102 protein-coding genes, 1 tRNA gene and 1 other annotated feature (1 of these 104 cut by a window edge) are annotated in these 112936 nt (G+C 67.2%); of the genes, 61 read left to right on the top strand and 42 right to left on the bottom strand.

Annotated features, from left to right (window positions below):
- Positions 1 to 49 carry the 5' portion of a zinc-dependent alcohol dehydrogenase family protein gene (locus AC2FAN_RS26405; RefSeq protein WP_485176971.1) on the bottom strand. The gene continues 941 nt to the left of window position 1, outside the view, so only the first 49 of its 990 coding nucleotides appear in the window; its start codon is at positions 47 to 49; the stop codon falls past the left edge of the window.
- A 101-nt stretch (positions 50 to 150) separates the two neighbouring features.
- Between AC2FAN_RS26405 and AC2FAN_RS26400 the strand changes: the two genes are divergently transcribed.
- On the top strand, positions 151 to 1050 hold the full coding sequence (locus tag AC2FAN_RS26400) for a LysR family transcriptional regulator (RefSeq protein ID WP_485176970.1): 900 nt from the start codon (positions 151 to 153) through the stop codon (positions 1048 to 1050).
- Between the two features lie 85 nt (positions 1051 to 1135).
- The gene (gene bla / locus AC2FAN_RS26395) at positions 1136 to 2137 is read left to right on the top strand and encodes a class A beta-lactamase (protein WP_265050040.1); all 1002 of its coding nucleotides are present in this window, start codon (positions 1136 to 1138) and stop codon (positions 2135 to 2137) included.
- Positions 2138 to 2276: 139 nt separating this feature from the next.
- Here bla and AC2FAN_RS26390 read toward each other — a convergent pair whose 3' ends face one another.
- Complete coding sequence (locus AC2FAN_RS26390) at positions 2277 to 3185, bottom strand: DMT family transporter (protein ID WP_265050041.1); 909 nt, start codon at positions 3183 to 3185, stop codon at positions 2277 to 2279.
- A 115-nt stretch (positions 3186 to 3300) separates the two neighbouring features.
- Between AC2FAN_RS26390 and AC2FAN_RS26385 the strand changes: the two genes are divergently transcribed.
- The 4 genes from AC2FAN_RS26385 (at position 3301) to AC2FAN_RS26370 (ending at position 7574) form a co-directional block, all read left to right on the top strand.
- On the top strand, positions 3301 to 4182 hold the full coding sequence (locus tag AC2FAN_RS26385; protein ID WP_476806054.1) for a type 1 glutamine amidotransferase: 882 nt from the start codon (positions 3301 to 3303) through the stop codon (positions 4180 to 4182).
- Between the two features lie 305 nt (positions 4183 to 4487).
- Positions 4488 to 4805 carry a DMT family transporter gene (locus tag AC2FAN_RS26380; RefSeq protein WP_485176969.1) on the top strand — a complete coding sequence of 106 codons (318 nt, stop codon included), beginning with the start codon at positions 4488 to 4490 and terminating at the stop codon, positions 4803 to 4805.
- Positions 4806 to 4945: 140 nt separating this feature from the next.
- Entirely contained in the window at positions 4946 to 5692 is a 747-nt protein-coding gene (locus tag AC2FAN_RS26375) for a F0F1 ATP synthase subunit A (RefSeq protein ID WP_485176968.1), read from the top strand.
- Between the two features lie 157 nt (positions 5693 to 5849).
- Positions 5850 to 7574, top strand: coding sequence for a mucoidy inhibitor MuiA family protein (locus tag AC2FAN_RS26370; protein WP_485176967.1), 1725 nt, complete (start codon positions 5850 to 5852; stop codon positions 7572 to 7574).
- A gap of 184 nt (positions 7575 to 7758) precedes the next feature.
- On the opposite strand, the gene AC2FAN_RS26365 is transcribed toward AC2FAN_RS26370, so the two are convergent.
- Both AC2FAN_RS26365 and AC2FAN_RS26360 read right to left on the bottom strand, forming a co-directional pair.
- Entirely contained in the window at positions 7759 to 8337 is a 579-nt protein-coding gene (locus AC2FAN_RS26365) for a tyrosine phosphatase family protein (protein ID WP_485176966.1), read from the bottom strand.
- 124 nt (positions 8338 to 8461) lie between these two features.
- On the bottom strand, positions 8462 to 9673 hold the full coding sequence (locus AC2FAN_RS26360) for a M20 aminoacylase family protein (protein ID WP_485176965.1): 1212 nt from the start codon (positions 9671 to 9673) through the stop codon (positions 8462 to 8464).
- A 516-nt stretch (positions 9674 to 10189) separates the two neighbouring features.
- Here AC2FAN_RS26360 and AC2FAN_RS26355 point away from each other — a divergent pair.
- Positions 10190 to 11482, top strand: coding sequence for an adenylosuccinate synthase (locus AC2FAN_RS26355; RefSeq protein WP_485176964.1), 1293 nt, complete (start codon positions 10190 to 10192; stop codon positions 11480 to 11482).
- A 51-nt stretch (positions 11483 to 11533) separates the two neighbouring features.
- Entirely contained in the window at positions 11534 to 12778 is a 1245-nt protein-coding gene (locus AC2FAN_RS26350; RefSeq protein ID WP_485176963.1) for a histidine kinase, read from the top strand.
- 188 nt (positions 12779 to 12966) lie between these two features.
- Here the strand turns inward: AC2FAN_RS26350 and AC2FAN_RS26345 are convergent, their stop codons facing one another.
- A complete protein-coding gene (locus AC2FAN_RS26345) occupies positions 12967 to 13914 on the bottom strand; it encodes a polyprenyl synthetase family protein (protein WP_485176962.1) in 948 nt (315 codons plus the stop codon).
- Positions 13915 to 14093: 179 nt separating this feature from the next.
- On the opposite strand from AC2FAN_RS26345, the gene mtgA reads away from it, so the two are divergent.
- From mtgA to AC2FAN_RS26330, 3 genes are all read left to right on the top strand, one after another.
- Positions 14094 to 14759 (top strand): monofunctional biosynthetic peptidoglycan transglycosylase, encoded by a 666-nt coding sequence (mtgA, locus tag AC2FAN_RS26340; RefSeq protein ID WP_485176976.1) that lies wholly within the window; start codon positions 14094 to 14096, stop codon positions 14757 to 14759.
- A gap of 153 nt (positions 14760 to 14912) precedes the next feature.
- On the top strand, positions 14913 to 15098 hold the full coding sequence (gene rpmF, locus AC2FAN_RS26335; RefSeq protein ID WP_265050052.1) for a 50S ribosomal protein L32: 186 nt from the start codon (positions 14913 to 14915) through the stop codon (positions 15096 to 15098).
- A 472-nt stretch (positions 15099 to 15570) separates the two neighbouring features.
- Positions 15571 to 17262: an EAL domain-containing protein gene (locus AC2FAN_RS26330; RefSeq protein WP_485176961.1), complete on the top strand. Its 1692-nt coding sequence runs from the start codon at positions 15571 to 15573 to the stop codon at positions 17260 to 17262.
- A gap of 128 nt (positions 17263 to 17390) precedes the next feature.
- Here the strand turns inward: AC2FAN_RS26330 and AC2FAN_RS26325 are convergent, their stop codons facing one another.
- Entirely contained in the window at positions 17391 to 18056 is a 666-nt protein-coding gene (locus AC2FAN_RS26325; protein WP_265050054.1) for a hypothetical protein, read from the bottom strand.
- Between the two features lie 237 nt (positions 18057 to 18293).
- Positions 18294 to 18349, top strand: a sequence feature (sul1 is cis-regulatory element that is thought to sense ions involved in sulfur or methionine metabolism; They are found in Alphaproteobacteria).
- A gap of 102 nt (positions 18350 to 18451) precedes the next feature.
- Here AC2FAN_RS26325 and AC2FAN_RS26320 point away from each other — a divergent pair.
- Positions 18452 to 19927 (top strand): SulP family inorganic anion transporter, encoded by a 1476-nt coding sequence (locus tag AC2FAN_RS26320; RefSeq protein ID WP_485176960.1) that lies wholly within the window; start codon positions 18452 to 18454, stop codon positions 19925 to 19927.
- A 130-nt stretch (positions 19928 to 20057) separates the two neighbouring features.
- Here AC2FAN_RS26320 and phaR read toward each other — a convergent pair whose 3' ends face one another.
- Positions 20058 to 20660, bottom strand: coding sequence for a polyhydroxyalkanoate synthesis repressor PhaR (gene phaR / locus AC2FAN_RS26315; protein WP_485176959.1), 603 nt, complete (start codon positions 20658 to 20660; stop codon positions 20058 to 20060).
- A 311-nt stretch (positions 20661 to 20971) separates the two neighbouring features.
- On the opposite strand from phaR, the gene AC2FAN_RS26310 reads away from it, so the two are divergent.
- The 3 genes from AC2FAN_RS26310 to phbB are packed head-to-tail and all read left to right on the top strand — an operon-like array spanning position 20972 to position 23149.
- The gene (locus tag AC2FAN_RS26310) at positions 20972 to 22150 is read left to right on the top strand and encodes an acetyl-CoA C-acetyltransferase (protein ID WP_476806064.1); all 1179 of its coding nucleotides are present in this window, start codon (positions 20972 to 20974) and stop codon (positions 22148 to 22150) included.
- A 16-nt stretch (positions 22151 to 22166) separates the two neighbouring features.
- Complete coding sequence (locus AC2FAN_RS26305) at positions 22167 to 22382, top strand: DUF1737 domain-containing protein (RefSeq protein ID WP_265050057.1); 216 nt, start codon at positions 22167 to 22169, stop codon at positions 22380 to 22382.
- A 41-nt stretch (positions 22383 to 22423) separates the two neighbouring features.
- On the top strand, positions 22424 to 23149 hold the full coding sequence (phbB, locus tag AC2FAN_RS26300) for an acetoacetyl-CoA reductase (RefSeq protein ID WP_265050058.1): 726 nt from the start codon (positions 22424 to 22426) through the stop codon (positions 23147 to 23149).
- 45 nt (positions 23150 to 23194) lie between these two features.
- Here phbB and AC2FAN_RS26295 read toward each other — a convergent pair whose 3' ends face one another.
- Together AC2FAN_RS26295 and AC2FAN_RS26290 are read right to left on the bottom strand one after the other, a co-directional pair.
- Positions 23195 to 24433 (bottom strand): MFS transporter, encoded by a 1239-nt coding sequence (locus AC2FAN_RS26295; protein ID WP_476806067.1) that lies wholly within the window; start codon positions 24431 to 24433, stop codon positions 23195 to 23197.
- A gap of 342 nt (positions 24434 to 24775) precedes the next feature.
- On the bottom strand, positions 24776 to 25978 hold the full coding sequence (locus AC2FAN_RS26290) for an MFS transporter (RefSeq protein ID WP_265054913.1): 1203 nt from the start codon (positions 25976 to 25978) through the stop codon (positions 24776 to 24778).
- Positions 25979 to 26264: 286 nt separating this feature from the next.
- On the opposite strand from AC2FAN_RS26290, the gene yddG reads away from it, so the two are divergent.
- A complete protein-coding gene (gene yddG / locus AC2FAN_RS26285; protein ID WP_485176958.1) occupies positions 26265 to 27122 on the top strand; it encodes an aromatic amino acid exporter YddG in 858 nt (285 codons plus the stop codon).
- A gap of 143 nt (positions 27123 to 27265) precedes the next feature.
- Here yddG and AC2FAN_RS26280 read toward each other — a convergent pair whose 3' ends face one another.
- The 4 genes from AC2FAN_RS26280 to argH all read right to left on the bottom strand — a co-directional run bounded on the left by AC2FAN_RS26280 (position 27266) and on the right by argH (position 33479).
- On the bottom strand, positions 27266 to 30022 hold the full coding sequence (locus AC2FAN_RS26280; RefSeq protein ID WP_485176957.1) for a TIGR02302 family protein: 2757 nt from the start codon (positions 30020 to 30022) through the stop codon (positions 27266 to 27268).
- A gap of 222 nt (positions 30023 to 30244) precedes the next feature.
- Positions 30245 to 31534 (bottom strand): diaminopimelate decarboxylase, encoded by a 1290-nt coding sequence (gene lysA, locus AC2FAN_RS26275; protein ID WP_485176956.1) that lies wholly within the window; start codon positions 31532 to 31534, stop codon positions 30245 to 30247.
- Positions 31535 to 31681: 147 nt separating this feature from the next.
- Positions 31682 to 31945 (bottom strand): LPS translocon maturation chaperone LptM, encoded by a 264-nt coding sequence (gene lptM / locus AC2FAN_RS26270; RefSeq protein WP_265050063.1) that lies wholly within the window; start codon positions 31943 to 31945, stop codon positions 31682 to 31684.
- Positions 31946 to 32096: 151 nt separating this feature from the next.
- Positions 32097 to 33479, bottom strand: coding sequence for an argininosuccinate lyase (gene argH / locus AC2FAN_RS26265; protein ID WP_485176955.1), 1383 nt, complete (start codon positions 33477 to 33479; stop codon positions 32097 to 32099).
- A 27-nt stretch (positions 33480 to 33506) separates the two neighbouring features.
- Here argH and tlpA point away from each other — a divergent pair, with 27 nt between their 5' ends.
- The 5 genes from tlpA (at position 33507) to AC2FAN_RS26240 (ending at position 38184) form a co-directional block, all read left to right on the top strand.
- The gene (gene tlpA / locus AC2FAN_RS26260; protein ID WP_485176954.1) at positions 33507 to 34136 is read left to right on the top strand and encodes a thiol:disulfide interchange protein TlpA; all 630 of its coding nucleotides are present in this window, start codon (positions 33507 to 33509) and stop codon (positions 34134 to 34136) included.
- A 97-nt stretch (positions 34137 to 34233) separates the two neighbouring features.
- Complete coding sequence (locus tag AC2FAN_RS26255; protein WP_485176953.1) at positions 34234 to 35223, top strand: hypothetical protein; 990 nt, start codon at positions 34234 to 34236, stop codon at positions 35221 to 35223.
- A gap of 70 nt (positions 35224 to 35293) precedes the next feature.
- Positions 35294 to 37024, top strand: coding sequence for a carbamoyltransferase family protein (locus tag AC2FAN_RS26250; RefSeq protein WP_485176952.1), 1731 nt, complete (start codon positions 35294 to 35296; stop codon positions 37022 to 37024).
- Positions 37025 to 37283: 259 nt separating this feature from the next.
- Positions 37284 to 37532: a DUF1272 domain-containing protein gene (locus tag AC2FAN_RS26245; RefSeq protein ID WP_485176951.1), complete on the top strand. Its 249-nt coding sequence runs from the start codon at positions 37284 to 37286 to the stop codon at positions 37530 to 37532.
- Positions 37533 to 37575: 43 nt separating this feature from the next.
- A complete protein-coding gene (locus AC2FAN_RS26240) occupies positions 37576 to 38184 on the top strand; it encodes an ATPase (protein WP_485176950.1) in 609 nt (202 codons plus the stop codon).
- Between the two features lie 6 nt (positions 38185 to 38190).
- On the opposite strand, the gene grxD is transcribed toward AC2FAN_RS26240, so the two are convergent.
- Genes grxD through purL form a run of 3 tightly spaced genes read right to left on the bottom strand, consistent with a single transcriptional unit; the run spans position 38191 to position 41032 of the window.
- The gene (gene grxD / locus AC2FAN_RS26235; RefSeq protein ID WP_265050070.1) at positions 38191 to 38526 is read right to left on the bottom strand and encodes a Grx4 family monothiol glutaredoxin; all 336 of its coding nucleotides are present in this window, start codon (positions 38524 to 38526) and stop codon (positions 38191 to 38193) included.
- A 46-nt stretch (positions 38527 to 38572) separates the two neighbouring features.
- Positions 38573 to 38809, bottom strand: a complete 237-nt coding sequence (locus tag AC2FAN_RS26230; protein WP_485176949.1) for a BolA/IbaG family iron-sulfur metabolism protein — start codon at positions 38807 to 38809, stop codon at positions 38573 to 38575.
- A gap of 12 nt (positions 38810 to 38821) precedes the next feature.
- Positions 38822 to 41032 (bottom strand): phosphoribosylformylglycinamidine synthase subunit PurL, encoded by a 2211-nt coding sequence (gene purL / locus AC2FAN_RS26225; RefSeq protein ID WP_485176948.1) that lies wholly within the window; start codon positions 41030 to 41032, stop codon positions 38822 to 38824.
- A gap of 160 nt (positions 41033 to 41192) precedes the next feature.
- On the opposite strand from purL, the gene AC2FAN_RS26220 reads away from it, so the two are divergent.
- Both AC2FAN_RS26220 and vapC read left to right on the top strand, forming a co-directional pair.
- The gene (locus tag AC2FAN_RS26220; RefSeq protein WP_485176947.1) at positions 41193 to 41405 is read left to right on the top strand and encodes a type II toxin-antitoxin system VapB family antitoxin; all 213 of its coding nucleotides are present in this window, start codon (positions 41193 to 41195) and stop codon (positions 41403 to 41405) included.
- Complete coding sequence (vapC, locus tag AC2FAN_RS26215) at positions 41402 to 41791, top strand: type II toxin-antitoxin system VapC family toxin (protein WP_485176946.1); 390 nt, start codon at positions 41402 to 41404, stop codon at positions 41789 to 41791. The genes AC2FAN_RS26220 and vapC overlap by 4 nt, the downstream gene beginning before the upstream one ends.
- Before the next feature lie 4 nt (positions 41792 to 41795).
- On the opposite strand, the gene AC2FAN_RS26210 is transcribed toward vapC, so the two are convergent.
- Genes AC2FAN_RS26210 through AC2FAN_RS26200 form a run of 3 tightly spaced genes read right to left on the bottom strand, consistent with a single transcriptional unit; the run spans position 41796 to position 44019 of the window.
- Positions 41796 to 42227, bottom strand: coding sequence for an acyl-CoA thioesterase (locus AC2FAN_RS26210; RefSeq protein ID WP_485176945.1), 432 nt, complete (start codon positions 42225 to 42227; stop codon positions 41796 to 41798).
- Positions 42220 to 43110: a methyltransferase domain-containing protein gene (locus tag AC2FAN_RS26205; RefSeq protein ID WP_485176944.1), complete on the bottom strand. Its 891-nt coding sequence runs from the start codon at positions 43108 to 43110 to the stop codon at positions 42220 to 42222. The genes AC2FAN_RS26210 and AC2FAN_RS26205 overlap by 8 nt, the downstream gene beginning before the upstream one ends.
- A gap of 30 nt (positions 43111 to 43140) precedes the next feature.
- Positions 43141 to 44019 carry a UTP--glucose-1-phosphate uridylyltransferase gene (locus tag AC2FAN_RS26200; protein WP_265050077.1) on the bottom strand — a complete coding sequence of 293 codons (879 nt, stop codon included), beginning with the start codon at positions 44017 to 44019 and terminating at the stop codon, positions 43141 to 43143.
- Between the two features lie 168 nt (positions 44020 to 44187).
- Here AC2FAN_RS26200 and galE point away from each other — a divergent pair, with 168 nt between their 5' ends.
- Complete coding sequence (gene galE / locus AC2FAN_RS26195; RefSeq protein ID WP_485176943.1) at positions 44188 to 45180, top strand: UDP-glucose 4-epimerase GalE; 993 nt, start codon at positions 44188 to 44190, stop codon at positions 45178 to 45180.
- Between the two features lie 32 nt (positions 45181 to 45212).
- On the opposite strand, the gene rnk is transcribed toward galE, so the two are convergent.
- The gene (gene rnk, locus AC2FAN_RS26190) at positions 45213 to 45623 is read right to left on the bottom strand and encodes a nucleoside diphosphate kinase regulator (protein ID WP_485176942.1); all 411 of its coding nucleotides are present in this window, start codon (positions 45621 to 45623) and stop codon (positions 45213 to 45215) included.
- Positions 45624 to 45961: 338 nt separating this feature from the next.
- Here rnk and AC2FAN_RS26185 point away from each other — a divergent pair, with 338 nt between their 5' ends.
- Positions 45962 to 47194 carry a lytic murein transglycosylase gene (locus AC2FAN_RS26185; protein ID WP_485176941.1) on the top strand — a complete coding sequence of 411 codons (1233 nt, stop codon included), beginning with the start codon at positions 45962 to 45964 and terminating at the stop codon, positions 47192 to 47194.
- A 59-nt stretch (positions 47195 to 47253) separates the two neighbouring features.
- The gene (locus tag AC2FAN_RS26180; protein ID WP_476806083.1) at positions 47254 to 48450 is read left to right on the top strand and encodes an SGNH/GDSL hydrolase family protein; all 1197 of its coding nucleotides are present in this window, start codon (positions 47254 to 47256) and stop codon (positions 48448 to 48450) included.
- Positions 48451 to 48462: 12 nt separating this feature from the next.
- On the opposite strand, the gene AC2FAN_RS26175 is transcribed toward AC2FAN_RS26180, so the two are convergent.
- The gene (locus tag AC2FAN_RS26175) at positions 48463 to 49977 is read right to left on the bottom strand and encodes an ATP-binding cassette domain-containing protein (protein ID WP_485176940.1); all 1515 of its coding nucleotides are present in this window, start codon (positions 49975 to 49977) and stop codon (positions 48463 to 48465) included.
- Positions 49978 to 50054: 77 nt separating this feature from the next.
- The gene (locus tag AC2FAN_RS26170; protein ID WP_485176939.1) at positions 50055 to 50267 is read right to left on the bottom strand and encodes a hypothetical protein; all 213 of its coding nucleotides are present in this window, start codon (positions 50265 to 50267) and stop codon (positions 50055 to 50057) included.
- A 31-nt stretch (positions 50268 to 50298) separates the two neighbouring features.
- On the opposite strand from AC2FAN_RS26170, the gene AC2FAN_RS26165 reads away from it, so the two are divergent.
- Positions 50299 to 50631: a YciI family protein gene (locus AC2FAN_RS26165; protein WP_485176938.1), complete on the top strand. Its 333-nt coding sequence runs from the start codon at positions 50299 to 50301 to the stop codon at positions 50629 to 50631.
- A gap of 163 nt (positions 50632 to 50794) precedes the next feature.
- Complete coding sequence (locus tag AC2FAN_RS26160) at positions 50795 to 51274, top strand: VOC family protein (protein ID WP_485176937.1); 480 nt, start codon at positions 50795 to 50797, stop codon at positions 51272 to 51274.
- A 20-nt stretch (positions 51275 to 51294) separates the two neighbouring features.
- Here the strand turns inward: AC2FAN_RS26160 and AC2FAN_RS26155 are convergent, their stop codons facing one another.
- The 3 genes from AC2FAN_RS26155 to gltB all read right to left on the bottom strand — a co-directional run bounded on the left by AC2FAN_RS26155 (position 51295) and on the right by gltB (position 58856).
- A complete protein-coding gene (locus AC2FAN_RS26155; protein WP_485176936.1) occupies positions 51295 to 52317 on the bottom strand; it encodes a helix-turn-helix domain-containing protein in 1023 nt (340 codons plus the stop codon).
- Between the two features lie 328 nt (positions 52318 to 52645).
- Positions 52646 to 54070 carry a glutamate synthase subunit beta gene (locus tag AC2FAN_RS26150; protein ID WP_265050087.1) on the bottom strand — a complete coding sequence of 475 codons (1425 nt, stop codon included), beginning with the start codon at positions 54068 to 54070 and terminating at the stop codon, positions 52646 to 52648.
- Between the two features lie 97 nt (positions 54071 to 54167).
- A complete protein-coding gene (gene gltB, locus AC2FAN_RS26145; RefSeq protein WP_485176935.1) occupies positions 54168 to 58856 on the bottom strand; it encodes a glutamate synthase large subunit in 4689 nt (1562 codons plus the stop codon).
- A gap of 614 nt (positions 58857 to 59470) precedes the next feature.
- Here gltB and AC2FAN_RS26140 point away from each other — a divergent pair.
- Both AC2FAN_RS26140 and AC2FAN_RS26135 read left to right on the top strand, forming a co-directional pair.
- The gene (locus AC2FAN_RS26140) at positions 59471 to 60526 is read left to right on the top strand and encodes a threonine aldolase family protein (protein WP_485176934.1); all 1056 of its coding nucleotides are present in this window, start codon (positions 59471 to 59473) and stop codon (positions 60524 to 60526) included.
- A 93-nt stretch (positions 60527 to 60619) separates the two neighbouring features.
- Positions 60620 to 61576, top strand: coding sequence for a hypothetical protein (locus AC2FAN_RS26135; protein ID WP_485176933.1), 957 nt, complete (start codon positions 60620 to 60622; stop codon positions 61574 to 61576).
- Between the two features lie 90 nt (positions 61577 to 61666).
- Here AC2FAN_RS26135 and AC2FAN_RS26130 read toward each other — a convergent pair whose 3' ends face one another.
- Positions 61667 to 62134, bottom strand: coding sequence for an Hsp20 family protein (locus AC2FAN_RS26130; protein ID WP_265050091.1), 468 nt, complete (start codon positions 62132 to 62134; stop codon positions 61667 to 61669).
- A 209-nt stretch (positions 62135 to 62343) separates the two neighbouring features.
- Here AC2FAN_RS26130 and AC2FAN_RS26125 point away from each other — a divergent pair, with 209 nt between their 5' ends.
- Positions 62344 to 63399, top strand: coding sequence for an alpha/beta hydrolase (locus tag AC2FAN_RS26125; protein WP_485176932.1), 1056 nt, complete (start codon positions 62344 to 62346; stop codon positions 63397 to 63399).
- Here AC2FAN_RS26125 and hisN read toward each other — a convergent pair.
- Together hisN and AC2FAN_RS26115 are read right to left on the bottom strand one after the other, a co-directional pair.
- Positions 63304 to 64086: a histidinol-phosphatase gene (gene hisN / locus AC2FAN_RS26120; RefSeq protein WP_265050093.1), complete on the bottom strand. Its 783-nt coding sequence runs from the start codon at positions 64084 to 64086 to the stop codon at positions 63304 to 63306. The genes AC2FAN_RS26125 and hisN overlap by 96 nt on opposite strands.
- 320 nt (positions 64087 to 64406) lie before the next feature.
- Positions 64407 to 65327, bottom strand: a complete 921-nt coding sequence (locus AC2FAN_RS26115; protein WP_442865034.1) for an N-formylglutamate amidohydrolase — start codon at positions 65325 to 65327, stop codon at positions 64407 to 64409.
- A gap of 221 nt (positions 65328 to 65548) precedes the next feature.
- Between AC2FAN_RS26115 and cpdR the strand changes: the two genes are divergently transcribed.
- Together cpdR and AC2FAN_RS26105 are read left to right on the top strand one after the other, a co-directional pair.
- On the top strand, positions 65549 to 65908 hold the full coding sequence (gene cpdR, locus AC2FAN_RS26110) for a cell cycle two-component system response regulator CpdR (protein WP_038363805.1): 360 nt from the start codon (positions 65549 to 65551) through the stop codon (positions 65906 to 65908).
- Between the two features lie 266 nt (positions 65909 to 66174).
- A tRNA-Val gene (locus tag AC2FAN_RS26105) sits at positions 66175 to 66249 on the top strand.
- Positions 66250 to 66329: 80 nt separating this feature from the next.
- Here the strand turns inward: AC2FAN_RS26105 and AC2FAN_RS26100 are convergent.
- Positions 66330 to 67238, bottom strand: coding sequence for a LysR family transcriptional regulator (locus tag AC2FAN_RS26100; RefSeq protein WP_476806092.1), 909 nt, complete (start codon positions 67236 to 67238; stop codon positions 66330 to 66332).
- Positions 67239 to 67464: 226 nt separating this feature from the next.
- Between AC2FAN_RS26100 and AC2FAN_RS26095 the strand changes: the two genes are divergently transcribed.
- From AC2FAN_RS26095 to AC2FAN_RS26025, 15 genes are all read left to right on the top strand, one after another.
- On the top strand, positions 67465 to 68445 hold the full coding sequence (locus AC2FAN_RS26095; RefSeq protein ID WP_485176931.1) for a dihydrodipicolinate synthase family protein: 981 nt from the start codon (positions 67465 to 67467) through the stop codon (positions 68443 to 68445).
- 35 nt (positions 68446 to 68480) lie between these two features.
- Complete coding sequence (locus AC2FAN_RS26090; protein ID WP_265050097.1) at positions 68481 to 69032, top strand: 3-hydroxyanthranilate 3,4-dioxygenase; 552 nt, start codon at positions 68481 to 68483, stop codon at positions 69030 to 69032.
- A 113-nt stretch (positions 69033 to 69145) separates the two neighbouring features.
- Positions 69146 to 70327, top strand: a complete 1182-nt coding sequence (locus AC2FAN_RS26085; RefSeq protein WP_485176930.1) for an ABC transporter substrate-binding protein — start codon at positions 69146 to 69148, stop codon at positions 70325 to 70327.
- A gap of 1 nt (position 70328) precedes the next feature.
- A complete protein-coding gene (locus tag AC2FAN_RS26080) occupies positions 70329 to 71303 on the top strand; it encodes an MBL fold metallo-hydrolase (protein WP_485176929.1) in 975 nt (324 codons plus the stop codon).
- Between the two features lie 35 nt (positions 71304 to 71338).
- Positions 71339 to 72517, top strand: a complete 1179-nt coding sequence (locus tag AC2FAN_RS26075) for an ABC transporter substrate-binding protein (RefSeq protein WP_485176928.1) — start codon at positions 71339 to 71341, stop codon at positions 72515 to 72517.
- 213 nt (positions 72518 to 72730) lie between these two features.
- Positions 72731 to 73645, top strand: coding sequence for a branched-chain amino acid ABC transporter permease (locus tag AC2FAN_RS26070; protein WP_485176927.1), 915 nt, complete (start codon positions 72731 to 72733; stop codon positions 73643 to 73645).
- On the top strand, positions 73638 to 74663 hold the full coding sequence (locus AC2FAN_RS26065) for a branched-chain amino acid ABC transporter permease (protein ID WP_485176926.1): 1026 nt from the start codon (positions 73638 to 73640) through the stop codon (positions 74661 to 74663). The genes AC2FAN_RS26070 and AC2FAN_RS26065 overlap by 8 nt, the downstream gene beginning before the upstream one ends.
- Before the next feature lie 11 nt (positions 74664 to 74674).
- Positions 74675 to 75427 (top strand): ABC transporter ATP-binding protein, encoded by a 753-nt coding sequence (locus tag AC2FAN_RS26060; protein ID WP_485176975.1) that lies wholly within the window; start codon positions 74675 to 74677, stop codon positions 75425 to 75427.
- Positions 75427 to 76128, top strand: coding sequence for an ABC transporter ATP-binding protein (locus AC2FAN_RS26055; protein WP_485176925.1), 702 nt, complete (start codon positions 75427 to 75429; stop codon positions 76126 to 76128). Before AC2FAN_RS26060 ends, AC2FAN_RS26055 begins: the two co-directional genes overlap by 1 nt.
- A gap of 4 nt (positions 76129 to 76132) precedes the next feature.
- Positions 76133 to 77227, top strand: a complete 1095-nt coding sequence (locus AC2FAN_RS26050) for an alpha/beta hydrolase (RefSeq protein WP_485176924.1) — start codon at positions 76133 to 76135, stop codon at positions 77225 to 77227.
- Positions 77224 to 78045, top strand: a complete 822-nt coding sequence (locus AC2FAN_RS26045; RefSeq protein ID WP_485176923.1) for an aspartate dehydrogenase — start codon at positions 77224 to 77226, stop codon at positions 78043 to 78045. The genes AC2FAN_RS26050 and AC2FAN_RS26045 overlap by 4 nt, the downstream gene beginning before the upstream one ends.
- A gap of 259 nt (positions 78046 to 78304) precedes the next feature.
- On the top strand, positions 78305 to 79738 hold the full coding sequence (locus AC2FAN_RS26040) for an NAD-dependent succinate-semialdehyde dehydrogenase (RefSeq protein ID WP_476806102.1): 1434 nt from the start codon (positions 78305 to 78307) through the stop codon (positions 79736 to 79738).
- Between the two features lie 107 nt (positions 79739 to 79845).
- Positions 79846 to 81294 carry an efflux transporter outer membrane subunit gene (locus AC2FAN_RS26035; RefSeq protein WP_485176922.1) on the top strand — a complete coding sequence of 483 codons (1449 nt, stop codon included), beginning with the start codon at positions 79846 to 79848 and terminating at the stop codon, positions 81292 to 81294.
- A complete protein-coding gene (locus tag AC2FAN_RS26030) occupies positions 81291 to 82493 on the top strand; it encodes an efflux RND transporter periplasmic adaptor subunit (protein WP_485176921.1) in 1203 nt (400 codons plus the stop codon). The genes AC2FAN_RS26035 and AC2FAN_RS26030 overlap by 4 nt, the downstream gene beginning before the upstream one ends.
- A 1-nt stretch (position 82494) precedes the next feature.
- A complete protein-coding gene (locus tag AC2FAN_RS26025; RefSeq protein ID WP_485176920.1) occupies positions 82495 to 84447 on the top strand; it encodes a MacB family efflux pump subunit in 1953 nt (650 codons plus the stop codon).
- A 43-nt stretch (positions 84448 to 84490) separates the two neighbouring features.
- Here the strand turns inward: AC2FAN_RS26025 and AC2FAN_RS26020 are convergent, their stop codons facing one another.
- On the bottom strand, positions 84491 to 85549 hold the full coding sequence (locus AC2FAN_RS26020) for a phosphatase PAP2 family protein (protein ID WP_485176919.1): 1059 nt from the start codon (positions 85547 to 85549) through the stop codon (positions 84491 to 84493).
- Between the two features lie 152 nt (positions 85550 to 85701).
- The gene (locus AC2FAN_RS26015; protein ID WP_485176974.1) at positions 85702 to 86589 is read right to left on the bottom strand and encodes a LysR family transcriptional regulator; all 888 of its coding nucleotides are present in this window, start codon (positions 86587 to 86589) and stop codon (positions 85702 to 85704) included.
- A gap of 96 nt (positions 86590 to 86685) precedes the next feature.
- On the opposite strand from AC2FAN_RS26015, the gene AC2FAN_RS26010 reads away from it, so the two are divergent.
- The gene (locus tag AC2FAN_RS26010; protein ID WP_485176917.1) at positions 86686 to 87708 is read left to right on the top strand and encodes a bile acid:sodium symporter family protein; all 1023 of its coding nucleotides are present in this window, start codon (positions 86686 to 86688) and stop codon (positions 87706 to 87708) included.
- A gap of 149 nt (positions 87709 to 87857) precedes the next feature.
- Complete coding sequence (locus AC2FAN_RS26005; protein ID WP_476806108.1) at positions 87858 to 88085, top strand: DUF2934 domain-containing protein; 228 nt, start codon at positions 87858 to 87860, stop codon at positions 88083 to 88085.
- An 88-nt stretch (positions 88086 to 88173) separates the two neighbouring features.
- Here the strand turns inward: AC2FAN_RS26005 and AC2FAN_RS26000 are convergent, their stop codons facing one another.
- On the bottom strand, positions 88174 to 88458 hold the full coding sequence (locus tag AC2FAN_RS26000) for a hypothetical protein (protein ID WP_265050114.1): 285 nt from the start codon (positions 88456 to 88458) through the stop codon (positions 88174 to 88176).
- A 567-nt stretch (positions 88459 to 89025) separates the two neighbouring features.
- Between AC2FAN_RS26000 and bcsN the strand changes: the two genes are divergently transcribed.
- The 5 genes from bcsN to AC2FAN_RS25975 are packed head-to-tail and all read left to right on the top strand — an operon-like array spanning position 89026 to position 97719.
- On the top strand, positions 89026 to 89880 hold the full coding sequence (gene bcsN / locus AC2FAN_RS25995; protein ID WP_485176916.1) for a cellulose biosynthesis protein BcsN: 855 nt from the start codon (positions 89026 to 89028) through the stop codon (positions 89878 to 89880).
- Between the two features lie 27 nt (positions 89881 to 89907).
- Entirely contained in the window at positions 89908 to 92091 is a 2184-nt protein-coding gene (gene bcsA, locus AC2FAN_RS25990; protein ID WP_265050116.1) for a UDP-forming cellulose synthase catalytic subunit, read from the top strand.
- Complete coding sequence (locus AC2FAN_RS25985) at positions 92088 to 94544, top strand: cellulose biosynthesis cyclic di-GMP-binding regulatory protein BcsB (RefSeq protein ID WP_485176915.1); 2457 nt, start codon at positions 92088 to 92090, stop codon at positions 94542 to 94544. Before bcsA ends, AC2FAN_RS25985 begins: the two co-directional genes overlap by 4 nt.
- A complete protein-coding gene (locus AC2FAN_RS25980; protein ID WP_485176913.1) occupies positions 94541 to 95560 on the top strand; it encodes a family 8 glycosyl hydrolase in 1020 nt (339 codons plus the stop codon). Before AC2FAN_RS25985 ends, AC2FAN_RS25980 begins: the two co-directional genes overlap by 4 nt.
- A complete protein-coding gene (locus AC2FAN_RS25975; protein ID WP_485176912.1) occupies positions 95551 to 97719 on the top strand; it encodes a tetratricopeptide repeat protein in 2169 nt (722 codons plus the stop codon). The genes AC2FAN_RS25980 and AC2FAN_RS25975 overlap by 10 nt, the downstream gene beginning before the upstream one ends.
- A 49-nt stretch (positions 97720 to 97768) precedes the next feature.
- Here AC2FAN_RS25975 and AC2FAN_RS25970 read toward each other — a convergent pair whose 3' ends face one another.
- Positions 97769 to 99109, bottom strand: a complete 1341-nt coding sequence (locus AC2FAN_RS25970) for a dicarboxylate/amino acid:cation symporter (RefSeq protein WP_485176910.1) — start codon at positions 99107 to 99109, stop codon at positions 97769 to 97771.
- Between the two features lie 205 nt (positions 99110 to 99314).
- On the opposite strand from AC2FAN_RS25970, the gene AC2FAN_RS25965 reads away from it, so the two are divergent.
- Together AC2FAN_RS25965 and AC2FAN_RS25960 are read left to right on the top strand one after the other, a co-directional pair.
- Complete coding sequence (locus AC2FAN_RS25965; RefSeq protein WP_485176909.1) at positions 99315 to 101135, top strand: sensor histidine kinase; 1821 nt, start codon at positions 99315 to 99317, stop codon at positions 101133 to 101135.
- Positions 101132 to 102508, top strand: a complete 1377-nt coding sequence (locus tag AC2FAN_RS25960) for a sigma-54-dependent transcriptional regulator (protein WP_485176907.1) — start codon at positions 101132 to 101134, stop codon at positions 102506 to 102508. Before AC2FAN_RS25965 ends, AC2FAN_RS25960 begins: the two co-directional genes overlap by 4 nt.
- 51 nt (positions 102509 to 102559) lie before the next feature.
- Here the strand turns inward: AC2FAN_RS25960 and AC2FAN_RS25955 are convergent, their stop codons facing one another.
- The 3 genes from AC2FAN_RS25955 to AC2FAN_RS25945 form a co-directional block, all read right to left on the bottom strand.
- Positions 102560 to 102823: a DksA/TraR family C4-type zinc finger protein gene (locus AC2FAN_RS25955; protein ID WP_485176906.1), complete on the bottom strand. Its 264-nt coding sequence runs from the start codon at positions 102821 to 102823 to the stop codon at positions 102560 to 102562.
- An 85-nt stretch (positions 102824 to 102908) separates the two neighbouring features.
- Positions 102909 to 103115, bottom strand: coding sequence for a hypothetical protein (locus tag AC2FAN_RS25950; RefSeq protein ID WP_265050124.1), 207 nt, complete (start codon positions 103113 to 103115; stop codon positions 102909 to 102911).
- 152 nt (positions 103116 to 103267) lie between these two features.
- A complete protein-coding gene (locus AC2FAN_RS25945) occupies positions 103268 to 104113 on the bottom strand; it encodes an alpha/beta hydrolase (protein WP_485176904.1) in 846 nt (281 codons plus the stop codon).
- A gap of 143 nt (positions 104114 to 104256) precedes the next feature.
- Here AC2FAN_RS25945 and AC2FAN_RS25940 point away from each other — a divergent pair, with 143 nt between their 5' ends.
- Positions 104257 to 104670, top strand: a complete 414-nt coding sequence (locus tag AC2FAN_RS25940; protein WP_485176902.1) for a DUF2177 family protein — start codon at positions 104257 to 104259, stop codon at positions 104668 to 104670.
- Positions 104671 to 104680: 10 nt separating this feature from the next.
- Here the strand turns inward: AC2FAN_RS25940 and AC2FAN_RS25935 are convergent, their stop codons facing one another.
- From AC2FAN_RS25935 to AC2FAN_RS25910, 6 genes are all read right to left on the bottom strand, one after another.
- Positions 104681 to 105703 (bottom strand): SAM-dependent methyltransferase, encoded by a 1023-nt coding sequence (locus AC2FAN_RS25935; protein WP_485176901.1) that lies wholly within the window; start codon positions 105701 to 105703, stop codon positions 104681 to 104683.
- Complete coding sequence (locus AC2FAN_RS25930) at positions 105700 to 106389, bottom strand: DUF1295 domain-containing protein (RefSeq protein ID WP_485176900.1); 690 nt, start codon at positions 106387 to 106389, stop codon at positions 105700 to 105702. The genes AC2FAN_RS25935 and AC2FAN_RS25930 overlap by 4 nt, the downstream gene beginning before the upstream one ends.
- Before the next feature lie 109 nt (positions 106390 to 106498).
- On the bottom strand, positions 106499 to 107125 hold the full coding sequence (locus tag AC2FAN_RS25925; protein WP_485176899.1) for a ChrR family anti-sigma-E factor: 627 nt from the start codon (positions 107123 to 107125) through the stop codon (positions 106499 to 106501).
- Positions 107122 to 107706 (bottom strand): sigma-70 family RNA polymerase sigma factor, encoded by a 585-nt coding sequence (locus AC2FAN_RS25920; RefSeq protein ID WP_485176898.1) that lies wholly within the window; start codon positions 107704 to 107706, stop codon positions 107122 to 107124. The genes AC2FAN_RS25925 and AC2FAN_RS25920 overlap by 4 nt, the downstream gene beginning before the upstream one ends.
- A 100-nt stretch (positions 107707 to 107806) precedes the next feature.
- Positions 107807 to 108175, bottom strand: coding sequence for a DUF2147 domain-containing protein (locus AC2FAN_RS25915; protein WP_485176897.1), 369 nt, complete (start codon positions 108173 to 108175; stop codon positions 107807 to 107809).
- Positions 108176 to 108205: 30 nt separating this feature from the next.
- Entirely contained in the window at positions 108206 to 108805 is a 600-nt protein-coding gene (locus AC2FAN_RS25910) for a hypothetical protein (RefSeq protein WP_485176896.1), read from the bottom strand.
- A 148-nt stretch (positions 108806 to 108953) separates the two neighbouring features.
- On the opposite strand from AC2FAN_RS25910, the gene AC2FAN_RS25905 reads away from it, so the two are divergent.
- From AC2FAN_RS25905 to AC2FAN_RS25895, 3 genes are read left to right on the top strand one after another with little or no spacing between them, the layout of a single operon-like run.
- The gene (locus AC2FAN_RS25905; protein WP_265050133.1) at positions 108954 to 110291 is read left to right on the top strand and encodes an NAD(P)/FAD-dependent oxidoreductase; all 1338 of its coding nucleotides are present in this window, start codon (positions 108954 to 108956) and stop codon (positions 110289 to 110291) included.
- Positions 110288 to 111091: a DUF1365 domain-containing protein gene (locus tag AC2FAN_RS25900; RefSeq protein WP_485176894.1), complete on the top strand. Its 804-nt coding sequence runs from the start codon at positions 110288 to 110290 to the stop codon at positions 111089 to 111091. The genes AC2FAN_RS25905 and AC2FAN_RS25900 overlap by 4 nt, the downstream gene beginning before the upstream one ends.
- A complete protein-coding gene (locus tag AC2FAN_RS25895; protein WP_265050135.1) occupies positions 111088 to 112323 on the top strand; it encodes an SAM-dependent methyltransferase in 1236 nt (411 codons plus the stop codon). Before AC2FAN_RS25900 ends, AC2FAN_RS25895 begins: the two co-directional genes overlap by 4 nt.
- Positions 112324 to 112936 lie beyond the last annotated feature (613 nt).

Below are 112936 nucleotides of genomic sequence, written 5' to 3'. Positions count from 1 at the left end.
GCAGCACCTCCGGCCCGCCCAGCTCCGAGAAACGAACAATTCTTGCCATGACTTCATTCCAAACGATTTCGAATGAAGCGATTGTCTGCGCCACCAGCCCAACGATAAAGTCGCGTGTGCTTTGCAGATCAGAAACCATTGGTTCCGAAAATGGATCGCCTCACCAGTATGGAAGTCTTCGTCCGGGCGGTCGATCTCGGCTCGTTTGCGGCGGCGGCCGAAACGCTCGATCTCTCCGCGCCGATGGTCGGCAAGCATGTCCGCTTCCTGGAGGAGCGGCTGGGTGCGCGGCTTCTGAACCGGACGACGCGCCGTCAGAGCCTGACGGATGTCGGCCGCGCCTATTACGATCGCTGCCGCACCATCCTGACCGAGACGGCAGCAGCCGAAGCCCTCGCCGGCGACCATCTCGGCGAGCCGAGCGGACGATTGCGCGTGACGATGCCGGCGCATTTCGGCCGGCGTTGCGTCGCGCCGGTGCTGTTCGGGCTGGCTCAGCGCTATCCGCGCCTCGAACTGGAACTCTCCTTCGGCGACCCGATCGCCGATCTGGTGCAGCAGGGCTATGATCTCGCCATCCGCACCGGCACGCTGGAGGATCGCTCCGGTATCGTCGCCAGGCGCATCGCCCGCCAGCCGATGCTGCTCTGCGCCGCCCCGGCCTATCTCGAACGTCACGGCACGCCTACGGGACTGGACGATCTCGCGCAGCATCAGGCCATTCTCTATGGCCGTGCCGGCTGGGTCCGGCCCTGGCAGTTTCCGCAGGCCGGCCTGCTGCCGCTGGAGATCGCGCCATCCGGGCGGCTGCGCTTCGACGATCTCGACGCGATGGCCGATGCCGCCGTCGCCGGGCTGGGGCTGTCATGGCTGCCGGCCTGGCTGATCCGCGACCGCTTGCGCTCGGGCGAATTGGCCGTCGTCCTGCCCGACCAGCCGCCCTTCCTCTATGACGGCTATGCGCTCTGGCCGCAAAGCCCGCTGCTGCCGCTCAAGGTCCGCGTCGCCGTCGACGAGCTGGCGAAGGCCCTGCCGCCGCTGATGGCGTGAGCCTGCCCGGTGTCGCCGGGCTGCTGCCGCAACCATGCCTCAATGTCCCCTCCCTTGTGTTGGGCGCCATCACAGAGGATCGCCCATGCCTGCCCGCCTTCGCCTTGCCGCCACGGCCCTCGCCTGCCTCGTCGCCCTGCCTGCCCTCGCCGATTGGGACCGGGCCAGGCTCGACAAGGAGATCGTCACGATCGAACAGCAGTCGAAGGGCCGGCTCGGCGTCGCCCTCATCGACCTCAAGGACCGCAAGCAGTGGTCGCATCGCGGCGCCGAGACCTTCCCGATGCAGAGCGTGTTCAAGCTGCCGCTCGCCGTCGCCGTGCTGCAGCAAGTGGAGGCCGGCAAGTTCAAGTTCGACCAGCCGATCACCGTCACGCGCAAGGATTTCTCGCTGTTCCGCAGCCCGCTGGTCAAAGCCTTCAAGGGCGAGCGCAACGACTACCCGCTCAGCGAGCTGATCCGCCTCGCCGCCGGCGAGAGCGACAACACTGCCGCCGACCTGCTGATGCGGGAGATCGGCGGGCCGCAGGTGGTGACGAAGATGCTGCGCGACGGCGGCATCACCGGCATCTCGGTCGACCGCTACGAGCGCCAGTTCCAGCCGGAGATCTATGGGCTGCGCGGCTTCGCCTGGGGCGAGACGGTCGATGAGCAGCGCTTCCGCGCCGAGCTGAAGGCAATGAACCCCCAGCCGCGCACCGCCGCGCTCTCGGCCGCCTTGAAGGACAAGCGCGACGCCGCGACGCCCGAGGCGAGCGCCCTCTTCCTCGAGGCCTTTGCCAAGGGCAACTGGCTGCGCCAGCCGGCCCATGCCGCCTTCCTCGAGAAGGTGATCTCCGAGAGCAAGATCGGCGCCGACCGGATCAAGGCCGGCCTGCCTGCGGGCTCGCGCCTCGCCCATCGCACGGGTCTCGGCCTGACGGTCGACGGCATCAACCACGCCACCAACGACATCGGCATCGCGACGCTGCCGGACGGCCGGCGCTTCGCCATCGTGGTCTACCTCGCCGGCTCGCGCGCTGATGCCAAGGAGCGGGAAGCGGCTCTGGCGGACGTGGCGCGGCTCGCGGTTTCGGCGCTGCGCTGACAAGGGCAGCGCATACCCTGACGTCATGCTCGGGCTTGACCCGAGCATCTCGGAAACCAGTGCCTTCTCGTCCTGAGATTCTCGGGTCTTCGCTCCGCTTCGCCCGAGAATGTCGGCAGTTGTCGACGAAAGAACTTCCCTACCGCCCCAGCCGCTCGGCGATGAAGATGCCACCGAGCACCAAAGCGAGCGCGAGCGCGTGGTAGAGGCCGAAGGGCTCGCCGATGATCAGCACGGCCAGGATCGGCGCGAAGACCGGCACGAGATTGACGAAGACGCCGGCCCGGCCGGGCCCGATGATCTCGATGGCGCGCATGAAGAACAGCTGCGACAGCAGCGAAGGCCCGATCACCGTGAAGGCCAGGATGCCCCAGCCCGTCGCGGTCGGGGCGTGGAATTTGCCGAGCGCGATCTCGCCGACGAGCAGCGGCAGCGAAACAAGGCAGGCAAAGCAGGCGACCGCCGCGAAGAAGACCAGCCCCGGCATCGCCGGCCGGTTGCGGATGGCGACGGTGTAGCCGGCATAAAGCACGCAGGCGAGGATCATCAGCAGGTCGCCGGCAGCGAAGCGAAAACCGGTCAGGACATGGATGTCGCCGCGGCTCGCCGTGACGGCGACGCCGAGCAGCGTGACCGCGACGCCGAGCGCCTGCATGGTGCCGATCGGCGTGCGATAGGCCAGGAAGGCCCCGACCAGCACGAAGACCGGGATCGAGCCCTGCAGGATGCCGATATTGATCGCCGAGGTCGAATAGGCGGCGAGATACATCAGCGTGTTGAAGGCGGTGAAACCGAGGATGCCGAGCAGGGCGACGAAGCGCCAGCGCGCCAGCAGCACCGGCCAATAGGCCCGGATCTGATGGCGCAGCAGGAACGGCATGATCGCGCAGACCGCGATCCAGCGGAACGAGGTCAGCGCCATCGGCGAGATGTTGCCGACGGCGAGCCGGCTCGCCACGGCATTGCCGGCCCACATCAGCGTCGTCAGGATCATCAACAGATAGGCATTGGCCCAGGCGCGTTGCAGCCAGGTCGGGGAAGGGTGCACGATTCCGCCCTGTTCCGGGAAAGGGCTCTTGCAATACCCTTGCGCGAGCCCGGTCTCATATGAGATGCGGCGCAAGCCTGACCGTCGCCCTGCGCATCCCTGCGGACATTTCTCGATGATCAAAACCAATTCCCGCCCGCTCCGCCTGCTTTTCGTCGACGGCAACACGCGCGAGCATCGAGAAGGGCTGCGGGAGGCTTACGGCATGGCCTATGGCGAAGCCTATGCCGCCGAGATCGCGGCGATCGCACCCGGCATCGTCTCCGACATCTGCCTGCCGGCCGACGAGGGCGCCAACCTGCCTGACGGCGCGGGGCTCGAATCCTATGACGGCGTCTTCCTGACCGGCTCGGCCCTCCACATCTACGAGACCGAGCCGGCGGTGACGCGGCAAGTCGAACTGATGCGGTCGATCTATGCCAGCGGCACGCCCTGCTTCGGCTCCTGCTGGGGCATCCAGATCGGCTCGGTCGCGGCGGGCGGCACCGTCACCGCCAACCCGAAGGGCCGCGAGGTCGGCTTCGCCCGGCGGATCACGCCCACAGAAGCGGGCCGGAACCACAAGCTGCTCGAAAGCAGGCCTGCCGCCTTCGACGCCCCGGCGATTCATCTCGACACCATCGCCCTGCCCGCGCATGGCACGACGATCCTCGCTTCCAACGCCTACAGCCAGGTCCAGGCCGCCGAGATCAGGCATGGCGGCGGCACCTTCTGGGGCGTGCAGTACCACCCCGAATTCCCGCTGAAGCAGGTCGCCTCGATCCTCGGGCGCATGGTGCCGCTCCTGATCGAGGAAGGCTTCCGGCGCGACGAGGCCTCGACGCAGAGCTGGCTCGGCGATTTGCGCACGCTCGACGCCGAGCCGCAGCGGCAGGACCTCGCCTGGGCGCATGGCCTCGACCGCGAGGTGCTCGACACCGAGCGCCGCGTCACCGAGCTGCGCAACTTCGTCGAGCATCGCATCAAGCCGCATGCGAGCGAGCGCGGTAGGGCCTGAACGCTGGGTGCCAACATCCCGCGGGCATCGTCCCGGGGATCTCTTCCGGAAGGATGCCACATGACCGCGCCGTCATCCCGGGCTTGACCCGGGATCCATGCCGGAGCGCTTCCGGTCGAGGTTCAGGCATGGATCCCGGCTCTCCGCTTCGCTCCGGCCGGGATGACCCGCGCTCCTGGCAGGGCGCAGCCTGCTCCAGCCTTGCCATCCCCATCCGCGCTGGCTAGATCAGCGCCAGCGAGGCCACGACCTCCCCCAACCTGGGCGATGTGCCGGGACGACCCGGCAACTCATGGGGGACCGCTATGGCGTGGCTCTATCTTTTGTCTGCCGGCATTCTCGAAATCGTCTGGGCCTACACGATGAAGCAGTCGGACGGCTTCTCCCGTCCGGGGCCGGCGGCGATCACCATCGTCACCATGATCGGCAGCTTCGCCCTGCTCTCGCTGGCGATGCGCTCCTTGCCGCTCGGCACCGCCTACACGATCTGGACCGGCATCGGCGCGGTCGGCGCCTTCCTCGTCGGCGTCACCGTGCTCGGCGAGGCGCTGACGCCGATGCGCATCGCCGCGGCCGCGCTCATCGTCTCCGGCCTCGTCATGATGAAGCTCTCGGCGAGCTGATGGCGCTTGCCAAACCAGGGTCCGCTTTCTAAGCAGGCCCGGCCTCGGGACGACCCCTGGCCTTCGCTCACATCGGGGACGGCCCCACGGCACGGATTTGTCCGCGCCGTCGCGCAACCTCGTGCAGCGGAGGCCCAGCCTTGGCCAATCCCAGCGACCAGTTCATCGTCAAGACCCTCATCCCCCTACGCCTCGGCGGGACCGACCTCGGCTTCACCAACGCGGCGCTGATGATGGCGCTCGCGACAGTCACGATCGGCGGCGGGCTGATCCTTGCCACTCGCTCGCGCGCGCTGATCCCCGGCCGGGCCCAGGCGCTCGCCGAGATGCTCTACGAATTCGTCGCGCGGACGCTAACCGACGCGACCGGCCGCGAGGGCATGCGCTTCCTGCCGCTGATCTTCTCGCTCTTCATGTTCGTGCTGGTGCTCAACCTGTTCGGCATGGTCCCCGGCGCCTTCACCGTCACCAGCCACATCGTCGTGACCTTCGCGCTCGCCATGCTGGTGATGGCGACTGTTGTCGGGTACGGCGCCTGCCGCCATGGCCTGCGCTTCCTGCGGCTGTTCGTGCCCTCCGACGTGCCGGGCTGGCTTCTGCCCTTCATCACCGTGATCGAGATCGTCTCCTTCCTGTCGCGGCCGATCAGCCTGAGCCTGCGCCTCTTCGCCAACCTGCTCGGCGGCCATATCGCGCTCAAGGTCTTCGGCAGCTTCGTCGCGGCCTTGCTCGCAGCCGGCTTCGGTTACGGGCTGCTGGCGCCGCTGCCGCTGCTGATGACCGTGGCGCTGACGGCCTTCGAGTTCCTGGTCGCGGTGCTGCAGGCCTATGTCTTCACCGTGCTCGCCTGCATCTACCTGAACGACGCGCTGCATCCCGGCCACTAGCCGGCGCCACGCCAAGACCGGGCCCCTCCTGCAAACACAGGACGCTCTCCCCGCCCGCTCGTCCTATCCGCATTCCGGCCCAATTCCGCCTTGGGCGTGCCGAATTCGACCACGCCTATCACGGCCTCGTGATTGCGATCCGGAGGGGACGATTTTGATGAGAAGCCATATTGCCGCTGCCCTGATTCTCGCGCCCGGCCTCGCCAGCGCCGCCGAGACCGAGCTGTCGAGCCGGATCGACCGCGTCACGGTGTATCCCGACGGCGCCGTGGTGACGCGGCTCGGCAAGGCCGAGCTGCTGCAGGGCGTCTCGCAGGTCGTGCTGCGCGGCCTGCCGGCGACCATCGATCCCGCTTCCATCCGCGTCGAGGGCAAGGGCGACGCCGCCTTCTCGGTCGGTGCCGTCGATGTCCGCGTCACGCCGGGCGACGCCAGGCCTGTGCTCGACACGGTGCTGGAGGACAAGCTGAAGGCGCTGCGCGACGACAAGGACAGGCTCACCGGCCAGATCGCCGCGAACGAGGCCAAGCGCGCCACCATCGAGCGCTTCGCCCAGACCGGCCCCGACAAGCTCGGCCCCGACGGCAAGGCCCTGCCCGTAACCGACTGGCCGGCCGTGTTCGAGGCGATCGGCACCGCGCTGGTCAAGGTCCAGGACGAGCTGCGCGGCGTGCGCAACCGCCTGTCCGACGTCGAGGCCGAGATCGCCTCCCTCGAACGCGCCCGTCCGCAAGGCGGCAAGCCGGGTGCGCCCAAGCGCGACGTCGCCATCGCGGTCGAGGCGCCGCAGCCCGTCGCGGCCGAATTCACCGTGAGCTACCGCGTCACTGGCGCGAACTGGACGCCGACCTACGAGGCAAGGCTGACGACGACGGGCGAGAAGCCGGAGATCGCCCTGACGCGGCGCGCCGAGATCCGCCAGCGCAGCGGCGAGGCCTGGGACGATGTGGCGCTGACGCTCTCGACCACGCGCGCGGCCGGCGGCACCCGCGCTCCCGATCTCGCGCCCGTGCAGGTCGCCTTCTTCGAGCCGCAGATCATTGCCGAGGCACGGGCGCGCGCCATGGCGCAAGCCCGCAAGCAGGAAACGGAGCGGGCAGCTCCTGCTGCCGCCCCCGCGCCCCCATCAAATTTCCGTTTCAGCGGTGGAGTTTCGCGCGATGAGTTGAGGGTCGCCGCCGATGCTCAGGTCGCGACGATCGAGGCCGGCGCCTATCAGGCGAATTTCCAGGTGCCGGGCCGCGCCAGCGTCCCGCAGGACGGCGCCGCGAAGACGGTAGTTCTGACGCAGCGCAGGGCGGACGCGACGCTCGCCGCCCGCACCGTCCCGGAGCTGGAGCTGAAGGCCTATCTGGAAGCCGGCTTCACCCATGAGGAGGAGGTACCGCTCCTGCCCGGCCGCGTCGCGCTGCATCGCGACGGCACCTATGTCGGCATGGGACAGTTCGGGCTCGTCGCCCCGGGCGACAAGGTCGAGCTCGGCTTCGGCGCCGACGACCGGATCAAGGTCAGCTACGCCCCGGTGAAGCGGCGCGAGAACGAGCCGAGCTGGCTCGGCCAGACCCGCACGGACCAGCGCGAATTCCGCACCGTGGTGAAGAGCCTGCACAGCAAGCCGGTGAAGATCACGGTGCTCGAGCGCATCCCCTTCTCGGAGAGCAGCGCGATCACGGTCGAGACCATCGCCGCCCTCACGACCCCGCCGACCGAAAAGCAGGTCGGCGATCGCCGCGGCGTCTCGTCCTGGACCTTCGATCTGCAGCCCGCCTCCGAGAAGGAGATCAAGCTGACCTATCGCATCAAATGGCCGGGCGACCGCGAGCTGTCCTACGAGCAGCAGCCCATGCCGGGACCGGAGCCCGTGGCGCGCCCGATGAATTGAAAGGGCGCCGGGCCTCCATCGTCATTCTCGGGCGAAGCCCTCGGGTCCGATCTTCGATCGGCCCAAGGATAAACTCCGCGCAGACCCGAGAATCTCTTGCAGGAAGAGGCTCTGGAGCCCTCACGTCATGAGATGCTCGGGTCAAGCCCGGGCATGACGGCGCCTCCCTTACCCGCGGGCGACCTCAGACCGCCATCTCGACCTCGCGCCTGCGGCCGAGATCGTTCATCCAGGTGCGGAATTTGGGCTGCGCCTCGATCTGGTGGGCGTAGTGCCGCCCGAGCGCCGCGGTCAGCTGTCCCTGCCGGCCGAGTTGCGCGTCGGCGAAGCCGATCATCACCGAATTCGGCCAGGACTGCGGGCGGATTTCGCGCAGCCTTGCGAACAGCGCATCCTCGCCTTCGGTCGGATCGGCCTGTGCCATCAGCGTCAGCATCGCCGCTGTCGAGCGCGAAATGCCCATATGGCAGTGGACCAGCAGATGCCCCTTCACGCGGGCGGCGGCCGTCTCCTGCAGCCCCTCGCCGAAGCGCAGGATCTCCCCGACATGCTCGGGTGCGGGCATGATCTGGCCGGGCCGGGGATCGATGATGTCGTGGAAGCGCAGCGTGACGCGGTGGTGCTCGCCATAGGCGCCGAAAGCATCGAGCTCGGCCCGGTCGGGATCGAGCACCGAGAGCACATGCGTCACCTCGCGCGCGCTGTTGCCGGGCAGCTCGTCGATGCCGCAGATCGTCAGGGTCGAGATGGCGAGGGTCTTCATGGCATGGCTCCGCGGCTGAGCATGCCGCCTAGGTCCGTTCCGCCGATGGCGCAACCGCTGGAAACGACGGGCACCCCTGCAAGCTTGCGGCCGGCATCGTACGACACCGGCCGCCAGGCAATTCTCACTCGGCGGCGATCGCCTGCCAGCCCTGGCCGAGCTCCTGCTCGACGAGGCCGACCCAGTAGCGCGCGCCGGCCGGGATGATCTCGTCGTTGAAATCGTAGAGCGGCGTGTGCAGGCCGACGAAGGAGCCGTCTGGATTGACGCCGTTGCCGATCCGCATGAAAGCGCCTGGGCGCACCAGCATCATCTCGGCGAAGTCCTCGCCGCCCGTACCCGGCCGGAGCTGGCCGTTGACATGCTCGGGCCCGACCGCCGCGCTGGCCGCCGCGACCGCGACCTTGACCTGCTCGGCCTCGTTCACGAGCGGGCTGGTGCCACGATGATAATAGGCTTCCGCCTGGCAGCCCCAGGCCAGTGCCGTCGCCGCCGCAAGCTCGGCGATGCGCCGTTCGACCGTGTCGCGCACCTCCTGCGAGTAGGTCCGCGCCGTGCCGCCGATGACGAGCTCGGAGGGAATGACGTTCGAGGCGTCGACGTCGCCGCCATGGATGTAGCCGACGCTGATCACCGCCGTGTCGAGCGGGGCGACGTTGCGGCCGATGATGCCCTGCAGGCCGAGCACGAAATGCGCCTGCGCATAGGTGATGTCGGTGGAGCGATGCGGCTGCGAGCCGCCATGCCCGCCGACGCCGTGGAAGGTGACCTTCCAGGAATCCGCCGCGGCGAGGAACGGGCCGACCGTGGTGCCGAAGCTGGAGGTCGGCATGCCCGGCGTGTTGTGAAGCCCGTAGATCGCGTCGCAGGGGAAGCGCTCGAACAGCCCGTCCGCCAGCATGGCGTTGGCGCCGCCGCGGCCTTCCTCGGCCGGCTGGAAGATCAGGTTGACCGTGCCGGCGAAATCCCGGTTCTCGGCGAGGTAGCGCGCCGCGGCGAGCAGCATGGTGGTGTGCCCGTCATGGCCGCAGGCATGCATCCGGCCGGGGGTACGCGAGGAATAGGGCAGGTTGGTCGTCTCTTCCAGTGCGAGACAGTCCATGTCGGCGCGCAGGCCGATAGCGCGCGGGCCGGGCCGGCTGCCGCGGATGACGCCGACAACGCCGGTCTGGCCGACATTCTCGGTGACCTCGACACCCCATTCGCGCAAGCTATCGGCGACGAGCTTGGCGGTGCGGTGCTCCTCCAGGCCGAGTTCGGGATGGGCGTGGATGTCGCGGCGGATCGCCGTGAACGCGGCATGGTGCCGGTCGAGCCAGTCGTCGAGCTTGGTCATGATCGATGGTTTCCCCTCTCCTGCGGCGCCGGCATGCATGGTCCCTGCCATCCGCCGCCAACCGCCATTCTAGCCCTTACGCCCGATTGCGGCAGCATTACTGCGCAGATGCTGCAGAGCGGCCATGCTCAGATGGTTTACGAAGCAGCTTCGAGGTCGACGAGAGAGGATTCGCCGCGCCGTCATCCCGGGGCATCGCGGAGCGATGAGCCCGGAATCCAGAACCGACGCTGCGTCTTGATGAGGCACATGTGACCGGCTCGTTTAGCGATATGACGTGTCGGTTCTGGGTTCCGGGCTCGACCCTGCGGGTCGCCCCGGAATGACGGGGAGGTCTGATGGTCTGAGCCATTCACCCTGGCAATGAGACTGTCGGAAAACTTGACCTTCGGACCACATTGGCCCATGAGGGCTTGCAAGGACCTGCCCCGAAACCCCGGCCTTGCGCCGGGGTTTTGCATTTGCGCGGGCCGCTTGCACGGGCAACGCGGAACGTAAAGCAGGGACACCTCGCTCATGGCGAATGTTGTGGTGGTCGGCGCCCAGTGGGGCGACGAGGGCAAGGGCAAGATCGTCGACTGGCTGTCGAGCCAGGCCGATGTCGTCGTCAGGTTCCAGGGCGGGCATAATGCCGGCCATACGCTGGTCATCGACGGCAACGTCTACAAGCTCTCGCTGCTGCCTTCGGGCATCGTGCGTCCAGGCAAGCTCTCGGTCATCGGCAACGGCGTCGTCGTCGATCCCTGGCACCTCGTCGAGGAGATCGCCAAGCTGCGCACCCAGGGCGTCGCGATCACGCCGGACAACCTCCGCATCGCCGACAACGCCACGCTCATCCTGCCGCTGCATCGCGAGCTCGACCATTTCCGCGAGACCTCCAATGCCGGCATGAAGATCGGCACGACCAAGCGCGGCATCGGCCCGGCCTATGAGGACAAGGTCGGCCGCCGCGCCATCCGCGTCATCGACCTCAAGGACGAAGCCCTGCTCGAGGCCAAGATCGAGCGCCTGCTGGCCCATCACAACGCGCTGCGCCGCGGGCTGGGTATCGGCGAGGTCGACGCCGGGGAACTGCTCGGCCAGCTCAAGACCATCGCGCCCGAGATCCTGCCCTATGCCGACACGGTCTGGGCGCTGCTCGACGCCGAGCGCCGCGCCGGCAAGCGCATCCTGTTCGAAGGCGCGCAGGGCGCGCTGCTCGATGTCGACCACGGCACCTATCCCTTCGTCACCTCCTCGAACATCGTCGCCGGCCAGGCCGCGACCGGCTCCGGCCTCGGCCCCTCCGCCGTCGGCTATGTGCTCGGCATCGCCAAGGCCTACACGACCCGCGTCGGCGAAGGCCCCTTCCCGACCGAGCTCTTCGACGAGATCGGCGAGCTGATCGGCACCAAGGGCAAGGAATTCGGCGTCGTCACCGGCCGCAAGCGCCGCTGCGGCTGGTTCGACGCCTGCCTCGTGCGCCAGACGGTGAAGACCTCCGGCATCGATGGCATCGCGCTGACCAAGCTCGACATCCTCGACGGCTTCAAGGAGATCAAGGTCTGCGTCGGCTACAAGCTCGACGGCCAGGTGCTGGAGCATCTGCCGGCCGGGCAGAGCGACCAGGCCCGCGTCGAGCCGATCTACGAGACGATCGAGGGCTGGGAAGGCTCGACGGCGAACGCCCGCTCCTGGGCCGACCTGCCGGCCCAGGCGATCAAGTACGTCCGCCGCATCGAGGAGCTGATCGGCGCCACCGTCGCCGTGCTCTCGACCAGCCCGGAGCGCGACGACACGATCCTGGTCCACAATCCTTTCGAGGGATAAGCCTGCCCTCCGAGGGTTGACGCAGGGCACCATCAGCGACAAGTGAGGCCAATGGCCGACTTCTATCCTATCCTGGCGCGAGCCGTCGCCGGGTTGCCCGACAACTCTCCCGAGGCGCGCCGCGCCATCTTCGATCGGGCGCGGGCGGCTCTCGTTGCGCAATTGCGCGGTCTCGACCCGCCCCTAAGCGAGGCCGAGATCATGCGCGAGCGCCTGGCGCTCGACGAGGCCGTGGCCCGGATCGAAGCCGATCACGACGAGGCGCCCGCCGCGCCGCCTGCTGCCGAAGGCCCGGTGATTCGCCCGGTGGAGGCGGTTCCGCAGCCGCCGCGGCCGCCCGAGCCGAAGAAGCAGCCGGAGTTCGCGCCGCTGCCCGCGGCTACCGGCCAGGACGAGGGCGAACCGCTTCCGGAGCCCGCCCAGCCGCAGATCGCCCGCCCGCGCGTGCTGCCGCCGCGCGAATCGCGGGTGAAACCCGGCCATATCCGCTCGGCCGTCGTGGGAGGCGTCGTCGCGATCGCCGTCGCCGCGATCGCGGCCACCGCGATCTATGTCCACAAGCTGAAGCCGCAGGACGCGCCCCGCACCAACGGCGAAACCGCCGCGCAGCAGGCGCGGCCGTCCCAGCCGGACAACGCCGGCAAGATCTCCGACCGCGTCGGCGAGGCTGGCGCCCCGGCACAGAACCGGCCCGGCAACAATGCCCCGAGCGCCGCGCAGGGTATCCCCGTGCCGCAGCCCGGCGGCGAGATCGCCGTCGCCCAGCGCGCCATCCTCTACACCGAGGTGCCCGAGAACCCGCAGCAGCCGAGGGCGGTCAACGGCCGCGTCTTCTGGCGCCTCGACAGCGAGAGCGCCGGCCAGGGCCGCCCCGTCGAGACGATCGTGCGCGCGACCGTCGAGATCCCGGATGCCGGGCTGAACCTCGATTTCACCATCCGCCGCAACACCGATTCCGCCTTCCCCGCCTCGCACATCATCGGCCTGCGCTTCACCAGCAGCGGCGACCCGGCGACGCAGGCGATCAAGGAGGTCGGCGTGCCGCAGCTCAAGACCGAGGAAGGCGAGCGCGGCGCGCCGCTCTCGGCGATCAACTCCGCGCTCGGCGACAATCTCTTCGTCGCGGCGCTGTCGAACGTGCCGGTCGAGGTCGATCGCAACGTCGATCTCATCCTCAACCGGAGCTGGATCGACGTGCCCGTGCTGTTCACCTCCGGGCGCCGCGGCATCATCACCTTCGAGAAGGGCGTCTCCGGCAGCCAGACGCTGGCCGACGCCTTCGGCCGCTGGCGGTAAAGGCCTCCGCGCCCCGGTTGTCATAACACCCCAGGGCGTTCTGACTACTCTCGGAACCGTCTCGTCATCCCGGGCTTGCCCCGGGATCCATCGGAGGGCGCCGGGGCTCTACGATGGATCCCGGATCGGCGCCGCTTCGCGGCTTGTCCGGGACGACACCGTGTTTCCGCAAGAAATCGATAAGGGGCTCAGCTCTTCCGCTCGGCCGCGAACCGCGCCGCGGCCCTGAGCACATCCGCCTCCGGCCCGAAGCCAACGAGCGCCGCAACCGCCGCGTCGCTCAACCGGTCGCGCTCGCGCTTGGCACCGTCCAGGCCGAGCGCGCCGATCAGCGTGCCCTTGCCCTTGTCCTCGTCCTTCGCGGTCGCCTTGCCCATCCGGGCCGCGTCGGATTCCACGTCGAGGATGTCGTCGGCGACCTGGAACGTCGCGCCGAGCGCCCGGCCGTAGCGGCCGAGCGCCGCCAGCGCACCGGCATCGGCGCCGCCGAGCCGCGCGCCGATCTCGACGCTCGCCGCCAGCAGAGCCCCGGTCTTCATCGCCTGGAGCTGGCGGATGGCGGCCTCCGGCAGCGAAGTCTTCTCCGCCTCGAAACGCCCCTCGGCCGCGAGGTCGAGCATCTGCCCCCCGACCATGCCGCCGAGCCCGGATGCGCGCGCCAGCGTGCTCACCAGCGCGGCACGGATCGCGCCGGAACGATGCGTCGCCTCATCCGCCAGAACCGCGAAAGCCAGCGTCAGCAGCGCGTCGCCGGCAAGGATCGCCGTCGCCTCGTCGAAGGCCTTGTGCACCGTCGGACGGCCGCGCCGCAGGTCGTCGTCATCCATCGCCGGCAGATCGTCGTGAACGAGCGAATAGCAGTGCAACAGCTCGACGGCCGCACCCGCCCGGAGCGCCTGCTCCGTGGCGACGCCGAACAGCCGCGCCGTCTCGATCGTCAGGAAGGGTCGCAGGCGCTTGCCGCCGCCCAGCGCACCGTGCCGCATCGCCGCGACGAGGCGCGGCGGGCGCAGGGTCTCGCCTTCAGCCGGCTCGGCCGAGAGCAGCGTCTCCAGCAGGGTCTCGACAGCCGCCGCATTATCCGCGAGGCGCAGGTCGAGATCGCCATGGCTGGCCGGTGATGTGACGGAACTCATGCGCGGGTCTCGCGTTCGCTGCCGGGACGGGGGCCTTGCCGGACGCTGGCGGCATCGTCAAGCTGCGCCACCATGGCGCAGGGCATGCCGCAGGACTTGGCGCGGGCTTGGCGGCAGGGCTTTGCCGCAGGACATCGAGCCTTGCGCCGATCGATCGACGAGGGGGACGAAGCAAAGTGCTGGGCAGGATTCTCGGCCTCTGCTTCAAGTTCGCCTTCTGGCTGCTGCTGATCCTCATCGCTGCGATCGTGCTCTATCGCTTCGTGCCCGCGCCTTCGACGCTGATGCTCGGCCGCTGGCTAACGCTGCGCTCCGTCGAGCGCGAATGGGTGCCGCTGGCCCAGATCTCGCCGAATCTGATCCGCGCCGTCATCGCCGCGGAAGACCAGCGCTTCTGCAGCCATCGCGGCGTCGACTGGATCGAACTCAACGCTGTTATGGAGGACGAGGACGGGCCCAGCCGCGGCGCCTCGACGCTGACCATGCAGACGGCCAAGAACGTATTCCTCTGGCCCGGCCGCTCCTATATCCGCAAGGGGCTGGAAATCCCGCTGGCGATGGCGATCGATTTCGCCTGGGGCAAGCCACGCGTCATCGAGGTCTATCTCAACGTCGCCGAATGGGGCGAAGGACTGTTCGGGGCGGAAGCCGCCGCGCAGCGCTATTTCGGCAAGCCGGCCGCGCGCCTGACCACGGCCGAGGCCGCGCGCCTCGCCGCCGCGCTGCCGAACCCGCTTCTGCGTGACCCGGCGAAGCCGAATCGCGCCCTGCAGTCCGCCGCTGCCCGCACGCAGCGCCGGGTCGGCCAGCTCGGCACGCTGGGAGACTGCGCCGTACCCGGCTGATCGGGCCGTAATCGCGAGAAATCCGGATTCGGCACTAGCCATCGGCGCCCCGAGCGTGTATGGGCAACGCCTCACGAGATTGATCCGTCGCCGTGGCGGAGGCGAGGCTTTGGCAAGCCTGCGCGTTCGGACGGCGGCACGATGGAGAGTACAATGGCCGTTCCGAAGAGAAAGACGTCGCCGTCGAAGCGTGGCATGCGCCGCTCGGCCGACGCGCTGAAGCAGCCCACCTATATCGAAGACAAGAACTCCGGCGAACTGCGCCGTCCGCACCATGTCGACCTGAAGAGCGGCATGTATCGCGGCCGCCAGGTGCTGAAGGTCAAGGCCGACGCCTGAGGCGTTCCGGCCGGGTGCGGCAGCGATGCCGCTCCCCCGACAGAAGACGTGAACCGGCCGAGAGGCCGGTTTTTCTTTGCCTTGTCGAGTCTGAGTCAGGCGCGTAGGCGCGGCATCCGGCGTGCGGGCACGAGCTGCGCCGCCGCCCGATAACATCCCGCTGCCGATTGGGGCGTCGCCTTCCCCCGGCGCGCGAAGGGGCCGATTTCGGCCCGTGCCGCTGCGGCCTGCAAAAGCACAAGCGCAGATGCGTTGGTGCTGACCACACCCTGCTCCGGCCAAACGCGGGCCTCTGCCATGTATCACTCCGGCACACACAACTTGTGACGGAGCTCAGGCTGCAAATCATTGGCCAGACTTAACGCCCCATTAATCGGAATGACCGCATCGTTTCGAAGCACTTCCCATCATCCGGACAGGGCGACGAAGCACCAGAACGGCGCGGCGTGGGCTGTCTTTCCGAGGCCGAGCGATGCCCACCCCCTCGATCTTCAGCTTCCGGAATGGCGGCCCGGTTGATCCTCGCAGCATCCTCTCCTCGATCGGTGAAGTTGTTTACGGCTGGGACGTCCAGAGCGACTCCCTGAGCTGGGGCCCGAATGTCGCGGATGTGCTGGGTCCGATTCCGGCCACGGTGCTGGCGCGCGGCCTCGCCTTCGCCGGGCTGGTCGAGCCGGGCAGCGGCCCGAGCCGCTATGACGCGATCTTCGGCTCCAGCGAGCACGACCATGGCGACGGCGTGATCTACCGGACCCGCTACGCCATCGACCTCGCCGGCCGCAAGATGTGGGCCGAGGACACCGGCCGCTGGTTCACCGGCAGCGACGGCCGCCCGGCCAGCGCGCGCGGCGTCGTGAGGCTGGAGCGCGCCGCCAGGGCCGACGAGCTGGAGCAGCTCGGCAACGAGCTCTGCGACCGCCCCGCCTTGCTGGAGCACATCGATGCGGCGCTGAAGGAGCACCTCCCGGCCGAGCGGCCGGTCGTCGTGCTCGTCGCGGCGATCGACGAGCTCGCGCGCCTCAACGACGATTTCGGCCATGAGGCCACCGACGAGATCATCAGCACCGTGCATGAGCGGCTGCGCTCGGTCACGCGCCGACGCGACCATCTCGTCCGCTATGCCGGCAACAGCTTCGCCATCCTGCTCGTCGGCTGCCCGCAGGACCAGATCGAATCGGCGGCCCGCCGCTTCATCAAGATCGTCGCCCAATCGGCGATCGAGACCGCGCGCGGCATCGCGCTCGTCCGGCTGCGCGTCGGCGCCGCCAGCGCCCCCGAGCTGGGCAACCATGGCGGCTCGCTGCTGGCCGCGGCCGAGGGAGCGCTCGCGACGGCGCGCGCCGGCGCGATCGATACCGCCGTGACGGCCAAGCCGCGCCCGCGTCGCGACACGGCCGGCGATCAGGTCGGTTTCGACGTGCAGGCCATCGCGGCGCTGAACGAGAGGCGGGTGCGCCTCGCCCTCCAGCCCGTCGTCAGGACCTGCTCACGCGAGCCCGCCTTCCACGAGGCGCTGATGCGGGTCGGCCAGGGCGATACCGGGCTTTATTTCGCCTCGGCCGAGCTGGTTCCGATGCTGGAGCGTCGCGGCCTCGTGCGGCTGTTCGACCATCGCGTGCTCGAGCTCGCCATGGACATGTTGCAGGACGACCCGGACCTCGTGCTGTCCGTCAACGTCTCGCCGCGCTCGCTCACCGACCCCGAATGGCTCGATGCCTTCGTCGCCTGCACCACTGCGGCCACAGACGCGGCATCGCGCCTGATCGTCGAGGTCACCGAGACAGCGACGATCGAGAACCCGGCCCGGATGGGCAAGCTGCTCGGACGCATCAAGGAACAGGGCGCGCGCATCGCGATAGACGATTTCGGTGCCGGCCACACCTCGCTGCGCCATCTGCGCGCCTTCCCGATCGACATCCTCAAGATCGACGGCGCCTTCACCCAGAATCTGCGGCGTTCGACCGACGACCGCTTCTATGTCCGCACGCTCATCGACCTCGCCGGCCATCTCGGCGTCGAGACGGTGGCGGAATGGGTCGATGACGAGATGCAGGCCGCCATGCTGCGCGACTGGGGCGTCACCTATCTGCAGGGGCACCTCGTCGGCCGGGCCGAGCTGCATGCGCCTTCGCAGCATGTGCGCCGGAGACTGGCCACCGGCTGATACGGCGCCGGCGCGACCACACGGAGGAAGAAGTCTCGCCAAGCCGTGCTCAGCGGAGCTCTTCAACACCCCTTCAGCCATGCTCCGGGTGGCCGGAGGCGCCTTTCGAGCGCCTCCGGATGATCGCGTCAATTGGCGGCAAAGCAGTAAAACAGCCCGGCGCTGCCCGTGCTTTTCAGCGCATCCGGGCTGCAGCCGCCGCGCGAAAGATGGGACATGTTCCAGGATTTCGAGGGCGGCGTTTCGTCGAGGCCCGAGCGGTCATGGTGGCCGAGCATCACCGCGCCCTCGGCGCCGCTTCTGGTATAGTTGCCGCAGGTACGGTCCTCGCCTGGGCCGAAAGCGGTGCCGTCGGCTTGCGAGCCCGTCAGCATATCGTGCTCATTGGGCGTGTCGCCGCGGCCTTTGACGGTTTCGCCCTTCTCGTTCAGCGCGGTCTGCTTCGTGAGATTGGTTGCGGCGCCATGCAGATCGGCGACACTGCTGGCGATCACGGCGCCCTTGGCATTTCGCCACGGACCGGCGCCGATACGGTCACGCGCATTGACGGCGGCCACCCCGCCGGCCGCTTGCGTCGACATATAGGCCCGCCAGGTCTTGCTGCCGGCACCGACGGCCTGGGCGAGGCGCTGGCAGATCGCATCCGCACCTGCGAGGCCGCCCAGATCGGCCCCCTTCCCCGAGCCGCTGCTCGTGACGAAAAAAGTCATCTCGCTTGTCTGGGCTTGCGCTGCGCCGGCAGCGAGCGCCAGAAACCCTGCGGCGGCGACCAGCTCGATACACGCTATGCGCATCACTTCGTCCTCCCGTTCATGACCTTGTTCTTGGATACGCCTCGTCCGGTTTCCCCTCGATACCCGGTGGCTGGCCGGAATTGTCTAACACATCCACGGTTCGGGAGCGGAATCGCTACGTCACCCAAGGCCTGTTACAGACCTCGGATGAGTGCGCAGAGGCGCTTTTGGCGGGCGTATTGCCTGCAATGTCTGTTGCGCCGCAATATCGAGACGGTTTAAAGGATGGGCCATAAACTCGGACCCGGTGAAATCCCGGGTGGCTCTTCCGGCCGCCGATCCGCCGGACAACGCAATCACGGACAGTTTCGGTCTCGGCCTCCGCCGGACTTCCGAGTTTGCGCGCCTCGTCCGCCACACCTGCCGGCGGGGCCTCGAAGGCTTCATTCTTCACTATGGCAATCTCTCATCTTCGCAACGAATGGGCGCCCAACGTCACGCGTGAGCTGCTGGCCGGTACGGTCGTCGCGCTCGCTTTGATTCCCGAGGCGATCGCGTTTTCGATCATCGCCGGGGTCGATCCGAAGATCGGTCTTTACGCCTCCTTCTGCATCGCCGTCGTCTCGGCGTTCGCGGGTGGGCGGCCGGCGATGATCTCGGCCGCGACCGGCGCCATGGCGCTGGTCATGGTCACATTGGTCAAGCAGCACGGCGTGCAGTACCTCTTCGCCGCAACAATCCTGACGGGCTTCTTTCAGATTGTTGCCAGCGTCCTGAAGCTCGGAAACCTCATGCGCTTCGTTTCGCGCTCGGTCGTGACCGGCTTCGTCAATGCGCTTGCGATCCTGATCTTCCTCGCGCAGATGCCGGAACTGATCGGCCGAGGACCGACTGTCTATGCGATGACGGGTATCGGCCTCGCGATGATCTATCTTCTGCCGCGGATCACGAAAGCCGTTCCATCCGCGCTGGTGACCATCGTTCTGCTCACCGCCGTGTCGATATATTTCGGCTTCGATATCCGCACGGTCGGCGACATGGGCGCGTTGCCCAGCGAACTGCCATTCTTCGCAATCCCACAGGTGCCGCTCACCGTCGAGACGCTTCAGATCATCACGCCTTATGCGCTGACCCTGGCTATGGTCGGTCTCCTGGAGAGCCTGATGACGGCTGCGATCGTTGACGAGATGACCGACACGACCTCCGACAAGAACCGAGAATGCGCCGGACAGGGCGCCGCGAACATCGTCGCCGGTCTGTTCGGAGGCATGGCGGGGTGCGCCATGATCGGCCAGTCGGTCATCAACGTCTCGTCCGGCGGGCGTGGCCGGCTCTCGACCCTGTGGGCCGGCGCCTTCCTGCTCTTCCTGATCGTCGTGCTCGGTCGCTATGTCGCGCAGATTCCAATGGCGGCGCTCGTCGCGGTGATGGTCATGGTTTCGATCAACACGTTCCAGTGGCGATCCCTACGGTCTCTTCTGGTGCATCCGAAGAGCTCCAGCTTCGTCATGCTCGGCACGGTCGCCGTCGTCGTCTGGACACATGATCTGGCGAAGGGCGTTCTGTTCGGCGTGATCCTCAGCGGACTGTTCTTTGCCCATAAGGTGACGCGCTTCTTCGCCGTCGAAGCCGATCGGCAAGGGGACACCACGGTCTATCGCGTGACGGGGCAGATCTTCTTCGCGACGGCGGAGGCTTTCCACTCGGCGTTCGATTTTCGGCAGGAGGAGGTCCGACGCGTCGTGATCGATCTCAGCGCCGCGCATTTCTGGGACATCAGCGCGATCCACGCTCTCGATCGGGTTGTGCTGAAGTTCCGTCACCACGACGTCGCGGTCGATACCGTCGGAATGAACAACGCTACGGCAACCATGGTCGAGCGTCTCGCTGTGCATGACAAGGAAGGGACCAAGCTCGCTCCCGGCCATTGATCCGCCCCCGGACCAGTCCCGGCGGCTTGCAGTTCGGCCCCGCTGCAACGGAGCGCCTCGATCCCCGGTAGCCAATGAAAAAGCCGCGCCCTCTCCTGCGAGGGCGCGGCTCGGAATCGCCGGGATCGGCTCAGCGCGAGCGGGAGAGCTTGTCCAGGCGCTCGCGCATCTCGTTGAGCTCGCGCTTGAGGTCGCCGAGGTCGCCGGTCGCCGCCTGGGCCGCAGGCTTGGTGCCTTCGGCCGCATCCTGCCGGGCCTGGGCCACCGCCGTGAAGGGGTTGAACAGCCGGAAGGCCTCGGTGAACATCTGCATGTTCGCCCGCGTCTGCGCCTGGATGGCGTCGAGCGCGTTGCCTCCGAACGGCGTGCCGCCGAAGGCCTTGGCCATCTGGTCGCGGAACTTGTTCTGGTCCTTGGTCAAATTCTCCATAGAGAATTCGAGGTATCGCGGCACCAGCGCCTGCATGCTGTCGCCGTAGAACCGGATGAGCTGGCGCAGGAAAGCGATCGGCAGCAGATTCTGGCCGTCCTTTGCTTCCTCGTCGAAGATGATCTGTGCCAGCACCGAGCGCGTGATGTCCTCTCCGGACTTCGCGTCGTAGACCACGAAATCTTCGCCGCCACGTACCAGGCCGGCGAGATCCTCGAGAGTGACGTAGGAACTGGTGCCCGTGTGGTAGAGACGCCGGTTGGCGTATTTCTTGATGACGGTCGGTTCTTTATCGGTGGCCATCAGATCCTTCTTGACGTTGATCCGCGGCCACTGGTGATCCCGGCGTGCTCGGCGGAGCGGTCTCCCTGTCATGACGATAGCCTCTCGGTGCTGCACCGCAAGCTCTTTGAGCGCGCAGTGCAAAAATCTGTCGAAATTGAGATGCGGCCCCTGCCTTCCGGCGTTGCCCACAGCTCCGTGTCCCGCTTCAATCCCGGAAATCGCTGCCCGCCCGTCTTGACGGCGTCGCGGCGGACTTCGAAGGTGGCGATGAGCGGCTGAACCGGCGGGAGCGGTGCGGCGGCAGTAACAACAAAGCGAGGACCTCTCTCATGGCAGACTCGGATATCGTGATCGTCAGCGCAGCGCGCACGGCGGTTGGCGCCTTCAACGGCGCCTTCGCCAACACTCCCGCCCACGAGCTTGGCGCCATCGCCATCAAGGAAGCGCTGCGGCGCGCCAAGGTCGACGGTGCCGAGGTCGACGAGCTGGTCATGGGCCAGGTGCTCGCCGCAGGCCAGGGCCAGAACCCGGCCCGCCAGGCCGCCATGGCTGCCGGCATCCCGCAGGAGAAGACCGCCTGGGGCCTCAACCAGCTCTGCGGCTCGGGCCTGCGCACCGTCGCCATCGGCCTGCAGCAGATCGCCAATGGCGATGCCGACATCATCGTCGCCGGCGGCATGGAATCGATGTCGCTCGCCCCGCATGCCTCGCATCTGCGCAACGGCACCAAGATGGGCGACACCAAGTTCGTCGACACCATGATCAAGGACGGGCTCTGGGACGCCTTCCACGGCTACCACATGGGCACGACGGCCGAGAACGTCGCGACCAAGTACCAGATCAGCCGCGAGGAGCAGGACCGCTTCGCCGTCGGCTCGCAGAACAAGGCCGAGGCCGCGCAGAAGGCCGGCCGCTTCAAGGACGAGATCGTCCCGGTGACGATCGCCTCGCGCAAGGGCGACATCATCGTCGACAGCGACGAGTATCCGCGCCACGGCGCGACGATCGAGGCCATGGCCAAGCTCCGCCCCGCCTTCTCCAAGGATGGCACGGTGACCGCCGGCAATGCCTCGGGCCTGAATGACGGCGCCGCCGCGCTCGTCGTCATGACCGCCAAGGAAGCCGCCCGCCGCGGCCTGACCCCGCTCGCCCGCATCGCCTCCTGGGCGACGGCCGGCGTCGACCCGGCGATCATGGGCACCGGCCCGATCCCCTCGACCCGCAAGGCGCTTGAGAAGGCCGGCTGGAAGGTCGGCGATCTCGATCTCGTCGAGGCCAACGAGGCCTTTGCCGCGCAGGCGCTGGCGGTCAACAAGGACCTCGGCTGGAACCCCGACATCGTCAACGTCAACGGCGGCGCCATCGCGATCGGCCACCCGATCGGCGCCTCGGGCGCCCGGGTGCTGGTCACGCTGCTGCACGAGATGGCCAAGCGCGACGCCAAGAAGGGTCTCGCCACCCTCTGCATCGGCGGCGGCATGGGCGTCGCCATGGCGGTGGAGCGCTGAGGGAAGCGCCTCTCCGATGGCGAAGCGCACCACGCTCTATCGCTACCTGACCGGACCCGATGACGCCTCGTTCTGTCATCGGGTCAGCGAGGCGCTGAGCCGCGGCTGGTCGCTCTACGGCCCGCCGTCGCTCACCTTCGACGCGGCGCAAGGCCGCGTCATCTGCGGCCAGGCCATCATCAAGGACGTGGACGAAGCCTATTCGCCCACACTGAAACTATCTGAACAATAACGGCGACAAGCCGCAGGGATTATCCAGAGGGAGATAGGTCTATGGCGAAGGTGGCATTGGTTACGGGCGGCTCGCGGGGCATCGGCGAGGCGATCTCGAAGGGCCTCAAGGCGGCCGGCTACAACGTCGCGGCGAGCTATGCCGGCAATGACGAGGCCGCGGCCAAGTTCACCGCCGAGACCGGCATCAAGACCTATAAATGGGACGTCTCGGACTACGAATCCTGCGTCGCCGGCATCGCCAAGGTCGAGGCCGATCTTGGGCCGGTCGACGTGCTCGTCAACAACGCCGGCATCACGCGCGACGGCATGTTCCACAAGATGACCAAGGAGCAGTGGGACGCGGTCATCAACACCAACCTCAACTCGCTCTTCAACATGACCCGCCCGGTCTGGGAAGGCATGCGCGCGCGCAAGTTCGGCCGCGTCATCTGCATCTCGTCGATCAACGGCCAGAAGGGCCAGATGGGCCAGGTAAACTACTCCGCCGCCAAGGCCGGCGACATCGGCTTCGTCAAGGCGCTGGCACAGGAGGGCGCGCGGGCCGGCATCACGGTGAACGCGATCTGCCCCGGCTACATCGCGACCGAGATGGTCAAGGCGATCGATCCGGCCGTGATCGAGAAGTCGATCCTGCCGCATATCCCGGTCGGGCGCCTCGGCGAGCCCGCGGAAATCGCGCGGGCCGTGGTGTTTCTGGCCAGCGACGATGCGGGCTTCATCACCGGCTCGACCATCTCGGCCAATGGCGGCCAGTACCTGGCCTGATCGCCTGGATCCGCCGCCCCGCTGCGGGGCGGCGGCCTTCCCCGCTCAGGCCATGACGGGGCGCGGCGTGCCGTCGCTCCCGGTCGCCTCCGGCTCCTGCGAGATCGACGGATTCATCGGATCGATGACCTCGAAGGGCCGCTCGACCTTGTCCGGCGGCGCGCGCATGCGCATGCGCAGACCGGCGACCGCCGCCAATGCGATCGCGATCGCGGCCATGAAATACAGCAGCCCGTCGATGTCGAAGCGCGCCATAATGCCGGCGCCGACAAGGGGCCCGAGCGCCGAGCCGAAGCCGCTGACCAGGATCAGGCGCCCGCTCACCGCCACCACGCGGTCCGCCGGCATCCGGTCGAGCGCATGGGCGACGCAGACCGGATAGAGCGTCGACATGAAGCCGCCGAGCAGCGCCGCGACCGGCAGCACCGCCATCAGCGAGCGCGGCATCGCCACCAGCAGGATCACGGCCGCGGCATAGCCGACCGCGAGGCCCGCGAGCACGAGCCGGCGGTCGTTGCGATCCGACAGGCGCCCGACCGGCACCTGGAAGGCGAGCCCGCCCAGCACCGCGACCAGCATGAACAGAGCGATCGTCTGCTGCGGAATGCCGTTGCTGAGCATCCAGGCCGGCACCAGCGCGTAGAAGGCGCTGGTGATGACGCCGCTGACCACGCAGCCGACGACCGAGAGCGGCGCCTGGCGCGATAATTCGCCGTAGCGCAAAGTCGCCTCCGGCGCGAGGCCCGGCGCCTCCGCCCGCGTCGTGCTGACCATGATCAGCGCCAGCGCGAACAGCGCGATGATGATCTGGAACGCGCCGGCGGACTGGATCGAGAGCCGGGCGACGGCGAGCTGGCCGATCGCGAGCGCCAGGAACGTCCCGACCATATAGGTGGAGAAGACGCGGCCGCGCTGGTCCGGCACGGCCTTGGCATTGAGCCAGCTCTCCGTCGTCACGAACAGCCCCACGCAGCCGATGCCGATCACCGCCCGGCATGCAGCCCAGACCAGCGCCGAGGTCCAGAGCGGCATCAGCGCGGTCGCGACGACGACGAGCCCGGCGAAGGCCGTGTAGGCGCGGATATGCCCGACGCGCTGGATCACCCCGCCGCTCGACACGGCGCCGATGGTGAAGCCGACGAAATAGGCGCTGAGCACGATGCCCGTCGCGGCCGGGCCGAAATCCTCGAGCGTCAGGCGCAAGGACAGGAAGGTGTTGAAGAAGCCGTTAGCGAGCTGCACCAGACTCGTCGCGGCAATCAGCGTTCCGATCTGAACCAGCATCGGCCAACCTCTCAGCAGCAGCCGAAAGCGTTCGGCCGGAGAGCGGAGAGGGCTAGCGCCCGAATGTGGGCTCAATGCGTCGAGGCCGCCGGTGATCGCCGGCGGCCTCGAAGAATGCGAGGTGAAGGGCCTGGGACGCGCTGCTTATAGACGGAACCTCGCCGTCATTCCGGGACAGGCCGCAGGCCTGAACCCGGAACCCAGAACCGATGTCCTCGATCGTTAGAGGCGCCAGGAAGAACCGCTTCATGATGGACGGCATCGGTTCTGGGTTCCGGGCTCGGCCTTTCAGGCGGCCCCGGAATGACGGAGAGGTTCCGTCTCAAGACAACAGGGTCCGGCTCAACTCTGTCGCGCGCCCTTCGGCAGCAGGAAGGTCAGCAGGCCTACAGCCGGCAGCCAGGCGCAGATCTTGAAGACCTGGATAATGCCGATCTGATCGGCGAGCGCGCCGATACCTGCCGCCGCGATGCCGCCGAGCCCGAAGGACAGCCCGTAGAACAGGCCGCCGACCAGTCCGACGCGATGCGGCACGAGGTCGATCGCGTAGATCAGGATCGCCGAAAAGGCGCTCGCCATGACGAAGCTGATGATGACGCTGAGCACGCCGGTCCAGAACAGGTCGGCATAGGGCAGCATCAGGGCGAAGGGCAGCGAGCCCAGGATCGAGAGCCAGATCACCCGGTCGCGGCCGATGCGGTCGCCGATCATGCCGCCGAGGATGACGCCGAGCGCGCCGACGACGAGATAGAGGAACAGCATGATCTGCGAGAGCTGCAATTCGACGCCGAAGCGCTCGATCAGGTAGAAGGTGTAGTAGGAGGTGAAGGCGGCGGTATAGCCGTTCTTCGAGATCAGCAGGACGACCAGAACCGCCATCGCCAGCAGCACGCGCCCATGCGGCAAGCCATGGCTCGCGACCTCCTCGGCATGCACCGGGGACGCTTTCTGCTCGCGGCGCATCGCCGAATAGCGCGAGCCGAGCCAGCCCATCACCAGCATCGCCACCAGCACCACGCCGGAGAACCAGGACAGGCTTTCCTGTCCGCGCGGCACGACGATCAGCGCCGCCAGCAGCGGGCCGATGGCATAGCCGATATGGCCGCCGACCTGGAAGACGCCCTGCGCCAGCCCCTGTCGCCCTGCCGCGGCATGGCGTGCCATCCGCGTCGCCTCGGGGTGGAACACGGCGGAGCCGAGTCCGATCATCGCGGCCCCGATCAGCACGACGCCGTAGCTGTGGGCAAAGGAGAGCAGCAGCAGCCCCGACAGCGTCGCGCACATGCCGGCGACCATCGCATAAGGCCAGGGCCGGCGGTCGGTGACATAGCCGAGCAGCGGCTGCAGCAGCGACGACGTCACCTGGAAAGCGAGCGTAATCAGGCCGATCTGCACGAAATCGAGCTGATACGTCTCCTTGATCAGCGGATAGAGCGCCGGGATCATCGATTGAACGAGGTCGTTCAGCAGATGTGCCAGGCTCAGCGCGGCCAGAACCGGCATCAGCGGACGACGGGCGACGGATTGCATCGGGATCGTGGTCATAAAGCAGGGAATGAGCCGCCTTGCGCGCGCGGTCAACGCTGCCCGGAGCATGACGCCCATCGCGCGGAAGCCGTGCTGCGGCGCAATAGGGGCCGTCATGCTCGGGCTTGACCCGAGCATCTCGTGCAGATGGAGGTTCTGATACCTGCCTGTCTCGAGATTCTCGGGTCGGCGCTTCGCTCCGCCCGAGAATGACGACGGAGGTCAATCGGAAAGACCGCCTCCAATATCGGCAAGCCCCGCGAAACCTGCTATCGCCGCGAAATTCCGACATCGCAGAGCTGCTATGACCTCCCGCACCGCGACCCTCATCGGCTTCTGCGCGATCCTGCTCTGGTCGACGCTCGCGCTGTTCACGGCGATGTCGGGCCGCGTACCGCCCTTCCAGCTCGTCGCCATGACCTTCGTCATCGGCGGGCTATTGATCCTGACGATCACGGCGCTGCGCGGACAGCTCTCCCGCATCAAGCCGACGCCGGCCTCCTTCGCGCTCGGGCTCTACGGCCCGTTCGGCGACACCGCTCTCTACTACGCCGCCGTGAAGACCGCGCCACCGGCCGAGGCCAACCTGATCCACTATCTCTGGCCGCTGCTGATCGTGCTCTTCGCCGCGCTGCTGCCGGGCGGCAGATTGAAGCCACGCCATCTCGTGGGCGCATTGATCGGACTCGTCGCGACGGGCCTGCTGGTTTCAGGCGGGCTCCGAACCGGCGGCGGCCTCGCGCTCGGGCATATGCTGGCCGCGCTCGGCGCCCTCGTCTGGGCGAGCTATTCGGTGATGTCGCGCCGCTTCGCCAACGTGCCTTCGGAAAGCCTCTGCATCACCATGCTCGGCTGCGCCGTGCCGGCGCTCGCCTGCCATTTCGCCTTCGAGACGACGCTCTGGTCGCTGACATCGATCGAATGGGCGGGCGTGCTCGGACTCGGCCTGGGCTCGATCGGCCTTGCCTTCGTCGTCTGGGATGTCGGCATGAAGCAGGGCGACGTCGCCCTGCTCGGCGTCGCCTCCTACGCCGCGCCGGTACTCTCGACGCTGGTCCTCGTGCTCTTCGGCTATGCCGAGGCGAGCTGGCTGCTCGCCGCCTCCTGCGCGCTCATCGTCTTCGGCGCGCTGGTGGCGAGCGCGGGTGGGCGGAAGACTTAGATGGGCGTCCTGCTCGGGCTTGACCCGAGCATCTCGTGACGCGGAAGCTCCCGCTCCTCATTCTGCAAGAGATTCTCTGGTCGAAGCTTAGCCTCGCCCGAGAATGACACCCCGGGACCCAGGCATGACCGCGCACTGCTCCCTCAATTCCGCCTGAGCAGCCGCTCCAGATAATCCAGCTCTTCCGATGGCCGCAGCGGGTCGCCGAGGCGCTTGCGCAGCTCTTCGAGGATGCGCCGCGCCCGCTGGGTCGCGCTCTCGTCGGCGCCGGGCACGCGCACGCGGCCATCGGCCCAGTCGCGCTGGCGCTGCGGCCGGCCGAGCGGATCCTCGCTGCCGCGCTGCTGTGCCGAAGGCCGGCCGGCGGGGCGCCCGTCCGGCTCGCCATATGCCTGCCCCTCGCCCTCGCCTTCGCCGGGCTGGCCCTGCTGCATCTGCTGGGCGAGATTCTGGCCGCCGCGACGCAGCGCGTCGAGCGCCCGGCCCTGCGCGTCCAGCGCCTCCTCGCCCTGGCCCTGGCCGAGCTGCCCTTCCGCCTCGCGCATCGCGTCCTCGGCCTCGCCGAGCTCGCCATTCTGCGGCGCGCCCATGCCGCGCATCCGGCGCTGGAGGTCCTGCAGCCGCTCGCGCAGGGCCTGCTGGCGCTGGGAGAGCCCCTGCCCGCCCTGCCCCTGGCCGTTCTGGCCCTGCATGCCCTCGCCGCCTTCGCCGTCCTCACCCTGCTCGCCCGGCTGTTGCCCAGGCTGCTGCCCGCGCTGTCCCTGTTGACCGCGCTGGCCCTGCTGCCCTTGCTGGCCGCGCTGCCCCGGCCGCGCCTGCTGCTGGCCCGGGCGCTGCCCGCGCTGGGTCTGGCCCTGCCGGCGCTGCTCGTTCTGATAATTCTCGTCGCGCAGATTCTGCTGCTCGCGCGTCATCCGGTCGAGATCGCCGAGCGCCTGGTTCATCTGGTTCTGGCGCGGATCGCGCTGGCCGGGCCGCGCCATCTGCAGATTGTTGAGCATCTGGTTGAGCTGTTCCATCAGGCGCTGCGCCTCAGCCATGTCGCCGCGCTTGGAGAGCTCCTCGATGCGGTCGAGCATGTTCTGCAGGTCGCGCGGCGTCACCGTGCGGAAATTCTCGGGCAGCTGCGCCTGGTTCTGCTCGCCGTTCTGCTGTTGCTGGCGCATCATCTGCTCGGCGAGCTGGCGCATGAAATTGTCCATCGCCCGGCGCATCTCGTCGGTGAGCTTCTTGATCTCCTCCTCGGAAGCGCCGCGCTCCAGCGCCTGCTGCAGGTTCTCCTGCGCCTGCCTGAGCGCCCGCTCTGCATCGGACATGTCGCCGTCCTCGAGCTGCAGCGCCATCGCCCACATCAGCTCGGAGACTTCGCGCAATTCGTCGTCGCCGCCGGCCCGGCGCAGCCGCTCGCCCAGCATGCGCATGCCCAGATAGACGCCGGTCTCCTTCATGAAGAGATCGGGCTCGATCAGCAGCGCATCCATGGCGAACTGGACCTTGGTGCGGTCCTCGACATTCATGACGAGCTTGCGCCGCTGCTCGACCAGCGCCTTGGCGATCGGCTTGGTGAAGGTGCGCTGCGGCAGCACGACCTCGACCGGCTCGCTGCGGCCCTCCTGCCCGGCCTCGTCCCTGGCGATCAGGACCATGCGGACCTTGGCGCCGGCCCAGGGATGGGCTGAGAAATCGACCGTGCTCTTCAGCTCCTCGTCGCCCGCGGAGGAGGACGGCACGGCGAGGTTCTGCTTCGGCGGCTCGACCAGCGAGCGCCCGCCCGCAGCCGGATCGGGACGAGAGACGGTCGCCTCGATCGAGGCGATGCCGTAATCGTCCCTGGCCTTGTAGGTGATGCCGAGCCCGCCGGACTGCGCGCCCGTCACCGGCTTCGGCGGATCGGTGAAGGCGATGGTCGGCGGCTGGTCGGCGATGGCCGTGATGTTCAGCGTCGTGCCGGGAGCACCGCTGCCGGTGAGCTTCAGCGTGCCGTTGCCGGCCAGCGTGAAGCGCTTCTCCAGCACCGCCTGCTGCGGCCCCGTCGGCTGTGCCGGCCTCGCGGGGGCGGCGTCCTTGGCAGCGGCATCCTTGGCGGCGGCATCCTTGCCCTCGCCCTCCTTGGCCTCCGGCTTGACCAGTTCGAGCCGCCCGGTCGTGGCGACGTCCATGCTGGTCTTGCCGGCGATGCGAACGACGATGATCGACTTCTCGGGCGCGTGGAGATTGGGGCTCGCCAGCTTGGCGAAATCGATCAGGATCGGCGGCAGGCGGGTATAGGCCGGCGGGTCGATCCAGGCGTCGATGCGGGTCGAGGGCGCGCTGCCGGGCGGCCCCTTCCAGTCGAAGGCGGCAGAGAGGCGCTGCGTCGCTTCAGGGCCCGCGACGAAGAAGGCGGTTACGGCGGCGAGCAGTGGCACGGCGCGGAACGCGCGCTTGTCATGCCCGGCCATCAAAGGCTGCGGCGGCGCGACCCGCAGAGCCGCGACCTGGCGGCTCTGGCGCTCGACATGCAGCTTCCACAGGGCCTGCGAGACGGGATCGGCCGAGCCGATGGAGAGGTTGTCCTCCAGCGCCGAGGCCGGGCGATGCCCGCCGGCGAAGGAACGATCGAGCCTCGTCAGCGCATCGCGATGCGTCGGCAGGACGAGCCGGGCGACATGCCAGAGGCTGCCGATCAGCGCCCCCGCGAAGACCAGAACGCCGACGATCCGCCCATACCACGGCAGATGCGTCCACAAGCCGAACCAGGACACAGCGAGGAAGGCTAGAATGACGGCGAGCGTCAGCCAGAGCCGCGGCCACAGCCGTTCCCAGCCGAGCGAAGCACGCGAAGCCAGCGCGAGACGGCGGAGCCGCTGCCGGATGCCGTCGATCGTATCGGGCGCCTTGCGGCGCTCTGCCTCGCTCATGCCATCGCTCCGGGCCGCCCCCATTCCTGTCCGATCTCGCCTGACCCGGTCAGGCTAGCACGGGAATGTGGCATTGCCAGCGCGAAGACGGCCTTTGCAACAAGCTCGACGTTTCGTGAACGGAGAGAGCCCCGTCATGCTCGGACTTGACCCGAGCATCTCCGCAACCAGAGCCCGCTGGCCATGAGATTCTCGGGTCAAGCCCCAGAATGACGCTGGAATCTACGCGAACCAGCCCGGCAGGCGGTCCGTGCCGATGAGCTCCTCATAGCTCTGGCGCGGGCGCGTCACGGCGTAGTCGTCGCCCTTGACCATGACCTCGGCCACCAGCAGGCGCTGGTTGTAGGTCGAGGACATCGAGGCGCCGTAGGCACCGGCGGTCATGAAGGCGACGAGGTCGTTCTGCCCGAGCTGCGACAGGACACGGCCGGTGGTGAAGGTGTCGCCCGATTCGCAGATCGGACCGACCACGTCATAGGCCACCTCGGGCCCGCCGATCGCCGGCTCCGTCACCGGCCAGATCTCGTGATAGGCCTCGTACATCGCTGGCCGCACCAGATCGTTCATCGCCGCATCGACGACGAGGAACTGCTTGGTCGGGCGCTGATTGAGATGCAGCACCCGCGTCAACAGGATGCCGGCATTGCCGACGATGAGCCGGCCCGGCTCAAAGCCGAGCTCGACATCGAGCCCCTTGGTCAGCTTGGCGACCATCTCGGCATAGGCGTCGATCAGCCCCGGCCCATAATCGAAGGTCTTCGGGATGTCGTAGGGGATGCCAAGCCCGCCGCCGAGATCGAGCCGGTCGACGCGGTGGCCCTCGCCCTTCAGCGAACCGACCAGCGCGACCATCTTGCCATAGGCCGCCTCGAAGGCGTCGATCTCACGAATCTGGCTGCCGATATGGACCGCGAGCCCCATGATCCGCACGCCCGGCATGTTGGCCGCCCGTGCGTAAAGCCGCCCGACCTCCTCGAAGGAGACGCCGAACTTGTTCTCGGAGGAGCCGGTGGTGATCTTGGCATGGCCGCCGGCGCCGATATCGGGATTGACCCGGAACACCGCCTCCTGCCGCTTGCCCAGCGAAGCCGAAACCCTGGACAGCAGGTCGAGCTCGCTCTCGCTCTCGATATTGACCTGGTAGATTCCGGCCTCGACGGCGAAGCGCAATTCCTGCTCGCTCTTGCCGACGCCCGAGAACACGATCTTCTCCGGCGGGATGCCGGCGGCGAGCGCCTTGCGCACCTCGCCTTCCGAGACGGTGTCGATGCCGGCCCCAAGCGCGCCCAGCGTCCTGAGCACACCGAGATTGCCGTTCGCCTTCATGGCGTAGAAGACATGGGTCTTGCCGGCCGGCGCGGTCTTCTTCACCGCCGCCTCGAACAGCTTGTAGTGCCGCTCGATCGTCGACGTCGAATAGACATAGACCGGCGTGCCGACCTCGGCCGCGATGCGCTGGAGATCGACGCCCTCGGCATGGAGCGAGCCGTCGCGATAGGCGAAATGATGCATGGACTTGAGCTCGCAATGATAAATGCGGGGACCCCGTCGTCATTCTCGGGCGAAGCGAAGCGCAGACCCGGGAATCTCTATGAAGAGATGCTCGGGTCAAGCCCGAGCATGACGCATGAACCGGTGCCGCCGCGACCGAGGGATCGATTACATCAGCGGGTCGAGGATGAACGGCTTGTTCGGCACGACGATCGCCTTGTTGGCCTTGGCAGGCTTGGCCAGCACAGAGGTCGAACCATAGGAGGCAGTGTCGTTCGACTGCCCGCCGATCTGGTCGTCGGGCAGGTCGATGGCGCCCGTGGCGTTCGGCGGCGCCTCCAGCGGCCCCTTGCGCCCGCAGGCAGCGAGCGCAACGGCCAGCAGGCCGACGACCAACAGGGTGCGGCCGAATTTCAGGCGGGAATCAAGCACGAAGACGAACCCTCGGAACGAAGCGTGGCGGGACAGTAGCGGAGGATGCGGCGGAGTGCGAGGCTCTCGGGAGCGTCATTCTCGGGCAAGCGGAGCGCCGACCCGAGAATCTCTTGCGGGAGATGCTCGGGTCAAGCCCGAGCATGACGTGTTACTTGGAGAGCTGCTTCAGCCAGCGCCGCGCCTGCTTGCGCACATTGGCCGGCGCCGTGCCGCCATAGCTGACGCGGCTCTTCACCGATTGCTCGACGCCGAGCACGGCGAAGACGGCCTCGGTGATCTGCGGCTCCACCGCCTGCATCTCAGCGAGCGTGAGCTTCTCCAGCCCGACCTTCTTCTCGGAGGCGATGCCGACGAGGCGCCCGGTAACGTGGTGCGCGTCGCGGAACGGCATCTTCAGCACGCGCACCAGCCAGTCAGCGAGGTCGGTGGCAGTCGCATAGCCCAGGCCTGCCGCCTTCTTCATCACCTTGAGGTCCGGCTGCATGTCGCGGACCATGCCGGCGGTGGCGGCGAGGCAGAGCGACAGCGTCTGCAAGGCGTCGAAGGTGCCTTCCTTGTCTTCCTGCATGTCCTTGGAATAGGTCAGCGGCAGGCCCTTCATCATCGTCAGCAGCGCCTGGAGCGCGCCGAAGACGCGCCCCGCCTTGCCGCGCACCAGCTCGGCCGCGTCGGGGTTGCGCTTCTGCGGCATGATCGAGGATCCCGTCGAGAAGGCGTCGGAGAGCCGGACGAAGCCGAATTGCGGTGTCGACCAGAGCACGATCTCCTCGGCGAAGCGCGAGAGATGCATCGCGCAGATCGAGGCGGCCGAGAGCGTCTCCAGCACGAAATCGCGGTCCGAGACCGAATCGAGCGAATTCGCCGTCGGGCGGTCGAAGCCGAGCGCCTTCGCCGTCATGTGCCGGTCGATCGGGAAGGAGGTGCCGGCGAGCGCCGCCGCGCCGAGCGGGCATTCGTTGAGGCGAGCCCGGGCATCGCGGATGCGGCTGCGGTCGCGGGAGAGCATCTCGACATAGGCGAGCAGGTGATGGCCGAAGGTGACCGGCTGCGCCGATTGCATATGGGTGAAGCCCGGCATCACCGCGCCGGCATAGGTGTCGGCCTTCTCGGCGAGCGCCTGCTGGAGATCGGCCATCTGGCCGTCGATCTCCTCGAGCGTGTCGCGCACCCACAGCCGCATGTCGGTCGCGACCTGGTCGTTGCGCGAGCGGGCGGTGTGCAGTCGGCCGGCGGCGGCGCCGATCTTGTCCTTGAGGTTCGATTCGACGTTCATGTGAACGTCTTCGAGCGCGCGCGAAAACGTGAAGGCGCCGCTCTCGATCTCGCCCTCGACCTGCTTGAGGCCGGCCGTGATGGTCGCGACGTCGTCCCTGGTCAGAATACCGGTCTCGGCCAGCATGGCCGCATGAGCGAGCGAGCCGCGGATATCCTGCCGCCAGAGCTTCTTGTCGAAATCGATGGAGGCGTTGATCTCCTCCATGATGGCGTCGGGACCTGTGGCGAAACGCCCACCCCACATGCGGTTGCTCACGGCGGTCTTTCCTGCTTCTAGGGCGCGATGGCGAGACGAACGAAAATCCTGGCCGCGACCGGGGCTCTGGCCCTCGTCGTCCTCGGTGGCGGCGCCGCCTTCTACTCCGTCACGGGGGATACCGGCAACGGATCATGCAGCGCCGCGCGCACGACCGCCGAGCACATGAAGCCGCTCGTGAAAGGCGAGGTCGCGGCCGTCGAGCTGCGCACCCGCCCGCAGCCCGCCCCGGAACTCGCCTTCACCGGCCCGGACGGCCAGCCGATGACGCTGGCCGCGCTCAAGGGCAAGACGCTGCTGGTCAATCTCTGGGCGACCTGGTGCGCGCCCTGCCTCAAGGAGATGCCGGCGCTCGACACCCTCCAGAAGGAGATGGGCGGCCCGGATTTCGCGGTCGTCGCGATCAACATCGATACGCGCAACCTCGACAAGCCGAAGACATGGCTCGCCGAGAACAAGGTCACCACCCTGCCCTTCTATGGCGATCCGCAGGCCGCGACCTTCCAGGCCCTGCGCAAGGCGCATAAGGTCGAGGGCATGCCGGTCAGCATCATCGTCGACAAGTCCGGCTGCGAACTCGGCATCATCCAGGGCCCGGCCGACTGGGCGAGCGCCGATTCGAAGGCGCTGATGAGGGCGGCGATCGGCAAGCCCTGAGCGCTCTGCGCCGCTGCGATGACCATAAGCTGACGAACTCTCGTCGCATTGCGGCGTTCTGCTGGGCGACGAACAGCGAGAGCCGGAAGGATCGGGCATGCCCAGCGCGCAGAAGCGGACGCAGCGTTTTCACCGGGCGGGGGCCATCCTGCTTGCAGTAGCGTTGAGCGCTGCCGGAGGGCTGGCCGTCGCGCAGGAGCGAAAGCCCATTCCCGGCACGAGCGTCTCGCTCGTCGCGCCCAAGGGCTTCGAGCCCGCCAACGGCTTCGCCGGGCTCGCCAACCCGAAGACGCAGGCCAGCGTCCTGATCGTCGAGATGCCGGCGGAGGCCTATCCGCAGCTCGCGACATTGTTCAACGACAGCGAGAGCGCCAAGCTCAACTTCGCCCGGCAGAAGGTCAACATCGCCAAGGTCGAGCAGGTCGACGGCACCGGCGGCGAGAAGGTGCCGCTACTCAGCGGCACGCAGGATGCCGGCGGCGCCAGGCTCGACAAATGGATCGCCCTGTTCAAGGGGCCGAAGACGGTGATGATGACCGTGCAGGCGCCGCAGGGCGCCAAGCTGCAGACGGCCGAGGTCAAGGCGCTCGTCGCCTCCGTCTCGCTCGGCAAGGAAGCCTCGCTCGACGAGAAGCTCGCGGCCTTGCCTTTCACGATCAAGACCGCAGCCCCCTTCCGCGTCGTCGACACCATCGGCGGTGCGGGCGTCCTGATGACAACCGGCGAGCGCAATGTCGATCCCTCGGGCACGCAGCCGCTGATGATCGCCGCCTATCAGATGTCCGCGCCCATCACGCCGGGCCAGGAGGAGAAGCTCTCCGAGACGATGCTGAGGAGCACGCGCGACATGCAGACGGCCGAGATCAAGGAACGCAGGCGCGTGCCCTTCGCCGGGCAGAACGGCATGCTGCTTTCCGGCTCGTTCAAACACCCCAATGGCAGCGACAAGGGCTTCGTGCAGTACCTCGCCATCGGCCCGGGCGGACGTTTCGTTCGGCTCATAGTCCTGGCCGACGAGCCCGAGATGCCGAAGCTTCAGCCGGCGGTCGAGCAGACCGCCGCCAGCATCGCCTTCGCCCCCAAGTAGCGCCACCGAACCCGCTCCGCGCACATTCAGCGGTTGGCGCGACTGCCGCGGAGCGGTTATTGCCTTCTCCATGACCTATACGATCGGCCTGGCCACTACCTTCCATGATCCCGCCATCGCGATCATCGGCCCCGATGGCGAGGTGCTCTTCGCGGAAGCGACCGAACGCTATCTGCAATACAAGCGCGCGCCGAACTGCGAGCCGGATTCGGCGCCGCGCACGGAAGGGCTGCTGAAGCGCTATATCCCGGAAGGCGCCGAAATCCGCATCGCCACCAGCTGGGGCGAGGATTTCACCGGCTTCCTCGACCAGATGGCGCGCGCAGGCTCCTTCACGCTGGAGGCCCTGCTCAAGCTCTCGCCGGAGCTCAACCGCTCGCTGGTGCCGGAGCGGACCGAGCGCGCGCTGATCGCCTCGCTTCACCACGCCCAGCAGCGCGCCGGCATGGGCGTGCTCCTCAGCCTCGACCGTGCCCATGGCAAGGCCAACGTCACAGGGCTGACGCGTTACGCTCATCATCTCAGCCATGCCGCCTATGCGTGCTGGTCCTCGCCTTTCGAGAACGCGGCCTGCCTCGTCGTCGACGGCATGGGCGAGACCGCCGCCTCGGCCATCTTCGCTTTGGAGAACGGCCGCATCCGCGAGGTGAAGCGCCATCGCGGGCGGGAATCGATCGGCTTCTATTTCGGGCTCGTCACCGATCTCGCCGGCTTCGACCAGGCGAAAGGCGAGGAATGGAAGATCATGGGGCTCGCCCCCTGTGGCCGGGCCGACCCGGAACTGATGGCGCTGTTGCGCAGGCTCTACACCATCGACGGTCACAAGCTCTCCTTCACCAAGGCCGACGTCGTGCAGGCCGTCGCCGCAGAAATCCTTGCAAAGCGTCCGGCCGATGCGCTCGACCAGGGCTGGGCCGACCTCGCCCGCTGCGGGCAGGACGTCTTCGCCGAGATGATGGAGGCGCTGCTCGGCGAAACCGCCGCCCTCGTGCCGAACGAAAACCTCGTCCTGACCGGCGGCTGCGCCCTCAACTCCTCCTTCAACGGCAAGATTACCGGCCGCCATGGCTTCAGGACCGTCTTCGTTCCCTCCGCCCCGGCCGATGACGGCAACGCCATTGGCGCCGCATGGCTCAGCCATGCCGAGGCCAATCCCGACTGGCGCGCGCCAAAGGGGCCGCTGACGCCCTATCTCGGCTCAACAGTCTCGAGCGAGCCCTTCGAGCGCATGCAGCTTTGGGAGAAACGACTGCGCAAGCTCGCACCGGACGAGGTCGCCCCCACCACGGCGAAGCTTCTGACCGAAGGCAAGCTGATCGGCTGGGTGCAGGGCCGCGCCGAGTTCGGCCCGCGCGCGCTCGGCAACCGCTCGATCATCGCCGATCCGCGCCCGGCCGACGCCAAGGACATCCTCAACGCGAAGGTGAAATACCGCGAGGCCTTCCGCCCCTTTGCACCCTCGATCCTGGCCGAGCATGCCGCCGACTGGTTCGAGAACTATCAGGACGCCCCCTATATGGAGCGCACGCTGACCTGGAAGGAGGCGGTGCGCAGCCAAGTCCCGGCAGTGGTCCATGAGGATGCGACAGGCCGCCTGCAGAGCGTCACCGAGGAGCGCAACCCGCTCTACCACGCGCTGATCTCGGCCTTCCACGATCTCACCGACGTGCCGGTGATCCTCAACACCTCCTTCAACATCATGGGCAAGCCGATCCTGCACACGGCGGAAGACGCGATCCTGATGTTCTACACGAGCGGGCTCGATGCCCTGGTGATCGAGGACTGGCTGCTGGTGAAGTGAGGGGCTAGCAGTCAGCCCTCCGAGAACACGCCGTCATCGCGGAAGCCGCGAAGCGGAGATCCGGGATCCATGCCGGAGCGCTTCCATGAAGGTTCGGGCATGGATCCCGGGCCTCCCGATGGTCGCCCGGGGTGACCGCGCGAAGTTTAGAGGGTGGAGAAGCATCGATCCGCCTCGGTGATCGGTCGGATCACGCGAAATCGCTGGTTTCGGCTACATTTGCCATCATTCTTCAGGCCCATCGGAAGGAGACGACGCCATGCTGCAACTGCGACCGAACTGCGAATGCTGCGACCGCGACCTCGGCCCGCAATCGCGCGAGGCCCTGATCTGCACCTTCGAATGCACCTTCTGCGCCGACTGCGCCGAGACGCGCTTCGCCGGCACCTGCCCGAACTGCGGCGGCGAACTGGTGCGCCGGCCGATCAGGCCGGAGCGCATGTTGGAGAAATATCCGGCCTCGACTGAGCGCGTGCGCAAACCGCACCCGCAATGCGCGGCGGCTTGAACTGGATTGGCGCTGAAACAAGGCCCATGCTAGCCAGAGCGCGATGACGACCGCCCAGCCTCAATTTTGGATCGTTGCCGGCCCCAACGGGGTTGGCAAGACGACTTACGCTTTCCGGCATATCAAGGCCGTCTCGGGCAGTACGCGTTTCGTCAATCTCGATGAGATCGCGCGTGGCCTCTCGCCGCTCGACCCCTCGATGGAGCAGCAGCGCGCCGCGCGCGTGGCGCTGGAGTTGACCCGCTCGCTGATCGCCGACCAGCGGTCATTCTCAATCGAGACCACGCTTTCGGGCAAGACCCATCTGCGCACGATCGAAGCCGCGCGAGAGGCCGGATTCGTCGTCAATCTGCTCTATTTTCTGGTCGCCAGCCCGGACATCTCGCTGGCACGTATCGCCCGCCGCGTCAGCGAAGGCGGGCACGATGTCGCCGAAATCGATGTGCGCCGCCGCTTCGAGCGCTCGATTGCCAACCTACCTGCCTATATCGGTACGGTCGATCAATGGCGCGTTTTCGACAACGCAACCTTGCGCCCGAAAGTCATCGCGGAAGGACGACGCGGCTGCGCATCCCTGATCGAGCGGGAGGGCGATCTACCCCAAGCCTTATGGGCGGTGCTGGAATCGCTGCCGCCCTGCAAGGAAGGCTGAGAAACCTCAGCTCGCCTGCTTCACCGCGATGCCCTTTTCCTCGAAGAGCTGCTGCAATTCGCCGGCCTGGAACATCTCACGGGTGATGTCGCAGCCGCCGATGAACTCGCCCTTGACGTAGAGCTGCGGGATCGTCGGCCAGTTCGAATAGGCCTTGATGCCCTCGCGGATCTCCTGATCTTCCAGCACGTTGACGCCCTTGAAGGGCACGCCGACATAGCCGAGGATCTGCACGACCTGGCCGGAGAAGCCGCACATCGGGAACTGCGGCGTGCCCTTCATGAAGAGCACCACGTCGCTGCTTTTCACTTCGGCATCGATACGGGCGTTGACGTCGGACATCGTCTGTCTCCTGAAGCGGGTTCAAGGCCCGCCGGATGGTTTCGTTCTAATCTTGGGGAACGCTCGTCGTCAGCGCAAGGGCGTGCAGCACGCCGCCCATATTCCCCTGGAGCGCGGCATAGACCATCTGATGCTGCTGCACCCGGGTCTTGCCCTTGAAGGCGGTCGAGCTGACCGTCGCGGCATAGTGGTCGCCGTCGCCGGCCAGATCCTTGATCTCGACCGCCGCATCCGGCAGCGCCGCCTTGATCATCCGCTCGATCTCGTGGGCATCCATCGCCATGGTCTTGTCTCCTCAGGCTGCCTTGCCGGCCATGTAGGACGGCAGCCAGTCTTCGTGGATCTTGCGGAGATCGGCGATCGCCAGCGCGGGCTCGCCCGGCAGCACAAGCGAAATGCCTCCGGTGCGGCCGATCGCGAGCGCCGGCACACCGGCCGCCTTGGCTTCACCGAGGATCGCCTCGGCCTGCGCGGCGGGAACCGCCAGGACATAGCGCGCCTGATCCTCGCCGAAGAGCGCGGCATGGACCGGGCCCGTGGGCAGCGTCTCGACGGTCGCGCCGATGCCCCTGGCCATCGCCATCTCGGCCAGCGCGACCGCAAGTCCGCCATCCGAGAGGTCGTGGCAGGTGGTGACCCGGCCTGCCGTGATCAGCCCGCGCACGAAATCGCCGTTGCGGCGCTCGATCGCGAGATCGACCGGCGGCGGCGCGCCCTCTTCGCCGCCGCAGACGGTGGCGAGATAAGAGCTCTGGCCGAGCCAGCCCTGCGTCTCGCCGATCAGGATGAGCGTCTCGCCCTCGGTCTTGAAGGCGATGGTCGCATGCTTGGTCACATCGGCCATGACGCCGACGCCGCCGATGGTCGGGGTCGGCAGGATCGAGATGCCGTTTGTCTCGTTGTAGAGCGAGACGTTGCCTGAGACGACGGGGAAGTCGAGCGCCTTGCATGCCTCGCCGATGCCGCGGACGCAGCCGACGAACTGGCCCATCACCTCCGGCTTCTCGGGATTGCCGAAATTGAGATTGTCGGTGATGGCGAGCGGGGTCGCGCCCACTGCCGTAAGGTTGCGCCAGGCTTCGGCCACGGCCTGCTTGCCGCCCTCGAAGGGATCGGCCTCGCAATAGCGCGGCGTCACGTCGGCAGTCATGGCGAGGCCCCTCGGGCCGTCCTCGATGCGGATCACGCCGGCATCGCCGCCCGGCGTCACCGCCGAATTGCCGAGTATCAGCGTGTCGTACTGCTCCCAGATCCAGCGCTTGGACGACAGGTCCGGAGAGCCGAGCAGCGTCTTCAGCGCCTCGGCATTGCCGCAGGGCGGCGTCACGCTCTCCGGCGCGATGCGCTGCTGCAGCTCGGTCTCGATCCAGGGCCGGTCGTATTCCGGGGCCTCGTCGCCGAGCTCCTTGATCGGCAGGTCGGCCATGACCTCGCCCTGGTGCTTCACGACGAAGCGCAGCGTGTCGGTGGTGTGGCCGATGACGGCGAAGTCCAGGCCCCATTTCTTGAAGATCGCCTCGGCGGCATCCTCATGGCCGGGCTTGATCACCATGAGCATGCGCTCCTGGCTCTCGGAGAGCATCATTTCATAGGCGCTCATGCCCTCCTCGCGGCAGGGCACCTTGTCGAGGTCGAGCTCGACGCCGAGATCGCCCTTGGCGCCCATCTCGACGGCCGAACAGGTCAGGCCCGCCGCGCCCATGTCCTGAATCGCGTCGACATGGCCGGCAGCCATGATCTCGAGGCAGGCTTCGAGCAGCAGCTTCTCGGCGAAGGGGTCGCCGACCTGCACGGTCGGGCGCTTCTCCTCCGACTTGTCGTCGAATTCGGCCGAGGCCATGGTCGCGCCGTGGATGCCGTCGCGGCCGGTCTTCGAACCCAGATAGACGATCGCCTTACCGACGCCCGAGGCCTTGGCGTAGAAGATCTCGTCGGCCTGGGCGATGCCCACCGCCATGGCGTTGACGAGGATGTTGCCATCATAACGGGTATGGAAGCCGGTGGCGCCGCCGACATTCGGCACGCCGAAGGAATTGCCGTAGCCGCCGATGCCGGCCACGACGCCGGAGACGAGGTGGCGGGTCTTCGGATGGGCGGGATCGCCGAAGCGCAACGCGTCGAGCACCGCGATCGGTCGCGCGCCCATGGTGAAGACGTCGCGCAGGATGCCGCCGACGCCCGTCGTCGCGCCCTGATAGGGCTCGATGAAGGATGGGTGGTTGTGGCTCTCCATCTTGAAGACGATGGCCGTGCCCTCGCCGATATCGATGACGCCGGCATTCTCTCCCGGTCCCTGGATCACCCAGGGCGCCTTGGTCGGCAGCGTCTTCAGATGGATCTTCGACGATTTGTAGGAGCAATGCTCGTTCCACATCGCCGAGACGATGCCGAGCTCGGTGATTGTCGGCTCGCGGCCGATCAGATGCAGGAAGCGCTGATACTCATCCGGCTTCAGGCCGTGCTCGGCGACGAGCTGCGGGGTGATCTTGATATCGTTCGGAATCACGGGCTCAGGGTTCCTGGCGGTCCGGCGAGGGGGTTTGGCAGGGGCATAGCCTGCCTCGGCGCGCGAGACAACGCATTCGGCCCTGGCGGTTGTGCTTCGGCCGTCAATGTGTATAGATTTTAAATCCTATACACATTGCGAATTCCGGCGGAGTTGGCTCATGCGGACCAATATCGAACTGGACGACACGCTCCTCGCCGAAGCCATGAAGGCGACTGGCCTGCCGACCAAGCGCGCCACGGTCGAGGAGGCGTTGCGCATCGTCGTTAGGCAACATCGTCAGCGTCGGACTCTGGAAGAACTCAACGGCCTCGGCTGGGAAGGCGACCTCGACACGATGCGGCAGGACATCGTCGAGCCGGATCACCGGTGATCGTCGTCGACTCGTCGGTCTGGATCGCTTTGCTGCGTGGCGAGATTTCGCGCGGCGTCACCGTGCTGCGATCCCTGGAGAACACCGGGGAGATCCTCGTCGGGGATATCGTTCTCCTCGAAATCCTGCGTGGCGCTCGCGATGAAGCGCACGCCGCGGCGATCGAAGAACGGATCCGCCAATTTGCCATGGTGGCCATGCTGTCGCCAGCCCTCGCTGTGCGGGCTGCATGGCATTATCGAGAGCTCCGCAAACGGGGCATCACCGTGCGCAAAACCGCGGACCTGATCATTGCGGCCTTCTGTATCGAGCACGGCCACCTTCTGCTCCATCAGGATCGCGATTTCGATCCATTTGCCGCCCATTGCGGCTTGCAGCTCGCCTGAATCGTTACATGGCAGCCAGCGCGGCCCGGAGCGGCGCGGGAATCGGCACGGGCCTCTGCCCGGCGCGCTCGACATAGACATGGGTGAAGCGCCCCTGCGCCGCCGCCTGCTCGCCGCCCTGCCGGAAGATGCCGATGCGGTAGGTGACCGAACTGTTGCCCAGCCGCTCGACAGCGATCCCCACCTCGACGATCTCGGGAAAGGCGACGCTCTCGAAATAGGTGCAGGCCGTCTCGACCACGAGGCCGACCATCTCGCTCGTCGCCGGGTCGAGGAAGCCGCCCTCGATCAGCCAGGCGTTCACCGCCGTGTCGAACCATCCATAATAGACGACATTATTGACGTGGCCGAAGACGTCGTTGTCGTGCCAGCGCGTTGGGATCGCGCGGAAGACGCGGAAATCGCCGCGTGACAGGCGCGGCTGACGCTCAGCCATTGCCGCCCCCCGGTTTCTCGCCGGCCTTGATCTCCGGCACGCCGAGCGCATCGGCAAGCCTCGCCTTGGCAGAGCCCGGCCGGAGCGGCTTCTGCTGGCTCTCATGCGGCGCCCAGCCGGAGACCCAGACGAATTCGAAGGTCGCCGGCAGGCGCCCGTCCGGATCGGCGAAGCGTTCGGCATAGAGCGCGACCGCGCGCAGCAGCGTCTCCCGCCGCAGCGGCGCCTTGCGGCGCGCGACGAGCGCATTGGCCCAGCCCATGGCCCTGAGATCGCGGAAGAGGCCGAAGGCATCGCGATACCGCACTGTCACCGCCTCGCTATCGACGACGGGCAGGGCAAAGCCCGCACGCTGCAGGAGCCCGCCGAGATCGCGCAGATCGGCGAAGGGCGCGACGCGGGGGCTCACGCCGCCGGTGGTCTCGCTCTCCGCTTCCAGCAAGGCCTGCCTCAGTTCCTGCAGGGTTCGGCCACCGAGCAGGCAACCCATGAACAGCCCGTCAGGCTTCAGCGCACGCTTGATCTGGATCAGCGCTCCCGGCAGGTCGTTGACGCCATGCAATGCCAGTAGCGAGACGGCGAGGTCGAGCGAACCCGCCGCAAGGGGCAGGCGTTCGAGATCGCCAATGAGATCGGCGCCCGAGCCTTCGGCTTCCGCCATGCGCAGAAACCAACCGGCCTTGCCCGCCAGCACCGGGCCGACGACGGGAAGCGGCGTGCCGAGATCGGCAGCGATCGCGAACTGCCTGAGCACCGCGCCAAGCCGCTCCTCCAGATCCCCCGCCGCGCGCTGCAGCAGGAAATCCGGATAGCCCTGCGCGAGCGCACGCCGCAGCCGCGAACGGCCAAGCGTGCGGTCGAAGACGAGGCTGTTGTCGCTCAACCGCGCATTCCCTGCGTCGCTGTGTCCGGCTCAGCGATCGAGCAGCTTTTCGATCTCGGCGCGCAATTGCGGCCCGAGGTCGCCGCGGTCGAGCGCATAGGCGACGTTAGCCGCAAGGAAGCCGATCTTCGAGCCGGCATCGTAGATCTCGCCGTCGAAGCGCACCGCGAAGAACGGCTCCAGATGCGACAGCGCGATCATCGAATCGGTGAGCTGGATCTCGCCGCCCGCGCCGGTCTCCTGGTTCGCGAGCAGGTTGAAGATCGTCGGCTGCAGGATATAGCGGCCCGAAATATGCAGGTTCGAAGGCGCGGTTCCCTTGGGCGGCTTCTCGACCATGCCGGTGATCTTCGAAACCTTGGCCTTGGCGTCCTCGACGCCGACGATGCCGTACTGGTGCGTCTGGTCGTCCGGCACCGGCGCGACGGCGATATGGTTGCCGCCATGCCGGTCATAGGCCTCGATCATCTCGGCGAGGCAGCCCTTGCCCTGGCTGTAATGCAGCATGTCCGGCAGCAGGAGCGCGAACGGCTCCTCGCCGACGAGCTCGCGCGCGCACCAGACGGCGTGGCCGAGGCCGAGCGGCGCCTGCTGACGGGTAAAGCTGGTGGCGCCGGCGGCCGGCAGATCGGCCTTCAGCGCTTCGAGCTCCTTGATCTTGTTGCGCTTGGCGAGCGTGTCGTCGAGCTCGTAGGCGAGATCGAAGTGATCCTCGATCACCGCCTTGTTGCGGCCGGTGACGAAGATGAAGTGCTCGATGCCGGCGGCGCGCGCCTCGTCCACCACATGCTGCACGACCGGGCGATCGACGATGGTGAGCATCTCCTTCGGGATCGCCTTCGTGGCGGGCAGGAAGCGGGTGCCGAGACCAGCGACGGGGAGAACGGCCTTGCGGATGCGTTTCGTCATGCAAAATCCATTGGGCGCGAATGCCTTTGCCGAAGCCAGGCGTGGTGGGGAAGGCCGTACAACTGTCATGGTTGCCGGCCATCTGGGATATTAGCTGACAGGCCTTGAGAACCCGTCAACGGTTTTTCGATAGGCCGTGTTCCCGACGAAGATGAGGCGAGAGAGACGATGGCAGTATTGGTTTCCGGCGGCGCCGGCTACATCGGCAGCCATATGGTGCTGGAATTGCTCGATCGCGGCGAGAAGGTCGTGGTCCTCGACAACCTCTCCACCGGCTTCTGGTGGGCGGTCCCGCCCGAGGCGGTCTTCGTCCAGGGCGATATCGGCGACCAGGAACTGGTCGAATCGCTGATCGCCGAGCACGGCGTGACGGAGCTGGCGCATTTCGCGGCCCGGATCGTGGTTCCTGAATCGGTCAGCGACCCCCTAGGCTACTATTTCAACAATACCGTGAAGACGCGCGCCCTGATCGAGAGCGCGGTCCGGGGCGGCGTGAAGCACGTCATCTTCTCCTCCACCGCAGCGGTCTATGGCGAGCCGCCGGTCTCGCCGGTCCCCGAGGAGATCGCGCTCAACCCGATCAACCCTTATGGCCGCTCCAAGCTGATGAGCGAGTGGATGCTGCAGGATGCGGCGAAGGCGCACGGCTTCACCTATATCGCGCTGCGCTATTTCAACGTCGCCGGCGCCGACCCGAAGCTGCGCTCCGGCCAGTCCTCGCCGAACGCGACGCATCTCATCAAGGTCGCGAGCCAGGCGGCGCTCGGCCAGCGCGACGGCCTGACCGTCTTCGGCACCGACTATGCGACGCCGGACGGCACCTGCGTGCGCGACTATATCCACGTCACCGACCTCGCCCGCGCTCATCTCGCTGCGCTCGACCATCTGCGTGGCGGCGCGGAAAGCCTGACGCTGAACTGCGGCTATGGCCGCGGCTATTCGGTCAAGGAGGTCGTCGAGGTCGTGAAGAAGGTCTCGGGAATCGACTTCCCCGTCGTTCTCGCCGAGCGCCGCGCCGGAGACCCGGCCTCGCTGGTCGCCCGCGCCGATCGCATCCGGACCGAACTCGGCTGGCAGCCGGAGCATGACGATCTCGAGGAGATCGTCGGCCAGGCCCTGGCCTGGGAGGAGAAGCTCAGGACGCGCAACGCCTCGGCCTGAGCTGGAGGACATGTCGAGCGGTGCGCCTCCGCTCAGGAGGCCGCCCGCTCCTCGGCCGGCTCGCGCACTTCGAGCACCGTCAGGCGCTTGACGTCGCCGGAGCGCGTCGTCCAGTCGATCGAGCGCCCGGCCGCCATGCCGAGCAGCGCGACGCCGATCGGCGTCATCACCGAGACGCGGTTCTTCTCGATATCGGCGTCCTGCGGCCAGACCAGCGTCAGCGTGGTCTCCCGCTTGGTGCTCTCGTCGCGATAGACGATCTCGCTGCCGATGTGGGCATGGTCGGCGGAGACCCGCCCCTCCGGCAGGATGCGGGCGCGGTCGAGCTCATAGGTCAGCTCGGCGGCGAGCTCCGGCATGGTGTGAGCGGCGCCGGCTGCGATCCGGCTCAGCATGGCATGATCGGTGGCCGTGACGGTGATGGCAGGACGCTTGGCGGTCATGGACTGGGTCTTTCATCGAAAGCGAGCGCCCGCCCGCAGACAACAAGCCGCACGGCATCTCAGGGTCGAACTCGCAGGTAAACGGTAGAGAGGGAGCGCCCCCCGAACCGGAGGCGACAAGCGCGACAGGCCCGGGGCTAGAAGCCCGCGATCAGGTTGCCCGAGCGGTGCAGACCGCGGCGGAAGGGGGAGGCGCTGTTCATCGGGAAAGATTCGGGCAATCGCCCTGCCTTGTCAAATCACGAACGCATCGTCGCACTCGCTCCCGGCTTAACCTTTGGTTAATCTTGTTCAGGCGCTGTGATGGGGTTTCCATCCAGCATCCGCCGGGAGTGTCCATGCGCCTGTCCGTCATCGCAGCTTCGGCCGTGATCAGCCTGGCGCCGGCGCTGGCGCAGACGACCGGCTCGATTAACGTCTCCGGCGCCCATGCCCGCAATGCGCAGGCGACGCCGGCGAGCGCCTCCTTCGACATTTTCCTCCAGCGGCTCTGGCCGCAGGCACAGGCGCGGGGCATCTCGCGCGCGACCTTCGACCTCGCCTTCCGCGGGGTTACGCCGGATGCCTCCATCGTCGCGTTGACGAAGAAGCAGTCCGAGTTCAGCGCGCCGATCTGGAACTATCTGGAGAACGCCGTCGGCGGCGCCCGCATCCAGCGCGGCCGCGACGCTGCGGCAGAGAACGCCAGCGTGCTCGCCCAGGTCGAAGCGCGCTACGGCGTGCCCAAGGAGGTCGTCCTCGGCGTCTGGGGAATGGAGACCAATTACGGCTCCTTCAAGGGCGGCAAGGACGTCATCCGCTCGCTCGCCACCCTCGCCTCGATCCGCTACCGCGGCGACTTCTTCCGCGACGAGTTGCTGACCGCGCTCGAATTGATCGAGAAAGGCTATGTCGAGCGTAGCGAGCTGCGCGGCTCCTGGGCCGGCGCCATGGGCCACACCCAGTTCATGCCGTCGAGCTACATGAAATACGCGGTCGACTGGACCGGAAACGGCCATGCCGACATCTGGAACTCGTCGAGCGACGCCATCGCCTCCACCGCCAACTACCTCAAGGGCTATGGCTGGGTGCCGGGCCTGCCCTGGGGCCTGGAGGTGGCGCTGCCTGCCGGCTTCGACCACCGCCTCAACAAGGCGAGCTTCTCCGCCTTCACCTCTGCCGGCGTGCGCCGCGCCGACGGCCGCAGCCTCCCCTCCTCGGGCGAAGCCCGCCTGTTCTATCCGGCCGGGCATAGCGGGCCGGTGATGCTGCTGACCGCGAATTTCGACGTGATCAAGAAGTACAACTCCTCGGATGCCTATGCGCTGGCCGTCGGCCATCTCGGCGACCGCATCGTCGGCCGCCCGGCGATCCAGGCCGACTGGCCGCTCAAGGCCGCCCGCCTCGACATGGCCGCGACCAAGGACCTGCAGCTCCGGCTCAAGGCGCTCGGCCTCTACGATCACGATGCCGATGGGCGCATCGGCACCGGCACGCGCGAGGCCGTGCGCCAGTACCAGATCAGCGCCGGCGAGATCCCCGACGGCTACCCGACGCCCGCTTTGCTGGCGCGGATGCGCGGCAAGCGCTGACTTCCGCGTCCTCCCGCCCTATATTGGGGGCGATACGAAGTGCTGGACCGGATTGGCCGATGCGTCTGCGTTCGCTCGCCGTGGTTCTCTGTGCCGCCTGCCTGCTGCTCATCACCGGCGGGCCGGTTTCGCTCGCCCAGCAACAGCAGCGCAACCTGTTCCAGATGTTCTGGCAATTGCCGGCAGCGCCGCAGCGCGCCGCGCCGCAGCCGCGCCAGCGCATAGCGCCAGCCATCCGCCGCCGCGAGGCCCCCGTCGTCGTCCGCGATGATCCGGTCATCCCCAAGGTCGATGTCACCAATCACATCGTGGTGATGGGTGACTCCCTCGCCAATCTGCTGGCTGGTGGCCTCGACGATGCCCTGAACAACCGCCCCGATGTCGAGGTGATCCGCAAGGCCAAGCCGGATTCCGGCCTCGTTCGCACGGATTTCTACGATTGGCCGAAGGCCGTCTCCGACATCCTGGCCGGCGACCAGAAGATCGGCATCGGCGTCATGCTGGTCGGCCTCAACGACCGCCAGCCGATCCGCGAGGGCGAGACCGTCCATGAGCCGCTGAGCCCGCGCTGGCTCGAGCTCTACCGCGACAGGGTCGACATCATCGCCAATGCCTTCGCCTCCCGGCGCATCCCGCTGATCTGGGTCGGTGCGCCGCCAGTGCAGAACGGACGGCTCTCGGCCGATTTCGTCAGCTTCAACGAGCTCTACCGCCAGCGCGTCGAAAAGGCCGGCGGCCAGTATGTCGATCTCTGGGGCGGCTTCGTCGATGCCGAGAACCGCTATACCGCGACAGGCCCGGACGTCTCCGGCCAGCCGACGCGGCTGCGCCTCGGCGACGGCATCCATTTCACCGTGGCCGGTGCCCGCAAGGCGGCGCATTTCGTCGATCTCGTCATCCGCCGCATCATCGAGGCCGCCCCGCAGAACAGCGTGATCGCCCTGCCCGTCTCGCCAGAGACCGGAGCACCTTCGGCGCCGGAGCTGCAGGCCGGCGGCGTCGAGCGGCTGATCGACCAGATGGTCGCCGGCATGCCGACGATCGGCCTGCCCCAGGCCCTGCAGGCGCGCCCGCTGGCCGGGCCGATCCAGCCGCTCACCGGCCAGGCCGCGACGACCGAGCAGCCGCTGCTGGCCTCGATCACGGAGGCGCGCGGGCGCGGCGATGCCGCGATGCAGCTGGAGCGCGTCTTCGGCCAGGGCATCGCGCCCGATCCGGTCCCCGGGCGGCTCGACGATTACCGCTGGCCGCGCTGAGCGGCGGAGCGATCAGCCCGCCATCAGCTTGTCGAAGACCGGATCGGGATCGTCGACCTCGACCAGCCTCTTCCCGTCGATCACCCAGATCCGCGTCGCCACGGCGCGGACGAAGGCGCGGTCGTGGCTGACCAGCAGGCAGGCCGCCCCGTGCGCGACCAGTTCCGCCTGCAGCATGTCCTGCCCCTCGATGTCGAGATGGTTGGTCGGCTCGTCCAGCAGGAAGAAGTTCGGCTGGGCCAGGCGCAAAAGCAGCAAGGCGAGCCGCGCCCTCTGCCCGCCCGAAAGGCGCGCGGTCGGCGCCGCCTGAGCTTCGCTCGCAATTCCGGCGCCCGCGAGCAGGCTGCGCGCCAGTAGATCGCCGAGATCGCTCGCCCCCTTCACCGCCGCCCAGGGCGTCAGCCAGGCATCGAGCTGCGAGAGCGCCTGGTCGGAATAGCCGGCCTTGAGGCTGGCGGCTCCCCGAATCTGCGGATCCGATCCATCGAGCGCGGCGCGCAACCGCTCGACCAGCCGCGTCTTGCCCGTGCCGTTCGCGCCGAGCAGGGCGACCCGATCGCCGTTCTCGATCCAGAGTTGCCCGGTGCGGAACAACAGGCGTCCGTCCGGGGCGGCGATCGCCGTGTCCTTGATCGAAACCAGCGCTTTGGCATGGCTGCCGCTATTGGTCAGCCGGATCGCCCCGGCCGAGCGCTCCTTATGCGCCGGCCGCGCACTGTCCTCCAGCCTGTCGGCCCGCTCGGAGAGCTGCTTGGTCTTGACCACCAGCAGATCGGAGCCGGAATTGATGCCGATGTTCTTGAGCTTCGCCGCCTGCTGCCGGATCGCCCGAACCTTGCGCATGTCGTTCTCGAACTGCCGGCCCCGCGCCGCATCGCGCTCCTCCAACGCCTGCAGGGCGCGCGTGTAAGGCAGAGAGAAATCGGCGCTTTCCGCCGGGCGCAGGAACAGCGTGCGGCTGCTGACATCGTCGAGAAAGGCGCGGTCATGGCTCGCCGCCACCACGGCGCAGTCACGCGGCAGGGCCGCGAGGAAGCGTTCGAGCACGCCGATCCGCTCGAGATCGAGATGGTTGGTCGGCTCGTCGAGCAGCAGCAGATCGGGCTCGACCACCGCCGCCCGCACCAGCAGCATCGCTCGCTGCCAGCCACCGGAGAGCGCGCGGACAGGGCGGCTGCGCAAGCCCTCGTCGACGGCGAGATCGTCGAGCAGGACATCGACCCGCCAGCCCTCGGTTTCCGCGGTCTCGACGTCCAACGCGTCGCGCACGGCATCGTGGAAGCTCAAGGCCAGAAGATGGGCGGGCGGGTCCTGCGGCGCGAAGGCGGTGACGAGACCGCGGGCGCGGGTGACGCTGCCGGCCGTGGCCTCTTCCTCTCCCGCCATGATGCGCAGGAGCGAGGATTTGCCGCGTCCATTGGCGGCGACGAGGCCGAGGCGGTCTCCCTTGGCGATGGCGAGGTCGAGGCCGGCGAACAGGGGCTCGCTGCGGGCGAGCGAAAGGTCTTTCAGGGCAATCAGGGACATCGGAATCTCATGCGATCAGGCAAGCGCGGCAAGCCGCGCCGAAAAAGGCTGACGATGAGACGGCGATGCGTTCCCGGTCAGCCCCGCGAGGTGAAGCGCGGGGCGAAAACAGGTCCTCGGGTGCGATAGCGGAAGCTGCGGTAGAACACCGGCTTCCCGTTCTGGCTCGATTCCATGGTGCCGATCATAGCCGCGCCGGCGCGGCTGAACAGTGCTTCCGCGACATGGCCACCCAGGCCTGTATGCGGGAGCCCGCTTTCGGCATGCTGGTGGAACTGCCCACGCCGCATCGGATTGTTGGTTCGCAGAGGAGGCCATGCGATGCCCAGATTCGTGACGATCGGCTATGGCGACCGGGCGGGGTATGACCGCATCGCGCCCGATATCCGCGATGCGGCTCACGCTCAGGATGCGGTACTCGCCAAACGCGGCGCCTTGATCGGCATCGCCGGCCAGCCTGTCCGGGTGCGCAATCCCGATGCAGCCGGAGTGCGGACCGAGGAGGGTTCCTTCATGGCGTCGCAACTGCCGGTGGCCGGGTTCGCCATCATCGAAGCGGCCGATCTCGCCGAGGCCATCGATCTCGTTTCGCGGACGCCCTGTTCGGTCGCGCATGGCGTCGTGGAAGTCTGGCCTCTTGAAGAGCGGGGATAGCCGGCAGCCCCGATGCCGCTATAACTCTGCAGCCATCGTCGGCGGAACGCTGGATAGCGCACGCGCATTCCCTATCCGGGTGCGTCGTCGAGGCTGGTCACAAGACACTTGCGAGGGCACGCGACATTGCGCCGGAATGGCGTCGGAAGCGAAAGGACAAGCAATGGCTACCGCCAAGAACACGATCTGCCTGTGGTTCGACAAGGACGCCGAGGCCGCCGCCCGCTTCTACGCCGAGACCTTTCCCGACAGCACGGTGGGAGCCGTCCACCGCGCTCCCAGCGACTACCCCTCCGGCAAGGCAGGCGACGTGCTGACGGTCGAATTCACCGTCGCCGGCATCCCCTGCATCGGGCTCAATGGCGGGCCCGCGTTCAAGCACAGCGAAGCCTTCTCGTTCCAGATCGCCACTGACGACCAGCAGGAGACCGATCGCCTCTGGAACGCCATCGTCGGCAATGACGGCCGGGAAAGCGCCTGCGGCTGGTGCAAGGACAAATGGGGCATCTCCTGGCAGATCACGCCGCGTGTGCTGACCGAGGCGATGGCGGCCGGCGGCGAGGAGGCCAAGCGAGCCTTCGCCGCGATGATGGACATGACGAAGATCGACGTCGCCGCGATCGAGGCGGCCCGGCGCGGCTGATATCCGCGTCTCGCGAACAGCTAACCCCGCGCGATCAGCCCCAGCAGGTCGCGCAGGTTTCGCACATCCGGGTCGGAGCTGCCGCCGCGGCCAAGACTGACCGGCACGCCCGACAGCTTGGCGTGCATCACCTCCTTGGGCGTCAGGCCGAACTCCTTCCTGAAGGAGCGGCTGAAGCTCGACGGGTCCAGAAAGCCCAGGCCCTCGGCGATCACCGAGACCGAGCGGGAATTGGCGCCGTTCGACAGCTCGGCGAAACACTGCTTCAGGCGCCGCCGCTGGATGTAGTTCTTCACGCCGCCCTCGCTTTCGAGCAGTCGATAGAGCTGCGAGCGCGACATGCCGGCCTCCCGGCACAGGAAATCCGGTCCGAGCGACGGGTTGGCGAGGTTGAGGTCGACGATGCGGCGCACCGCTTCCTTGCGCGTGACCGCGATCGGCGCCGCGCCGAAGGCGCTGTGATCGGGCGATGGTGCGACGCAGGCGAGCACCATGCCGCGAACCGCTGTTTGCAGGCCCGGCAGATCCGCATCGGCGAAGCTGGAAGCGCTGCGGGCCAGCAAGGCGATGAACTCGGCGAGAAGCTTGCCCATCGCATCGCTCAGCGGCCGGCCCTCGGCACCCTCCAGGACGGCCGTCAGATCCGGAGAGCCATCGCGCGGCAGATAGAGCTGCAGCCGGTCGTCCTCGTCGCGCAGGCTGACGAGCTCGCGGCCCAGCGAGGCGACGAAGGGTGTGCCGGCAGGCACGTCGATCGACCGTTGCCAGCCGGCTTCGCCGGTCGTCCGCTTATGCCCGATCGTGACGCTCCAATGATCGATCGGGTTGCGCCGGACGAGGTCCGGCGTCCGGAACGCCCGCAGCCTCGGCGCATGGACGCGGCTGAGGCCGAAGCCGCCGAGATTCCAGATCTCGCTGGTCGCGGAGAAGCCGGCTTGCGGATCGTCGACAGCAACGTCGAACACGGTATCGAACCAGCCGCGCCAAGCATCCAGCTGCTTCGCCTTGGGCAGGCCCATCGTCGTGAAAATAACCGGCGTCATATGACTGACCGAACGTAAAGAGAGCGAAGGCGCGCTTCCACTCCACTTCAGCGCTTACGTCAAGCACTTATTCGGATGACGCTCGGTTAGCCGCAGGCTTTTTGAGGCGATTCGTCCTATTCGCAACGAATTCCTGGCGCCATCTATGCGCGAGCCAAGTTCAGGCCCGATGCCCGTCGGACCCATCGTGACTTAGCCGCTTATCGTTGCGGCAAAGCGGCATCCACGGGCAGCAGCCTTCACCGATGGCGCACGCCTCCTGCCCCCGCTTCAGCGCGCCGGAATCGCCTGGATTCAGGCTCGCCCGATCATGATGCAGCCGTGTAGCTCACACCGGCAGGATCGTCGCGCCCATCAATTCCTTGTCGATCGCATGCGCGGCCTGCCGGCCCTCACGGATCGCCCAGACGACGAGGGACTGCCCACGGCGCATGTCGCCGGCGACGAAGACCTTGTCGACGCTGGTCCTGTAGTCGCGGTCGTTGGCGACGACGTTGGCGCGCCGGTCCACCGCCGCGCCGGACTGCGCGATCATGCCCTCGATCAGAGAGCCCGCGAAGCCGATGGCGAGGAAGCAGAGATCCGCCTGCAGGACGAACTCGGAGCCGGGAACAGGCTTGCGCTTCTCATCGACGCGCGCACATTTCACGCCGGTCAGCCGGCCGTTGCGGCCTTCGAGGCCAAGCGTCGCCGCCTGGAACTCGCGCTCGGCTCCCTCGGCCTGCGAAGAGGAGGTGCGGAACTTGGTCGGCCAATACGGCCAGACGGTCAGCTTGTCCTCGATCTCCGGCGCCATGGGCCGGATATCGAGCTGGGTCACCGAAAGCGCGCCCTGCCGGAAGGCGGTGCCGACGCAGTCCGACGCCGTATCGCCGCCGCCGACCACGACGACATGCTTGCCGGCAGCCAGGATCGGCGCCTCGTTCGAGACATCCTCGCCACCGACGCGCTTGTTCTGCTGGGTGAGGTAGGGCATCGCGTAATGCACGCCAGCCAGGTTGGTATCCGGCAGGCCGGGATCGCGCGGCGCCTCGGCCCCGCCCGTCATCAGCACCGCATCATGCTCGGCGACGAGCGTGGCGAAGGGCAGCGTCACCCCGACATTCGCATTGTAGTGGAAGGTGACACCCTCCGCCTCCATCTGCTTCACGCGGCGGTCGATGTGCTTCTTCTCCATCTTGAAGTCGGGGATGCCGTAGCGCAGCAGGCCGCCGGCCTTCGCCTCGCGCTCATAGAGATGGACGTCGTGCCCGACGCGGGCGAGTTGCTGCGCGGCAGCCATCCCAGCCGGGCCGGAGCCGACGATGGCGATGCGCTTGCCGGTGCGCTTGGCCGGGATCTCGGGCGCGATCCAGCCTTCCTGCCAGCCCTTGTCGGCGATCGCCTGTTCGATCGTCTTGATCGTCACCGGCATGTTCTCGAGGTTGAGCGTGCAGGCTTCCTCGCAGGGCGCCGGGCAGATGCGGCCAGTGAATTCCGGGAAGTTGTTGGTGGAGTGGAGGTTGCGCAGCGCATCCTCCCAGCCGCCGGAATAGACCAGCTCGTTCCAGTCCGGGATCTGGTTGTGCACCGGGCAGCCGGTCGGGCCGTGGCAGAAGGGAATGCCGCAATCCATGCAGCGCGCCGCCTGCTTCTTGACGTCGCGCTCCTCCAGCGGGAGCGTGAACTCCCGGAAGTGGCGAATGCGATCGCCGGCGAGCTGATACTTCTGCTCCTGCCGGTCGTATTCGAGAAAGCCCGTGACCTTGCCCATGCCGTTTCTCTCGCCGTCTGCCCGGGTCGCCCCGCGCGCGTGCCTGTACTGATCGCGTGGCTGAGGCCTATCGAGGCCTCAGCGGGTGGCGTTTCGCTTATTCCGCGGCCTGCAAGGTGCGAGCCTGCTCCATCTCGCGCAGCGCGCGGCGGTACTCGACCGGCATCACCTTGACGAACTTCGTGCGGTAATCCGCCCAGTTGTCGAGGATCGTGCGGGCGCGTTCCGAGCCGGTGTAGTCGGCGTGGTTCGTCAGCATCTGCATCAGGCGCTCCTCGTCATGGCCGGACATGTTGGTCATGTCGATCCGGCCCTTGTGTTCGAGGTCGCCGCCATGATGGTGCAGCCGCTCCATCAAATCCTCCTCCTCCTCGACCGGCTCGAGATCGACCATCGAGAGGTTGCAGCGCGATTTGAAGGTGCCGTCCTCGTCCAGCACATAGGCGATGCCGCCCGACATGCCCGCCGCGAAGTTGCGCCCGGTCTGGCCGATGACCGCGACGACGCCGCCGGTCATGTACTCGCAGCCATGGTCGCCGGTGCCCTCGACCACCGCGATGGCGCCGGAGTTGCGCACCGCGAAGCGCTCGCCGGCGACGCCGCGGAAATAGGCCTCGCCCGCGATCGCGCCGTAGAGCACGGTGTTGCCGACGATGATCGAGCGCTCCGGCACGGCCTTCGAGGCCGGATCGGGCCGCACGACCAGCTTGCCGCCCGACAGGCCCTTGCCGACATAGTCGTTGGCCTGCCCAGTGAGTTCGATCGTCACACCCGCCGCCAGGAAGGCGGCGAAGCTCTGGCCTGACGTGCCCTTCAGCTTGACGGTGATGGTGTCGTCCGGCAGGCCGGCATGGCCGTACTTCTTGGCCACCACGCCCGAGAGCATGGCGCCGGCCGAGCGATCGACATTGCCGATGCGCGCCTCGATCACCACCGGCGTGCCGGTCTCGACCGCGTTCTCGGCCTGCGCGATGAGCCGGCGATCGAGCACGTCGTCGATCGGATGCTTCTGCAGCTCGACATGGCGGATCGCCACGCCGGGCAGCTCGACCTTGTGGAAGAGCTTGCTGAAATCGAGCCCCTTCGCCTTCCAGTGCTCGATGGCGTCCTGCTTGTTAAGCAGGTCGGAGCGGCCGACGAGTTCCTCGATCTTCGTGAAGCCCATCTCCGCCATCATCTTGCGGACATCCTCGGCGACGAAGAAGAAGTAGTTCACGACATGCTCGGGCAGGCCCTTGAAGCGCTTGCGCAGCACCGGGTCCTGTGTCGCGACGCCGACCGGGCAGGTGTTGAGATGGCACTTGCGCATCATGATGCAGCCCGCCGCGATCAACGGCGCGGTCGAGAAGCCGAACTCGTCGGCCCCGAGCAGCGCGCCGATGATGACGTCGCGCCCGGTGCGCAGGCCGCCATCGACCTGCAATGCCACGCGCCCGCGCAGATGGTTCAGCACCAGCGTCTGCTGCGTCTCGGCCAGCCCGATCTCCCAGGGCGAGCCGGCATGCTTCAGCGAGGTCAGCGGGCTCGCGCCCGTGCCGCCCTCGAAGCCGGAGATGGTGATGTGGTCGGCGCGCGACTTGGCGACGCCCGCCGCGACCGTGCCGACCCCGATCTCGGAGACGAGCTTCACCGAGACATCGGCCGCCGGGTTGACGTTCTTCAGGTCGAAGATCAGCTGGGCGAGATCCTCGATCGAGTAGATATCGTGATGCGGCGGCGGCGAGATCAGGCCGACCCCCGGCGTCGAATGCCGGGTCCGCGCGATCTTGGCATCGACCTTGTGGCCGGGCAGCTGGCCGCCCTCGCCGGGCTTGGCACCCTGCGCCACCTTGATCTGCATCACGTCGGAATTGACGAGGTACTCGGTCGTCACGCCGAAGCGGCCCGATGCGATCTGCTTGATCGCCGAACGCTTGGAGCGGCCGTCCGGCATCGGCTTGAAGCGGATCGATTCCTCGCCGCCCTCGCCGGTGTTCGACTTGCCGCCGATCTGGTTCATCGCGATGGCGAGCGTCTCATGCGCCTCGCGCGAGATCGAGCCGAAGGACATCGCGCCCGTGGCGAAGCGCTTGACGATGTCGGCAGCCGACTCGACGCTCTCCAGCGGCACGGGCTGGCGCCCGTCATCCTCGGCCATCTTGACCTTGAACAGGCCGCGGATGGTGCTGAGCCGCTGCGCGTCGTCGTTCACCTGCCGGGCGAAATCCTCGTAGCGGTCCTGCGCGTTGAGGCGCACCGCATGCTGCAGCGCGGCGACGACGTCCGGCTTCCAGACATGGTCCTCGCCGCGGATGCGGTAGGCGTATTCGCCGCCGATATCGAGGCTGTTGCGGTAGAGCGGCGAGTCGCCGAAGGCGTCGCGGTGGCGGCGCAGGCTCTCCTCGGCGATCTCGTCGAGGCCCACGCCCTCGATCGCCGTGCCCGTGCCGAAGAAGAACTTCTCGACGAAGCTGGTCCGGAGGCCGACCGCGTCGAAGATCTGCGCGCCGCAATAGGACTGGTAGGTCGAGATGCCCATCTTGGACATCACCTTCAGCACGCCCTTGCCGACGGACTTGATGTAGCGCTTCACCACCTCGTCGGCGTCGACCTCCTCGGGGAAGGCGCCCTGCGCGTGCTGGTCGAGCAGGGTGTCAAAGGCGAGATAGGGGTTGATCGCCTCGGCGCCGTAGCCGGCGAGGCAGCAGAAATGATGGATCTCGCGCGGCTCGCCGCTCTCGACGACGAGGCCGACCGAGGTGCGCAGGCCCTTGCGGATCAGGTGATGGTGCACCGCCGCCGTCGCCAGCAGCGCCGGGATCGGAATGCGGTCGGAGCCGACCTGCCGGTCGGACAGGATGATGATGTTGTAGCCGCCATGGACCGCCGACTCGGCGCGCTCGCAGAGCCGCTCCAGCGCGCCTTCCATGCCGGCGGCGCCTTCGCGCGCCGGATAGGTGAAGTCGATCGTCTTGGTGTCGAACCGGTCCTCGTAATGGCCGATGCAGCGGATCTTCTCGAGATCGTCATTGGTCAGGATCGGCGTGCGCACTTCCAGCCGCTTGCGCCGCGAGGTGCCTTCGAGGTCGAGGATGTTCGGCCGCGGCCCGATGAAGGAGAGCAGGCTCATCACCAGCTCCTCGCGGATCGGATCGATCGGCGGGTTCGTAACCTGCGCGAAGTTCTGCTTGAAATAGGTGTAGAGCAGCTTCGACTTGAGCGAGAGCGCCGAGATCGGCGTGTCCGTGCCCATCGAGCCCACGGCTTCCTGCCCGGTCACCGCCATCGGCGCCATCAGCAGGCGGACATCCTCGGTGGTGTAGCCGAAGGCCTGCTGGCGATCGAGCAGCGGCACGTCGGTGCGCGAGGCCCGCGCCTCGACCGGCGGCAGATCCTCCAGCACGATCTGGGTGCGCTTCAGCCAGTCCTTGTAGGGGTTGGCGAGGCACAGGGACGTCTTGATCTCGTCGTCGCCGATGATGCGGCCCTGTTCGAGGTCGATCAGCAGCATCTTGCCGGGCTGGAGGCGCCACTTCTCGACGATCTTCTCCTCCGGGATCGGCAGAACGCCGAATTCGGAGGCCAGCACCACGAGCCCGTCATCGGTGACGAGGTAGCGCGCGGGACGCAGGCCGTTGCGGTCCAGCGTCGCGCCGATCTGGCGCCCGTCGGTGAAGGCGATGGCGGCCGGCCCGTCCCAGGGCTCCATCAGCGCGGCGTGGTATTCGTAGAAGGCGCGCCGCTCGTCGTTCATCAGCGGGTTGCCGGCCCAGGCCTCGGGCACGAGCATCATCATGGCATGGGCCAGGGAGTAGCCGCCCTGCACCAGGAATTCGAGCGCGTTGTCGAAGCAGGCCGTGTCCGACTGCCCCTCATAGGAAATCGGCCAGAGCTTCGAGATATCCGAGCCGAACAGGTCGGAATCGACGCTCGCCTGCCGCGCCGCCATCCAGTTGACGTTGCCGCGCAGCGTGTTGATCTCGCCGTTATGCGCCACCATCCGGTAGGGATGGGCGAGGCGCCAGGACGGAAAGGTGTTGGTGGCGAAGCGCTGGTGGACGAGGGCGAGCGAGCTCTCGAAACGCGCGTCCTGCAGGTCCTTGAAGTAGGAGCCGAGCTGGTTCACCAGCACCATGCCCTTGTAGACGATGGTGCGGCAGGACATCGAGACGGGGTAGTATTCCGCCGTCTTGCGCTCCTGATGCTTGTAGACCTTGTTCGAGACCGACTTTCGGAGCACATAGACCTGCCGCTCGAACTCGTCCTCGTCGGTGATGTCGCCGGGGCGGCCGACGAAGAGCTGGCGATGCACCGGCTCGGTCTCCAGCACCGCCTTGCCGAGATCGGAGTTGTCGACCGGCACGTTGCGCCAGCCGAGGAAGACGAGCCCCTCCTCCTCGACAGTCTGGGAGATGATCTCCTCGCACAGCGCGCGGATCGCCGGATCGCGCGGCATGAAGAACTGGCCGATGGCGTAGTGGCCGGGTTCCGGCAGGTCGATGCCGATCCTGGCGCATTCTTCCTTGAAGAAGCGATGCGGGATCTGGGTGAGGATGCCGCAGCCGTCGCCGAGCTTCGGATCGGCGCCGACGGCGCCGCGATGGTCGATATTGTGCAGGATCTGCAGGCCCTGCTGCACGATGGCGTGGCTCTTGCGGTTCTTCATGTCGGCGATGAAGCCGACGCCGCAGGAATCCTTCTCGTTGGCCGGGTCGTAGAGACCCTGATGCGTCGGCATGGCCGGATCGCGCACGGCCGGAAAACGCTCGAAGCTCACTGCGCCGCTCGGCTTGCTGGTCGCGCTCATCGTCAAACCCCGCTTCCCAGAACCCCGCTGGCTCGCCGCCGGCGGGAGACCCGTCAGTCCACAATCCTCTCCGCTGCGGCCTCGATGCCGACTTTGCGTCAGCAGCAAGGATGAGGCCAAGGCGGATCGGCCGTCGTCTTGTCAGAGGCTGGCTTGCGCTTTGTTTCCACCGCGCCCGCGTCCTCCGCAGGCGCCTCGGGCGGCTCTCGCCCGCTCGCGCCTGTCTTCAGGCCGTCGTTTTACGGACGGCGCACATACGGTTGGCTTTGGCATCAGCAGCCCGGCCCCTCGTCATGCTCCGCTCCATTGCGACGGCGCGACCTCCAGCCTGAAGCGGCTTTCGGTCGGCGCGGTGAAAAATGGGACAGCAACACTGTCCTATTGCGATGAACTTGCCAGAATTCCAATCTACGCACAAGCGCCTATTTCGCACCGCGGCGAAATTTTATTGCAAAATCGAATCCGCACCAGACATTTCCGGCATGAAAGCACGACTCCGGCAGCACGCTTCTTGTTTTTGCCCCTCCTGCCGCGTTTCAGCCCGGCGCGCCGCGCAAGCCCCCCTTTCCCTGCGGTCGCTTGGCAGCGCATCGCCGGCCGCCTAACGCTGCGCCATGGATTTCTTCAGCGACAACACCGCCGCCGCCAGCCCCCGCGTCATGGCCGCCCTCGCCGCCGCCAATGCGGGCTCTGCCTCCTCCTACGGCAAGGATGACTGGACCAGTCGCGTCGAGGAGCGCTTTGCCGCGATCTTCGAGCGCGAGGTCGCCGTCTTCCTCGTGCTGACCGGCACGGCCGCGAATGCGCTGGCGCTGGCCAGCATCGTCCGGCCCTGGGGGGCGGTCATCACCCATGAGGAGGCCCATGTCGTCGAGGATGAATGCGGCGCCCCCGAATTCTTCACGGACGGCGCCAAGCTCGTCGACCTGCCCGGCGTCGGCGCCAAGCTGCGGCCGGAGACCGTGACCGAGGCGCTCTCCCATCTGCGCGCCGGCGATTTCCACCAGGTCCAGGCCCAGGCGCTGACGATCACCCAGGCCACCGAATGCGGCACCGTCTACACCCCGGACGAAGTGAGTGCGTTGAAGGAGGCGATCACGCCGCGCGGCCTCAAGCTGCATATGGATGGTGCCCGCTTTGCCAATGCGCTGGTCACGCTCGGCTGCTCGCCGGCCGAGATCACCTGGAAGGCCGGCGTCGATGTCCTCTCCTTCGGCGGCACCAAGAACGGCGCGCTCGCGGCCGAGGCCGTGATCTTCTTCGACCCGGCCCATGCCGAGGAGATGAAATGGCGCCGCAAGCGCGCCGGGCAGACCCTGTCGAAGGGCCGCTTCCTCGGCGCCCAGTTCGAGGGGCTGCTCGCCGACGATCACTGGCTCGACCTCGCCCGCCATGCCAACGCCCGGGCGAAGCGGCTGGCGGAATCGGTGGCGCAGGGCAGCGAGGCACGCCTCGCCTGGCCCTGCCAGTCGAACGAGGTGTTCCTCGTCCTGCCGCCTGCCGTCCAGGAGCGGCTGAAGGCGGCCGGCATCGGCTATTACGACTGGTCGGCCCGTTCGCTGCCGCCGGAGGCGCCTCTGCAGGATGGCGAGATCGTCGGCCGCTTCGTCATGTCCTTCGCGACTGAGCCCGACCATGTCGAACGCCTGATCACCGCCATTGCCGATTGAAGCGGCGCATTTCAGCCCCGTTTCCAACCCCATGCCCGCCGCAATCCCTAACAAGACTGCCCGCAACCAAGGCAGTCGTTAAGGAAGTATGGCATGGCAAATCGTTCGACCGCACCGGGGCGCATCGCGCTGATGGGCCTGGTCGTGGCCGGCGCTCTGGCCGGCACGGCGGGAGCCGCCCGCGCCCAATACTACTATTATGACGAGGATCCGTACCCCGCCTACGGCTACGGCTATCGCTATGATTACGGATATGCGCCGCGCCCGCCGAGGGCTGTGCCCCGCGCACCGGCTGCCGTCTCGCCTTACATGGTCAACCGCATCGCCGCGCGCAATTACGGCCTGGTCCGGATCGATCGCTCGATCCGGCGGGACGACACCTATGTCGTCGATGGCATCACCGCCGGCGGCCAGCGCCAGCGCCTGGTACTCGACGCCTATGCCGGCGAGCTGATCCGCCGCACTCCGCTGCGCGGCCAGTCCGTGCCGGCTCCCGATGTCGCCCGCGTCGATCCGCGCGAGGAACATGTGGCGCCGCGTCCGCACCTCGTCCCCCAGCCGCCCGAACGACCCGCCGAGCTGAAACTGCCGGCCGAGGCCAGCGCTCCGGCGACGACCTCCCCGCACGCTCCGGCAGCGCCACCCGCGCCCGAACCGGCCAAGCCGGTAGAGCGCCCACCCGCCGAAGCCAGCGCTCCCGCCACCGTTTCGCCGCCCTCCCCGGCCGCGCCTCCCGTGCCCGAGCCGGCCAAGCCGGCGGAGAAACCGCCCGCCGAGGCGAGCGCCCCGGCGACGGTGGCCCCGCCGCCGGTGGTAAGGCCCCCGCAGCCCTCGCCCGGAGCGACCAATCCGGAGACCGGCGCCGACAAGCCCAGGCTGGTCAATCCGAGCGACGTGCGCGGCACCGAGGACGGCGAGCGCAAGCCGCCGCTGTCGACCGCCGCTCCGGCGCCGGAAGCGCTGTCCATGCCGCCCGTGCAGCATGTCGACCCGACTCCGACGACGCCAAAGCCCGAAACGCCGATCGCTCCGGTGGCTCCCTTGAACTGATGGTTCTGCCCCGAAGCTCTCATTTCTGACCAACAAAAAAGGCTCCCGTTTCCGGGAGCCTTTCTCTTTCAGCCCAGCGGGCTTTTCGCGTTACGCCGCCTTGGCGACCTTGGCTTCGAGCACCTTGGCCGAACCGCCGCCGATCGGAATCTGGCGGGGCTTCTTGGCCTCGGGGATCTCGCGCACGAGGTCGATATGCAGCAGGCCGTTCTCGAGGCTGGCCCCGGTCACCTGCACATAATCGGCAAGCTGGAAGCGGCGCTCGAAGGCGCGAGCGGCGATGCCCTGATGCAGGACCTCGCGCTTCTCGGCACCCTCGCCGACCTGCTTCTCGCCCTTGACGGAAAGCGTGTTCTCCTTCGACTCGATGGCGAGGTCGCCCTCACCGAAACCCGCGACCGCGATGGTGATGCGGTAGGCGTTTTCGGCGGTCCGCTCGATATTATAGGGCGGATAGGTCGGCGCCGCGTCGTTGCTCGTCGCCTGGTCGAGCAGAGAGAACAGGCGGTCGAAGCCGACGGTCGAGCGATAGAGCGGGGAAAGATCGAAATGACGCATGGTATGTCCTCCGAGGAAGCGACAATCTGGTCAGCCCGCCTCGTCTGAGCGCGGGCCTGGTTTGAGGTTGCGCAGCCGGTTTCGGCCTGCGCAGAAGTGATCTGGGGTGGCTTTCCGGCTTTTCAAGAGCCCTCGCCCGGAGGCATAAGCGAAGCCCGAGAGCAGTTCGGCGGCTGCGTGAAGCAGCCGCGGCGACGCGGAGTGAGCCGATGGCCGAGGCCGTTCTTTTCGCCCATCCCGGCTACCCCGTGCCGGGCCATGGCAGGGTGTGGTTCGCGACGACGCGGGACGGCGCGAGCTTGCGGTTCGCGAGTTGGCGCCCGACCGTCAAGCCGGTGCGCGGCACCGTCGTGCTTATCCAGGGCCGGGCCGAATTCATCGAGCGCTATAGCGAGGCCGTCGCCGAACTGCGCCGCCGCGGCTTCCATGTCCTCACCTTCGACTGGCGCGGCCAGGGCGGCTCGCAGCGCTTCGTCCGGCGCGAGCGCAAGGGGCACATCGGGCATCTCAAGCACTACGAGGCCGACCTCGCTTTGGCGATGGCCGAAATGCAGGCGAAGTTCCCGCCGCCCTATTTCGTGCTCGCCCATTCGATGGGTGCCGCGATCTGCCTCGATGCCGCCCGCTTCGGGGCCCTGCCGGTATCTCGCATGGTCGCGCTGGCGCCGATGCTAGGGCTCACCATGATCGCGCATCCGGTCCGGGCGAGCCGCCTCGCGAGCCTGCTGTTCTGGCTCGGCTTCGGCCGCGCCTTCATTCCCGGCGGCGGCGACACGGCGATCGCGACGAAGCCCTTCGAAGGCAACCGGCTGACGAGCGACGCCGTCCGCTACGCCCGTAACAGCGCGCTCTCGGCCGAGGCGCGCCATCTCAGCATCGGCGACCCGACCATTGCCTGGGTCCGGACCGCATTCCGCCTCATGGCCCGCCTCAACGCGCCTTCGGCCGCGCTGGAGGTCAAAGTGCCCACGCTGATCGTCGCCGCCGGTCAGGACCCGGTGGTCTCGACGCCGGCGATCGAGCGCTTCGCGGCGCGCCTGAAGACCGGCTCGGCATTGGTCCTGCCGACGGCGCGCCATGAGATCCTGATGGAGAACGACGCGATTCGTGCCCAGTTCTGGGCCGCCTTCGACGCCTTCATTCCCGGCGAAGACCAGGCGGCGCCCGCCTCAGCCGGCGAGCCGCGCGAGAGCAGCCTCATGCAGCGCCTTGCTGCCGGCGGCGAGGATGCGCCCGCCACTGGCGGCGCTGCCGCCATCCCATGAGGTGACGATGCCGCCCGCGCCCTCGACGATCGGGATCAGCGCGACGATGTCATAGGGCTTGAGACCGCTCTCGATCACCAGATCGACATGGCCGGCGGCCAGCATGCAATAGGCATAGCAGTCGCAGCCATAGCGAGAGAGCCTGACCCCGCTTTCGACGCGGGCGAAGGCCTTGGCCTCCTCATCCTTGAACAACGCCGGAGAGGTCGTCATCAGCGTCGCGGCGGCGAGATCGGCCACAGGCCGCGTGCGCAGCTTCTTCGGCCCGCCCGGCCCCTCGTAGCGCGCCTCGCGCCCGTCCCCGGAATAGCGCTCGCCCGAGAAGGGCTGGTGCATCATGCCGTAGACCGGGACGCCCGCGCGCGTCAGGCCGATCAACGTGCCCCAGACCGGAATCCCCGAGATGAAGGCGCGCGTCCCGTCGATCGGGTCGAGCACCCAGACATACTCGGCCTCGGTGTTTTCGCTGCCGAACTCCTCGCCGAGCACGCCATGCTCGGGGAACTGCCGCTTGATCAGATGGCGCATCACCGATTCGCCGGCGCGGTCGGCCTCGGTCACCGGGTCGAACACGCCGCCCTGCGACTTGTCCTCGGTCGCGTGATGCGCGCGGAAGAACGGCAGTATGGCCCGCCCCGACTGCGTCGCCAGTTCCGCGACGAAAGCGCCGAAATCGACTGCGCTCATGACAATGTCTCCCGTTTGCTGCCCTGCAGCATCAGTGCCCTGGAATACCGGCTCGTAAATTGTTGAATGACGCGAAAACCCGGAAAACGTCGATAATCTCAAGTTTCGCCATGCGCCATGCGCATGCCATCTCCGATTTTCGTCGATTGCGCTTGCGTTTTGCACCGCACTCTCATATTGTGCACTGCGAAGGGGAGATCACCTCAAACCTTCATTGCCCTCCTTGGGCGTTTCCTCCCTAGACTTGGGCCGCCACGCAAGTGTGCGGCCCTTTTTTCTGGTTTGGCGCCCTTTCCCGTCAGAGATGGCCGGCCTCAAGCCTATTCGGCAGCCTCGCGCCAGTCGTCGAGCCATCCGCTCCAGCGCGCGAAGCAATCGGCCATCGCGCTCGCGATCGCCTGCTCGACTGCGGCGAAGCCGGAATGCGGCTCCAGAGTCGCCTCGTTCATGTAGAGCGACCGGTTCACCTCGATCTGCAGCGCATGAACGCCAGCCGCCGGAGCCCCGTAATGCTCGGTGATGAAGCCGCCGGCATAGGGCCTGTTGCGGGTGACGCTGAAACCGAGCCGGGTGAAGGCCTGCTCGGCGATGTCGATGATGTAGCCGGCGGCGCTGGTGCCGAAGCGATCGCCTAGGATGATGTCGGATTTCGACAGCCCGTCCCGGTCGAGCCCGGCCGAGGGCATCGAATGGGCATCGACGAGGATGCAGGTGCCGAACACGCCCTGCGTGCGCTGGACCAGGCTGCGAAGCCCGGCATGATAGGGCCGGTAGAGCTCGTCGATCCGCGCGAGCCCCTCCTGAATCGGGATCCGCCCGAAATAGATCTCCTGCGCATCGCCGACGATGCGGGGGATGGTGCCGAGCCCACCCGCGACGCGCATCGAGCGCGTATTGGCGAAGGGCGGCAGACGGCCTTCGAACATGCGCGGGTCGAGCTCATAGGGCTCGCGGTTGACGTCGAGATAGGCGCGCGGGAACTCCGCCACCAGCAGCGGCGCGCCCAGCGCCACGCTCTGCCCGAACAGCCGGTCGACGAAGGCATCCTCCGAGCGCCGCAGGCTGCGCAGCGGCAGCCGCGCCGCCTCGACGAAGCTTCGCGGATAGCGGCGCCCCGCATGCGGCACGTCGACCACGACCGGCACGACCTGGAGGGCTGGCTGGTACAGGCTGAACGGCCGCTCGATCTCGGCGACGACATCGTCGGGGCCGGGCGGAAAGGGGGCGGAGGAGAAGCTCATCTCGCGCGACTGAAGCACACAAACCACGCCGTTTGAAGCGGTGTCGTGAACCCATGGAAATCCCGAATTGGATTCACGCGTTGTTTACCACGATGCTGCCTTATACAACGGCATGGTTCCAACTGCGCGGACGGGTGAGTACCCAGCCGTTCCAGACCCGGCGGCCATCCGGGCGCCAGACGCATCGAAACACAGGCCTTAGGGACGGACAGAACAGGCCCATGACGAAGATATTGCTCGCGGAAGACGACAACGACATGCGTCGCTTCCTGGTCAAGGCCCTGCAGAATGCGGGCTACGACGTCGCTTCCTTCGATAACGGCCTCTCGGCCTATAACCGGCTCCGCGAGGAGCCGTTCGAGCTGCTGTTGACCGACATCGTCATGCCCGAGATGGACGGCATCGAGCTGGCACGCCGCGCCACCGAGCTCGACCCCGACATCAAGGTGATGTTCATCACCGGCTTCGCGGCCGTCGCGCTCAACCCCGATTCGCAGACGCCGAAGGATGCGAAGGTGCTCTCCAAGCCGTTCCACCTGCGCGAGCTCGTCAACGAAGTCGAGAAGCTGTTGGCCGCCTGAGAGCCAATTTGAAAATTCGTCAGGGCGTGTCGAGAAAGGGGTTTTTCGAGCATCGGAGCGCAGCGTACGTTTGTACGTGAGCACCGAAACGCAGAAAAACATCGTTCGCAGACCGCCATCACGAATTTGCAAACGGGCTCGGAGAATTTATGCGGCAAACGCCTTGCAAGCCGCGAAGCGAGCCGCTATAGCCCCCCTCACTCGCAGCGTGATCGCGGCCCGCACGGCCCCGGACACGCTTCCGGAAGCTGCTTCTGGCGGCAAACGGGCGCGTAGCTCAGCGGGAGAGCACTACGTTGACATCGTAGGGGTCACAGGTTCGATCCCTGTCGCGCCCACCATTTGATGCCCTTGAAATACAGGGACAGAAGGCCGCCTCACCGGGCGGCCTTTTTGCTTTCCGCAGCACCCGCATCGCGCTTCAGTTCTCCTCGCTCGGCGCCAGCTGTCGTACGAAGCGGCGCAGCAGCGTCTCGAAGGCCGAGAGCGCCGGCGAGACCGAGCGCCCGCTCGGCCGGATCATGACGATGTCCCGGGCGATCGAGGGTTCTGCCAATGGCCGCGCTATGACCGTCGCCGGCGCGACGGCCCTCGCATAGGTCGGGAGCACCGCGATCCCAAGCCCGGCCTCGACGAGCGCCAGCGCCGTGGTGATCTGCGCGACCTCATGGGCCGGCTTCAGGGTGATTTCGGCGCTTTCATAGCCGACCTCGACCAGCAGGCGGATGCCGCTGTCTCGAGTCAGCGTGATCAGGGGCTCGTCGGCGAGATCGCGCCAGAGCACCGATTCCCGCTCCGCGAAGCCACTGCCCCGCGCGCAGAACAGCATCAGGCTGTCGCGGGCGAGCGGCGTGCGCTCGATATTATCCTCCAGCGCGGAGAAGGTCCCGACGCCGCAATCCGCCTTCCCGAATCGCACCGCTTCGACGACGAGATCGTTGCGGGCATCGATGATCACGACCTGAAGGCCGGGGTATTTCTCCTGCAGCGCGACGATCGTCGGCGGCATGATCACGGCCGCGAGCAGCGGCGGCACCGCGACCACGATGCGCCCGCGCCGGCGCTCCGCCAGCCCGTTGGCGTTCTGCACGGCCGTGTCGAGGTCCTGCACGATCTTCAGCGCCGCGCCGTGGAATTCGCGCCCGCCCTCGGTCAGCTCGACGCGCCGGGTCGTGCGATCGAGCACGCGGATGCCCAGCTCGCGCTCGAGGTCGCGCACGAGCTGGGAAAGCGCCGGCTGGGCCATGTGCAGCCGTTCCGCCGCCTTGGTAAAGGTGCCTTGCTCGGTCACGGCGAGGAAGGCCTGAATCTGGCGCAGCGTGATCGCCATGCGGTTCCCGGATTTATAAGGACAGGTTCCGAATTCATACGAATGTTATGAGTTGCCGTATACCCCGCCTGTCATGCCATCATCCCTCATCGCCCCAATCGCATACGGGGCGACGCCTGGGCGGGAACGCAAAGGATGGCGGCATGGGGGATGGACGGCGGGGACGCCGCCTCACCGAAGGCCGCCCTCCCGCCCGGATCGTTCCGGAATGCGAGGGTGAGGGTCGATGAAATACGCGAAGAAGGACGCCAAGGCCTATGCCCGCGCCCATATGAAGGGCATCTGGGCGGCCGCGCTCACCCCCTTCACCCCCTCGCTCGCGATCGACGAGGACGGCTTCCGGGAGAACATCCGTCACTGGCTCGACGATCTGAAGATCGACGGGCTGTTCATCGCCGGCAAGCAGGGCGAGTTCTTCTCGATGTCGATCGAGGAGCGCAAGCGCAACTTCGAGCTGGCGGTGGAGGCATCGGCCGGGCGCGGCCAGACCATCATGTCCTGCTCGGACCAGAACATGGACGTGGTGATCGACCTCGCGAAACACGCCCAGAAGGTCGGCGCCGACTACATCGTCGTGCACGCGCCCATCCTGCATTTCTTCAAGGCGCAGGACGAGACGGTCTACGAGTACTACCGGACCATTGCCGAGAAGGTCGATATCGGCATCGCGCTCTGGAGCCATCCGGACTCGGGCTATCTGCTCTCGCCGCAGCTCTGCAATCGCCTCGCCGACATCGAGAACGTCGTCGCGATCAAGTACAGCGTGCCGCGCCCGATGTATGCCGAGCTCACCCGGCTGGCCGGCGACCGCATCCTGGTCAGCACCGCCTCCGAGGAGGAATGGCTCGACAACATCCTCGAGCTCGGCTGGCAGCTCTATCTCTGCTCCTCGCCGCCCTACCTGATCCAGACGGCGAACGATTTGCGCATGCGCGAATACACCGATCTCGCCTTCCGCGGCGAGGCCGACAAGGCGCGCGCGCTGCGCGACAGCCTGAACCCGGTGCGCGAGGCGCTGCGCGGCACACGGCCCGCCGAGAAGCCCCATTCCCACCAGAAATACTGGCAGGAGCTGCTCGGCCAGGTCGGCGGGCGGGTCCGGCCGCCGATGCTGGAGCTGACCGAGGCCGAGAAGGCCGCGACGCGCGCCGCCTTCGAGAGGTGCGGCCTGAAGCCCGGCCGCGCCCCGCTCGCCAAGGCCGGCTGAACAAGACCTGAGACGACAACGGGAGAGGTGGAGAAATGGCGACCGAAGGACGGCTGAAGGCCTTCAACTTCAACAAGTGGATCGAGGAGCACAAGCACCTGCTCAAGCCCCCGGTCGGCAACCAGCAGGTCTGGACCGATTCCGACCTGATGGTGACCGTGGTCGGCGGCCCGAACCGGCGTACCGACTATCATGACGACCCGGTCGAAGAGTTCTTCTACCAGCTCAAGGGCGACATGATGCTGAAGGTCGTCGACGACGGGAAGCACTATGACGTGACGATCCGCGAGGGCGAGATCTTCCTGCTGCCGCCGCATGTGCGCCACTCGCCGCAGCGCCCGCAGGAAGGCTCGATCGGCCTCGTCATCGAGCCGAAGCGTCCTGAAGGCTGGCTCGACGCCTTCGAATGGTACTGCTTCGAGTGCCAGGGCCTCGTCCATCGTGTGGAGGTCGACCTCGTCAGCATCGTCGACGACCTGCCGCCGCTCTACCGTGAGTTCTATGGCAACGAGCAGGCCCGTACCTGCCCGCATTGCGGCACCCTGCATCCGGGCAAGGAGCCGCCTGCCGGCTGGGTCTGCCTCTGACGAGCGTCGCGCCGCCCCCGGGCGGCGCGCCTACGGACCGCGCAGGGCGCGGTGACGCAAAGGCGCCGTGCTGGAATGGATCGGCAGGTAGCTTGGAACGACCGGAGTTCGGAATGAAACTGCGCGGAGCGCTGCTCGGCATCGCGTTATCCCTGGTGACCGCCGGCGGTGCCCCAGCCCAGCAGGCCCCGGTCAAGATCGGGATGATCACTACGCTCTCGGGCCCCGGCGGCTATCTCGGCCAGGACATCCGCGACGCCTTCAAACTCGCCATCGACATGGCGGGCGGCAAGCTCGGCGGCGTTCCGGTCGAGCTCGTCGTCGAGGATGACGGTCTGAAACCGGGGCAGGGCAAGCAGATCGCCGAAAAGATGCTGAAGACCGGCGGCATCAGGCTGTTCACCGGCATCGTCTTTTCGAACGTCGCCGGCGCCACCGTGCCTGATATCGTCGATTCCGGCGCGCTCTATGTCAGCGCCAATGCCGGCCCCTCGGAATTCGCCGGCAAGGAGTGCAACGAGAACTATTTCGTCATTTCCTGGCTGACCGACACCATGCAGGGCAGCGCCGGCCAGAACGCGACCGCCCTCGGCTACAAGAAGGCCTTCGTGCTGGCGCCGAACTACCAGGCCGGCAAGGACGCGATCGCGGGCTTCAAGCGCTTTTTCAAGGGCGACGTCATCGGCGAGGTCTATACCCGCCTCGACCAGACCGACTTCGCACCCGAGATGGCGCAGATCCGCGCAGCGAAGCCTGACGTCGTCTTCCAGTTCCAGCCCGGCGGCCTTGGCATCGCCTTCCTGCGCCAGTACCAGCAGGCGGGGTTGCTCGGGACGGTGCCGATGGTCGTCGCCGAGCCGTCGATGGATCACACGATCCTCGCGGCTGTCGGCGACGCGGCCATCGGCCTCAACGTCTCCGGCCATTGGAACACGGATCTGGACAACGCGGCCAACAAGGCCTTCGTCGCGGCCTTCGCGAAGGCCTATGGCCGCACCCCGACGATGTATGCGGCCCAGGGCTACGACACCGCCCAGGCGATCGCCGCCGCGCTGCAGGGGAGCGGCGGCAACCTCAACGACGCTGCTGCCTTCCGCAAAGCGATGCTGAAGGCAGACTTCGCGTCGACCCGCGGCACCTTCAAGTTCGGCGCGAACCAGCATCCGGTGCAGGACTGGTGGGCCATGGTCGTCGACAAGGACGAGTCCGGAAAGCCGAGCCTGCGCACTCGGACCAAGTTGCTGAGCGAACAGGGGGATCCCTTCGCCGCGCAGTGCAAGCTGCGGGTGCCGTGACATGGCCGAGGTGACGCGCCTGCGACTTCCCGAGCTCTCTGCCACGGCTGACCTGCTGAGCATCGGTTCGACCCGAATCTATCGGGTCGCCGACATCGAGGGCATCGGTTGGCCGGCGAAGGCGATGTTCGGCTCGCTGACGCAGGCCGATCTGGCGGCTGCCGCCGAACGATTGCCCGAAAGCGCCGTCGATGCCGCGAACGCGACGCTCGATCTCAGCTTCAACAGCTATGTGATCGCCCGGCCGGGCCTGACCGTCCTGATCGATGCGGGCATCGGCAATGACAAGGAACGGCCCGATCGCCCGGCATGGCATCGCCGCTCCGGGCGCTTCCTCGACGTCCTGACGGCGCTGGGCTTTCCTCCCGACAGTATCGATCTCGTCGTCAATACCCATCTCCACGCCGATCATGTCGGATGGAACACGGTCCATGACGGGCAGCGCTGGCGGCCGACATTCGCGAGGGCGCGCTATGTGGCCCCCCGCGTCGAACTCGATCACTGGTCGGCGCTCCACCACGCCGACCCGTCCGGCGCCACCCTGCACGGAGCCTTCGCGGATAGCGTCCTGCCGCTGGTCGAGGCGGGCGTCCTCACTGCCGTCGAGACGCCGGCGGAGATCGCGACCGGCTTGTCTCTCGAGCCCGCGCCCGGCCACTCGCCGGGAATGACCATCGTCAGACTGAAGACGGAGGAGAACGATGTTTGTTTTCTGGCCGATCTCATCCATCATCCGATCCAGCTGATCATTTCCGGGCTGAACTCGAATTTCTGCGGAAACCCCTCCGAAGCGCTGTCGATGCGTGACCGCATCCTGCGTCGCTGCGCGGGGGAACATATGATAGTCGCGCCCTATCATTTTGCTCCGCCGTCCTTCGGCAGGATCGAAGAGACGGGAAGCGAGGTATCGTTTCGTTACCTTCCGGTATCGCGGGATCAGGTTGTCCTCACCGTGGACAACCCGGGGAAATCATGAATTCAACGACCAATAAACAGGGGAACCAGACAACCATGCTCAAACACACGAAGACAGGACTGGCCGCCTCGTTCGGCCTGGCATCGCTGCTGCTGGCCTCCGCCGCCTTCGCCCAGCAGCCGGTCAAGATCGGCATGATCACCACGCTTTCGGGTCCCGGCGGCTATCTCGGCCAGGACATCCGCGACGCGTTCAAGCTCGCCATCGACATGGAGGGCGGCAAGCTCGGCGGCGTGCCGGTCGAGCTCGTCGTCGAGGATGACGCGCTGAAGCCCGGCCAGGGCAAGCAGATCGCCGAGAAGATGCTGAAGACCGACGGCATCAAGATCATGACCGGCATCGTCTTCTCGAACGTCGCCGGCGCGACCGTGCCCGACATCGTCGATTCCGGCGCGCTCTATGTCAGCCCCAACGCAGCGCCCTCGAACTTCGCCGGCAAGGAGTGCAACGAGAACTACTTCGTCGTCGCTTGGCAGAACGACAGCCTGCATGAGAGCGCCGGGCAATACGCCACCAATCTCGGCTACAAGAAGGCCTTCATCCTCGCCCCGAACTACCAGGCCGGCAAGGATGCGCTCACCGGCTTCAAGCGCCTGTTCAAGGGCGAGGTCGTCGGCGAGGTCTATACCCGCCTCGACCAGACCGACTTCGCACCCGAGATGGCGCAGATCCGTTCGGCCAATCCCGACGTCGTCTTCCAGTTCCATCCGGGCGGCCTCGGCATCGCCTTCCTGCGCCAGTACCAGCAGGCCGGCCTGCTCGGTAAGGTGCCGATGGTGCTGGCCGAGCCCTCGCTCGATGCCACCACGCTGAAGGCCGTCGGCGACGCCGCCGTCGGGCTCAACGTCACCGCCCACTGGAACACCGACTTCGACAACGCGGCGAACAAGAAGTTCGTGGAAGCCTGGACCAAGGCCTACAACCGCGTGCCGACCTATTATGCCAGCCAGGGCTACGACACCGCGCTCGCCATTGCCTCCGCCCTCAAGGCGACGAGCGGCAAGACCGATGTCGCGGCGCTCCGCACCGCCCTCGCCAAGGCCGATTTCCAGTCGGTGCGCGGCGCCTTCAAGTTCGGCAAGAACCAGCATCCGATCCAGAACTGGTACGCGCTCAAGGTCGAGAAGGGTGCGGACGGCACGCCGATCCTGAAGACGGTCGACAAGGTCCTGAGCGACCATGGCGACGTCTACGCCAAGGACTGCAAGCTCTGAATCGATAACCCTGGACAGCATTGGAAAGGCAGTCGTCATTCCGGACAAGCCGCGCGAGCGGCGCCGATCCGGAATCCATCGTAACGCTCAGCGCTCGATGATGGATTCCGGGACAAGCCCGGAATGACGGCGCGTTTCCATCGCAGGGTAAGCCCCTCCGGCTTTGGAACGACGGCGGACGGCCTCTGGAGCCTCCGCCCGGATATGGCAGCGATGACGCTCGTTCTCGAACAATTGCTCAACGGCCTGCAGTTCGGCGTGATGCTGTTCCTGCTCGCGGCCGGGCTGACGCTCATCTTCGGCATCATGGGCGTGATCAACCTCGCCCATGGCTCGCTTTACATGGTCGGCGCCTATGCGGCCGCGTTCGCCGCGGCGCAGACCGGCTCGTTCCTGCTCGCGGTGCTGGCCGGCCTCGCCGCCGCTGCGATCATCGGCATGGTGATGGAGGTGGTCGTGCTGCGCCGGCTCTATGCGCGGGACCATCTCGACCAGGTGCTGGCGACCTTCGCGCTGATCCTGATCTTCAACCAGAGCGTGACGATCCTATTCGGCCGCCAGCCGCTCTTCGTCTCGGTGCCCCCAGCGCTCAACGGCTCGGTCCAGCTCCTGCCCGGCCTGATCTATCCGGTCTATCGACTCGCCATCATCGCGGTCGGCCTCCTCGTCGCGCTCGGGCTCTATTTGCTCATCAACCGCACCCGCGTCGGCATGCTCGTGCGCGCCGGCGCCACTCATCGCGAGATGGTCCGCGCACTCGGCGTCGATATCCGCCTGCTCTACACCGCCGTCTTCGGTCTCGGCGCCCTGCTCGCCGGCCTAGCCGGGTTGATGGCGGGGCCGATCCTGGCCGTGCAGGTCGGCATGGGCGAGCAGATCCTGATCATGACCTTCGTCGTGGTGGTGATCGGCGGCGTCGGCTCGATCCGCGGCGCCTTCTTCGGCGCGCTGATCGTCGGCCTCGTCGACACCTCGCTGCGCGCCTTCATGCCGGGCCTGCTGCGCCATGTCATGACCGGCTCGGAAGCCGACGCGCTCGGCGCCGGCCTGGCCTCGATGGGCATCTACCTGCTCATGGCGATCGTGCTGCTCGTGCGGCCCAAGGGACTGTTCCCCGCCCATGTCTGACGACGCCCTCACCCGCGCGCATGCCGCGACGCCCGCACTGGGCCGCATCATCGCGCTGCTCGCGCTCACTGTTGCGCTGATCGCCCTGCCCTTCGTCCTCAAGGCGATCGGCCAGCCGGCGCTGGTGCCGCTGGCGACCCGCGTCCTGATCTACGCCATCGCCGCCGCCAGCCTCAATCTGGCGCTCGGCTTCGGCGGGATGGTGTCCTTCGGCCACGCCGCCTTCTTCGGCATCGGCGGCTATGTCGTCGGCATCCTCTACCGAACGATGACGGACGACGCCCTCTTCCTCGGCTTCATCCCCGGCACGGACCAGCTCCTCATCACGCTGCCCGCCGCGCTCCTCGTCGCCGGCCTGTTCGCCTGCCTCATCGGCGCGCTCAGCTTACGCACCAGCGGCGTGCAGTTCATCATGATCACGCTCGCCTTCGCGCAGATGCTGTTCTTCCTCTTCGTCTCGCTCAAGGCCTATGGCGGCGATGACGGCATGACGATCCGCCGCCGCAATGCGCTCTTCGAACTCAACACCCGCGACGACACGACCTTCTATTTCATCTGCCTCGTCGTCGCCGCCCTGGTCTTCCTGGCGCTCTGGCGCATCGTCGGCTCGCGCTTCGGCATGGTGCTGGCCGGCATCCGCCAGAACGAGCGGCGCATGGCCGCGATCGGCATCGCGCCCTATCGCTACAAGCTCGCCGCCTTCGTCATCTCCGGCATGGGTGCCGGCCTCGCAGGCGCGCTGATGGCGAACTATCTGCGCTTCGTCAGCCCGGACATGCTGCACTGGACCAAATCCGGCGAGCTGATGATCATGGTCATCCTCGGCGGCGTCGGCACGCTGCTCGGCCCGCTGCTCGGCGCCGCCGCCCTCGTCATCCTCGAAACCGTGCTGACGAGCTGGACCGAGCACTGGCAGCTCGTGCTCGGGCCGATCCTGCTCCTCGTGGTGCTCTTCACCCAGGGCGGGTTGACCGGGCTGTTCAAACGCCTCGGCCTCGGCGGCAGGAGCGCGCCATGACCGACATTACCATGACGCGACCGCTCCTCTCGGTGCGCGGCCTGCGCAAGCGCTTCGGCGGGCTCGTCGCCACCGACGGCGTCGATCTCGACGTACGCGACGGCGAGATCCATGCGCTGATCGGCCCGAACGGCGCCGGCAAGACCACGCTGATCACCCAGCTCTTCGGCGAATTGACCCAGGACGAGGGCGCGATCCTGCTGGAGGGCGAGGAGATCGGCGCCCTGCCGACGTCGCAGCGCGTCGGGCGCGGCCTCGCCCGCACCTTCCAGATCAACCAGCTCCTGCCGGACTTCACGATGCTCGACAATGTCGCGCTCGCCGTGCAGGCGCATGAGGGGCACAGCTTTCGCTTTTTCGCCAATGCGCGCCGCGACGAGGGCCTGCGCGGCCGCGCCCGCCAGCATCTCGCCACGGCAGGCCTGAGCCATCGCGCCGAGGTCAAGGTCGCCGATCTCTCCCATGGAGAGCAGAAGCAGCTCGAATTCGCCATAGCGCTCGCCTGCGAGCCGCGCCTGCTGCTGCTCGACGAGCCGATGGCCGGCCTCGGCCATGCCGAGAGCGAGCAGATGGTCACGATGCTCTCCGCGCTGAAGGGCCGCGTCACCATGCTCCTGGTCGAGCACGACATGGATGCGGTCTTCGCACTGGCCGACCGCATCTCCGTTCTCGTCTACGGCCGCGTCATCGCGACCGGCACCGCCGACGATATCCGCGACAACCCGGAAGTGCGCATCGCCTATCTCGGCGAGGGAGACGCCTGATGCTGAGCGTGCGCAGCCTGCAATCCGCCTATGGCCGGAGCCAGGTGCTGTTCGATGTCGGCCTCGACATCGCCGAGGGCGAGGTCGTGACGCTGCTCGGCCGCAACGGCATGGGCAAGACCACCACGGTGCGCTCGATCATGGGCCTGCTCGCGCCGAAGGGCGGCGAGATCAGCTTCGAAGGGCGCGCGGTAGCCGGCATCGCGCCGGAGAAGATCGCCCGCTGCGGCATCGGCCTCGTGCCCGAGGGGCGGCAGGTCTTCCCAACGCTGAGCGTGCGCGAGAACCTCGTCGCCACCGCCTCGAACCGGCTGAAGCGCTCTTCGCCCTGGACGCTGGAACGGGTCTACGCCCTCTTCCCTCCCCTGCAGGAGCGCGCCGGCCAGTCCGCCCGCACGCTGTCGGGCGGCGAGCAGCAGATGCTCGCGGTCGGCCGCGCGCTGATGACCAACCCGAAGCTCCTGATCCTCGACGAGGCGACCGAGGGGCTGGCGCCGGTGATCCGGGCCGAGATCTGGGGCTGCATCGAAGCGCTGAAGGCGCAGGGCCAGTCGATCCTGCTGATCGACAAGAACATCAACGTGCTCAAGCGCATCGCCGACAGGCACTACATCATAGAAAAGGGCCGCACGGTCTGGTCGGGCTCAAGCAACGACCTCGCCGCCAATGCCGAGCTGGTGCATCGCTATGTCGGAGTCTGAGATCGTGGCCCACAGCGCTGAGGCCGATCCGGTCGAGGCCTTGCGCGATGCGCTGAGCGACATCCTGGCTGGGCTGATCGCCGCAGGCTGCGGCCCGCATCACCTCACCGGCATAATCTGGCAGACCGACCGGCCCGAGGCCTTCCATCTCTCGCGCCACACCGTCGAGCTCGCCTGGCGCGAGGTCTTCGCCGGCTTCCGCCCGCCGATCCGCCTTCAGCCCAAGACAGAGCCCGGCCTGACCATCCGCGCCCGGCACCTCGCTCCGCAGCCGCTGCCCGAGACGATCGTCGAGGGCTACACGCTGCGCGATCTCGGCCGGCAATACAGCCCGCGCCTGCAGGCCGACATGAAGGCGTTGTTCCGGCAGTGGAGCCGCGACGGCGAGGCCTTCCGCGCCAATCACGAGGGCGTCGACCTCGCCTATGGCCCCGGCCGTTTCGAGACCCTCGACCTCTATCGTCCCGCCGGGACGAGCCCTGCGCCGATCTTCGTCTTCATCCATGGCGGTTACTGGCAGGCCTCGGACAAGGTCCAGCACGCCCAGTTCGCACAGGGGCTGCTCGATGCGGGGTACGCCGTCGCCATGCCGAATTACGGGCTCGCGCCGGACACGCCGCTGGAAGCGAGCATCGCCCAGAGCGTGGCGGCGCTGAACTTCCTCGTTGATGAAGCCGATGCGCTCGGCCTCGATGCCAACAGCCTGCACATCTGCGGCCATTCCGCCGGCGCGCATCTTGCAGCCATGGCGCTTTGCGCGGCTGAAGCCCCGTCGATCGCCTCGGTCCTGCTGCTCTCCGGCCTCTTCGACCTGAAGCCGCTCGGCCGTCTTCCTCTCGGCCGCCTGCTCGGCCTCGACGATGTGGCGCGTGCGACGCGGCTCAGCCCCATCGTCCAGTCTCGCCCGCAAACAGCGCGGATCGCTTTCGCCGTCGGCGAAGGCGAGAGCGACGCCTTCAAGGCGCAATCGGCCGCTCTCGCCAAAACATGGCAGGCGCCGGCACCGCTGATCTGCCCGGGCCACCATTTCAGCATGCTCGAAGGGTTGAACGGCGGCGCGCTGCTCGACCTCGCGCTCCGCACGGCCAAGGGCTCATGACGCACCACCCTCGCAAGCCGCTGCGTTTTGCTTTGATCGGCTGGGGCGCCATCAACCGCCGCATCGTCGAATTGCTGGCGGAACGCGATGGTGGCACCGATTTCGTCGTCGCCGCGATAGGTGTCCGCAACGCCGCTGGAGCTGGTGACGTTCCGGCCGGTGCAATGGTCATCACGACGCCCGACGCACTCGAAGGCCTCGATCTCGATCTCGTCGTCGAGGCGGCCGGGCGCGAGTCGGTCGGCATCTGGGGCGAGGCGGCGCTCCGATCCGCGCCCGCCTTCGCCGTCGCATCGACCAGCGCCTTCTGCGATACCGCGCTGCTCGACCGCTTGGTCGCCACGGCGGAGGCCCATGGCAGCCAGATCCTGATCCCGCCCGGCGCCCTCGCGGGCATCGACGCCATCGCCGCCGCCTCCGTGCTGCCGCTCGACGAAGTGGTCCATCGCATCGTCAAGCCGCCATCCGCATGGCGCGGCACACCGGTCGAAAGCCTCGTCGCGCTCGACGAACTGACCGAAGCGACATCCTTCTTCATCGGCACCGCCCGCGAAGCCGCCTCCCGCTTCCCCCAGAACGCCAATGTCGCGGTGATCTCGGCGCTGGCGGGCCTCGGGCTCGATCGCACCCGCGTCGAGCTCGTCGCCGACCCGGCCGCCGGTGGCAACGGCCACCAGCTCAGCGCGCGCGGCGACTTCGGGAAGCTGGAGATCGCCATAGAGAACCGACCGCTGGCCTCGAACCCGAAATCCTCCGAAATGACGGCGCTGGGGCTGGTCAGGCTTATCGAGAATCGCGTGCGACCGCTCGTGCGGTAGACGCACTTGCCGTCATGCCCTCGGCTTGACCCGGGCATCTCGGAAACCAGCGCCTTCTCGTCGTGAGATTCCCGGGTCGAAGCTTTGCTTCGCCCCGGAATGACGCTCGCAGCAAACCCACATTATTCATAATCAGATCAATCTGAATTTATCTGATTTATCCGACTGGATCACAGAATGAGCCCGCACCTATGGTCTCGTTGAGACTAGCGGAAACGACCCCGACAGACCGCTGAACACGCCGCCAGCCGAGGCTTTCATGACGATTTATCCCGACCTCAAGCTCTATATCGGCGGCGCCTGGCGGAAGACGGCCGAGGAGCAGCCGGTTCTGAACCCGGCCGACGAAAGCGTCATCGGTGCGGTCCCCCTCGCCTCCCATGCCGATCTCGACGATGCCCTCGCGGCCGCCGCCGAGGGCTTCAAGGTCTGGAGCCGGATGGCGCCGCGCATCCGCGCCGAGATCATGCTGAAGGCTGCCGCGCTGATGCGCGAGCGTGTCGAGGAGATCGCCTTCGCGATCACGCTGGAGCACGGCAAGCCGCTGGCGCAGGCGCGGCTTGAGGTGGTCCGCGGCTGCGAGTTCTTCGAATGGGATGCGGCCGAGGGTCAGCGCGCCTATGGCCGCGTCATACCGAGCGAGCCCGGCATCCGCTATGTCGTGATGCATCAGCCGGTCGGCACGGTGGCGGCCTTCTCGCCCTGGAACTTCCCGATGAGCCAGCCCTGCCGCAAGATCGCGGGCGCGCTCGCGGCGGGCTGCTCGATCATCATCAAGGCGGCGGAGGAGACGCCGGCCGGCGCCCTCCACATCGCCCGCGCCTTGCACGATGCCGGCGTGCCGCCCGGCGTTTTCAACCTCGTCTTCGGCGTGCCGGCCAAGATCTCGAGCTATCTGATCCCGCAGGCGCAGACCCGCCTCGTCGCCTTCACCGGCTCGACCGCCGTCGGCAAGCACCTCTCGGAGCTGGCCGCGCGCCACATGACGCCCGTGCTGATGGAGCTTGGCGGCCACGCCCCGGTCATCGTCTGCGACGATGTCGACCCGGTCGCGGCCGGCCATCTCTCAGCCACCCGCAAGGTCCGCAATGCCGGCCAGGTCTGCACCTCGCCGACGCGCTTCTTCGTGCAGGAATCGATCTACGAGCGCTTCACCAAGGCCTTCGTCGAGAAGGCGCAGGCGGTGACGGTCGGCAACGGCCTCGACGCGGAGACGCAGATGGGCCCGGTCGCCAACCACCGCCGCATCGAGGCGCTGGAAACCCTCGCCGCCGATGCCCGTGCTCGCGGCGCCCGCGTGCTCACCGGCGGCGAGCGGCTCGGCAATCGCGGCTATTTCTTCCCGCCGACGGTGATCGCCGATCTGCCGGACGATGCCCGTGCCATGCGCGAAGAGCCTTTCGGCCCGATGGCGCTGATCAACCCGGTGCGTTCGGTCGAGGAAGCCCTCGAAAAGGCGAACTCGCTGCCCTTCGGCCTCGCCGCCTACGCCTTCACGCATTCCGCGGCGCGCGCTGACCAGATCGCCGAAGGCATCGAGGCCGGCAACGTCTCGATCAACACGCTGGAAGCCTCCGTCGCGGAGGTGCCGTTCGGCGGCGTCAAGGATAGCGGCTATGGCCGCGAGGGCGGGGCCGAGGGCCTGTCGCACTACATGACGGTCAAGACGCTTTCGCATCGCATGGCCATCTAGCTGCAATCTCCGCCCCTTTACTGGCAGGATTGCCATAGGGACGAAATATTGCGCATGGACGGGGTGAAAGGCTGGCGGCCTCGGGTTTTCGCGGCATTGTGGCCGCGATGATTCGCTCCGCAACCCTGCTGATGCTGGCGTTGAGTCTTGGCGCCTGTGCCGTGGGGCCGGACTACACGCCGCCCACGCTCGACATGCCGCAGCGCTGGAGCGCGACGACGAGCGGGCCGAAGGCGCCGAAGCCATCCGAATGGTGGCGCAGCCTCCGCGACCCCACGCTCAATGCGCTGATCGATCAGGCCATCGCCGGCAATCTCGATGTCGCGCAAGCCAAGGCCCGCATCCGCGATGCCCGTGCCGCGCGCGAGCAGGCGGTCGGCGCGCTCTTCCCGCAGGTCGATGGCGGCGCCATCGCCAACCGCTCGCGCTCGGCGCTCGTGACCCGCAACAGCTTCCGCGCCGGCTTCGACGCGTCGTGGGAGATCGACCTGTTCGGCGCCCGCGACCGCGCCGTCGAGGCCGCGACATACGGCACGGACGCCGCCTTCGACGACTTGGACTCCGTCATGCTGACGCTGATCGGCGATGTCGCCTCGACCTATGTCGAGTCGCGCGGCCTGCAGGCGCGGATCGCGCTCGCCCGCAGCACGGCGCGGACCCAGCGCGAGACCGAGGCGCTGACCCGCACCCGTTTTCGGGCCGGCGACATCTCCGCCATCGACACCTCCCGCGCCACCGCACAGGCCGCGAGCACGGAATCGCAGATTCCCCTGCTGGAAACCTCGCTCGCCCAGAACCAGCATCGGCTTGCCGTGCTGACGGGCCGCCCGCCGGCCGCGATGGCTCCTTACTTCGCCCGCCCGGCCGCGGTGCCCGCGACGCCGGCGCCGCCGCGCGCCGGCATTCCCGCCGATGTGCTGCGCCGCCGCCCCGATGTCCGCTCGGCCGAGCGCCTGCTCGCGCAGGCGACCGCGCGCATCGGCCAGGCGGAGGCCAACCGCTACCCGTCGGTCTCGCTGACCGGCAGCATCTCGACCTCGGCGATCAAGCTCGGCGACCTCGCCAAGAACAGCGCCATCGGCTGGTCGATCGGCCCCAGCCTCAGCGTGCCGATCTTCAACGGCGGCGAGTTGGCGGCGGCGGTCGATGCGGCCAGGGCCCAGCGCGAGCGGCAGGACGCGGCGTTCAGGCTCGCCGTGCTCACCGCCTTGCAGGATGTCGAGAACGGGCTGGTCGGGCTGCGGCAGGAAAGGCTCCGGCTCGGCAGCCTGTCGGAAGCAACCCGCGCTTCGGGCGAGGCGGCGCGGTTGTCCCGTGCGCTCTATGCCTCCGGCAATGTCAGCTTCCTCGATGTGCTCGAGGCGCAACGCTCGGAATATGGCGCCGAGGAATCGCTGATCCAGAGTAGGGTCGCGCTCGTCACCCAGTTCATCGCTCTCAACAAGGCGCTGGGCGGCGGCTGGCTCAGGCCCGTCGCGGTCTCCGTGCCCGCCGTGATCGACGGCGAAACCGGGCCGCGCCCGCGCCTCATTCCCATAGAGGAACCGCAACCATGAGGCTGCGCCGCCTCCTTTTCCCTGCCCTGATCGTCGCGGCCGCCGGCGGCTATTATGTCTGGCAGGCCCGGCAGGCCACGCCGGCCGAGGCCGTCAGCCTCCCGAGCGTCGAGGCGACGATGGGCAATGTCGAGGAAGCCGTGCTCGCCTCCGGCGCGCTCGAGCCGATCCGGCAGGTCAGCGTCGGCGCGCAGGCGACCGGCCGCGTCGTCTCGCTCAAGGTCAAACTCGGGGACAACGTCGCGGCGGGCGATCTGATCGCCGAGATCGACGGCGTCACGCTGCAGAACACGCTGCGCTCGGCCGAGGCCGATCTCGCCGCGCTCAAGGCGCAGCGCATGGAACGCAAGGCCAGCCTCGTCTATGCCCAGGCCGTGCTCGCCCGGCAGAAGCAGATGATCGGCCAGAACGCCGTCTCGCGCGACGCCTACGAGAACGCCGAGATGACGGTCAACACGACCGGCGCCCAGATCGAGGCGCTCGACGCGCAGATCGTCTCGAGCCAGGTCAAGGTCGAGAACGCCCGCGCCAATCTCGGCTATACCCGCATCACCGCGCCGAGCGCCGGCACCGTGCTTGCCGTCGTCGCCCAGGAAGGCCAGACCTTGAATTCCGTCCAGTCGGCGCCGACCATCGTCGTGCTTGGCGACGTCTCAACCATGACGGTGAAGGCCAAGATCTCGGAAGCCGACGTGCTCAGAGTGAAGGCCGGGCAGGAGGTTTATTTCAGCGTGCTCGGCGCGCCGGAACAGCGCTTCCCCGGCAAGATCTCCTTCGTCGAGCCGGCCCCCGACACGCTGAAGACGCAGAACGCCACAAGCTCCTCCGCCGCCAGCAGTTCCTCATCCACGAGCACCAGCGCGGTCTATTACAACGCGCTCTTCGAGGTGCCGAATCCGGACGGGCGACTGATGACCTCGATGACCGCGCAGGTCACCGTCATCGTCGGCCGGGCCCAGAACGTCGTCACAGTGCCCTCCACGGCCATCCGCCGCCGCGGCCCCAATACCTTCGTCGATGTCCTCAGCGCGGACGGCAAGCCGGAGCAGCGCAAGGTCACCGTCGGGCTCGACAACAAGATCGTCGCCGAGATCAGCTCGGGGCTGAAGGCGGGCCAGCGCGTCGTCACCACCCGCAGCGCCGGCGGCCCGGACGCCACGCGCCAGACCCGGCGCCCCCGTTCGGCCTTCGGGTTCTGAGATGGGCGTGCCGCTCATCCGTCTCGCAGGCGTGCGGCGCGACTTCGGCAGCGGCGAAGCGACCGTATCCGCGCTCGACGGCGCCGATCTCGTCATCGAAGCGGGCGAGATGGTCGCGATCGTCGGCCAGTCCGGCTCCGGCAAGTCGACGCTGATGAACATCATCGGCTGCCTCGACCGGCCGACCGGCGGCACCTACGAGATCGACGGGCGCCCGACTCGCGACCTCGATCCCGACGAGCTCGCGCGGCTCAGGCGCGAATATTTCGGCTTCGTCTTCCAGCGCTACCACCTGCTTTCGGAACTGACGGCACTGGCCAATGTCGAGGTGCCCGCGATCTATGCCGGCATCACGCCCGGCCCTCGCCAGAAACGCGCCGCCATGCTGCTGGAGCGGCTCGGCCTCGCCACCCGTGCGACGCACCGGCCCTCCGAACTCTCGGGCGGCCAGCAGCAGCGCGTCTCGGTCGCACGCGCGCTGATGAACGGCGCCCGCGTCCTCCTTGCCGACGAGCCGACCGGCGCGCTCGACCGCAAGAGCGGCGAGGAGATGCTCGCCTTGATCGAGGAACTCAACCGCGAGGGCCACACCGTCATTCTCGTCACTCACGACATGAATGTCGCAGCGCGCGCCCATCGCATCATCGAGCTCAGCGACGGCCGGATCGTCGCCGACCGGCGCACGGCGCCTCAGTCCGAAGCCGCGATTCCGCCCTCCCCCGTCCCGCCGCCGGCCGGGCGCCTGCGCGCCGCCTTCGGCCGGCTGAAGGAGGCGTTCGGCATGGCGGTGCGCGCCATGGCCGCCCACAAGCTGCGCACGACCCTGACCATGCTCGGCATCGTCATCGGCATCGCGGCCGTCGTCAGCGTCGTCGCGCTCGGCGAGGGCGCCAAGCGCAACGTGCTGCAGAACATCTCCGGCCTCGGCACCAACACGCTCGAAATCTTCCCCGGCGCCGGCTTCGGCGATTTGCGCTCCGGCCGGGTCCGAACCCTGACCGTGCTCGACGCTCAGGTCCTCGCTGCCCAGCCCTATGCCGCGAGCGTGACGCCGACGGTGACGACCAGCGCGACGATCCGCTTCGGCAATATCGAGGCCACCGCGCAGGTCAACGGCGTCAGCGAACGCTATTTCGACGTGCGCGGCAGCGTCCTGGCGCGCGGCTCCTTCTTCGACGCGTCGGACGTCCGCACGCTCGCGCAGGACGTCGTCATCGACGAGAACGCGCAGGGCGTGCTCTTCCCGCAAGGTCCGGCCGATCCGATCGGCACGGTGATCCTGATCGGCTCCGTGCCCTGCCGCATCGTCGGCGTGATGCGCCAGCAGCAGGGCGGCTTCGGCGGCAGCCAGAACCCGCAGGTCTTCCTGCCCTACACCACCGTCCAGGGTCGCTTCCTCGGCGATCTCTCGCTGCGCAGCATCACCTTGCGCGTCGACGACGAGACACCGATGGCGGCGGCGCAGGAGGCCGTGACGGAACTCCTGACCCATCGCCATCGCACCAAGGACTTCTTCATCCTGAACCAGGACGAGATCCGCAACACCATCACCAGCGCCACCGCGACGTTGACGCTGATGATCTCCTCGATCGCAGTGATCTCGCTCCTGGTCGGCGGCATCGGCGTGATGAACATCATGCTGGTCTCGGTCATCGAGCGCACCGGCGAGATCGGCCTTCGCATGGCCGTCGGCGCGCGCCGCGGCGACATCCTCCAGCAATTCCTGATCGAGGCGTCGCTGGTCTGCTTCATCGGCGGCGCGCTCGGAATCGGGCTGGCGCTCGCCATCGGCTTTGCGTTCGAGGCGTCGGGTTCTCAGGTGAGCTTCATCTATTCGGGCGAGGCCTTCGCCGTCGCCATCACCTGCTCGACGCTGATCGGCCTGACCTTCGGCTTCCTGCCGGCCCGCAACGCCGCGAGCCTCGACCCGGTGGTCGCGCTGGCGCGGGATTAGGGCCTGCGGCTACCGAGGCCTCCGGAAAGCCGTGTTCTCGCGATCAGGCCGGCTGGACGCTCGCTTCGACGACACCAGCCTTGCGCTGCGTGTAGACTCCGACGACTCGCCAAATGATCCAGGCCAGGATCGCGCCCGTATAGCCGTCGACCGCATAGTGCCAGCCGAGGACGACCGAGCCGATCATAATGATCACGGCGAAGATCCACATGAAAACCCCGACGAGCTTCCGGCGTTCGCTGTAATACAGGGCGAACAGGACCGAAGTCGCCACATGGATGGAGGGGAAGGCGCTGATCCCGAGCGCGCCCGGGCGTTCGCCCGTATAGCCTTCCCATAGCATGTCCTGGGTAGACAACGCCCAGATCGGCCAGGTTTTGGATGAGCGCGCCAGCGCATCCATGAGCGGCTTGTAGCGGTCGCCGAGGCCCAGATCCTCGAAGAAGCAGGGTCCGGCGGAAGAGAAGACGGTGGCGATGAAGAACCCCGCGACGAGCCAGATCGCCATGAACGTCATGAGATATTGTTGGCGCAGGGGCGCATCTTCGCGAGCGGCGACGGTGATCAGAATGGTTCCGATCATGATGAAGAACCACAGATTATAGAAGAGATTGACGATGCAAATGCCCGCCGGCCATTCGATCAGCCACCAGAAGTATTCATGCGGCAACCGGCCGAAATGCAGCCCGCGATCGATATCGGAGAATGCGACGTCCCATTTGAATGGGTTCAGCAAGGCGATCGCGCCCTTGAGGACGCCGAACCCCGCAACGAAGGCCGTAATGGCCGCCATTCCCACGACAAAATTGGCCATGCGCGGGCCATCCAGGAGGAAGCTCTTGCACGGCTTCAGGAATGTCCTGAGTGGCGAAGGATCGCGCGCGACGAGGGCGAGCCACACCAGCCGATGCGCCGCATAGAGGCTGGCGAGACACCAGATCGCAATTCCAAGATAGCCGGCGAATATCCTGACGCCGTCCATGTCGAGGCTGTTCTTCGTCTCGTCGCTGACGAGCATGGCGATACCGAGCGTGAATATAGCGACGATGATGAGGCCGATGTGGCGGCGCAAACTCTCAGCGAACATCAGCACGACAGGCATCGGTTCCTCCCCCGAATGAACCTCCGTATTCGCTACCACGAAGTTCCTTTCGTGTTTGACAACGGCGGAGCGATATCCGTTCCGAACCACGATGCTTCCGACGTGAGGAGCCTCGCTGAAGATGCGCCTCGCTGGACGCAGAGCATGCGTAGCTAGACCTTCCTGCCGCGCCGCGTCGGCACTGAAGGAAGGAGGCGCCCCGCACCCGACAGGATGCTGGCAGCGAGCGCCCGCGCCGCCTCTTGACGCGATTGTCCGCCGATGACGACGAATTCGATCGTCCCGAGCGTCGGCAGCGCCTCGCGCGGCTCGACCTCGGCCAGCCCCGGCGGAATCAGCCGGGCCGAATGGGCGGTGATGCCGAGCCCCGCCACCGTCGCCGCGCGCAGGCCCGCGAGGCTACCACTGGTGCAGGCAACGCGCCAGGCGCACCCGGCCTGCTCCAGCGTCTCGATCGCATGGACGCGCGTAATGCTCGGCGGCGGATAGAGCACCAGCGGCACCTCGCGCTGCTCGACCAATCTTGCACCCGGCCGCCCGATCCAGACGAGGCGTTCCTGCCAAGCGACTTCCCCGCGCTCGTCGCCCTTGCGGCGCTTGGCGAAGATCAGGTCGAGATCGCCGGCGTCGTATTGCTCGTAGAGCAGGCCGCTGAGGCCGACCGTCAGTTCGAGATCGACGGCATGATGCTGCATGGCGAATTCGGCCAGGATGTCCGGCAGCGCCGTATAGGCGAAGTCTTCGGAGACTCCGAGCCGGAGCCGCCCGCGCAGCGTCGAGCCCTTGAGATAGCGCTCGATCCGGCTGCCGGCCTCCAGAACCTCCCGCGCGAAGGGCAGGATGGCGTCGCCATCCGGCGTCGGGCGCACTTCATGGGTGTCGCGCGCCAATAGCCGCCGCCCGACCCTCTTCTCCAGTCGCGCGACATGCTGGCTGACCGAGGACTGGCGGAGACCGAGCTGGCGCGCGGCCTCGGTGAAGCTCAGCGTCTCGCAGACCTTGAGGAAGCTCTGTAACAGGACGGGATCGAGCGGCTTCATGTCATCATGATTCATGATGAGCGATATCATGTCCAGTCCGGATCAAAATAAAGCCAGAAAGGATTAGAAAGCGACACCTCACCTGAAGGACCGCAGATGATCCGCCGCACCCTCGCCCGCTTCGGCATAGACCCTTATCTGATTGCGCTGATGGCGACCGTCGCGGTCGCCGCCATCCTGCCGGCGCGCGGGATCGGTGCCGAGATCGCCGACGATGCCGTCACGGTGGCGGTCGCCCTGCTGTTCTTCCTCTACGGGGCGCGCCTCTCGCCGCTGGCGGTCTGGGAGGGGCTGCTGCACTGGCGGCTGCAATCGCTGGTCTTCGCCAGCACCTATGTGCTCTTCCCGCTGCTCGGCCTCTTGCTGACGCGCCTCTTCGGTGGCTGGCTGCCGTCGGAGCTCGTGGCCGGGCTGATCTTCGTCTGCATCCTGCCCTCGACCGTGCAGTCTTCGATCGCCTTCACCTCGATCGCGCGGGGCAATGTCGCTGCGGCGCTGTGCAGCGCCTCGGTTTCCAACCTCTTCGGCATCGTGCTGACGCCCCTGCTTGTCGTCGCGCTGCTCGACTCTCATGGCAGCGGCTTCAGCGCGAAGGCGGTCGAGAGCATCGCACTGCAGATCCTCCTGCCCTTCGTCGCCGGCCAACTGCTGCGCCGCTGGGTGGGGCCCTTCCTTCAGCGCCACAAGGCGCCGATCTCTATCGTCGACCGCGGCTCGATCCTTCTCGTCGTCTACGCCGCCTTCAGCGAGGGCATGGTTGCCGGCATCTGGTCGCAGGTCACGCTCGGCGATCTCGGCCTCATCCTGCTGCTCGACATGGTCCTACTCGCGGTGGTGCTGGCGATCACGACCATCGTCAGCCGTCGCCTCGGCTTCTCGAAGGACGACGAGATCGCCATCGTCTTCTGCGGCTCGAAGAAGAGCATGGCGAGCGGCATCCCGATGGCCAACATCCTCTTCCCCGGCCAAGCACTGGGCCTGATCGTGCTGCCGCTGATGCTCTTCCACCAGGCGCAGCTCTTCGCCTGCGCCGTGCTGGCGCAACGCTATGCGCGCCGCCCGGCTCAGCCGAAAGCGGACCCGTCCGCCGACGCCGCACTGACCCCGGCCAAGGCCTGAGACCTGGCCCCGGCGCCGCTCCTCAATCTGAGGTCGGCGACGGAACAGCGCGCGCCCCATGCCGTTGATCTCCTGCACGGCAGGACCGTTGCACTCCCTGAGGCCAAAATCCCCCGCCGCGCGACGGGGAACGGTCATGGAGACGACCCATGCAGGACGAACAACGCGAGATCAGGAAGATCGCCTACGGCTTGTGGATGAAGGACGGCCAACCCGAAGGCCGCGACCGCGAGCATTGGGAAGCGGCCAAGGAAATATGGGCCTACCGCAGCCACAACCATGTGCTCGACGACGAGAACACATCGTCGCCATCGCGCCAGCAGGCGGCCGAAACGGCGGCAGCAGACGGCAAGGCATCGCAGCAGCACGGAGGCTGACTCGGCGCTGCATTCCAGCGGCGCAATAGCGATGAAGGTGGACAAGGCGGAAGGCTCATTCCCGGCCGCCATGGCCTGACTTACGCGATCACGGGCAGAGATATCCGCCTTGGTCGGGCAGGCAGCGCGCGCCTGTCGGCAGGATGAGTGCGCCGCCGGGATCGCGCTTGACGTAATCACCGTTGGGCAGTTCGAAACCGCCGGTCGAGTCTGGGTTCACGCGCGTGCCGTCCGGCAGGATCAGCTGGAAGCTGTCTCGAACGATCCGCTTGGACGAGGCAGCCGGCGCGCCCGAGACCGGTCGCGGCGGGGACGAGACGCAGCCTGCCACGAGGATGGCAACGGCGCTTGCAGCTATCGATATCCTGATCATCCGCCATTGTTGCCGCGCCCGGCGCGGCGGCGCAAGCCCGCGGCGGAAATGCCGCGCCCATGGCGAGGATAGCAGAATCGGTATCCCTCAAGGCTTTGTACTTGAACGCCCCGGGCCGCCCTGCATCGCCTGCAGTCTCATCGACCGTTCTTGCATGGCGATTTGGCTCGCGTGCGATCCTTGATTTGTCGGCCTGACGTCTTCTCAACAGGTGTTTTCAAAGTGCGGGCGCCCGGAAGCGACCACTTTATCAATCCATGCGGCTGGTCGGCGGGCCGTCATCATCGGACGAAAGCGCCTCTCCGCACCGCCTGGACGCCATGGCATCGCGCCCTGGACGCTCCGTCCGGCAAAGATCCAAGGTTGGAATAATCTCGCGAATCATCTGTATTACGGTCGGGGGTTCGAGCCTGACGGTCGTATTGCGGTCACACGGTCGAAGGTAACGGCGCGTTAACCTGTATTAACCAATGGTCAAGACATGACGATGCCGAGCAGACATCGACCGGCTCGCCGATGAGTGTTTCGAGGCCGCCTCAGCCCAGGCGATGCCCGGCGCCTAGGCGCATGGCGATATACACAGCAGCAGCCTGCCTGGGTCTGGCTGGAGCCGGCTGCGGCGAGCAGAAGCTCTCCACTTCCGAGCTGATGAGCGCATCGCGAGCCGTCACCGTCGATGTCGGCAGGGCGCTGGCCCTGCCTCCGCCCGGCAGCCTCCCCGTGACCGGGGTGACGCAGCGCAGCTACGACAACGCCGTCTCGCAGGTGGTTTCCCTGGCGACGCGTGGCCGCACGCCTGGCGAGAACGCGATCCACGTCGCCTTCCTGACGGCCGCCGATCTCCCGGACAGCATGGGCGTCGAGGGCAATCTGCTGAGGGAACCGAGCATCGACGATTTCGCCATCGCACAGGAGATGGAAGAGCGCCTGCCCGGCGTCGCCATGGCCCCGGCAGCCGTCTTCGTCCAGAACAAGTTCGGCCCCTTCGGCTACGCCTTCGGGCGTGGAGCGGGCGGCGAGGCCTGCCTCTATGCCTGGCAGCGCATGGCGAACGGAGACAGCATATTCCTCCCGAGATCGGGCGTGATCTCGGTCCGCATCCGCGTCTGCGACCCCGTCGCCACGGAAGCGAGCCTGCTGCGCCTCGCCTACAGCTATTCGATCAACGCCTCGCTGCGGCGGCCGGGCTGGAACCCGATCGGTGACGCGCCGTCGCCCGCGCCGGAGCTCGGAAGGGCCGGAGCACCGATCTATCCGGTGCCGCAGGCCTCCGCCGCGGATGCCTTCGAGCAGCAGCCCGTCGCACGGCCGCGCCCCGCACGGGCGCCGCGCGCCGAGCGCCGCATGCAGGAAGCCCCCGAGCCCATCCCGGACAAGCCTCTCGAAGGATATCCGACCGTTCCACCGCCGCCCGCGCCCTGAGCGTAACCCCAGATTGCCGGACGCCTGATGCGAACAGCCAGCTACGTCATCTTCTGGGCCATCACCGCGATCGTGGTCGTGGTGCTCATCACGCTGCCGATCAGCCTGCAGGCGCATCTGATCGCCGGCGCGATCGTCGTCGCCGCGATGATCATCCTCAAATTCCTGAGGCCTTACGGCGTCTGGCGGCTGATCGCGCTGGGCCTCGGGACCGCCATCGTGCTGCGCTACATCTATTGGCGCACCACCAGCACCCTGCCGCCGGTCAACCAGCTCGAGGATTTCATCCCCGGCCTGATCGTCTATCTCGCCGAGCTCTACAATATCGGCATGCTCTTCCTCAGCCTGTTCGTCGTCGCGATGCCGCTGCCCAAGCGCAAGACGCCGCCGATCGATCCGGAGAACGCGCCGACGGTCGATGTCTTCGTTCCCTCCTACAATGAGGACGCGGAGCTTCTGGCGACGACGCTCTCGGCCGCACTGGCGATGGACTACCCGGCAGGCCGCCTGAAGGTGTTTCTGCTCGACGACGGCGGCACCGACGAGAAATGCAATGCCGACAACTTCGTCGGGGCCAGCGCCGCGCGGGAGAGGCGCGCGACGTTGCAGACGCTGTGCGAGGGGCTCGGCGTCACCTATCTGACGCGCGAGCGCAACATCAGCGCCAAGGCCGGCAATCTCAACAACGGCATCGCCAACTCGCAAGGCGAGCTGATCGTCGTCTTCGACGCCGACCATGCCCCGGCGCGCAGCTTCCTGACCGAGACGGTCGGCTATTTCGGGCAGGACCCGAAGCTCTTCCTCGTCCAGACACCGCACTTCTTCATCAATCCCGACCCGCTCGAGCGCAATCTCAAGACCTTCAAGATGATGCCCTCCGAGAACGAGATGTTCTACGGCATCATCCAGCGCGGCCTCGACAAATGGGATGCCTCGTTCTTCTGCGGCTCGGCCGCGGTCCTGCGCCGCACCGCGCTGGAGACGACGAACGGCTTCTCCGGGCGCAGCATCACGGAAGATGCCGAGACGGCGATCACCCTGCACGCCACGGGCTGGCACAGCGTCTATGTCGACAAGCCGCTCATCGCGGGGCTTCAGCCGGCGACCTTCACCAGCTTCATCGGCCAGCGCTCGCGCTGGGCCCAGGGCATGATGCAGATCCTGCTGTTCCACCGCCCGATGTTCAAGAGCGGCCTCTCCCTGCCGCAGCGCCTCTGCTACTCGTCTTCGGCCCTGTTCTGGCTCTTCCCCTTCGCGCGGCTGACCTTCCTGATCGCGCCGCTGTTCTATCTGTTCTTCGGCCTGGAGATCTTCACTGCCTCGGGCGCCGAGTTCATCGCCTATGTGCTCAGCTACATGGTGGTGAACCTGATGATGCAGAACTATCTCTACGGCCGCTATCGCTGGCCGTGGATCTCCGAGCTCTACGAGTTCATCCAGTCGGTCTACCTGCTGCCGGCGGTGATCTCGGTGCTGCTGAGGCCGACCAAGCCGACCTTCAAGGTCACGGCGAAGAACGAGTCGCTCGAAAGCAGGCGCGTTTCCGAGCTCGGCAAACCGTTCTTCATCATCTTCGCCGTGCTGTTTCTCGGCGTCATCGCGACCTACTGGCGCACGGTCGCGGAGCCGTACAACGCCGACACGACCCTGGTCGTGGGACTGTGGAACATCCTCAACCTGCTGATGGCGGGCTGTGCGCTCGGCGTCGTCTCCGAGCGGCCGGAAGGCCGCGCCGCGCGTCGCTTTGCCGTGAAGCGCCGCGGCGAGATCACCATCGACGGCCGGACCGCCCCGGTCGTCACGGAGAACGTATCGGTCGACGGCATCGCCATCCGCGTGATGTCGAAGGATTTCGACAAGGTGCCGGTCGGCACCGTCGGGCAGGTTTCGTTCGAGACGACGATCGACATGCCGCGCGGCTCGCTGCCCGTACGCGTCATGCGCCTTGCTCCCGACGACAAGGGGCTCATGCTGGGTTGCAGCTACGAGCCGAGCGAACCGCTGCACAGCCGGATCATCGCCGACCTCGCATTCTCCGACGCCGATAACTGGAGCCAGTTCCAGAAGGCGCGGCGCCAGAACATGGGCGTGATCTACGGCACGCTGCGCTTCCTGCGGATGGCGGTCTTCCAGACCAGCCGCGGCCTGTCCTATTTCTTCGGTCTCTACCGGTTTTCCCGTTCTCCCTCGCGGCCGGGAGCGGCGGAATGAAGCGGTTCGGATTGCCCTTTCTCGCGGCTGCGATCGCTCCGCTGGCGCTGGGGCTGATCCCGCATCTTGCCGCACAGGAGCCGCCGTCGCCTGCTCCCGCCCCGGCGCCCTTCATGATCGCCCCGCCGAGCCAGCAGCCGGCCGCGCCGCCGCCTGCGGCCCCTGCCCCCGCTCCATCGCGATCGCGAGAGGCGGGGCCGACCCCGGCTCCCGCTTTCGCGTTCAAGCCGCTGCTGCCTGCGTCGCGTGTCACGCTCGAAGGCGAGAGCGACACGCGCAGCTGGGCCTTCTACCTGTCGCAGGACGAAGCAGGAACCGATCTGAGCCTCGACGTCGCCTTCCAGAACGCGCTCGTGGTGATGCCGGAGGTGTCGCGGCTGGCCGTTCGCCTCAATGGCGAGCGGATCATCGAGGTGCCCATCGCCTCGTCCGATCGCCTCAAGCATAGCTCCACCGCGGTTCGCAAGGGCCTGCTCCGGCCGGGGCAGAATACGATCAGCTTCGAAGTCCTGCAGCGGCATCGGACGGACTGCACGGTCGCCTCGACCTATGAACTGTGGACCCGCATCGACGGCGCGGGTACCCGGCTGACGTTCAAGGGCCCGAACGCGCAGCAGTTCCGCCTGCGCGGCATCGACGATCTGCCGGCCATCGGCGCCGACGAGGGCGGCCAGACCACGATCGTCATCGTCGCGCCCGGCGCCTCGCGCGCCATTTCGGCGAACAGCATCTTCGCCGTCGCACAGGCACTCGCCTTGCGCGGTCGCTATGGCCAGGTGGCGGTGAAAGTCTCCGAACAAATGCCGGACCGTGTCCGCCCGGGGACGCTGACCGTCGCACTCGGCACGAACGAAGAGATACGCGCCCTGCTGGGAGCGCTGCCCGCCGAAGCCGGTGGCCGCAGCTTCCTCGGCTTCGTGCCGAGCCCGAAGAAGGGCGCCGACATGCTGCTCGTGACCGGCGAAAGCTGGCCGGATCTCGACGCGATCGTCGGCAAGATCCTGACCGCGCCGGTTTCCCGGCCCGCCAACATCAACCGCAAGACCATGGATACCGCAAGCTGGCACGTGCCCGATGCGCCCTTCATCTCCGACCGGCAGGTGGTGCGCTTCTCCGAGCTCGGCATCGCCACCCAGGAATCGTCCGGGCGCCGCATGCGCGTGCGTGCGGTCGTCGCGATGCCCGGCGACTTCTATGCCAATGCCTATGGCGAGGCGACGCTCTATCTGGATGGCGCCTACTCGAACGAGGTCCTTCCGGGCGACAGCCATATCGAGATCTTCGTCAACGGCAACGTCGCCGCGACCGTGCCGCTCAATGCCGCAACGGGCGGTCTCTTCCAGCAATTTCCGATCACCGTGCCGCTTCGGCATTTCCGCCCAGGCGTCAACGAAGTCTGGTTCGAGACCGTCACCGTGACGAAATCGGACCTGGCCTGCGGGCCGGGGGCGACGCTGCCCGGCAAGAGCCGCTTTGCGCTGTTCGACACAACCGCACTTGCCATCCCGGACTTCGCCAAGATCGGCGTGAGCCCCAATCTCGCAGCAGTCGCCGGCACCGGCTTCCCCTATTCGGTCGCATCGCGGGTCGCGCTGATCATGGGCCGGCAGGACCCCGCCAATCTCAGCGCCGCGACGACATTGCTGGCGCGCATCGCCCAGCGCGCCAGCCGGCCGCTCGCCGTCGATGTGCTGGCAGGCCCCGCGGCCGTCGGCGACCGGCCCGTCCTGATCGTCGGCGCGGCCGGACAGCTGCCGGCCGGGCTGCTCCCGCGTGTCGGCATCGCCGACAACGTCCGTGCGACCTGGCCGTTGCGCGCCGATGCCGTGGTGGTGACGCCGGATGCGGAAGGCGCCGCCGTCTTCGATGCGGTGATCAACCGGCTGCAGGGCCGGCAAGCGACGCCGGAAGCGTCCGGCGGCGCGGCACCGACCACGGAAGGCGTCCGCGAGCGCTGGCGCGGTTCGCTGGGCGGCCCGCTCGCACGCTATTTCATCGCCTTCGACCAATGGCTCCAGCGAACCTTCGACCTGTCCTTCGCGCAGCTGCGTACCCCCTCGCGCGCGCCCACGCTCTACGAGCCGGCTGAGGGCACCGATCTCATCGCCGTCCAGGCGGCCGACCCGGATACGAGGCAGGTCTGGACCGCCTTCATCGCCCGCCGCGAGGAGGCGCTGGAAAGCACGGTGGACAGGATCGTCTCGCCCGGCAACTGGGCGGGCATGGCCGGCAAGATCACTGCCTTTCGCGGTGCCCAGGAAGCCCACATCATCTCTGCGGACAGCACCTCCTTCGTCATGACCAGGCCTTTCAGCCTGGCGAATATGCGCCTGGTCTTCGCCAACTGGATGTCGAGCAATATCGGGATCTACGCATTGGCCCTCCTCACGGCCTGCATCGGGTTGGGCATCGGAACCTCGCTGATGCTCGGACGGTTGGGGCGTCGATCATGAAACGTTTCCTCGCCGTGCTGGCCGCGACCTTTCTCGGCTTCCTCTCAAACGCGCAGGCGACCGTGCCTGCCGATGCCTGGGCGCTGTACCGGCAGAAATTCGTCACGGCCGAGGGCCGCGTCATCGACGATGCGAATGGCGGGATCAGCCACAGCGAGAGCCAGGGCTACGGGCTCCTGCTGGCATGCCTCGCGGGAGACCGCAGCACCTTCGCCAGCATCTTCGCCTTCACCCGCACCGAGCTCCTCATCCGGGACGACGGGCTTGCGGCCTGGCGCTGGGATCCGAAGGCAACCCCACGCGTCAGCGACATCAACAACGCCAGCGACGGCGATCTGCTGATCGCACACGCCCTCGCCTGCGCCGGCAGCCGCTGGACCATGCCGGCCTATACCGCCGCCGCCCGCCAGATCGCCCGCTCGCTGGCGAAGGTGGCCCTGCTGAAGCGCGGCAGCGATGTCTGGCTGATGCCGGCCGCAGTCGGCTTTTCGGAGAAGGAGCGCGCCGACGGCCCCGTGATCAACCCGTCCTATTGGGTGTTCGAGGCCCTCCCGGTCATGGCCCAGCTGACCGGCGAGCCCGTCTGGATGCAGCTCCAGGCAAGCGGGCTCAAGCTGCTCGACGATCTGGCGAAGCGAAAGATGCTGGCGCCCGAATGGCTGTCGATCAGGGCCGAGCCAAAGCCGGCCGAAGGTTTCCCCGCACAGTTCGGCTACAACGCGATCCGCATCCCGCTTTATCTGCTGCGCGCGGGGCTGGGCGAGAAGGCACGCCTCGCGCCGTTCCGGCAGGCCTGGGCCGACGGCACCGCGGTCATCGATGTGCGCAGCGGCAAGCCGGTCGAGCCGCTGGCCGATGCCGGCTATCGCATTCTGGCCGCCGCCATGGCCTGCGCGCTGGACGGCACCCCGATTCCGGAGGAGCTGAAAACCTTCCAGCCGACGCTCTACTATCCGTCGACCCTGCACCTTCTCTCCCTCTCCATGCTGAGCGAGAGGTATCCGCAATGCATGTGAAATCGACCCTGATCCTCGTCGCGGCATCGAGCGTCGCGTTTTACGCCTTCGGTCGCTACGGCCAGGACGTAAAGCCGTCGCAATCCATGATTCGGTCCGCGCAGGCTGAGGGACAGGCGCAATCGGCCACGCCGGGCTCGGAAACAGCTATCGAACTGGCGCAGGCTCCCAGCGTGCCCGGCCGGCCAGCGGCTGCGCCGCCACAGTCCCAGCCGCAACCGCAGAAGGTCGACGAAACCGCGCTGCGCTATTTCGCGGCGCAGGGCGACACCCGCCGCTTCGAAGCCGAGCTCGCCAGGCTGCGCGCGCTCTATCCCGAGTGGAGGCCACCGACCGACCTGACATCGCAGGGCCAGGTCGGAGACCCCGAACTCGAACGGATGTGGAAGCTCTTCGCCGACGGCAAATACGGCGAGGTGCGCGCCGCGATAGCGCAGCGCAGCAGCGCCGATCCGAACTGGCGTGCGCCGGCCGATCTCGTCGCGCAGCTCGATCTGACCGAGGCCCGCCAGCGCCTCGTCAACGCATCGAACGCCCGGCAGTGGGAACAGGTCATCCGCCTCGGCACCGAGACGCCGGCCCTGCTGACCTGCGCCAATGTCGATGCGCTCTGGCGCGTCGGCGAGGCTTTCGTCCAGACCGGCAAGCCGGAACGCGCGCGCGACGCCTACGCCTATGTTCTCGCCAACTGCACCAACCCGGCCGAGCGGATCGGCACGATGCAGAAGGTGATCACCACGCTGCCGGAGAATTTCGTCGACCCGCTCCTCGCACAGGAGCGGCAGAACGAATTCGCGAGCATCCGCGACGAACTCGCGCGACGCCATATCGGCAAGGCGGCCGACGACCCGGCCCAGACCGCAACGCAAGAGGATATCCGCCGCATCGAGGCGCTCGCCAACGCTGCCGCCACGGCGGACGACCCGATACTGCTCGGCTTCTACGCCCTCCACCACAACGACCCGGCCAAGGCCGCGACATGGTTCCAGACCGCGCTCACGCGCAATGGCGGCGCCAAGGCCGCCGAAGGCGCGGTGCTCGCTCTGGGCGCGACGCGGAAATACCAGGAGGCCGAGACGCTCGGCGCGCAATGGCTGGAGGCCGGAGCCGCCAACCGCAAGGCCTATCTCGATGTCGTCACCGCGCTGCTCACTCAGGAGCCGCCGTTGCGGCTCGAGCGCAACGTGATCGAACGCATCGTCAAGACGGTCGGAACGGACCGCTACGCACCCGGAGCGGCGGCACTCGGCTGGTATGCCTACAACTCGGGACAAACCGTGCCGGCCGGCACCTGGTTTGAGACGGCTCTGTCATGGGACCGCGGCTACGAGCCGGCAGCCTATGGACTCGCGCTCGTGCGCCAGCGCCTGCGCGATCAAGGCGGGCTGCGGGCCCTCATGACCGAATGGGGCGGTCGTTCCCAGCGGATCGCCGACATTCTCAATCCCGCGCGCAGAAGGCCCTCGCCCCAGGCGGATCGACCCGTGGCTGCCGATACGCGTCCGGTTTCGCGGATAGAGCCCGCCGTCGAGCCCGTGGAACGCATATCTCGCCCCGTCAGTCCTGCGGAGCGCCCTCGTCGCGCGGTGGCACAAGACGACACGGCGGTCGTGGCGGCGTCCCCCCGACCGAGTGCGGCACGCCCGAGCAGCGGCAGTTGCGGTGCCGGCTCGTCTGGTGCGGCCGCCCTGCAGCGCGGCTGGTGCCTGCTTAACCTCAAGCGCCCGGTTGCGGCGGCGGAGGCCTTCGAGGCGGCGCGGCGCAGCGGCAGTGCCCAGGTCGCCGCCGATGCAGCCGCGGGCCTGGCTTATGCCAAGATCCAGCAGGGATTGACGACGGAGGCCAGCGCGGCGGCAAGCAGCGCAGCGCTGCCAGTCGCGCGACGCAACGAGCTCTCGGCCCTGCTCCTCTCGGAGCGCTTTTACGCGCAATACGATGCCAAGGATTTCAACGGAGCGTTGGTCACGCTTTCGGGCCGCGCGCGCTACGCCCCCGAGACCACCGACCTGATGCTGATGCGCGGGTGGTCCTATTTCAATCTCGGTCGGTTCGATGACGCCGACCAGGTCTTCCAGGCGCTCTACAAGGCGAACAAGTCACCCCAGGCGTTGTCGGGGTTGACCGCGATCCGCGATGTGACCCAGCGCAACAGATACTAGAAGAGCCCGCAGCGCCGTATGGGCATGGCGCTGCGGGCCTTCGCAGATCTTACTCGGCCGGAACCGCCAGCACCTCGCCATCCACCACCAGCGGAGAGTGCCCGCTCAGTGCCGCCTGCAGCTGGTCCTGATCGAGCTCGCCTTCCCAGCGCGCCACCACGATCGTCGCGACGGCGTTGCCGATGAAGTTGGTCACAGCCCGGCATTCCGACATGAAGCGGTCGATGCCGAGGATGAGCGCCATGCCCGCGACCGGGACGGCGGGAACCACCGAGAGCGTCGCCGCCAGCGTGATGAAGCCCGCACCGGTGATGCCGGCCGCGCCCTTCGAGCTGAGCATGGCGACGAGCAGCAGCAGAATCTGGTCGCCGAGCGGCAGATGGATGTCCATCGCCTGCGCGATGAACAGCGCAGCCAGCGTCATGTAGATGTTGGTGCCGTCGAGATTGAAGGAATAGCCGGTCGGGATGACCAGGCCGACGACGGAGCGCTTGCAGCCAGCCGCCTCCATCTTCTCCATCAGGCTCGGCAGAGCGGCTTCGGAGGAGCTGGTGCCGATGACGAGGAGGATCTCCTCCTTGATGTAGCGGATCAGCGCCAGGATCGAAAAGCCGTTGTAGCGGGCGACGGCGCCGAGCACGACAAGCACGAAGATCGCCGCCGTCAGGTAGAAGGTTGCAATCAGCATCGCGAGATTGGCGACGGAGCCGATACCGTAGCGGCCGATGGTGAAGGCCATCGCGCCGAAGGCGCCGAGCGGTGCCGCCTTCATCAGGATCGCGACCAGCTTGAAGATCGGGGTCGAGAGCGCCTGCAGGAAATCGAGCACCGGCTTGCCGCGCTCGCCGACCATCGACAGCGAGAGGCCAAATAGCACCGAGAAGAACAGCACCTGGAGGATATCGCCCGAGGCAAAGGCGCCGACGATGGTGTCGGGAATGATGTTCTGCAGGAAGCCGATGATGCTCGAGTCATGCGCCTTGGCCGCATAGCCCTGCACCGCCTTGGCATCCAGGCTGGCTGCGCCGATATGCAGCCCGGCGCCCGGCTGGACGATATTGCCGACGATGAGGCCGATGATCAGGGCGAGCGTCGAGAACGTCAGGAAATAGATCATCGCCTTACCGGCGACGCGCCCGACCTTCTGCATGTCGCTCATGCCCGCGATCCCGGTCGAGACCGTCAGGAAGATCACCGGTGCGATGATCATCTTCACCAGCTTGATGAAGGCATCGCCGAGCGGCTTCATGGCCGTGCCCTGTTCCGGCCAGAAATGGCCGAGCAGGATGCCCGCCGCGATCGCGAACAGGACCTGTACATAGAGCTGCTGGTAGAATTTCTTCGGTCGCGCCGCCGGCTGGGCGTGCGCGAGATCGAGCGTAGTCGCCATGATGTGCTCCTTGGGTCTGCGGTGTTTTGCTCTTGTTCGAAACCGCTGCGCCCCTTGGGCAACCGGCGTGCCAACTGCCGGAAAATGCAAAAAATTTGACAAAACAAGATGTTAGCGGACGAGCGGTCGTTCTTCTTGAAACCATCTGGCGAGAACCCGCACGCACCCCTCTTGATTTGTGCGGAAATCCGCACAACGACAATGCATGAGCCGCCCATTGCTCGATCTGGGGAAAGGCACTGCCAGGCTGTTTTGGCTGGTCTTCGGACTGGCTGCAGCGGCGGTCGCCATCGCGTCGCTGTTCGCCGCCGGCGAGATCGGCCGCAGCCGCGCCATCGCGGGCACGCAGGCCCGCGCCGAGGATGCGGGAACGCTGGCTCTCGCCATCCTGCGCGGCGAACTCGAAAAGCAGCGCGCCCTGCCGGTCATCCTCGCCCGCGATCCGGACGTTAGGCAGGCGCTGGCCGGCGGCAGCCGGCACGGGCTCGACCTCAAGCTGGAGATCATCGCGCGCGAGGCGCGGGCCGCGGTGATCTATCTGCTCGGTCCCGATGGCGTCGCGATCGCGGCCAGCAACTGGAACGAACCGACGAGCTTCGTCGGCAGCGACTACAGTTTCCGCGATTATTTCAGGGGGGCCGTCGCCACCGGAAGCGCAGAGCAGTTCGCGCTCGGCACGGTCAGCCAGCGGCCAGGCCTCTATATCACGCGGCGGATCGAGGAGGCCGGCCAGAGCCTCGGCGTGATCGTCGTCAAGGTCGAGTTCGACCGGGTCGAGGCGGATTGGCGGGCTCTCGGCGGTGAGACCTATGTCGTCGACCGGCGCGGCGTGGTGCTGCTCGCGACGATCGAGGATTGGCGCTTCCGGGTCGAGGCTCCGCTCGACCCAGCGACGGCAGCTGCGATCCGGGATTCGCTTCAGTTCGGCGCAGCGCCGCTGACGCTGCTGCCGCTGCGGCCGCAGGGAGAGCTGGTACAGGGGCTGAGCCCGCTCGCCGGTCGCTATGTCCAGATGCGCCAGCCCGTTCCGACGACGGACTGGGCACTGGAGGTGCTGCTGCCTGTCGATGCGGTGATTACCTCCGGCCGCTCGCAATCGCAGGCGCTGGTCGCGCTCGTGCTGATGCCGGGCGCCGCGCTCGCCTCCTTCGCCCTGCGCCGCCGCCAGCACAATCTGGCACGGCGCGAGGCGGACGCCCGGGCGAAGGCCGAGTTGGAGGAACGCGTCGCCGAACGGACGGCCGAGCTCGCCGGCGCCAATCAACGCCTCGTCGCCGAGATGGCGAAGCGGACCCGGGCGCAGGAGCGCCTGTCAAACGTCAGAGAGGAGTTAGCCAAGGCCAACCGCCTCGCGACACTCGGCCAGATTACCGCCGGCGTTGCCCATGAGGTCAACCAGCCGCTGGCAGCCTTGCGCACCTATGCCGAGAATGCCCGGGCCTTCCTGAAGCGCTCCGACGCCGCCGAGGCCGACGGCGCGCTGGTGCGGATCGTCTCGCTGACGGACCGGATCGGCGCGATCACCGAGGCCCTGCGCGGCTTCGCGCGGCGCGGCAAGGGGCCGCTTGTGCCCGTTCCCGTCGCCAGTGTCATTGAAGGCGCGCTGACCCTGCTGGAAGGCCCGCTGCGTCAGGCCGGCGTGACGCCGGTCGTCACGGCCCCGCCGGAATCGGTCCTCGTCACCGCCCGGCCGATCGAGCTCGAACAGGTGCTGGTCAACCTCCTGCGCAACGCGACCGAGGCCCTGCTCGAAGGCGGCGACCGGGGCGAGCCCGCGCTCGCCATCACCGTCACCCCGCGCGGCGACCGGGTCGAGGTCACGATCACGGATCGCGGCCCCGGCCTGTCGCAGGAAGCGCTGGCGCAGCTCTTCACTCCGTTCAGCACAACGAAGCCGAAGGGGCTCGGACTTGGGCTGGTGATCTCGCAGGACATGGTCACATCGTTTGGCGGCACGCTGACCGCCAGGAGCCGGCCGGGCGACGGCGCGAGCTTCGTCATCGATCTGAAGAGGGCTGCTGCATGACCGATCCCGGCGCTCCCATCGACGCGATCGAGGTCGCCTTCGTCGACGACGATCCCGATCTGCGGGACGCCAATGTGCAGGCGTTGCGCCTGGCCGGGTTCCGGGCGATGGCGCTGCCCTCCGGCCAGGCGGCGCTGCAGCGGATCGGACCCGATTATCCGGGTATCGTCGTCACCGATATCCGCATGCCCGGCATGGATGGGATCGAGCTGTTCCGGCGCTTGCAGGCACTCGACCGTGACATCCCGGTGATCATGATCTCGGGCCATGCCGACATCGAGACGGCGGTCGGCGCGATGAACGAAGGCGCCTACGACTTCATCGCGAAACCCTATGCCGGCGAGCGCCTCGTCGAGAGCCTGCGGCGCGCGGCCGAGAAGCGCGCGCTCATCCTCGAGAACCGCCGCCTGCGGGCACTGGCGGCGCAGGGCGAGGAGGACGGCGCCCTCATCGGCGAAACGGCCGGCATCACCCGCCTGCGCCAGACCATCCGCGAGCTCGCCGATGTCGATGTCGACGTGCTGATCCTCGGCGAGACGGGCACGGGCAAGGAGGTCGTCGCGAGTCTGCTTCATCGTCTCGGCCGGCGGCGCGACAAGCCCTTCGTCGCGCTGAACTGCGGCGCCCTGCCCGACAGCGTCATCGAGAGCGAGCTCTTCGGCTACGAGCCGGGCGCCTTCACCGGCGCGCAGAAACGACGCATCGGCCGCATCGAGCATTCCAGCGGCGGCACGCTTTTCCTCGACGAGCTGGAGAGCATGCCGATCACGGCCCAGGTCAAGCTGCTGCGCGTCCTGGAGATGCGCGAGATCGCGCCGCTCGGCTCCAACGATCTGCGCCGCGTCGATCTGAGGGTCGTGGCCGCGACCAAGGTCGATCTCGGCGACCCCGCGCAACGCGGCGATTTCCGCGAGGATCTGTACTACCGCCTCAACGTGGTGACCCTGCGCATACCGCCGCTGCGCGAGCGCCGCCGCGATATCCCGCTGCTCTTCACCCGCTTCCTGGCGCGGGCCGCGGAAAAATATCGTCGGGAGGTGCCGCCATTGGACCGTGCCGTGGAGCGCCACCTCGTCGAGAACGATTGGCCGGGCAATGTGCGCGAACTCGTCCACTTCGCCGAGCGCGTCGCACTCGGCCTGCCGGACAACCTGCTGCCGGTCCGAAAGCAGGACGAAACCGAAGCGCTGAGCTTGCCCGAACGACTCAACGCCTTTGAGGCGACGCTGATCCGGGAAGCCCTGCAGGAAAACCAGGGCGATGTCCGCGCCGCGCTGGAGAAGCTCCGCATTCCCCGCAAGACGTTCTACGACAAGCTCGCGCGCCACGGCATCGATCGTATCGCCTATGAGCCCGGAACGGTCGGGCGATGAAAGCTCCGCCAATGCCGAGCATTGCGGCGTTTTACAGGCTCTCCGTGACCCCTATCTGAGCTGGCTGTCCTTGCTGCCGCGCCGGTTATAGGCGGATGATGCCGCCGGCCGATCATGGCCCGCCTGGCAATGCACGCAGAGCCGGGCGCCGGGCATGGCGCGGCGGCGCGCTTCGGGGATTTCGTCGCCACATTCCTGGCAATGAATCTCCCCCGGACCGGACGGCAGTTGCGCCCGCGCCAGCCGAACCGCGTCGTTGACGGAATCATCGATCTGATCCTGAACGGCCCCGTCAGGGGTCCAGCCGCTGGCCATCATGCACCTCCTGAGCCAGAGGATATGGGGTCCGTGGCCGAGAATCCAACGCCTGCGCGCCGCCTCCGCCGAAGCTCGTCCCTGCCTAGGAGCCGCTGGCCGCCGCCGCCTTTTCGAGCGCGTTCACGACATCATCGAGGCTCTCCTTCACCCCGAGCAGAAAGTCCTTGCGGAAAGCGATGATCGTGTCCGGTGGCTGGCCCTTGAACGTGTAGACCGCGGCGACCTGATCGGGGTTGACGTAGACGGGCTGGCCGTCCTTCGGCGAGGTGAATTTGCAAAGCTTGGGCATCTGCAGTCTCCATTCGGACCCGCCCGCTGGCGGCATCGGCTTGCCCGGGCAGCGGCGGTTTGTCCGTGGAGATTTCGCTACAAGCTCACGGCGCCTCAGTCCACGGGTGGGCCTGCACAGCCGCAGAAGAAGCATCGTATGCGGTGCGGTATTCAGCGCGTCGAGGTGAGAAACCCCGTGACATCGTCCAGGATCGGCGCCCGCCACTGCAGAAGGCTCGAAATCGCTGCCACTGTTTCGGCGTGGCCGAGCCCGGGATAGATCTTGAGAGAGACCGATCTCGCGCCGGCCCGTTGCAGCGCGACCGCGAGCCGCTCGCTGTTGCGCGGCAGCACGGTGGTATCGTCGGAGCCGGTCACCAGAAGGATCGGCGGAGCGTCGCTGCGCGCAAAGTTGATCGGCTGCGTTTGCGCAAGGTCGCGGGCGTTTCCGAATGCAGCCTTCGTGACCTCGATGTCGAGCGGCAGGAAATCATAAGGGCCCGAAAGCCCGACGGCGGAGCGGATATAACGCGAAGGCAGCCCGGCGGCGGCAAGATAGCGCCTGTCCAGCGTCAGCATCATGGCGTTGTAGGCGCCGGCCGAGTGGCCGATGACGTGAACCTGGCGCGGAGCGCCGCCGTAACGAGCGATGTTGTCACGGACGAAGCGCAGAGCGAGGGCGCCATCCTCGATGAAGACCGGAAAGCGGGCCTCGGGAACGAGACGATAATCCGCGATCACGGTGACGAAGCCCCGCGCGGCGAACGCCTCTCCGACGAAGGCGTAAGTCTCCTTGCTGCCATTGGCCCAGGAACCGCCATAGATGAAGAAGACGACCGGCCTGTCGGTGCCCCCGCCTTGCGGGACATAGATGTCCATGCGCTGCCTGGGATGGCGGCCATAGGCGACATCGCGTGCGCCGTCGGTCAGGCCACCCGGTCGAAGCGTGGAGCAGCCTGGAAGCGCTCCGGCCGCCAGCACGGGAACGATCGCACGGCGGGAGATTTCGGTCGTCATGGTCGCCATCGTCTTGAGTGCATTCGGCTTATACGCCCGGTCGGGCCGTTTGGATCCGCGGGGCCGATCATGCGAAAGCGACGCCGCTACTGAACCGGGGCCGCATGCCCGACGTATCTCCATGCACAGCCCCGGAGGTCGTCATGCGCTTCGTCGCCGCCTACATCGCCTTCCTCGTCGCCTTCGGAATCTGCGATGCCATCTGGCTCGGCACGATGACGGCGAGGCTCTACCGGCCGGCCCTCGGCGACCTGATCGTCGAGCAGGTGCGCTACTGGCCCGCCGCACTGTTCTATTTTGGCTTTCCGCTCGGCGTCGTGCACTTCGCGCTCATGCCGGCCCTACGCGATGGAAGTGCGAGCGCCGCGCTGATGAACGGCGCCCTGATCGGCCTCCTCGCCTACGCGACCTATGACCTGACGAACTACGCCACGCTGCGCCCGTGGACGCTGACGATCACGCTGGCGGACCTCGCCTATGGCACGGTCGTGGTCGGTTTCTGCAGCTGGATCGCCTATGGAGCGGTCCGCCGCGCCATGGAATGGGGCTGGGTTTAGCCCCTGCCCGTCAGGCCGGGCGCAGGCGATAGTGATTGACGCCCCATGACGCCCCGGCCGCATGGCCGAACAGCCCGCTCGTCGCCAGAAAGAACAGGCGCCAGCGCCGACGCCAGAGCGGCGCTTCCGCACCGTAGACCTGGCGCAGAATCGGGTCGATCGTCGGCAGGTTGCGATCGAAATTCGCCAGCCAGTCCTCGGCGGTCGCCCGATAATGCTCGCCGCTCCAGCGCCACTCCGCCTCGACGGCGAAGAGATCGGGGAACTGATGGGCCAGCGCAGCGCTCGGCATCAGTCCGCCGGTGAAGAAATGCTGCGCGATCCAGTCACCGGTATCGGCGACATCGAACCGGTAGCAGCCCTGCGCATGGGCGAAGACGTGGAAGAACAGCCGCCCGTCCGGCTTCAGCCAGCCATGGATGCGCCCGAGAAGGACTTGCCAGTTCGCCATGTGCTCGAACATCTCCACGGAGACGACGCGGTCGAAGCGCTCCTCCGAGGCGAAATCGTTCATGTCGGCCGTGACAACCTGCAGGTTGACGAGCCGACGCCGAACGGCCTGCTCCTCGATGAAGGCGCGCTGCGAGGCCGAGTTGGAGACCGAGACGATCCGCGCCTTCGGATAGCGCTCGGCCATCCACAGCGAGAGCGAACCCCAGCCGCAGCCGAGCTCGAGGATATCCTGCCCATCGGCGAGGTCGGCATGCTCCGCCGTCAGCGTCAGCGCCGTCTCTTCCGCAGTCGCCAGGGTATCCCCGGGGTCGGCGTAGTAGCAGCAGGAATATTTCCGCCGCGCTCCGAGCACCTGGTCGAAGAAGGCGGCAGGCACCTCGTAATGCTGGGTATTGGCGGTGTCGGTATGAACAGCGATCGGGAACGCCGCCATCCCGCGCGCGAATGCCGCCGCATCGGCGGATTGCGTCGCGAGCGACCGATCCGTGCGCCCGACCAGCGAGGCGATCACCATGCGGCTGACGGCGTCGGGCACGGGCAGCCCCTCGCCCCAGTTCGAGAGCCTCTGCATGAAGGTCATGGCGTCGCTCCTTTCGGCGGCAGCGGGATCAGCGCGCTGGTTCGGTTCTGGTAGGCCCGATAGGCCGCGCCGTGCTTGGCGAGCATGTGCTCCTCCAATGGCGGGATGCCCGAGATGCGCGTGAGCAGCAGCGTGATGCAGGCCGGCGCCAGCAGAGCGAGCCAGCCCCACGGATAGGACATGGCGGGCGCGATCACCGCGTAGGAGCACCAGAGCAGGCATTCGAAGAAGTAGTTCGGGTGTCGCGACCAGCGCCACAGGCCACGATCGCAGACGCCGCCCCGTCCGGAACTGGCGAAGGCACGCAGCTGCCCGTCCGCAACCGCGCCGCCCGCCAGACCGGCGACGAAGACGATGATACCGGCGAGGTCCTGCCATCCCAGCACAGGCGCGGGGCTATGCGCCGCCAGGACGATCCCCAGCGCCAGCGGAATGCTGACCAGCGCCTGCATCTGGAGCAGCCGGACCATCTGCCTGGGCGCATCACTGCCCCAGTCGCGCTTGAGCTTCGCATAGCGCGGGTCCTCGCTGATCCCGCTTGTCCGGCGCGCGATGTGCAGCCCGAGCCGCAGCGACCAGGCAAGCGCGAGCCCTGCCACCAGCCAGCGCCGCGATATCGGCCCCGCCCCGAACGGCAGCAGCGCGCCGGCGATACCGGTTGCGCCGAGGCCGAAGGTCCAGACCACGTCGATCAGCCGGAATTGCCGCTGCGGCGTTCGATCAACGTCGCCAGCGCCATGAACCCCGCCATCGCCACGGCCGTGAAAACGACGGCCATGGCGAAGGAGGCGATGGTCACAGCCGCACCAGCGGCTGCAGCAGCCGGCCGAGCCAGCCCTGGAACAGCACGTTCCCGGTCATGGCGACGATGCAGGTGCAGCCCTCGACCGGGTCGACGCGCGGCGTGTGATCATGGTCGGAATCGGCTTCGTCGAAATCGCCGGCCGCATAGCGCCCATATTCGTGCTCGTAGGCGCCCGAGAGGATCGTGGTCCATTCGAGGCCGCTATGCTTGTGATGCGGCAATGCGATGCCCGGCCCGGCGCGCAGCATGAACACGCGCGCTTCCGCGCCGGGAACCTCGACGCGCCGCAGGGCGATCCGGATGCCGATCGGCCGCCACGGGCCGAGGCCATAGGGACGCAGCACTCCGGGCAGCCCCGGCTCGGCCGCCGGCGAAGCTTGGCCGAACCCTGCAGCATCGGGCCCGACCAGCCGCGAATACGGCGGCCCCATATCCATCGCGACGGGCTCGACCGCATCGAGGAGGGCGCCCTGCACAGCCTGCAGTTCCTGCACCCGCTTCCGGCTCTCGCGATCCGCCTCGACATGGGCGGCGACCACCAGCGCAAGGCCTTCGTCGAGTTGGCCCGCGGCGAACGTAGCCAGCATTTCATCGGATGGACGATGCGCGATGCTCATCGCAAATCCTCCAGTTTGCCGCGCAGATGCGACAGCGCCAGCCGCAGCCGCGACTTGACCGTGCCCAGCGGAATGGCGAGGCGTTGAGCGACGTCCTGGTGGCTGAAGCCTTCCAGGAAGGCCAGTTCGACGACGCGATACTGATCGGCAGAAAGCTGCGTCATCGCAGCCCGCACGCGCGCCTCGCGCTCGGCTCCGGCGAGCGTCGTGTCGGGTTGTTCGGGGGCTTCTTCATCCAGGATCTCGTAAACTTGGGACAGCCGCGACCGGGTTTCCCGACGGGCGATGTCGATGCGTTGATTGCGCGCGATGGTCGCGATCCAGGTCGATGCGCTCGCTTTCGCGGGGTCGAACAGCGCCGCCTTGCGCCAGACGGTCAGCAGCGTCTCCTGTGCGACCTCCTCGGCCAGCTCCGCCGGGGTGCCGCCGCGCATCAGCAGCCCCTTCACGCGCGGCGCGAAATGGTCGAACAGCGCGACGAAGGCTGCCCGGTCACCCGAGCATGCGATCGCGGCAATCAATGTGTTGGGGTCGAACAAGACGACGAAACGACCTCCTTGCGCTGCTCCCGCCTTGCGCATGCCATCGACAGTCAGGGCGAGTGCGGCAACCATATGTGAGATACGCCGGCGTCGCCGCCCCGGATCACCGGCCGATGGGCTCCGGCAGCGCGAGCCGATATCATTCGGCGGCCTTCCAGTTCACGTCGCGGCAGATCAGGCGCCCGACGATGCAGCCACGCGTGGTGAGCGCGCCGGCCGTCGCCGTGATCGTCATCGAATAGCTCCAGTCGCGCTTGGGATCGTAGGCGTTCCCGGAAAAGGTCCCGTCGGGCTGGCGCGATAAGGTCATGATGAGCTTGTCGCCGGCCGCCTCGCCCTTGCTGGTGTCGCCGATCCAGAGATTGGTGGCGCAGATCTTGTCGCCGCAGGGCGCGATGCGCACGCGCGCATTGCCGTCGTCGCGCAGCCATGTGCCGTCGAGATCGGTAGCGGCCGCGCTCGCGGCCGAAAGAGACGCGAAAGCGAGAGCGAGCGGAAAACGCCTCATGGCAATGTCCTTTCAGCGAATGCCCCTCGTCTACGCGCCACGAGCGTCAGCGGTTTCATCGGAGCGCGAAATCGTGTCGAGGCGGGCAGCGAAGAGCCAGCCGATCAGCGCGGTCAGCGAGGCCGCGCTCAGGAAGTTCAGGCGCTGCAGCGCCGCATATTCGCCCTGCTCGTAGAGATGCAGCGGCGCGCCGAGCATCTCCGCAGGCAGCAGATAGGCGAAGAATGCGAGCGCAGCGAAGCCCAGGGCAAACGCGCGTTCGGAGCGGCGAAACAGCAGCAGCGCGAGCACGAGGCAAGGAAACAGGAAGACTTCGACGCCTGAGCCCGGGCCGAACGCGACGCGGCACAGCAGCGTGTTGCCGATGCCAGCCATTAGCAAAAGCGAGCGCCCGAGAAGTGGGCTGCGGCGCATCGCGGCCGGCACCGCCGCGAAGAAGGGCGTCGACAGGAAGGTGACGTAGGACGGCGAGATCGCAGGCGACACCGCCCAGTAGAGATAAAGCGGATAGAAAGGCTGGTTCGAGACGATCACGAGCGCGATGGTATTGGCGATCGCCGCTCGCGGGTCGGGATGTGCGGCATAGGCGCCGATCGCCGCGATCCCTCGCTTCAGGCCATTCAACCTCATCGCCGAACCCTCGCGACTCTCCGATCCCTCTTCGCTTACGCCGCAGCCCGGCCTTCGGGTCACCCGGCCAACGCGCTTTTGACGATCCGCGGCAAATCCAGAACGGAGCCCCCCGCGTATACCCCTCATGAAAAGCGGGGATGCGGAGATGGAACGGGCGCTGGACAAGCCGATGAGGATCGCTGTGATCGGTGCCGGTATCTCCGGCCTCTCCGCCGCCTGGCTGCTGGGACAGGCGCACGACGTCGTGCTGTTCGAGGCCGCCGCTCGGCTCGGCGGGCACGCCAACACGGTTCGCGTCGCCGGGGATGGCGGCGAGACGGCGGTCGATACCGGCTTCATCGTCTACAACGAGGCGACCTATCCGAATTTCATCGCGCTGATGGAGCATCTTGGCGTCGCGACGCAGCCGACCGAGATGTCCTTTGCAGTATCGCTCGACGACGGCCGCCTGGAATATAGCGGCACCAGCATCACCGGGCTGTTCGCTCAACGCAGCAACCTGTTCCGCCCGCGCTTCTGGGCGATGCTGCAGGACATCCGTCGCTTCTACCGCGCCGCATCGCGTGATGCTCTGATCGGCGTTGCGGCGGAGATTTCGCTGGGCGACTACCTCGCAGCCGGCTGTTATGGCGCCGCCTTCCGGGACGACCACCTTCTGCCGATGGCCGCGGCGATCTGGTCGGCGCCCTGCGCGGAAATCCTGTCCTATCCTGCCGCGGCCTTCCTGCGTTTCCATCACAATCACGGGCTACTCCAGCTCACCGATCGGCCGGCCTGGCGCACCGTGACCGGCGGCAGCGCCGTCTATGTCGAGAGGCTGCGCAACGCCTTTTCGGGTGAGGTCAGGACCGGCTCGCCGGTGAGGCAAGTCAGGCGCGGGCCGAACGAGGTCGTGCTCGCGGGCGACGGCTGGAGCGAGCGCTTCGACCAGGTCGTCTTCGCTGTTCATGCCGACCAGACGCTGGCCCTGCTCGCCGACCCCGGCACGGCGGAGGCCGAGGCACTCGGTGCCTTCCGCTACAGCCGCAACCGTACCGTGCTGCATGGCGACACGGCCCTGATGCCTCGGCGCCGGCGAGCCTGGGCAAGCTGGAACCATATCGGCGACCGGAGCCGGCCAGAGGCCGCCTGCGCCGTCACCTATTGGATGAACCGGCTTCAAGGCCTGCCGCAGGAGCGGCCGCTCTTCGTCACCCTCAACCCGCCGGACACGCTCCGCAAGGAGACCATCCTCCATGAGGAGATCTACGAGCACCCGCTGTTCGATGCCGCCGCGCTCGACGCGCAGACGCGGCTCTGGTCGCTGCAGGGCAGTCGGCGCAGCTGGTTCTGCGGCGCCTATTTCGGATCCGGTTTTCATGAGGACGGGCTACAGGCCGGGCTCGCGGTCGCCGAGGCGCTCGGCGGCGTGCGGCGGCCCTGGCGCGTGCGCGACGAGTCCGGCCGCATCCCGTTGCCCGCTCAGCGCGAGCAGGCGGCATGAGCTGGAACTCCGCCCTTTACGTCGGGCAGGTGCGACACCGCCGGTTCCGGCCGAAACCGCATGCCCTGGCCTATCGCGTCTTCTGGATGCTGCTCGACCTCGATGAGATCGATGCGCTCGCCGCGAGCCTGAGAACCTTCTCGCGCAATCGCTTCAATCTCTACGCCTTTCGCGATGCCGATTACGGCGACCGTAGCGGGCGACCCTTGCGGGCGCAGATCGGCGAAGCTCTGGCGAGCGCCGATATCCCCTGGGACGATGGCCCGATCCGGCTGCTGACGATGCCGCGTATCCTCGGCTACGCCTTCAACCCGATCAGCACCTATTTCTGCCATCGCCGTGACGGCAGCCTCTGCGCCACCGTCTATGAGGTGCACAACACCTTCGGCGAGATCCACAGCTACGTCATGCCGGCCGATGCCTCGGGAGAGCCGCTCCGGCAGGAGGCCCGCAAGCTCTTCCATGTCTCGCCCTTCATGGGTCTGGCGATGCGCTATGCCTTCCAGGTCGTACCGCCCGCAGAGAATGTCTCAATCACCATCGACGGTCACGATGCCGACGGTCGGCTGATCGCCGCCACGATGAGCGGCAGACGCGCGGCATTGAGCGACGCGGCACTGCTGCGGCTGCTGGCGAGCCACCCGCTCCTCACCCTGAAGGTCACCGCCGCCATTCATTGGCATGCGCTGCGTCTACTGGCGAAGCGCATTCCCTGGCGGCCGCATCCGGCCCCGCCGGAACAGCCCTTCAGCCCGGGCAACGCCGTGACGCCTCATGCGAAAGGACCGATACAGCCATGAGCCGGCCCGAGACAGAGCAGAATCTCCCCATGGTCGAGCAATCGCTTGAGCTGCCGCGCGGCATCAGCCTGTCGCGCTGGTTCCTGCGCCGCGCGCTCGCGCGCATCGCCGTCGGCCGCCTGACCGTCGTCACGCCCGAGGGCGAGCGCCTCCAGAACGGACATGGCGCACCCGGCCCTCAGGCCACGCTGATCCTGAAGAAGTGGCGCGCGATGCGGCGGCTGCTGCTCGACGGCGATATCGGACTGGCCGAGGCCTATCGCGACGGCGATCTCGATACGCCCGATCTCACCGCATTGATCGAGCTCGGCGCGCGCAACGATGCGACGCTGCGCCGGCTGACCTCCGGCGCGTGGCCGGCACGCCTGCTCAATCGCTTCCGGCATGTGCGGAATGCCAATACCCGCGCGGGCAGCCGCCGCAACATCACGGCGCATTACGACCTCGGCAACGCGTTCTACGGCCATTGGCTCGACGCCAGCATGATGTACTCCTCGGCGCTCTACGAAACGCCGACGGAAACCCTCGAAGCCGCGCAGCAGCGCAGGCTCGACAGGATCGTCGCCATGCTCGACCTTTCCGGCGGCGAGCATATCCTCGAGATCGGCTGCGGCTGGGGCGCGCTGGCGGAGCGGCTGGCCCGCGAAGGCTGCCGCGTGACCGCGATCACCCTGTCGCCTTCGCAACTCGAGGCAGCGCAGCGGCGCATTGCCGAGGCCGGCCTGGGCGAACGCGTCAGCCTGCAACTGCAGGACTACCGCGACATCTCCGGCCAGTTCGACCGCATCGTCTCGATCGAGATGATCGAGGCGGTCGGGCGGGGATATTGGCCGTCCTACTTCGCCACCTTGCGCCGCTCGCTACGGCCCGGCGGCCGGGTCGTCCTGCAGGCGATCACGATCGACGAACATATGTTCGAGGACTATCAGCAGGGCACCGATTTCATCCAGCGCTACATCTTCCCCGGCGGCTGCCTGCCATCCGTCCCTGCGGTGAAGAGCAAGGCGGAAGCAGCCGGTCTCTCCGTCACCGAGCAACTCGACTTCGGCGAGAGCTACGCCTTGACGCTCAAGGAGTGGCGCCGGCGTTTTCTGGAGCGCTGGTCCGAGATCGCACCGCTCGGCTTCGACGAGCCTTTTCGCCGGTTGTGGGAGTTCTACCTCTGCTATTGCGAAGCCGGCTTCAGGGCACGAACCATCGACGTCAACCTGATCGCGTTGCGGGGCAGCTGATCCACGCGCAGCCCGCTTATCCCGAAGCGAGCGAGATGCTTCCCTGCAGGGTTGAACCGATTTCGGTAGCGGGCGATGCGCCCACTACCGAGCGGTTGACATGGCGATGACGACGAAGCTGCCATCGCCATCGCGCAACAGATCGTCAATCCAGGAAGCTGCGTATTTGCACCGACTAGGCGATACTGAGGAAAAGCTCTTCGGGCGCCGGTCGTGTGGGGATGAGCCCGTCTGCAAACGACCATTCGATCATCCGTGAGATAATCTCCCGGTTTTTCTCGAGGCCCGACGGCCAATAGTCGCGCCCCATGATCTCGGTGGTGCGTCGCAGTTCCTCCCCTACCCAGGGCAGGCTGATCTTGAGGGCCTGTTCCGTCCACAGATCCTGATTGGCGATCTCCTGGGCCGCCTCGAAGAGGGCGGCTCCTAAACTGGATCAGCACCGCGCCTAGGCTGACAATCGCTGCAAGGCCAGACCCCGCTCCAATCAAAAACTGCCTGGAGTACGGATTCGGGTATGGGGGGTTGCTGTAGGGATCCGAGCGCCATGCTCTGTTCCACCGGCCCAGAAATATTAACTGGGCGTCTGTTCTCGCAAATGCAGGTAGTCCGA

The sequence above is a fragment of the Allobosea sp. RIT-PG3_2 genome (genome assembly GCF_057321085.1).
The sequence above is the reverse complement of the archived record's forward strand: the minus strand, read 5'-3'. Positions and strand labels throughout refer to the sequence as shown.

Coding starts and splice junctions, on each gene's coding strand:
- AC2FAN_RS25975 (WP_485176912.1), top strand. CDS start 95,551: ATGCATGTGAAATCGACCCTGATCCTCGTCGCGGCATCGAGCGTCGCG.
- AC2FAN_RS25895 (WP_265050135.1), top strand. CDS start 111,088: ATGAGCCGGCCCGAGACAGAGCAGAATCTCCCCATGGTCGAGCAATCG.
- AC2FAN_RS26180 (WP_476806083.1), top strand. CDS start 47,254: ATGCGTCTGCGTTCGCTCGCCGTGGTTCTCTGTGCCGCCTGCCTGCTG.
- AC2FAN_RS26090 (WP_265050097.1), top strand. CDS start 68,481: ATGGCGACCGAAGGACGGCTGAAGGCCTTCAACTTCAACAAGTGGATC.
- AC2FAN_RS26085 (WP_485176930.1), top strand. CDS start 69,146: ATGAAACTGCGCGGAGCGCTGCTCGGCATCGCGTTATCCCTGGTGACC.
- rnk (WP_485176942.1), bottom strand. CDS start 45,623: ATGACCGCCAAGCGTCCTGCCATCACCGTCACGGCCACCGATCATGCC.
- AC2FAN_RS26025 (WP_485176920.1), top strand. CDS start 82,495: ATGGGCGTGCCGCTCATCCGTCTCGCAGGCGTGCGGCGCGACTTCGGC.
- AC2FAN_RS26135 (WP_485176933.1), top strand. CDS start 60,620: ATGGCAAATCGTTCGACCGCACCGGGGCGCATCGCGCTGATGGGCCTG.
- AC2FAN_RS26200 (WP_265050077.1), bottom strand. CDS start 44,019: ATGACGAAACGCATCCGCAAGGCCGTTCTCCCCGTCGCTGGTCTCGGC.
- AC2FAN_RS26170 (WP_485176939.1), bottom strand. CDS start 50,267: ATGCGGCGTGGGCAGTTCCACCAGCATGCCGAAAGCGGGCTCCCGCAT.
- AC2FAN_RS26240 (WP_485176950.1), top strand. CDS start 37,576: ATGACGACCGCCCAGCCTCAATTTTGGATCGTTGCCGGCCCCAACGGG.
- AC2FAN_RS26325 (WP_265050054.1), bottom strand. CDS start 18,056: ATGCGCATAGCGTGTATCGAGCTGGTCGCCGCCGCAGGGTTTCTGGCG.
- AC2FAN_RS26350 (WP_485176963.1), top strand. CDS start 11,534: ATGGCCGACTTCTATCCTATCCTGGCGCGAGCCGTCGCCGGGTTGCCC.
- bcsA (WP_265050116.1), top strand. CDS start 89,908: ATGCGAACAGCCAGCTACGTCATCTTCTGGGCCATCACCGCGATCGTG.
- AC2FAN_RS25950 (WP_265050124.1), bottom strand. CDS start 103,115: ATGCCCAAGCTTTGCAAATTCACCTCGCCGAAGGACGGCCAGCCCGTC.
- AC2FAN_RS26245 (WP_485176951.1), top strand. CDS start 37,284: ATGCTGCAACTGCGACCGAACTGCGAATGCTGCGACCGCGACCTCGGC.
- AC2FAN_RS26305 (WP_265050057.1), top strand. CDS start 22,167: ATGGCGAAGCGCACCACGCTCTATCGCTACCTGACCGGACCCGATGAC.
- AC2FAN_RS26250 (WP_485176952.1), top strand. CDS start 35,294: ATGACCTATACGATCGGCCTGGCCACTACCTTCCATGATCCCGCCATC.
- AC2FAN_RS26075 (WP_485176928.1), top strand. CDS start 71,339: ATGCTCAAACACACGAAGACAGGACTGGCCGCCTCGTTCGGCCTGGCA.
- AC2FAN_RS26400 (WP_485176970.1), top strand. CDS start 151: ATGGATCGCCTCACCAGTATGGAAGTCTTCGTCCGGGCGGTCGATCTC.
- AC2FAN_RS25960 (WP_485176907.1), top strand. CDS start 101,132: ATGACCGATCCCGGCGCTCCCATCGACGCGATCGAGGTCGCCTTCGTC.
- phaR (WP_485176959.1), bottom strand. CDS start 20,660: ATGGCCACCGATAAAGAACCGACCGTCATCAAGAAATACGCCAACCGG.
- AC2FAN_RS26030 (WP_485176921.1), top strand. CDS start 81,291: ATGAGGCTGCGCCGCCTCCTTTTCCCTGCCCTGATCGTCGCGGCCGCC.
- AC2FAN_RS26310 (WP_476806064.1), top strand. CDS start 20,972: ATGGCAGACTCGGATATCGTGATCGTCAGCGCAGCGCGCACGGCGGTT.
- AC2FAN_RS25965 (WP_485176909.1), top strand. CDS start 99,315: ATGAGCCGCCCATTGCTCGATCTGGGGAAAGGCACTGCCAGGCTGTTT.
- cpdR (WP_038363805.1), top strand. CDS start 65,549: ATGACGAAGATATTGCTCGCGGAAGACGACAACGACATGCGTCGCTTC.
- AC2FAN_RS26295 (WP_476806067.1), bottom strand. CDS start 24,433: ATGCTGGTTCAGATCGGAACGCTGATTGCCGCGACGAGTCTGGTGCAG.
- AC2FAN_RS26345 (WP_485176962.1), bottom strand. CDS start 13,914: ATGAGTTCCGTCACATCACCGGCCAGCCATGGCGATCTCGACCTGCGC.
- AC2FAN_RS26230 (WP_485176949.1), bottom strand. CDS start 38,809: ATGGCGATGGATGCCCACGAGATCGAGCGGATGATCAAGGCGGCGCTG.
- AC2FAN_RS26080 (WP_485176929.1), top strand. CDS start 70,329: ATGGCCGAGGTGACGCGCCTGCGACTTCCCGAGCTCTCTGCCACGGCT.
- AC2FAN_RS26095 (WP_485176931.1), top strand. CDS start 67,465: ATGAAATACGCGAAGAAGGACGCCAAGGCCTATGCCCGCGCCCATATG.
- hisN (WP_265050093.1), bottom strand. CDS start 64,086: ATGAGCGCAGTCGATTTCGGCGCTTTCGTCGCGGAACTGGCGACGCAG.
- rpmF (WP_265050052.1), top strand. CDS start 14,913: ATGGCCGTTCCGAAGAGAAAGACGTCGCCGTCGAAGCGTGGCATGCGC.
- yddG (WP_485176958.1), top strand. CDS start 26,265: ATGACCTCCCGCACCGCGACCCTCATCGGCTTCTGCGCGATCCTGCTC.
- AC2FAN_RS26005 (WP_476806108.1), top strand. CDS start 87,858: ATGCAGGACGAACAACGCGAGATCAGGAAGATCGCCTACGGCTTGTGG.
- AC2FAN_RS26360 (WP_485176965.1), bottom strand. CDS start 9,673: ATGACCAAGCTCGACGACTGGCTCGACCGGCACCATGCCGCGTTCACG.
- AC2FAN_RS26035 (WP_485176922.1), top strand. CDS start 79,846: ATGATTCGCTCCGCAACCCTGCTGATGCTGGCGTTGAGTCTTGGCGCC.
- AC2FAN_RS25945 (WP_485176904.1), bottom strand. CDS start 104,113: ATGACGACCGAAATCTCCCGCCGTGCGATCGTTCCCGTGCTGGCGGCC.
- AC2FAN_RS25900 (WP_485176894.1), top strand. CDS start 110,288: ATGAGCTGGAACTCCGCCCTTTACGTCGGGCAGGTGCGACACCGCCGG.
- galE (WP_485176943.1), top strand. CDS start 44,188: ATGGCAGTATTGGTTTCCGGCGGCGCCGGCTACATCGGCAGCCATATG.
- AC2FAN_RS26365 (WP_485176966.1), bottom strand. CDS start 8,337: ATGAAGACCCTCGCCATCTCGACCCTGACGATCTGCGGCATCGACGAG.
- AC2FAN_RS25935 (WP_485176901.1), bottom strand. CDS start 105,703: ATGACCTTCATGCAGAGGCTCTCGAACTGGGGCGAGGGGCTGCCCGTG.
- AC2FAN_RS26155 (WP_485176936.1), bottom strand. CDS start 52,317: ATGACGCCGGTTATTTTCACGACGATGGGCCTGCCCAAGGCGAAGCAG.
- AC2FAN_RS25910 (WP_485176896.1), bottom strand. CDS start 108,805: ATGAGGTTGAATGGCCTGAAGCGAGGGATCGCGGCGATCGGCGCCTAT.
- grxD (WP_265050070.1), bottom strand. CDS start 38,526: ATGTCCGACGTCAACGCCCGTATCGATGCCGAAGTGAAAAGCAGCGAC.
- AC2FAN_RS25980 (WP_485176913.1), top strand. CDS start 94,541: ATGAAACGTTTCCTCGCCGTGCTGGCCGCGACCTTTCTCGGCTTCCTC.
- AC2FAN_RS25925 (WP_485176899.1), bottom strand. CDS start 107,125: ATGAGCATCGCGCATCGTCCATCCGATGAAATGCTGGCTACGTTCGCC.
- bcsN (WP_485176916.1), top strand. CDS start 89,026: ATGGCGATATACACAGCAGCAGCCTGCCTGGGTCTGGCTGGAGCCGGC.
- AC2FAN_RS25940 (WP_485176902.1), top strand. CDS start 104,257: ATGCGCTTCGTCGCCGCCTACATCGCCTTCCTCGTCGCCTTCGGAATC.
- AC2FAN_RS26125 (WP_485176932.1), top strand. CDS start 62,344: ATGGCCGAGGCCGTTCTTTTCGCCCATCCCGGCTACCCCGTGCCGGGC.
- AC2FAN_RS25970 (WP_485176910.1), bottom strand. CDS start 99,109: ATGGCGACTACGCTCGATCTCGCGCACGCCCAGCCGGCGGCGCGACCG.
- AC2FAN_RS26380 (WP_485176969.1), top strand. CDS start 4,488: ATGGCGTGGCTCTATCTTTTGTCTGCCGGCATTCTCGAAATCGTCTGG.
- gltB (WP_485176935.1), bottom strand. CDS start 58,856: ATGAGCGCGACCAGCAAGCCGAGCGGCGCAGTGAGCTTCGAGCGTTTT.
- AC2FAN_RS26055 (WP_485176925.1), top strand. CDS start 75,427: ATGCTGAGCGTGCGCAGCCTGCAATCCGCCTATGGCCGGAGCCAGGTG.
- AC2FAN_RS26255 (WP_485176953.1), top strand. CDS start 34,234: ATGCCCAGCGCGCAGAAGCGGACGCAGCGTTTTCACCGGGCGGGGGCC.
- AC2FAN_RS26020 (WP_485176919.1), bottom strand. CDS start 85,549: ATGCCTGTCGTGCTGATGTTCGCTGAGAGTTTGCGCCGCCACATCGGC.
- AC2FAN_RS26045 (WP_485176923.1), top strand. CDS start 77,224: ATGACGCACCACCCTCGCAAGCCGCTGCGTTTTGCTTTGATCGGCTGG.
- AC2FAN_RS26130 (WP_265050091.1), bottom strand. CDS start 62,134: ATGCGTCATTTCGATCTTTCCCCGCTCTATCGCTCGACCGTCGGCTTC.
- AC2FAN_RS26280 (WP_485176957.1), bottom strand. CDS start 30,022: ATGAGCGAGGCAGAGCGCCGCAAGGCGCCCGATACGATCGACGGCATC.
- AC2FAN_RS25920 (WP_485176898.1), bottom strand. CDS start 107,706: ATGCGCAAGGCGGGAGCAGCGCAAGGAGGTCGTTTCGTCGTCTTGTTC.
- AC2FAN_RS26100 (WP_476806092.1), bottom strand. CDS start 67,238: ATGGCGATCACGCTGCGCCAGATTCAGGCCTTCCTCGCCGTGACCGAG.
- AC2FAN_RS26065 (WP_485176926.1), top strand. CDS start 73,638: ATGTCTGACGACGCCCTCACCCGCGCGCATGCCGCGACGCCCGCACTG.
- AC2FAN_RS26115 (WP_442865034.1), bottom strand. CDS start 65,327: ATGAGCTTCTCCTCCGCCCCCTTTCCGCCCGGCCCCGACGATGTCGTC.
- tlpA (WP_485176954.1), top strand. CDS start 33,507: ATGGCGAGACGAACGAAAATCCTGGCCGCGACCGGGGCTCTGGCCCTC.
- AC2FAN_RS26165 (WP_485176938.1), top strand. CDS start 50,299: ATGCCCAGATTCGTGACGATCGGCTATGGCGACCGGGCGGGGTATGAC.
- AC2FAN_RS26220 (WP_485176947.1), top strand. CDS start 41,193: ATGCGGACCAATATCGAACTGGACGACACGCTCCTCGCCGAAGCCATG.
- AC2FAN_RS25985 (WP_485176915.1), top strand. CDS start 92,088: ATGAAGCGGTTCGGATTGCCCTTTCTCGCGGCTGCGATCGCTCCGCTG.
- AC2FAN_RS25955 (WP_485176906.1), bottom strand. CDS start 102,823: ATGGCCAGCGGCTGGACCCCTGACGGGGCCGTTCAGGATCAGATCGAT.
- AC2FAN_RS26370 (WP_485176967.1), top strand. CDS start 5,850: ATGAGAAGCCATATTGCCGCTGCCCTGATTCTCGCGCCCGGCCTCGCC.
- AC2FAN_RS26015 (WP_485176974.1), bottom strand. CDS start 86,589: ATGAAGCCGCTCGATCCCGTCCTGTTACAGAGCTTCCTCAAGGTCTGC.
- AC2FAN_RS26290 (WP_265054913.1), bottom strand. CDS start 25,978: ATGACCACGATCCCGATGCAATCCGTCGCCCGTCGTCCGCTGATGCCG.
- AC2FAN_RS26140 (WP_485176934.1), top strand. CDS start 59,471: ATGGATTTCTTCAGCGACAACACCGCCGCCGCCAGCCCCCGCGTCATG.
- AC2FAN_RS26060 (WP_485176975.1), top strand. CDS start 74,675: ATGACGCGACCGCTCCTCTCGGTGCGCGGCCTGCGCAAGCGCTTCGGC.
- AC2FAN_RS25915 (WP_485176897.1), bottom strand. CDS start 108,175: ATGAGGCGTTTTCCGCTCGCTCTCGCTTTCGCGTCTCTTTCGGCCGCG.
- AC2FAN_RS26320 (WP_485176960.1), top strand. CDS start 18,452: ATGGCAATCTCTCATCTTCGCAACGAATGGGCGCCCAACGTCACGCGT.
- AC2FAN_RS26040 (WP_476806102.1), top strand. CDS start 78,305: ATGACGATTTATCCCGACCTCAAGCTCTATATCGGCGGCGCCTGGCGG.
- AC2FAN_RS26010 (WP_485176917.1), top strand. CDS start 86,686: ATGATCCGCCGCACCCTCGCCCGCTTCGGCATAGACCCTTATCTGATT.
- AC2FAN_RS26070 (WP_485176927.1), top strand. CDS start 72,731: ATGACGCTCGTTCTCGAACAATTGCTCAACGGCCTGCAGTTCGGCGTG.
- phbB (WP_265050058.1), top strand. CDS start 22,424: ATGGCGAAGGTGGCATTGGTTACGGGCGGCTCGCGGGGCATCGGCGAG.
- lysA (WP_485176956.1), bottom strand. CDS start 31,534: ATGCATCATTTCGCCTATCGCGACGGCTCGCTCCATGCCGAGGGCGTC.
- AC2FAN_RS26000 (WP_265050114.1), bottom strand. CDS start 88,458: ATGATCAGGATATCGATAGCTGCAAGCGCCGTTGCCATCCTCGTGGCA.
- bla (WP_265050040.1), top strand. CDS start 1,136: ATGCCTGCCCGCCTTCGCCTTGCCGCCACGGCCCTCGCCTGCCTCGTC.
- AC2FAN_RS26185 (WP_485176941.1), top strand. CDS start 45,962: ATGCGCCTGTCCGTCATCGCAGCTTCGGCCGTGATCAGCCTGGCGCCG.
- AC2FAN_RS26385 (WP_476806054.1), top strand. CDS start 3,301: ATGATCAAAACCAATTCCCGCCCGCTCCGCCTGCTTTTCGTCGACGGC.
- AC2FAN_RS26210 (WP_485176945.1), bottom strand. CDS start 42,227: ATGGCTGAGCGTCAGCCGCGCCTGTCACGCGGCGATTTCCGCGTCTTC.
- AC2FAN_RS25905 (WP_265050133.1), top strand. CDS start 108,954: ATGGAACGGGCGCTGGACAAGCCGATGAGGATCGCTGTGATCGGTGCC.
- AC2FAN_RS26160 (WP_485176937.1), top strand. CDS start 50,795: ATGGCTACCGCCAAGAACACGATCTGCCTGTGGTTCGACAAGGACGCC.
- AC2FAN_RS26175 (WP_485176940.1), bottom strand. CDS start 49,977: ATGTCCCTGATTGCCCTGAAAGACCTTTCGCTCGCCCGCAGCGAGCCC.
- AC2FAN_RS26330 (WP_485176961.1), top strand. CDS start 15,571: ATGCCCACCCCCTCGATCTTCAGCTTCCGGAATGGCGGCCCGGTTGAT.
- AC2FAN_RS26355 (WP_485176964.1), top strand. CDS start 10,190: ATGGCGAATGTTGTGGTGGTCGGCGCCCAGTGGGGCGACGAGGGCAAG.
- AC2FAN_RS26150 (WP_265050087.1), bottom strand. CDS start 54,070: ATGGGCAAGGTCACGGGCTTTCTCGAATACGACCGGCAGGAGCAGAAG.